General features: G+C 48.8%; 106 protein-coding genes and 4 pseudogenes. 34 read left to right on the top strand and 76 right to left on the bottom strand.

What is annotated here, in order from left to right; genetic code table 11:
• Positions 1–166: 166 nt before the first annotated feature.
• Positions 167–1033: a LysR family transcriptional regulator gene (locus BTA35_RS16030; RefSeq protein ID WP_078320822.1), complete on the bottom strand. Its 867-nt coding sequence runs from the start codon at positions 1031–1033 to the stop codon at positions 167–169.
• Positions 1034–1247: 214 nt separating this feature from the next.
• On the opposite strand from BTA35_RS16030, the gene BTA35_RS16025 reads away from it, so the two are divergent.
• Both BTA35_RS16025 and BTA35_RS16020 read left to right on the top strand, forming a co-directional pair.
• Positions 1248–1853, top strand: coding sequence for an FMN-dependent NADH-azoreductase (locus BTA35_RS16025; protein ID WP_078320821.1), 606 nt, complete (start codon positions 1248–1250; stop codon positions 1851–1853).
• Positions 1854–2109: 256 nt separating this feature from the next.
• A complete protein-coding gene (locus BTA35_RS16020; protein ID WP_078320820.1) occupies positions 2110–2391 on the top strand; it encodes a peptidylprolyl isomerase in 282 nt (93 codons plus the stop codon).
• A 38-nt stretch (positions 2392–2429) separates the two neighbouring features.
• On the opposite strand, the gene BTA35_RS16015 is transcribed toward BTA35_RS16020, so the two are convergent.
• On the bottom strand, positions 2430–3350 hold the full coding sequence (locus BTA35_RS16015; protein ID WP_078320819.1) for a LysR family transcriptional regulator: 921 nt from the start codon (positions 3348–3350) through the stop codon (positions 2430–2432).
• 193 nt (positions 3351–3543) lie between these two features.
• On the opposite strand from BTA35_RS16015, the gene BTA35_RS16010 reads away from it, so the two are divergent.
• Positions 3544–4236 (top strand): type 1 glutamine amidotransferase domain-containing protein, encoded by a 693-nt coding sequence (locus BTA35_RS16010; RefSeq protein WP_238377619.1) that lies wholly within the window; start codon positions 3544–3546, stop codon positions 4234–4236.
• Positions 4237–4268: 32 nt separating this feature from the next.
• Here the strand turns inward: BTA35_RS16010 and BTA35_RS16005 are convergent, their stop codons facing one another.
• The 11 genes from BTA35_RS16005 to BTA35_RS15960 all read right to left on the bottom strand — a co-directional run bounded on the left by BTA35_RS16005 (position 4269) and on the right by BTA35_RS15960 (position 16434).
• Positions 4269–5171 (bottom strand): sensor domain-containing diguanylate cyclase, encoded by a 903-nt coding sequence (locus BTA35_RS16005; protein ID WP_078320818.1) that lies wholly within the window; start codon positions 5169–5171, stop codon positions 4269–4271.
• A 132-nt stretch (positions 5172–5303) separates the two neighbouring features.
• Positions 5304–5846 carry a DUF2058 domain-containing protein gene (locus tag BTA35_RS16000; RefSeq protein ID WP_078320817.1) on the bottom strand — a complete coding sequence of 181 codons (543 nt, stop codon included), beginning with the start codon at positions 5844–5846 and terminating at the stop codon, positions 5304–5306.
• 92 nt (positions 5847–5938) lie between these two features.
• On the bottom strand, positions 5939–6451 hold the full coding sequence (locus BTA35_RS15995; protein ID WP_078320816.1) for a TlpA family protein disulfide reductase: 513 nt from the start codon (positions 6449–6451) through the stop codon (positions 5939–5941).
• Between the two features lie 454 nt (positions 6452–6905).
• The gene (locus BTA35_RS15990; protein ID WP_078320815.1) at positions 6906–8108 is read right to left on the bottom strand and encodes an MFS transporter; all 1203 of its coding nucleotides are present in this window, start codon (positions 8106–8108) and stop codon (positions 6906–6908) included.
• Positions 8105–9895, bottom strand: a complete 1791-nt coding sequence (locus BTA35_RS15985; RefSeq protein ID WP_078320814.1) for an ABC transporter ATP-binding protein — start codon at positions 9893–9895, stop codon at positions 8105–8107. Before BTA35_RS15985 ends, BTA35_RS15990 begins: the two co-directional genes overlap by 4 nt.
• On the bottom strand, positions 9892–11556 hold the full coding sequence (locus BTA35_RS15980; RefSeq protein WP_238377618.1) for an ABC transporter ATP-binding protein: 1665 nt from the start codon (positions 11554–11556) through the stop codon (positions 9892–9894). The genes BTA35_RS15985 and BTA35_RS15980 overlap by 4 nt, the downstream gene beginning before the upstream one ends.
• Positions 11538–11666 carry a hypothetical protein gene (locus BTA35_RS18740; RefSeq protein WP_274378439.1) on the bottom strand — a complete coding sequence of 43 codons (129 nt, stop codon included), beginning with the start codon at positions 11664–11666 and terminating at the stop codon, positions 11538–11540. The genes BTA35_RS15980 and BTA35_RS18740 overlap by 19 nt, the downstream gene beginning before the upstream one ends.
• Before the next feature lie 155 nt (positions 11667–11821).
• Positions 11822–12088: a putative antibiotic biosynthesis monooxygenase gene (locus BTA35_RS15975; protein ID WP_103989751.1), complete on the bottom strand. Its 267-nt coding sequence runs from the start codon at positions 12086–12088 to the stop codon at positions 11822–11824.
• Positions 12069–13310: an MFS transporter gene (locus tag BTA35_RS15970; RefSeq protein WP_078320813.1), complete on the bottom strand. Its 1242-nt coding sequence runs from the start codon at positions 13308–13310 to the stop codon at positions 12069–12071. Before BTA35_RS15970 ends, BTA35_RS15975 begins: the two co-directional genes overlap by 20 nt.
• Complete coding sequence (locus BTA35_RS15965; RefSeq protein ID WP_078320812.1) at positions 13303–14397, bottom strand: class I SAM-dependent methyltransferase; 1095 nt, start codon at positions 14395–14397, stop codon at positions 13303–13305. The genes BTA35_RS15970 and BTA35_RS15965 overlap by 8 nt, the downstream gene beginning before the upstream one ends.
• A 12-nt stretch (positions 14398–14409) precedes the next feature.
• Positions 14410–16434 carry a TonB-dependent receptor gene (locus BTA35_RS15960; RefSeq protein WP_078320811.1) on the bottom strand — a complete coding sequence of 675 codons (2025 nt, stop codon included), beginning with the start codon at positions 16432–16434 and terminating at the stop codon, positions 14410–14412.
• A gap of 178 nt (positions 16435–16612) precedes the next feature.
• On the opposite strand from BTA35_RS15960, the gene BTA35_RS15955 reads away from it, so the two are divergent.
• Positions 16613–17560 carry a helix-turn-helix domain-containing protein gene (locus tag BTA35_RS15955; RefSeq protein WP_078320810.1) on the top strand — a complete coding sequence of 316 codons (948 nt, stop codon included), beginning with the start codon at positions 16613–16615 and terminating at the stop codon, positions 17558–17560.
• 273 nt (positions 17561–17833) lie between these two features.
• Here BTA35_RS15955 and BTA35_RS15950 read toward each other — a convergent pair whose 3' ends face one another.
• Positions 17834–18709: a LysR family transcriptional regulator gene (locus tag BTA35_RS15950; protein ID WP_078320809.1), complete on the bottom strand. Its 876-nt coding sequence runs from the start codon at positions 18707–18709 to the stop codon at positions 17834–17836.
• A gap of 95 nt (positions 18710–18804) precedes the next feature.
• Here BTA35_RS15950 and BTA35_RS15945 point away from each other — a divergent pair, with 95 nt between their 5' ends.
• Entirely contained in the window at positions 18805–19281 is a 477-nt protein-coding gene (locus BTA35_RS15945) for a PaaI family thioesterase (protein ID WP_078320808.1), read from the top strand.
• Positions 19282–19434: 153 nt separating this feature from the next.
• On the opposite strand, the pseudogene BTA35_RS18960 reads toward BTA35_RS15945, so the two are convergent.
• Positions 19435–19566 (bottom strand): annotated as a pseudogene (locus BTA35_RS18960) (transposase); the annotation flags it as partial.
• A 152-nt stretch (positions 19567–19718) separates the two neighbouring features.
• Between BTA35_RS18960 and BTA35_RS15935 the strand changes: the two are divergent.
• Positions 19719–19961, top strand: a complete 243-nt coding sequence (locus BTA35_RS15935) for a type II toxin-antitoxin system Phd/YefM family antitoxin (protein ID WP_078320807.1) — start codon at positions 19719–19721, stop codon at positions 19959–19961.
• A gap of 7 nt (positions 19962–19968) precedes the next feature.
• Complete coding sequence (locus BTA35_RS15930; protein ID WP_078320806.1) at positions 19969–20268, top strand: type II toxin-antitoxin system RelE/ParE family toxin; 300 nt, start codon at positions 19969–19971, stop codon at positions 20266–20268.
• Between the two features lie 314 nt (positions 20269–20582).
• Here BTA35_RS15930 and BTA35_RS18955 read toward each other — a convergent pair.
• The 10 genes and pseudogenes from BTA35_RS18955 to BTA35_RS15880 form a co-directional block, all read right to left on the bottom strand.
• A pseudogene (locus BTA35_RS18955) lies at positions 20583–20807 on the bottom strand (transposase); the annotation flags it as partial.
• A pseudogene (locus BTA35_RS15920) lies at positions 20761–20949 on the bottom strand (Txe/YoeB family addiction module toxin); the annotation flags it as partial. The pseudogenes BTA35_RS18955 and BTA35_RS15920, both read right to left, overlap by 47 nt.
• An 89-nt stretch (positions 20950–21038) precedes the next feature.
• Positions 21039–21548 (bottom strand): ClbS/DfsB family four-helix bundle protein, encoded by a 510-nt coding sequence (locus BTA35_RS15915; RefSeq protein WP_078320804.1) that lies wholly within the window; start codon positions 21546–21548, stop codon positions 21039–21041.
• 107 nt (positions 21549–21655) lie between these two features.
• On the bottom strand, positions 21656–22285 hold the full coding sequence (catB, locus tag BTA35_RS15910) for a type B chloramphenicol O-acetyltransferase (RefSeq protein WP_078320803.1): 630 nt from the start codon (positions 22283–22285) through the stop codon (positions 21656–21658).
• Positions 22286–22363: 78 nt separating this feature from the next.
• The gene (gene dmeF, locus BTA35_RS15905; RefSeq protein WP_202931287.1) at positions 22364–23371 is read right to left on the bottom strand and encodes a CDF family Co(II)/Ni(II) efflux transporter DmeF; all 1008 of its coding nucleotides are present in this window, start codon (positions 23369–23371) and stop codon (positions 22364–22366) included.
• Positions 23368–24636, bottom strand: a complete 1269-nt coding sequence (locus BTA35_RS15900) for an MFS transporter (protein WP_078320802.1) — start codon at positions 24634–24636, stop codon at positions 23368–23370. Before BTA35_RS15900 ends, dmeF begins: the two co-directional genes overlap by 4 nt.
• Entirely contained in the window at positions 24626–26809 is a 2184-nt protein-coding gene (locus BTA35_RS15895) for a TonB-dependent receptor (protein WP_078320801.1), read from the bottom strand. The genes BTA35_RS15900 and BTA35_RS15895 overlap by 11 nt, the downstream gene beginning before the upstream one ends.
• A gap of 81 nt (positions 26810–26890) precedes the next feature.
• Positions 26891–27964 (bottom strand): helix-turn-helix transcriptional regulator, encoded by a 1074-nt coding sequence (locus tag BTA35_RS15890; protein WP_078320800.1) that lies wholly within the window; start codon positions 27962–27964, stop codon positions 26891–26893.
• A gap of 202 nt (positions 27965–28166) precedes the next feature.
• Positions 28167–29405 (bottom strand): MFS transporter, encoded by a 1239-nt coding sequence (locus BTA35_RS15885; protein ID WP_202931286.1) that lies wholly within the window; start codon positions 29403–29405, stop codon positions 28167–28169.
• 204 nt (positions 29406–29609) lie between these two features.
• Entirely contained in the window at positions 29610–30047 is a 438-nt protein-coding gene (locus BTA35_RS15880) for a MarR family winged helix-turn-helix transcriptional regulator (RefSeq protein WP_078320798.1), read from the bottom strand.
• 87 nt (positions 30048–30134) lie between these two features.
• Between BTA35_RS15880 and BTA35_RS15875 the strand changes: the two genes are divergently transcribed.
• Together BTA35_RS15875 and BTA35_RS15870 are read left to right on the top strand one after the other, a co-directional pair.
• Complete coding sequence (locus tag BTA35_RS15875; RefSeq protein WP_078320797.1) at positions 30135–30614, top strand: DUF2798 domain-containing protein; 480 nt, start codon at positions 30135–30137, stop codon at positions 30612–30614.
• Positions 30615–30646: 32 nt separating this feature from the next.
• Positions 30647–31342, top strand: a complete 696-nt coding sequence (locus tag BTA35_RS15870; RefSeq protein WP_161489880.1) for a siderophore-interacting protein — start codon at positions 30647–30649, stop codon at positions 31340–31342.
• A gap of 78 nt (positions 31343–31420) precedes the next feature.
• On the opposite strand, the gene BTA35_RS15865 is transcribed toward BTA35_RS15870, so the two are convergent.
• From BTA35_RS15865 to BTA35_RS15820, 10 genes and pseudogenes are all read right to left on the bottom strand, one after another.
• Complete coding sequence (locus BTA35_RS15865; RefSeq protein ID WP_078320795.1) at positions 31421–32596, bottom strand: pyridoxal-phosphate-dependent aminotransferase family protein; 1176 nt, start codon at positions 32594–32596, stop codon at positions 31421–31423.
• 161 nt (positions 32597–32757) lie between these two features.
• A complete protein-coding gene (arsB, locus tag BTA35_RS15860; RefSeq protein WP_078320794.1) occupies positions 32758–33774 on the bottom strand; it encodes an ACR3 family arsenite efflux transporter in 1017 nt (338 codons plus the stop codon).
• A 9-nt stretch (positions 33775–33783) separates the two neighbouring features.
• Positions 33784–34501, bottom strand: a pseudogene (gene arsH, locus BTA35_RS15855) (arsenical resistance protein ArsH).
• A gap of 3 nt (positions 34502–34504) precedes the next feature.
• Positions 34505–34975: an arsenate reductase ArsC gene (locus BTA35_RS15850; RefSeq protein WP_078320793.1), complete on the bottom strand. Its 471-nt coding sequence runs from the start codon at positions 34973–34975 to the stop codon at positions 34505–34507.
• Positions 34976–34987: 12 nt separating this feature from the next.
• On the bottom strand, positions 34988–35320 hold the full coding sequence (locus BTA35_RS15845; protein WP_202931285.1) for a metalloregulator ArsR/SmtB family transcription factor: 333 nt from the start codon (positions 35318–35320) through the stop codon (positions 34988–34990).
• A 346-nt stretch (positions 35321–35666) separates the two neighbouring features.
• Positions 35667–36134 carry a DMT family transporter gene (locus BTA35_RS15840; RefSeq protein WP_078320791.1) on the bottom strand — a complete coding sequence of 156 codons (468 nt, stop codon included), beginning with the start codon at positions 36132–36134 and terminating at the stop codon, positions 35667–35669.
• Between the two features lie 62 nt (positions 36135–36196).
• Positions 36197–36781: a TetR/AcrR family transcriptional regulator gene (locus tag BTA35_RS15835; RefSeq protein WP_078320790.1), complete on the bottom strand. Its 585-nt coding sequence runs from the start codon at positions 36779–36781 to the stop codon at positions 36197–36199.
• Positions 36782–37144: 363 nt separating this feature from the next.
• The gene (locus BTA35_RS15830; protein ID WP_078320789.1) at positions 37145–38401 is read right to left on the bottom strand and encodes a DEAD/DEAH box helicase; all 1257 of its coding nucleotides are present in this window, start codon (positions 38399–38401) and stop codon (positions 37145–37147) included.
• A 119-nt stretch (positions 38402–38520) separates the two neighbouring features.
• Positions 38521–39642 carry an alpha/beta hydrolase gene (locus BTA35_RS15825; RefSeq protein ID WP_078320788.1) on the bottom strand — a complete coding sequence of 374 codons (1122 nt, stop codon included), beginning with the start codon at positions 39640–39642 and terminating at the stop codon, positions 38521–38523.
• 233 nt (positions 39643–39875) lie between these two features.
• Positions 39876–40766, bottom strand: a complete 891-nt coding sequence (locus BTA35_RS15820; protein ID WP_078320787.1) for a LysR family transcriptional regulator — start codon at positions 40764–40766, stop codon at positions 39876–39878.
• A 160-nt stretch (positions 40767–40926) separates the two neighbouring features.
• On the opposite strand from BTA35_RS15820, the gene BTA35_RS15815 reads away from it, so the two are divergent.
• Complete coding sequence (locus BTA35_RS15815; RefSeq protein WP_078320786.1) at positions 40927–41814, top strand: MBL fold metallo-hydrolase; 888 nt, start codon at positions 40927–40929, stop codon at positions 41812–41814.
• A 261-nt stretch (positions 41815–42075) separates the two neighbouring features.
• Here the strand turns inward: BTA35_RS15815 and BTA35_RS15810 are convergent, their stop codons facing one another.
• The 6 genes from BTA35_RS15810 to dbpA form a co-directional block, all read right to left on the bottom strand.
• Positions 42076–42369 carry an addiction module antidote protein gene (locus tag BTA35_RS15810; protein WP_078320785.1) on the bottom strand — a complete coding sequence of 98 codons (294 nt, stop codon included), beginning with the start codon at positions 42367–42369 and terminating at the stop codon, positions 42076–42078.
• Positions 42360–42668, bottom strand: coding sequence for a type II toxin-antitoxin system RelE/ParE family toxin (locus tag BTA35_RS15805; protein WP_078320784.1), 309 nt, complete (start codon positions 42666–42668; stop codon positions 42360–42362). The genes BTA35_RS15810 and BTA35_RS15805 overlap by 10 nt, the downstream gene beginning before the upstream one ends.
• Positions 42669–42848: 180 nt before the next feature.
• Entirely contained in the window at positions 42849–43298 is a 450-nt protein-coding gene (locus BTA35_RS15800; protein ID WP_146060014.1) for a hypothetical protein, read from the bottom strand.
• Positions 43299–43956: 658 nt separating this feature from the next.
• Positions 43957–44487, bottom strand: coding sequence for a hypothetical protein (locus BTA35_RS15795; RefSeq protein WP_139363682.1), 531 nt, complete (start codon positions 44485–44487; stop codon positions 43957–43959).
• 340 nt (positions 44488–44827) lie between these two features.
• A complete protein-coding gene (locus tag BTA35_RS15790; RefSeq protein WP_078320781.1) occupies positions 44828–45601 on the bottom strand; it encodes a hypothetical protein in 774 nt (257 codons plus the stop codon).
• Positions 45602–45929: 328 nt separating this feature from the next.
• Positions 45930–47318 carry an ATP-dependent RNA helicase DbpA gene (dbpA, locus tag BTA35_RS15785; RefSeq protein WP_078320780.1) on the bottom strand — a complete coding sequence of 463 codons (1389 nt, stop codon included), beginning with the start codon at positions 47316–47318 and terminating at the stop codon, positions 45930–45932.
• A 331-nt stretch (positions 47319–47649) separates the two neighbouring features.
• Here dbpA and BTA35_RS15780 point away from each other — a divergent pair, with 331 nt between their 5' ends.
• The gene (locus BTA35_RS15780) at positions 47650–47937 is read left to right on the top strand and encodes a cupin domain-containing protein (RefSeq protein WP_078320779.1); all 288 of its coding nucleotides are present in this window, start codon (positions 47650–47652) and stop codon (positions 47935–47937) included.
• Positions 47938–48001: 64 nt separating this feature from the next.
• On the opposite strand, the gene BTA35_RS15775 is transcribed toward BTA35_RS15780, so the two are convergent.
• The 6 genes from BTA35_RS15775 to BTA35_RS15750 form a co-directional block, all read right to left on the bottom strand.
• Positions 48002–48943 carry an Abi family protein gene (locus BTA35_RS15775; protein WP_139363681.1) on the bottom strand — a complete coding sequence of 314 codons (942 nt, stop codon included), beginning with the start codon at positions 48941–48943 and terminating at the stop codon, positions 48002–48004.
• 197 nt (positions 48944–49140) lie between these two features.
• The gene (gene tyrS, locus BTA35_RS15770) at positions 49141–50427 is read right to left on the bottom strand and encodes a tyrosine--tRNA ligase (protein ID WP_078320777.1); all 1287 of its coding nucleotides are present in this window, start codon (positions 50425–50427) and stop codon (positions 49141–49143) included.
• Between the two features lie 348 nt (positions 50428–50775).
• Positions 50776–51681, bottom strand: coding sequence for a DMT family transporter (locus tag BTA35_RS15765; RefSeq protein WP_202931284.1), 906 nt, complete (start codon positions 51679–51681; stop codon positions 50776–50778).
• A 17-nt stretch (positions 51682–51698) separates the two neighbouring features.
• A complete protein-coding gene (locus BTA35_RS15760) occupies positions 51699–52451 on the bottom strand; it encodes an ABC transporter ATP-binding protein (protein ID WP_078320775.1) in 753 nt (250 codons plus the stop codon).
• Positions 52448–53449 carry a FecCD family ABC transporter permease gene (locus tag BTA35_RS15755; protein WP_202931289.1) on the bottom strand — a complete coding sequence of 334 codons (1002 nt, stop codon included), beginning with the start codon at positions 53447–53449 and terminating at the stop codon, positions 52448–52450. The genes BTA35_RS15760 and BTA35_RS15755 overlap by 4 nt, the downstream gene beginning before the upstream one ends.
• 36 nt (positions 53450–53485) lie before the next feature.
• Entirely contained in the window at positions 53486–54523 is a 1038-nt protein-coding gene (locus tag BTA35_RS15750; RefSeq protein WP_078320773.1) for an ABC transporter substrate-binding protein, read from the bottom strand.
• 167 nt (positions 54524–54690) lie between these two features.
• Here BTA35_RS15750 and BTA35_RS15745 point away from each other — a divergent pair, with 167 nt between their 5' ends.
• Positions 54691–55617 carry a LysR family transcriptional regulator gene (locus BTA35_RS15745; RefSeq protein ID WP_078320772.1) on the top strand — a complete coding sequence of 309 codons (927 nt, stop codon included), beginning with the start codon at positions 54691–54693 and terminating at the stop codon, positions 55615–55617.
• Here BTA35_RS15745 and BTA35_RS15740 read toward each other — a convergent pair.
• Together BTA35_RS15740 and BTA35_RS15735 are read right to left on the bottom strand one after the other, a co-directional pair.
• Positions 55614–56420 carry a helix-turn-helix transcriptional regulator gene (locus BTA35_RS15740; RefSeq protein WP_078320771.1) on the bottom strand — a complete coding sequence of 269 codons (807 nt, stop codon included), beginning with the start codon at positions 56418–56420 and terminating at the stop codon, positions 55614–55616. The two genes, BTA35_RS15745 and BTA35_RS15740, sit on opposite strands and share 4 nt — an antisense overlap.
• 27 nt (positions 56421–56447) lie before the next feature.
• Positions 56448–57353, bottom strand: a complete 906-nt coding sequence (locus BTA35_RS15735) for a LysR family transcriptional regulator (RefSeq protein WP_078320770.1) — start codon at positions 57351–57353, stop codon at positions 56448–56450.
• Positions 57354–57484: 131 nt separating this feature from the next.
• Here BTA35_RS15735 and BTA35_RS15730 point away from each other — a divergent pair, with 131 nt between their 5' ends.
• Positions 57485–58024 (top strand): lactoylglutathione lyase family protein, encoded by a 540-nt coding sequence (locus BTA35_RS15730; protein ID WP_238377617.1) that lies wholly within the window; start codon positions 57485–57487, stop codon positions 58022–58024.
• On the opposite strand, the gene BTA35_RS15725 is transcribed toward BTA35_RS15730, so the two are convergent.
• The 3 genes from BTA35_RS15725 to BTA35_RS15715 form a co-directional block, all read right to left on the bottom strand.
• Entirely contained in the window at positions 58018–58416 is a 399-nt protein-coding gene (locus BTA35_RS15725; RefSeq protein WP_078320769.1) for a DOPA 4,5-dioxygenase family protein, read from the bottom strand. The two genes, BTA35_RS15730 and BTA35_RS15725, sit on opposite strands and share 7 nt — an antisense overlap.
• Complete coding sequence (locus BTA35_RS15720) at positions 58417–59028, bottom strand: LysE family translocator (protein ID WP_078320768.1); 612 nt, start codon at positions 59026–59028, stop codon at positions 58417–58419.
• 348 nt (positions 59029–59376) lie between these two features.
• Positions 59377–60324: a Fic/DOC family protein gene (locus tag BTA35_RS15715; RefSeq protein WP_078320767.1), complete on the bottom strand. Its 948-nt coding sequence runs from the start codon at positions 60322–60324 to the stop codon at positions 59377–59379.
• Between the two features lie 223 nt (positions 60325–60547).
• Between BTA35_RS15715 and BTA35_RS15710 the strand changes: the two genes are divergently transcribed.
• Positions 60548–62866 (top strand): YgiQ family radical SAM protein, encoded by a 2319-nt coding sequence (locus BTA35_RS15710; RefSeq protein ID WP_078320766.1) that lies wholly within the window; start codon positions 60548–60550, stop codon positions 62864–62866.
• A 223-nt stretch (positions 62867–63089) separates the two neighbouring features.
• Here the strand turns inward: BTA35_RS15710 and BTA35_RS15705 are convergent, their stop codons facing one another.
• Positions 63090–63422, bottom strand: a complete 333-nt coding sequence (locus BTA35_RS15705) for a DMT family transporter (protein ID WP_078320830.1) — start codon at positions 63420–63422, stop codon at positions 63090–63092.
• A gap of 226 nt (positions 63423–63648) precedes the next feature.
• Here BTA35_RS15705 and BTA35_RS15700 point away from each other — a divergent pair, with 226 nt between their 5' ends.
• Positions 63649–65844 (top strand): EAL domain-containing protein, encoded by a 2196-nt coding sequence (locus tag BTA35_RS15700; protein ID WP_078320765.1) that lies wholly within the window; start codon positions 63649–63651, stop codon positions 65842–65844.
• A gap of 16 nt (positions 65845–65860) precedes the next feature.
• Here the strand turns inward: BTA35_RS15700 and BTA35_RS15695 are convergent, their stop codons facing one another.
• Together BTA35_RS15695 and BTA35_RS15690 are read right to left on the bottom strand one after the other, a co-directional pair.
• Positions 65861–66196 carry a putative signal transducing protein gene (locus tag BTA35_RS15695; RefSeq protein ID WP_078320764.1) on the bottom strand — a complete coding sequence of 112 codons (336 nt, stop codon included), beginning with the start codon at positions 66194–66196 and terminating at the stop codon, positions 65861–65863.
• Positions 66197–66239: 43 nt separating this feature from the next.
• Entirely contained in the window at positions 66240–66812 is a 573-nt protein-coding gene (locus tag BTA35_RS15690) for a TetR/AcrR family transcriptional regulator (protein WP_078320763.1), read from the bottom strand.
• 189 nt (positions 66813–67001) lie between these two features.
• Between BTA35_RS15690 and BTA35_RS15685 the strand changes: the two genes are divergently transcribed.
• Positions 67002–67634: a glutathione S-transferase family protein gene (locus tag BTA35_RS15685; protein ID WP_160055288.1), complete on the top strand. Its 633-nt coding sequence runs from the start codon at positions 67002–67004 to the stop codon at positions 67632–67634.
• Between the two features lie 110 nt (positions 67635–67744).
• Here BTA35_RS15685 and BTA35_RS15680 read toward each other — a convergent pair whose 3' ends face one another.
• Entirely contained in the window at positions 67745–68305 is a 561-nt protein-coding gene (locus BTA35_RS15680) for a PhnA domain-containing protein (RefSeq protein ID WP_078320761.1), read from the bottom strand.
• A 165-nt stretch (positions 68306–68470) separates the two neighbouring features.
• Here BTA35_RS15680 and BTA35_RS15675 point away from each other — a divergent pair, with 165 nt between their 5' ends.
• Entirely contained in the window at positions 68471–69370 is a 900-nt protein-coding gene (locus BTA35_RS15675; protein WP_238377616.1) for a DMT family transporter, read from the top strand.
• An 85-nt stretch (positions 69371–69455) separates the two neighbouring features.
• Here BTA35_RS15675 and BTA35_RS15670 read toward each other — a convergent pair whose 3' ends face one another.
• Together BTA35_RS15670 and BTA35_RS15665 are read right to left on the bottom strand one after the other, a co-directional pair.
• Entirely contained in the window at positions 69456–71624 is a 2169-nt protein-coding gene (locus BTA35_RS15670; RefSeq protein WP_078320760.1) for a TonB-dependent siderophore receptor, read from the bottom strand.
• Positions 71625–71777: 153 nt separating this feature from the next.
• Positions 71778–72623, bottom strand: coding sequence for an AraC family transcriptional regulator (locus BTA35_RS15665; RefSeq protein WP_202931283.1), 846 nt, complete (start codon positions 72621–72623; stop codon positions 71778–71780).
• A 535-nt stretch (positions 72624–73158) separates the two neighbouring features.
• Between BTA35_RS15665 and betI the strand changes: the two genes are divergently transcribed.
• The 6 genes from betI (at position 73159) to choV (ending at position 80364) form a co-directional block, all read left to right on the top strand.
• Positions 73159–73800, top strand: a complete 642-nt coding sequence (gene betI, locus BTA35_RS15660) for a transcriptional regulator BetI (RefSeq protein WP_078320758.1) — start codon at positions 73159–73161, stop codon at positions 73798–73800.
• Positions 73801–73881: 81 nt separating this feature from the next.
• Complete coding sequence (gene betB / locus BTA35_RS15655; protein WP_078320757.1) at positions 73882–75375, top strand: betaine-aldehyde dehydrogenase; 1494 nt, start codon at positions 73882–73884, stop codon at positions 75373–75375.
• A 17-nt stretch (positions 75376–75392) separates the two neighbouring features.
• Positions 75393–77084: a choline dehydrogenase gene (betA, locus tag BTA35_RS15650; protein ID WP_238377615.1), complete on the top strand. Its 1692-nt coding sequence runs from the start codon at positions 75393–75395 to the stop codon at positions 77082–77084.
• Positions 77085–77200: 116 nt separating this feature from the next.
• Positions 77201–78172 carry a choline ABC transporter substrate-binding protein gene (locus tag BTA35_RS15645; protein WP_078320755.1) on the top strand — a complete coding sequence of 324 codons (972 nt, stop codon included), beginning with the start codon at positions 77201–77203 and terminating at the stop codon, positions 78170–78172.
• Between the two features lie 124 nt (positions 78173–78296).
• Positions 78297–79136 (top strand): choline ABC transporter permease subunit, encoded by an 840-nt coding sequence (choW, locus tag BTA35_RS15640; protein ID WP_078320754.1) that lies wholly within the window; start codon positions 78297–78299, stop codon positions 79134–79136.
• A 34-nt stretch (positions 79137–79170) separates the two neighbouring features.
• A complete protein-coding gene (gene choV / locus BTA35_RS15635; protein WP_078320753.1) occupies positions 79171–80364 on the top strand; it encodes a choline ABC transporter ATP-binding protein in 1194 nt (397 codons plus the stop codon).
• A gap of 510 nt (positions 80365–80874) precedes the next feature.
• Here choV and BTA35_RS15630 read toward each other — a convergent pair.
• The gene (locus BTA35_RS15630; RefSeq protein ID WP_078320752.1) at positions 80875–81204 is read right to left on the bottom strand and encodes a DUF4156 domain-containing protein; all 330 of its coding nucleotides are present in this window, start codon (positions 81202–81204) and stop codon (positions 80875–80877) included.
• A gap of 236 nt (positions 81205–81440) precedes the next feature.
• On the opposite strand from BTA35_RS15630, the gene BTA35_RS15625 reads away from it, so the two are divergent.
• From BTA35_RS15625 to BTA35_RS15600, 6 genes are all read left to right on the top strand, one after another.
• On the top strand, positions 81441–82451 hold the full coding sequence (locus BTA35_RS15625; protein WP_078320751.1) for an ABC transporter substrate-binding protein: 1011 nt from the start codon (positions 81441–81443) through the stop codon (positions 82449–82451).
• A gap of 113 nt (positions 82452–82564) precedes the next feature.
• Entirely contained in the window at positions 82565–83464 is a 900-nt protein-coding gene (locus tag BTA35_RS15620; protein WP_078320750.1) for an ABC transporter permease, read from the top strand.
• Positions 83457–84293 carry a quaternary amine ABC transporter ATP-binding protein gene (locus BTA35_RS15615; RefSeq protein WP_078320749.1) on the top strand — a complete coding sequence of 279 codons (837 nt, stop codon included), beginning with the start codon at positions 83457–83459 and terminating at the stop codon, positions 84291–84293. The genes BTA35_RS15620 and BTA35_RS15615 overlap by 8 nt, the downstream gene beginning before the upstream one ends.
• Positions 84294–84410: 117 nt before the next feature.
• Positions 84411–84863: a cytochrome b562 gene (locus tag BTA35_RS15610; protein ID WP_078320748.1), complete on the top strand. Its 453-nt coding sequence runs from the start codon at positions 84411–84413 to the stop codon at positions 84861–84863.
• A 191-nt stretch (positions 84864–85054) separates the two neighbouring features.
• Positions 85055–87304 carry a protein-disulfide reductase DsbD family protein gene (locus BTA35_RS15605; protein WP_160055291.1) on the top strand — a complete coding sequence of 750 codons (2250 nt, stop codon included), beginning with the start codon at positions 85055–85057 and terminating at the stop codon, positions 87302–87304.
• 97 nt (positions 87305–87401) lie between these two features.
• Entirely contained in the window at positions 87402–88094 is a 693-nt protein-coding gene (locus tag BTA35_RS15600) for a cytochrome b/b6 domain-containing protein (RefSeq protein WP_078320746.1), read from the top strand.
• 96 nt (positions 88095–88190) lie between these two features.
• On the opposite strand, the gene BTA35_RS15595 is transcribed toward BTA35_RS15600, so the two are convergent.
• On the bottom strand, positions 88191–88658 hold the full coding sequence (locus tag BTA35_RS15595; protein WP_078320745.1) for a flavodoxin domain-containing protein: 468 nt from the start codon (positions 88656–88658) through the stop codon (positions 88191–88193).
• 299 nt (positions 88659–88957) lie between these two features.
• Between BTA35_RS15595 and BTA35_RS15590 the strand changes: the two genes are divergently transcribed.
• On the top strand, positions 88958–89734 hold the full coding sequence (locus tag BTA35_RS15590; protein WP_078320744.1) for an alpha/beta fold hydrolase: 777 nt from the start codon (positions 88958–88960) through the stop codon (positions 89732–89734).
• A 198-nt stretch (positions 89735–89932) separates the two neighbouring features.
• Positions 89933–91195 carry an adenosylmethionine--8-amino-7-oxononanoate transaminase gene (gene bioA, locus BTA35_RS15585; protein ID WP_078320828.1) on the top strand — a complete coding sequence of 421 codons (1263 nt, stop codon included), beginning with the start codon at positions 89933–89935 and terminating at the stop codon, positions 91193–91195.
• A gap of 66 nt (positions 91196–91261) precedes the next feature.
• On the opposite strand, the gene BTA35_RS15580 is transcribed toward bioA, so the two are convergent.
• The 7 genes from BTA35_RS15580 to BTA35_RS15550 all read right to left on the bottom strand — a co-directional run bounded on the left by BTA35_RS15580 (position 91262) and on the right by BTA35_RS15550 (position 100007).
• Positions 91262–93859 carry an EAL domain-containing protein gene (locus tag BTA35_RS15580; RefSeq protein WP_160055294.1) on the bottom strand — a complete coding sequence of 866 codons (2598 nt, stop codon included), beginning with the start codon at positions 93857–93859 and terminating at the stop codon, positions 91262–91264.
• Between the two features lie 104 nt (positions 93860–93963).
• Positions 93964–94761 (bottom strand): response regulator, encoded by a 798-nt coding sequence (locus BTA35_RS15575; RefSeq protein ID WP_078320743.1) that lies wholly within the window; start codon positions 94759–94761, stop codon positions 93964–93966.
• A 134-nt stretch (positions 94762–94895) separates the two neighbouring features.
• Positions 94896–96011, bottom strand: a complete 1116-nt coding sequence (gene dinB / locus BTA35_RS15570; RefSeq protein ID WP_078320742.1) for a DNA polymerase IV — start codon at positions 96009–96011, stop codon at positions 94896–94898.
• A gap of 106 nt (positions 96012–96117) precedes the next feature.
• On the bottom strand, positions 96118–97362 hold the full coding sequence (locus tag BTA35_RS15565; protein WP_078320741.1) for an EAL and HDOD domain-containing protein: 1245 nt from the start codon (positions 97360–97362) through the stop codon (positions 96118–96120).
• A gap of 236 nt (positions 97363–97598) precedes the next feature.
• Positions 97599–98849, bottom strand: coding sequence for a uracil-xanthine permease family protein (locus tag BTA35_RS15560; protein ID WP_078320740.1), 1251 nt, complete (start codon positions 98847–98849; stop codon positions 97599–97601).
• Between the two features lie 61 nt (positions 98850–98910).
• Positions 98911–99540 (bottom strand): uracil phosphoribosyltransferase, encoded by a 630-nt coding sequence (gene upp, locus BTA35_RS15555; protein WP_078320739.1) that lies wholly within the window; start codon positions 99538–99540, stop codon positions 98911–98913.
• 131 nt (positions 99541–99671) lie between these two features.
• A complete protein-coding gene (locus BTA35_RS15550; protein WP_078320738.1) occupies positions 99672–100007 on the bottom strand; it encodes a hypothetical protein in 336 nt (111 codons plus the stop codon).
• Between the two features lie 409 nt (positions 100008–100416).
• Between BTA35_RS15550 and BTA35_RS15545 the strand changes: the two genes are divergently transcribed.
• A complete protein-coding gene (locus tag BTA35_RS15545; protein WP_078320737.1) occupies positions 100417–102168 on the top strand; it encodes a flagellar assembly protein A in 1752 nt (583 codons plus the stop codon).
• Between the two features lie 61 nt (positions 102169–102229).
• On the opposite strand, the gene BTA35_RS15540 is transcribed toward BTA35_RS15545, so the two are convergent.
• From BTA35_RS15540 to BTA35_RS15520, 5 genes are all read right to left on the bottom strand, one after another.
• The gene (locus tag BTA35_RS15540) at positions 102230–102550 is read right to left on the bottom strand and encodes a hypothetical protein (RefSeq protein WP_078320736.1); all 321 of its coding nucleotides are present in this window, start codon (positions 102548–102550) and stop codon (positions 102230–102232) included.
• Positions 102551–102675: 125 nt separating this feature from the next.
• The gene (locus BTA35_RS15535) at positions 102676–103488 is read right to left on the bottom strand and encodes a TatD family hydrolase (protein WP_078320735.1); all 813 of its coding nucleotides are present in this window, start codon (positions 103486–103488) and stop codon (positions 102676–102678) included.
• A gap of 210 nt (positions 103489–103698) precedes the next feature.
• Positions 103699–105285 carry a peptide chain release factor 3 gene (locus BTA35_RS15530; RefSeq protein ID WP_078320734.1) on the bottom strand — a complete coding sequence of 529 codons (1587 nt, stop codon included), beginning with the start codon at positions 105283–105285 and terminating at the stop codon, positions 103699–103701.
• A 511-nt stretch (positions 105286–105796) separates the two neighbouring features.
• Positions 105797–106675: a dihydrodipicolinate synthase family protein gene (locus tag BTA35_RS15525; RefSeq protein ID WP_078320733.1), complete on the bottom strand. Its 879-nt coding sequence runs from the start codon at positions 106673–106675 to the stop codon at positions 105797–105799.
• Between the two features lie 10 nt (positions 106676–106685).
• Positions 106686–107462 (bottom strand): aldolase, encoded by a 777-nt coding sequence (locus tag BTA35_RS15520; protein ID WP_078320732.1) that lies wholly within the window; start codon positions 107460–107462, stop codon positions 106686–106688.
• Positions 107463–107569: 107 nt separating this feature from the next.
• Between BTA35_RS15520 and pdxR the strand changes: the two genes are divergently transcribed.
• The gene (pdxR, locus tag BTA35_RS15515) at positions 107570–109027 is read left to right on the top strand and encodes a MocR-like pyridoxine biosynthesis transcription factor PdxR (protein ID WP_078320826.1); all 1458 of its coding nucleotides are present in this window, start codon (positions 107570–107572) and stop codon (positions 109025–109027) included.
• A 91-nt stretch (positions 109028–109118) separates the two neighbouring features.
• Here pdxR and BTA35_RS15510 read toward each other — a convergent pair whose 3' ends face one another.
• Genes BTA35_RS15510 through BTA35_RS15500 form a run of 3 tightly spaced genes read right to left on the bottom strand, consistent with a single transcriptional unit; the run spans position 109119 to position 113333 of the window.
• Positions 109119–110192 (bottom strand): CaiB/BaiF CoA transferase family protein, encoded by a 1074-nt coding sequence (locus BTA35_RS15510; RefSeq protein ID WP_078320731.1) that lies wholly within the window; start codon positions 110190–110192, stop codon positions 109119–109121.
• Between the two features lie 41 nt (positions 110193–110233).
• Complete coding sequence (locus BTA35_RS15505) at positions 110234–110692, bottom strand: CreA family protein (RefSeq protein WP_078320730.1); 459 nt, start codon at positions 110690–110692, stop codon at positions 110234–110236.
• Positions 110685–113333: a bifunctional diguanylate cyclase/phosphodiesterase gene (locus BTA35_RS15500; protein WP_078320729.1), complete on the bottom strand. Its 2649-nt coding sequence runs from the start codon at positions 113331–113333 to the stop codon at positions 110685–110687. Before BTA35_RS15500 ends, BTA35_RS15505 begins: the two co-directional genes overlap by 8 nt.
• 80 nt (positions 113334–113413) lie before the next feature.
• Between BTA35_RS15500 and BTA35_RS15495 the strand changes: the two genes are divergently transcribed.
• Positions 113414–114262: a substrate-binding periplasmic protein gene (locus BTA35_RS15495; protein WP_160055297.1), complete on the top strand. Its 849-nt coding sequence runs from the start codon at positions 113414–113416 to the stop codon at positions 114260–114262.
• 64 nt (positions 114263–114326) lie between these two features.
• Here the strand turns inward: BTA35_RS15495 and BTA35_RS15490 are convergent, their stop codons facing one another.
• On the bottom strand, positions 114327–115028 hold the full coding sequence (locus BTA35_RS15490) for a hypothetical protein (protein ID WP_139363679.1): 702 nt from the start codon (positions 115026–115028) through the stop codon (positions 114327–114329).
• Between the last annotated feature and the right edge of the window lie 315 nt (positions 115029–115343).

The raw sequence follows: 115343 nt of genomic DNA, 5'->3' as shown, positions 1-115343 counted from the left end.
TTGATTCATAATACCTGCAATTATAGCCTAAGCTTTACGGCCATAGATATGCCCTTAAACAGACAGGATACAGATCTCCTCGCTGAAATAGGTTAGACCTCTTCACTCTGATGTACACCCAGGCGCTGCAAGTGCTTTTTGCAGTTGGCCGTGCGTCCCTCTTCCATCAGAATCTCATACAAACGTCTGCCCCCGGGCCTAAAAGGTCTGGATCAGGAATAACCAGGCTAGCGGTTGCCGTTCGGGTGGAGGAAAAATCCACATCCAGTGCCACCAGCTCGCCGCTGGCCAGTTCCTGCAGCACCTCGTGCCGTGGTAACCAGCAAAAACCCAGGCCATGCTTGAGAATCTGCTTTGCCCGCTCAAAGCTGTCCACTGTCCAGCGCTGCTCTGATTTAAGCCAGCCCTGTGATTCAAAAGGTTTAAGGGCATTATCTTTAATCACCACCTGCATATGCTCAACCAGTTCCTGCTGGCTGATTGTCTGCCCCTGAGCCGCTAACTCATGGGTGTGATGCGTCACTAACATAAACTCGACCCGGCATAACTCTTCTGAAGTGTAGCCCTTAGGCACATGACCGGTAATTGCCAGATCGACACTATTATTGACGATCTGCTCTACGCTACCGGTAAGAACCGTATCGATAATCCGAATACGGGTCCCACGGCTTTCAGGGTAAAAGCGTGCCAGCGCCCGAAATAGCAGATCCCGTGGATAGATCGCCTCGACACAGAGACTCAGCTGGGGCTCCCAGCCCATATCAATATTCTCGGCCAGTTTTTCCAGTCTTTCTGCTGTTTCCGTCAACACCCGTGAGCGCCGTAACAGGGCTTCTCCGGCATCGGTCAGAAATGCCTTTCGGCCTTTAACTTCCAGAACCTGAACACCCAGCTGATGCTCAAGCTTTTTTACGGCATGGTTCAGTGACGACTGGCTACGGTGCAGAGCATCTGCCGCATGGGCATAACCACCGTGATCCACCACGGCCTGCAGAATACGCCATTGCTCCAGAGTTGTTTTATGTCCCGCCATTAGATTTTCACTCAATTTAACCGGTGGATACGCCTAAACCTTTCAATTTTTTCGAGTTTAAGCTCAAACATTTCTAATTTACAGAATATATAACACTATTTAATGCAATTTTCTTTCTTTTTGTTAGGAGTAAAATAATAAGAATTGAATATAACGGACAACACCTTTCTCTACTCAGGAAGCCCCTTGTCTGCTAATTTACAGAGGAAATACCATGAAAAATCTACTTGTGATTCACTCCAGCCCTAAACGCAGTCAGTCCATCACCCGGGACCTGACCACTGAATTTATTGAAAAATGGCGGAATACTAATCCCCAAAGTGCCATTATTAATCGGGATGTCGGCGTTAACCCACCACCCCACCTGACAGAAGAAACCATAGGTGCTTTCTATACGCCGGCGGAACAGCGTTCTGAGGCTCAGAAAAAAGCACTGACCGTATCTGACGAACTGATTGCTGAGCTGCGTGCAGCTGATGAGATTGTGATCGCGTCACCCATGCACAACTTCAGTATCACTTCCGGCCTGAAAACCTGGATCGATCAGATTGCCCGTGTTGGCGAAACCTTTCAATATACAGAGCAGGGGCCACAAGGCCTGCTGAAAGATCGCCCGGTGTATGTGATCACAGCAAGTGGTGGTGACTACCGTCCGCACACCCCAATCGCATTCCTGAATCATCAGGATACTTATCTGAAGGTAGCGCTTAACTTTGTAGGCCTGCAGGATCTCAGATTGATTCAGGCGGCAGGTGTTGCTGCTGGCGAAGCACCAGTCAATGAGGCCCGTACAGCACTGACGGAAGCGATCAGCGCATAAGATCTGCCCTACCGGCCAGCCTGATTCCCCATCAGGCTACTGGGCATCAACGTTGGCGGCATGCCGGGGGCAGATACCCTAATGCCTTCTGGTGGGTCAGCGGTGGTCTGTTCAGCTCTGCAATAGTTCTGACATTGCTGCTTCGCCGGAAAAAATGGCTATAATGGCCGCCTTTCCGGCGAACTGCTTTTGCTGAATCATTACTTACCACTGCTATTTTACTGTTACTGCAGTGACAACCTCAGAGGACACCATCATGGCCACGGCCTGCGCACGACACATTCTGGTTAAAACCCGGGAACAGGCGGAAGTGATCAAAAAGAAGCTGGCAGTGGGTGGTGATTTTGCCAAACTGGCCAAACAACACTCTCTCTGTCCATCCGGTAAGAAAGGCGGTGATCTTGGAGAGTTCCGTCGCGGCGCTATGGTAAAGCCTTTCGATAATGTTGTTTTTACGAAGCCTGTCCTGAAAGTACACGGGCCGGTAAAAACCAAATTTGGTTTTCATCTTATTGAAACCATCTACCGTAACGATTAAACCGGCCAGAGAAGCATCTCCCATAGAAGACCAGCCATTTAGCGAACAATACCGGTCAACGGGTGTTCGAGGCGAACAAAGTATTCCCTGAGAAAGTCCAGCAGCAGCCTCAGTTTCTTAGAGGCTGCATTGCCCGGTGGAAAGACCCCATAGATATCGATAGGGCTCAGTTCAAAGTCATCCATAATGGTTTCAAGGTGGCCGGCTTCTATTCTCGGCCAGGCATCGTACAAGGGAATACGTCCCAACCCGTGCCCACCCTCAATAAACGCTGTGCGCGCTGCCGCATTGTTGGTACTTACTCCGCCTTTTAAAGCCACGCTGTATGAACGTTCCCCCTTTCGTAAGGTCAGCACATCGGAAGTTCGCTTATAGATTACCCAGCGATGATGGGCCAACTCAGTTGGATTTGTGGGTCGTCCGTGCTTTTTAAAATAGGACGGCGCACCACACAAACAGGTGGACAGGGTTGTTAAACGAGCGGCCTGCAGGCCGGAATCTGGCAGGGGCGCACCCCGAATCGCCAGATCAATCCCCTCCTGCATGATATTGATGATTTCATCACTGAGCATCACATCCAGCTCAATCTTAGGGTAAAGGCTTCGGAACTCATTCAGCGCAGGCACCACCAGCTGGAGCCCGGCATTGACCGGACAGGTAATTTTAATCAGCCCCTGGGGTTCATCTTTCAACGCTTCCATCTGCTGCTGAGCCTGCAGCGCCTGCTCTGCAATAATCCGGCAGGACTGATAATAAACCGAACCGGCCTCGGTCAAATTGATCGCCCGGGTAGAACGGTTCAGCAACTTCACCTCAAGCTGTTCTTCCAGTTTCTTTATATGATAGCTCACCACCGCACGGGAAAGCCCAAGGCGCTTGGCCGCAGCTGTCAGATTGCCCTGCTCCACAACCTGAGCAAACACCACCATACTTTTTAACTGTTCAAACGAAATATTCATCTTAAGGCCCGTATCCGGCTTGAGGGTTGCAACACAACACCACCTATATTGTATCAATAATTAAACTATTAAAGTCAATTTTGCTCATATTGTTCAATTCATATTAGAGGCATAAACTGCCTGACAAGACCTCAGGTCACCTGAAAACACTTAACCAGGGAGCCCTTAGATAGGGTTCCGGGAGATATGAATTATGAGCGCATTAAGCGATAAAAAAGTACTAATGGTTTTAACCTCTCACTCAGCGCTGGGCGATACAGGTGAAACAACAGGTTTCTGGGTGGAAGAGTTTGCCGCACCTTACTATGCACTGGTTGATGCCGGTGTACAGGTCACACTTACGTCTCCAGCTGGCGGCCAGCCTCCGGTTGATCCCAAAAGTGAACTGGAAGACTTTCAGACTGACGCTACCCGACGTTTCGATCAGGATGCTGATGCGAAGGCTCAGATCGCTAATACCCTGAAACTGGCAGATATCAACGCTGATGATTTTGATGCCGTATTTTATCCGGGAGGTCACGGCCCACTGTGGGACCTGACGAACAACCCAACGTCTATCGCACTGATCGAACGTTTTCTGGCGACACAGAAACCCGTGGCGACGGTATGCCACGCCTCTGCAGCACTGCTGAATATTAAAGATGCCTCAGGCGACTATGCAGTGAAAGGTAAGGCGGTTTCCGGCTTTACGAACAGTGAAGAAGACGCTGTTCAACTGACCGATGTGGTGCCATTTCTGCTGGAAGATGAGTTTATTAAACGCGGTAGTGACTTTCAGAAAGCCGGCGATTGGCAGGCTTTTGCTGTACAGGACGGCCTGCTGATCAGCGGACAGAACCCGATGAGTTCTGCCCTGACCGCACAAAAGTTGCTAAAAGCACTTTGATCATTCAGCGCTAACACGTTAATCCACCAATGCTAACAAAGGAGGTCGTCCCGGTGGGCGACCACCTGATTACGGCCATTCTTTTTCGCCTGATAGAGCGCCTGATCCGCACCCTTGACCAGCTCCCAAACGACCTTGCCAGGAGAGAAGCTGGCATAACCAATTGAGACCGTCAGTGAGATCACCTGGCCCTCATAAACCACCTTCAGCTCACTTAACCTCTGTCGCAAACGGTCCAGCACCTGCTGCGCAACGCCAGAGCTGGTATCCGGCAACAGTAACAGGAACTCCTCACCACCATATCGCCCTACAGAGTCAGCCTCCCTCAGGGATTCATTAAGGGAGCGGGAGATCGCTTTTAAGACCTCATCACCCGCTAAGTGACCGTAGGTATCATTCACCCTTTTAAAAAAGTCGATATCCAACATCGCCAATACATAGGGGGTATGGTTGCGAATGGACTGGGCATGGTTCTTATCCAGAACCAGACCCAAAGAGCGACGATTAATCAGGCCCGTCAGGGGATCAAATGAGTTTTGCTGCTCTACAATAGAATCGTGCATACGGCCCAACAACTGATCCAGCTCTGCTTTGCAGCAGTTTAGGGTGCGAAACTCTTCTAGCGAAACCTGCTGATTTTGCTGATACTGAAGCACCAGATCCCGTGCCACGTCATGCACCTCTTTATGGGTAGATTCGAGAACCGAAAACTCGGGAGTAGTGCGAATCGCCTCGGAAACATTTCGGTAATACCAGCAACCAAAGCCGCATTTGGTATGAGCCAGAGGGTCCATGACCTGTTCGCTGAAAGGCTGATGACAAACCAAACCCTCCAGAAGAGACTCATACCAGCTTCGATGGCTGACAATCGCGTGCTCTAGAATGTTGATCGCTTCATTGATCTCATCAGAACTAAAGCTATAGCGGGCAGACATAGACACCTCCTGTAATGACTCCCTTACAGCCTATCAGGTATCGGTTTCTTACTAATTGATTTAGCAGCAATTCCGAATCATTCAAGCATAAAAAAAGCCCGCAATGCAGGCTTCTTATTCGTCTGTCGGCTATTACCACATCAGGTCATCCGGAATCTGGAAATCAGCATACGGGTCATCTTCTTCTGCATCACCGGTATCCGGCGCTTTCTCATTCAGTACAATGGGCCAATCCGGCTCACGCTGCAGAATTTTCTCTGCTACCTTTGGAGGTATCAGGTCATAACGCCCTTCAAGCTCAGCAATTGCCAAACGCCCTTTAGCCAACTGATCGGAAATTTTGGCCGTTACGTTAATCTTTTTGACTTTCTTATCCATAATAAAGTTATGGGCAATATCACCGGCAGAGTTTGATAACCGGTTCATCTCAATCAGTTGCTTTACCTGGGCTTTGATAGCTTTTTTCTCTTCCTCAGCCTTACGCTCAAGATTCAGCAGGCGATCACGCTCTGCCTTCTCTTTACGCTGCTGCTCTGCGCGTAGCTTAACCTCATCTTCCTGACCTGTTGTACGCTTAACCTTTGCCTGCTTTTTCTTGTGGTTTTCCGCTTGCTTAACCTTCTTCTTATTGGTTAAGCCAGCGCTTAATAGCTGATCCTGTAACGATTTACTCATATCGGGCCGTATTTCCGTTCGGGTAATTAAATTCTGGCAGTGGCTATTATCTCTGTTTTCGGCTCAGGATTCACCTGCCTAAACCGCCTAAATCAGAGCTGTAATATCTGCTCCAATAATACAGATAAATCACTCTCAGTTAGCTCTCCACGATGCACATCTGCCTGTTCGCCCTCAGCGTTATAAAACAGCGTTGTGGGCAGTGCCATACTGGCTGTCACTTGTGCCAGCTGCCCTCTATTGTCTAACAGCACATAAGTAAGATCCAGATCAGCGTTATCCAGAAAGGCACTTACTGTTTCAGAGTGCTCACCCTGATTGACAAAAACAAAGACAATATCAGGATTCGCCTTCTGAGCCTGCTCCAACAGAGGCATCTCACGAATACAGGGTGGACACCAGGTTGCCCAAATATTTACCACCATAGGTTTACCGTCAGCTATCTGGTCAAGCGTAACCACCTTTTCATCAAGTGTCTTCAGCTCCACATCAGGCCGGGCACCGGATTTATGTTCCATCAGAGCAACCAATGCTGCCATCGCAGCAAGAACAAACAAAACAGTCAATCCAACCCATAATAGTGGACGTGCAAAGCGCTTAATCATGTGATCCCTTAATCAGACTTTCAGTTACAATACAGCTTCAGCAATGCCATGGATTGCTAACAGCTGTAACAATGTACAATTTTTTGTGATTAAAAAAGTTGCGGTACTTCGTAAAATACACAATCCATCAACAGAACCTCTGTGTAACTCATCAGCTCACTAGCTTAAGTCGTTACCAGCCTGCTTTTGAGCCAAAGAGTGCCTTTTTGTTCCTATTCTTGAGTCTTTCGACTCCGTTTTACATCTGATTCCCCGGTTGTGCCAGATTTTCAGGCGCGCTTGCCCTAGGCAAGACGATATTTCTCCGTGATTAACATGCTGGTAAAGCTCAGCAAGCATATAGACTCGATCTCTGTTTTTCTTGTCTCCTTAGTAACGGGTTTTACGGTAATAAAAAACCCCGGTTATCACTAACCGGGGTTCTTTTTTATAACCTGCGCGTACTCCGGCAACACTAGCTATTAACCGGCACCTCATCAGGTTGTTTGACCAAGGGCCGGTACACGGCGAAGCCTATACTCAGCAGTAATAACAAAGCAGCGGCGATCAGATAAGGCAAGATGGGGTTTATCTCATAAAACAGGGTGCAAATCAGGGGCATGATAACCATCGCTAACCCTTGCACTGCGGCCAGTGTTCCAGCTGCGGTTCCCTGCTCATGGGATTCAACGCTGTTGGCCGTTAATGCCTGTACGGAGGGAAACACCAGACCAAGACCCGCCGCCATAATGCAATAGCTGACCAACAATCCCGCCTGACTGATCCATAGCGTCACCAATAAAAAGCCGCCACAGGCCAATAACGCCCCCCACAAGAGCACCTTCAGGCTATTAACCTGTTTAGCCTTCGATAACACCACCTGAACCAGTATCAGGGTGACCCCAACTCCGGTCATTGCTAAACCGGCCATTCTGGCGGCCTGCAAAGCATCCAGATGCAGGCGATCCAGCGCATAAAAACCAACCGTCATCTGGGAAATAATCACGCTGCCCATCGCCAGAAACATTGCCAGCAGGGGTAAACGAATTCGGTGATCCATGAGTTTGACCCTTGGGGACTGCTGGTTCTCCACAGGGGTTGTACCGGGTAACATCCATGCCAGCAGACCAACCGCCAGCAGTGGCAGCACAGCAGCCAGATACAAAGGCATCACCAGATCCGTGTATTGCGCCAACACACCGGCCAACAAAGGCCCAAAAACCATGCCTAATGCGCCAGAAGCACCCAATTTAGCCATTGCAGGCGCACGTTCATCCGGCGGATGAGTGTCGGCAATTTGTGCCGCACAAACGGGCGGCACACCGGCAAAAAACACCCCCATCAAGCCTCTGAACAGAATCATCATCAGCAGCAAGGCAAACAAGGATAAGGGCGTTTTTAAGGCATAATCCAACAACCCGGCCAGCAGCAGGTAGCTGAGGGAGAAGCCGATGCCTGCTAATAGCAAAATGGGTTTTCGGCCAAAGCGATCACTCCGCCTCCCCCAAAAACGAGCCAACAGCATCCAAAAAACACCGGAAATGGTGACAATCAAGCCACCATGCCATTCCGCTAAGCCTAATTCCCGAATCAGCGGGCCGATCACGGGCACAAAAACCATCATTGCGGTCATGCAAAGCATATTGAACAGATGAATGCTGGCAGAAGACGACTTCATGAAACAACTCCCTCTGACGAGGTGAAATGCCACGCTTTGATACTTTGCTGTGCCTGCCACATTCTGGCGTAACGCCCCTGGTTAGCAAGTAGCTTATGATGCTGACCACATTCGGCCAACTGTCCCTGATCGATCACCAGAATCTGATCGGCACCCGCAATGGTAGACAGCCTATGGGCGATAACAATCACCGTACGCTTACGCACCAGAGCATCAATGGCCGCCTGCACAGCTACTTCACTTTCCGTATCCAGTGCTGCGGTGGGTTCATCCAGAATCACAATGGGCGCATCCTTAAGTATGGCGCGGGCAATACTGATCCGCTGGCGTTCACCACCGGAGAGTCGTCCACCAATATCACCCACACGGGTCTGATAACCTTCAGGTAAACGGGAGATAAACTCATGGCAGTGAGCGGCGCGGGCGGCGGTTTCAACCTCCTCATCAGAGGCATCAGGCCGGGCCATACGGATATTAGCCAGAATGCTGTCATCGAACAGATAAACATCCTGAAACACCACGGAAATCAGTCCATTGAGCTTTTCCGGCTCAATGGCATGCAGTTCCACACCCCCGATGGTTATACGGCCTTTTTGCGGGTCTGCATGGCGCATCAGCAACCGGGTTATCGTGGTTTTACCGCTGCCCGAAGGCCCCACTAATGCCGTAAGACTGCACGCTGGCAGATGGGCATTAAAACCCTGCAGGGTGGCAGACTCTGTATTGGCATAACTGAAATCCACCCCTTCAAAACAGATCTCAAAGCTATCCGGTAACTGAGCCGGTGTCTGTTGTGGCAGAGGTTTGATACTCAGCAAGGCATCAATCTTACCCAATGCCGCTTCCATAATATCGATCACCTTGGCGTAGAGCACAAAGGTTGCCAGTGGCTCACTGAAGCGCACCACGATCACCAATAAGGCAGCGAGCAGGGCAATATCCAGAGATCCCTGCACTACAAACAGAATACCGGCAAACACCACCAGCAGCACCGCCAGCTCCATCACCGTTGCTAAGATCAGATTAGGCTTGGCTCCTTTCTGCTGACCTATGGTCTGGATTTTTTCCAGCTCCAGAAAACCACCGCTCAGGTACGCTGCCTTTTCACCGGTGCAACAGGCAGCACGCAGTACCGGCAAACCCTGGGTGTATTCCAGAATATCACTGCTGGTACGCTGATTAGCATCTGCCAACATCTGCATACCACGCCCAAAGGCAGGCCGACGCCAGCGGTAAAGCGGAATCAGCAGAGGAAACACCAGTAACAGAATCAACCCCATACGCCAGTCGAAGTACAGCGCCACTAAAGCAACAACAACGGGTGTGATCAGGGCATGGGCCATCATGGCCGCCACCGTCAGCAGGTAATTCAGGTTTTCATCCACATTGCCTAACAAGGTGGCATTCACCTCACCGGCACGTTTATCCTGCAACAACTCCAGAGGAATACGGCGCAGCTGTTCCCCCATCAGCGTTCGCAGTTCATGGGTATTGGCCACCGTATACCCCTGATAATCAAATCCCTGAGCCCACCAGCGTATCCCTAAGCTAATCAACATCAACACAGACATCGTCAGCAGCCAAGGCAAAGCCCCCTGCCAGTCCGCAGTGGGAATCAGGCTCTGGAACAGCGGCATCATGCAGGCCAACGCCAACCCCTGTACAGCCGCAGCAACCGCCAGAGCGATCAGACTGGCCCGAAGGCGTGCTGACCGACCACGGGCACCGCGCATTAACTGCTGCCAGGTTTCTTTTAAGGGCGTGATGGAAGGTGTGTCAGTGCTCATACTTTTTCTCCTGTCAGTGCCCAATCCTGTGCCTGCTCATAGTTGTGCCACAACCGGGCATAGACTCCCGCCTGTGCCACCAGACCGTTATGCTGCCCTCGTTCCACCAACCGCCCCTGATCAAACACCAGAATCTGGTCAGCATCCCGAATGGTTGATAACCGATGCGCCACCATCAAAACGGTCTTTCCCTGCATCAGATTCGCCAGTGCCGCAACCAATGCCGCCTCGTTTTCCGGGTCCGCAAAGGCGGTCGCTTCATCCAGCACCAGAATGGGCCGGTTTTGCAGAATCGCCCGAGCGATGGTGATGCGCTGACGCTGACCACCGGACAGAAAAACACCCCGCTCACCGGCCTGAGTGTCGTAACCCTGGGGTAACGCCATAATAAAGTCATGAGCCTGAGCCGCTTTGGCTGCGTCCATCACCTCGTCCAGAGTGGCTTCCGGCAGGCCCAGACGGATATTGTTGGCCAGGGTGTCCGCAAACAGAAAGGTATCCTGGAAGACAAAAGCCACCTGCTGCATCAGTGTCTCCGGCAGCATCTCACGCACATCCACACCGCCAATACGAATACTGCCACCGGTCACATCCCAGAAGCGCGGAATCAACCGCGCCACCGTGGTTTTACCGGCACCGGAAGGCCCCACCAGCGCCGTTACGGTGCCAGCGGGCACCTCAAAGCTCACATCCTGCAACACCAAAGCCCCATCGGGGGTATAACAAAAATCCACCTGTTCAAAGCAAAGACTGGCATTTTCGGGTGTTTTGGCCGCTGTTTTCTCAGGCACCGGCAGCTCCGGCTCGGCCAGCACTTCATGGATGCGATGAACACTCATCTGGGTTTTAGCCACCAGATGTTTCAGCGACATCAGGGGCAAAAGTGATTCCGCCATGCCCGTCCCCACCAGCAAAACCGCCAGCCAGACACCGGTATCTAAATGATCCTGACTGAGCAACCAACCCCCCAGCCAAATCAGCGCGGCGAGGGTGGGTAAAGGACTAAGAATCAACTGGGACAAGCGGGATGACACTCCCGCCATGCGATACCAGCGGGTGACAATATCTCTGTAGGCTTCCAGCGCCTGCTGATAACGGCCAAAGGTCGCCGTTCCCGTATCAAAAGTACGCACTACAGGCATCGCCTGCACATACTCCACCACCGCACGGCTTACATTTTCGCCCGCCCGGTTGTACTGATGCATCATCTCACCGCTGTTACGCATCGCCAGCGAGACAACCGCCACACCCAGCACCAGTATCGCGGTAGCGACCAGAGCCAGATGCCAATCCAGCCACCACAGCAGAATAAAGGTCAGCACCGGCGAGACATAAGCCCGGGCATAGAGAGGTGTACTATCGGCAACAAACACGTGCAGGGCTTTGACATCCTCCATCAGCACTTTAGCCAGCGCCCCGGCACCGCTCTGCTGCACATAACCCAGCGGCAACCGCGCCAGATGCTCAGACAGCTGAGTGCGCAGCTTTGTCTCCAGCCGAAAGGCCGCATAGTGGGATTGATTAAAAGACGTCAGCCTCAGTACATAAGCCAGCACCGTCAAAACCACCGCCAGCAACATAGGCAGCCAGGGCCACTGGTCTGGCACCGCCAGCAACCGATGAACCGCCCAGGCCAGCGCCGTCAACGCCCCAGCGCACAAACCGCCGCGACACCCGCCAGCCCCATCGCAAAACGAATCCGCCCCTGCACAGGGCGCATAATGGACCAGACACCCGGCAAATCAGCAGATTCAGATACAGAACCCGACATAAACACCTCTGTTTGCAAATGATAAAACACAAACGAGATTATTTATCATTTACGGCTGGCAAAATGCCCATAGCGGGAATTAAACTGACACAGGAAGGAAAAAGCACCACTTTCCCCTTTGTTACCTGGTGCCTACTTTTTTACTTCAAATAAGTTTATTCCCTCAGCCACAGGTGCAGCCTTTTATGCAGCTGACCCAATATAAAACTCATGATAGGCACGATGATAATAGTCATAATTAAGAGCCTAATGGGCTGTGGCAATTGAACGATATAAGGCATTAGCAGTGGAAAAAATATGTTAAGCAGTGGATAAATCGTCACCCAAACCAACAACATTAATTTCCATTTTTTAGGTGCTTTTAAAGCAATATTATTCTCACCTTCTTGTTTTTCAACAATACTAATGTTTCCCACTTTCATTCTCCCTCTCTTTTTCTATCATCCAATACAATGACAAGGCACACACTATCAAAGCCCCTAAAACCAACCCTAGATACATCCCTGAATAACCTAGTGTGTCCAGCATGATGCCAGCGGATATAGGAACAAGCATTCTTGTTAAGGCAAATAAACTGGATTGCAGACCGTAATCACTGGCCGACAAGTCCTGACGGCTGTGAATCATAATTAAACCAAAGATCACCCCCGCAGACAGCCCTAACGCAATAGCAAGTCCCATCACAGCGAGGATTAAACGCCAATCTAACCACAGCATAGAAGCCGCCATGTACATTCCAAACAAGGTGATAACATTCACAATCGAAAAGGCAAATAACGCACGATAAGGAGAAATCTTTTGTATAAAAAAGCTATAAATAAGACCTGCTAAGGCTGCTACGATACCTGCAGCACTGGCAATCCAAGCCACATTATCTAAGGAGATACCCATGTCTAAAATAGAGGGTTTTAGATACAACCAAGCCGCACCGATAAACGGAAAATACAGCATCAAGATAAGATTCCATATTTTCATGTTTGGCCGCTGAAAGTAGCCTTTCCACATGGCAAAGAAGGATACATTTTTTACCAAAGTGGTCTCTGCGGCTGAATCCTGAATAGGAGGAAAAGCCCGCCCTGCCAGCACTAAAAATATGCCCGCAAGAACCACGGCTAAAGCAAACAAATAGAAGGGCCAAGACCAACCTAATTTTGCGTAGACCAGTAGCATCAAACCGCCACCAATCACTGATGCAAGTGAAGTGACAGAAGAACGAATCACGCCGGTTTTCGAGCGTTCTTCTTCAGGCAAGCGCTCAATGGCTAAGGCATTCACCGGAATATCCAGCCAAGAAACCACGAATGAGGTGCATAAGGCCAGAATGAATAAGGTTTTAAATGTAGTGGTTGCTAGGTCTAATGAAGCCAGAGCCAACAGGCAAAACACAAAAGCACCACCGAGTGCTAAGCTCCACTTCATGTAATTAGCGTGTTTAAAACGAAATCTGTCTATGGGCGAAGCAAAGAGAAACTTGAAAATAACAGGCAAGCCCGACATTTGGAATAAGCCTATTTCTGTTCCGCTCCAACCTTGTTCTCGCATAACAAGCGGTAAACCAAGAAACAGATAAATTGATGTAGCGGCTAGGGCAAAGTTACACAAGCCAATCACAAAGTGCAGGTAAAAATAGGAGGATTTATGCATGGTTTTTCCTCCCTATATGCAGCCACACTGGGGCCATGGGAGAACAGGCGACCTCCTTTGAGGCTATAACACTTATGCTGTTTTGATTAAGTATTTTGGAAATTTCTCCTTGTTTAGGTAGGTAACTTCCTTTCATTACCATAAATAAATAAAAGGGTAATACCCGTTCACAATGGTCTTTTTCAGGCGTCTGTTCCGCATGAAGAATTAATAAAATACCATTCGGTTTTAAGAGCGTTGAAATGCGTGCTATCGCCTCATCTGCGCTGTCTAGAAAATGCAATACGGAGGAACACCAAATCAAATCAAAGGCGCCTTCTGGTTGCGCAGTATTCAAATCGCCAGATTGAATCGATACACGATCTTGAAGCCCTGCAGCAAGAATATTGTCATTTGCCACTTTGGCGGTTTCTGGAAAGTCGAACACCACACCCGTTGCTTCAGGAAAGCGCTTCGCCAAGGCTAGCGCCGATAAGCCAGGGCCACCGCCTAAATCTAAAAAGTGCATCTGTTTAACCCTTTGCTCCGCCAGGAATACCCCGTCACCAGAGGCCATCAGGTAATCCATAATTTTATTAAGCATTGGAACTGTAACGGCTCGTTGCTCTTGGAAAATCTGAGCTTTGGCGGCATCAGCCCAAGCCACCGCCATATTAAGCGCCGATTCTGCATTATTTTCTTTTTTGGGCACTCGCTCTGGAGCATGCAATAACTTTTCAAATCCTGAGGTGAATGTTTGTAGGGTGTTCAGACGAAAGGCAACCGCCTGAGAACAATCTAATGATGAGCTTGGTACAAAATAGTTTTTCGCCATCTCGCTTGTTGAGTACAACACTTCACCCGATGTTTCTTCTAAAAATTTCTCTAGGCAGCCCATACTCCATAATAAATCCAACCAAACTTCTGTATTTTTTACATTCAAAGGCGAATCAAAAGATTCATGATGTGCAACGCCTTCCGCGTTAGATCGCGACAACAATAAGTCAAACAAAGATTTAGAAAGCGCTATTTCTAGTGCCTTGATTTTTACTTGTCCGCCTGCCAAATCCCAAAATGGTTGTAGTTCATGATGATCTAATAATGCCATGGTTATTCTCCCTTAAAGATCCATCGTGAACTTGAAACCAAATTCTCTTGGTGGGCTGTACACAGTGACATAACCATTTTGGTAGCCAACAGCATCGTATTCGCGGTCTTCAATATTATTCACATAGGCAGAAGTCCTTATGTTATCTGTCATCGCATAACTACTTGATAGATTTATAATTTTATAACCTTCTTGCTCATACGTATTGGCCGCATTCAAATACACTGATCCAGTGGCAACAAGACTCGCCGCAGCCGATAAACTATTACTACCGTCATAACGAAACGTTGCATGTCCATTTATCTCTGGCGCGAATAAGTTGGTATTTCCTGTGTAATTACTGCTGCCATCGACAAATTTATCAAAACGTGTTTTGTTCCAAGCCAGACCAGTTTCCATACTCCAACTGTCGTTGAAATTATAAGCAAGGGATGCTTCAACACCTTCTGACGTAGCCTCAGCGGCATTGGTCAAATAAATAACCCCCGCTGTCGGCATTTGCATCACTTGCATATTATCTATGTTCATATGGTAAGCCGACAGGCTGTAATTCAACTGCTGACTTAACAGCTTACCTTTCAAACCCAGCTCAAAACTTTGGTTTTTTTCAGGATCATAAGAAGAGTAATCTGCAGATGCAGTCACCATATTGAATCCACCAGCTCTCATACCTTCCGCATAAGTTGCGTAGGCCATGTGATCTGGATTAATAAGATATTGAAGCGTTAATTGAGGTGTTAACTCTGTCCAGGTTTCAGACTTTTCATCGGAACTCGTTGGTGTAATCGTCACCTCATCACGAGAGCCACGAAGCCCTGCAATTAATCGAACATCAGAGCGCAATGGCACCGTCCAGTTGGTAAATAATGCATAAGAATTACCAGCCTGCCCGGCGTCTAATGTGGTTAAACCAAAATAATTTTTTGATGTAGTGCTGAGATCATGATCTTGTTTTTCAAGATAGGCCCCAACCAACCATTGAGAGTCACCAAGATTGCCTTCTAAACGGAACTCTTGGGATAAGGTTCGCAGGTGGTTATCCCGTCCAATATAAAGAATTTCAGCCGCACTAAAATCAGTGTCTTGTTGAACCTCATCTTGAAAATCGTTGTATGCCGTCACCGAATTAAACTGCAAGCCTGACGAGGTATTATGAGTCGCATTAATCGAAAAGGTCTGGCCGACAGAGGTATTATAACTGTCGGTACCAGATGCAACGGTGGTGCGTTCAGTCGCGCTTGCGCTATTCCATAACATGGCACCATCATCATAGCTTTGGCGACGGTAGCGTACTACGATATCGGTATCTTCTGACATTAACCAGCGAACGCCAGCGCTTAGATTTTGGTGCTCTTTATCGTCCGCCTTTTTACCTGTTGTCCTATTGTCAATAAAACCATCTTGCTCGACAAACTCACCCGCTAAACTGGCATATAAGGTGTCTTCAATGAGAGTCTGGCTAGTAGAGGCTTGAACAACTTTTTTATTACGGCTACCAATCCCTAAGCCTAATCGGGTTTTGTCTTCACCGTCTAAGTCTTTACTAAAAACCGAAATCACGCCCACTTCCGCATTACGTCCATACACAGTGGATTGCGGCCCTCGTAAGATTTCAATTCTATCCACATCAACTAGGGTGCTTTCATAACCCTGCGCCGTTAATGTAGGAACACCATCAACCATCAATAATGTTGAGCTAGAAAGTGCATTGAAGTTAGCCGTTAACCCTCTTAATACAGGAGAGTTAATACCAGACTGTCCAAAAGGCTGAAAGCTCAGCCCTGCAAACTTGCCTTCCAACTGACTTAAGCCATAAATGCCTTCGTCTTGCAGCTGTTCGCCACCGTAAACACTTGCGTGCACTGGCGCGGTAGACAAGGTTTGTTCTTGCTTGTTTGCGGTAATGGTTAATTCCGGCAATAAAACACCATCATCGGCTGCGCTTTTTTCTGTTTTTTCTTCAGCAAAAGCTGACGTAACAGTTAGAGCAAGGGCGCCAGCAAGAAGCGTAGCGTGTGAAAATAACGGTCTTATCATGGATCTTTTTCCTCTGCATAACTCTATCTTTACGGGATGGAAAAACATGATAGACTTCACTGAGATTGATTATCATTTGGATGCTTATTCATTTCGTCAAAAAACATATTCAATACGTTTTTTAGGTACGCAGTGGCAATAGCTGGCAACAATATTGGAAGATAGGAAGCAGAAAAACATGGCGTATCGAGTCAATAAAAATGCTTTTTTTACCGACGATAGCCTTAACAAGGGTTGGCAGAGATTGTCTATGTCAAAAGAGCTAGGAGAGTGTTATGTCGATCGCTTTGCCCTAGCACCGGGGTTGTCGATTGCCTATTCAAGTTACACACCAAACCGAGACATCATTGAAGAAAGCATTATCGAAAGAAGAGCTTCTACTTTCAGTTTAACCTATGGGTTAGAAGGCCTCTCATGCTATCGCTCCAAAAATTGCCTGAATGAAGATTTTGTTTTTTCTTCTAACCACACAACCTTGTCCACTTTTGGAAACAGTTCTGGTGAAAGGCTTTTTAAAGCCAATCAGAAAGTCAGCCAGCTGCGTATTTTAATCGATGGTCGCTTTTTTGAAGATTACGATGTTCCTTTTGAGTGCGATACTGAAAAAATACCTACACCAAAACAACATTGGCGCGCAAAAACAGCGAATCACACTCAATATTATATAAACAGGTTAATGGCATTGATGATGAGTAGTCATACAGAAAGGCCATTAGAAAAGAAAATTTTAACGTTTAACCTACTCAGTGAGCAGCTTTCATTACTAGGAAAAAACTTCGATAAAGAAATACAAAAACCTTCCATCAACCGTCTGGATGAACTCAAATTAATCAAGGCGAAATCCCTGATGATTCGGTATATGAGCGAGCCATTAACATTAGCGTATATTGGGAAACAGGTGGGATTAAGTGAAAGCAAATTGAAATCAGGCTTTAAAGCCGTTTATCAAATCAGTCCTTATAAAATGCTACTGGAAATCCGTATGAATAAAGCATGGGAGCTCCTTGAAGCTGGCAACCAAGTTGCCCAAACAGCTTACGCAGTGGGCTATCAGCACCCTTCAAACTTTAGCACAGCCTTTAGTCGTTTCTTTGGCCAAGCACCTAAATCCTTGTCTAAAAAGTGAGGTTTTATGTGTACAAATTTCACTCGATGACACCTGTATTTGCAGTTCGAGTGAACTGGCGGCTTTTTTTGCGGGGCCGGATAAAGAAAAACCAGCTAGATAAGACCTTGATTAAGCAGCATTTTTCACCCACTCGAAAATATACGGCCGCTCAGCCCTTAACGGGAATGCACGACTGGATTAACACTCAAAATTCCACCAGTGCTTTAAATGTAAATCAGAAGGCTGATTTTGGTCGGATAAATTATGGGAGCCCCGTTTTTAACAACACTTTTACACTTTTCGAACGGCCTGCTCAATTGCACTCGTCAATGCCGAAATAACCCTCAAAGGAGTACCTACCTTCCATTGCAAGCCTATATTGCGCTCGATATTCAGCCCTGAAACTTCCACCGGTATCAAACCAGGAGGAACCAGTTTTTCCGGAGCCAAGGTGAAGCTTTGGCTGTGCTTTACGAGTCGAAAAGCCAGGTCTTCGCGCTCAACCCTGCCTTGAACATTAAGTTTAACGCCCGCGCCTTTAAGTCGTGCATAGCCTAATGGATCCAACTCACAGCGAGACCTATGTATAAAGGGGTATTTGGCTAAGTCTCGAATAGAAATTGTGCCTGTGCTCTTAATATAGGGGTGGTCTGGGTTTACAACAGCCACGAGCCGCTCTCGCCAAAGCAGCTTGGCATTAGGGGTCAAGTCACCCACATTATTCCAAACAATATCTAGTCGTTCCTGACTAAACCAGCTGGTTACCTTTCTACTGGAACCCTCCCACCAATTAAGACTGACATTAGGTTCAGCCGCTTTGAATAGCAAGAGCGCATCCGCAACCACGTCCTGCGGAAGAGTATCGATGACGCCCAATATTATTTTCACCTTCTCGGTTGACTGACCAGCAAATTCCTCTAAAGCAGACTCACACTGTTCCAGTATATTCAAAGCCCTTTGATAAAACCGCTGCCCTTTTAGAGTCAGACGTAACGGCCTATTTGATGGTCCACTACGATCAAATAACCCTCCTCCTAACTCTTCTTCCAGTGCTTTAAGGCCTGCCGAGATTGTTGGTTGCGATATATGCAAACGCTCTGCTGCTTTAATAGCACTACCATAATCTACGACTGCTACTAAAAACCGTAAATGCTGGGTTTTAAGCATAGAAAAAACCTATATCAAAATATAAAAATTATTAAATATACCAATAACATAGATATTGTTAAATTACAGTCATTATCTAAGACCAAGGAGTTCTTATGACTGTTATGCTTCCCACATTAGAGTTTCTTAAAAAACAAATCGATGGCAGCTTGCCTACAAATGCAAAGACAGAAATGCTGTACCCAACAGCTATTTCCAAGCTGCTCGGCTTCCGTATCATCGCCGTAGATAACGCACTGGCATCCCTGGCAATGAATACTGATCCCGCCTTACACGGTAATCAGCAAGGCACTGTCCACGGCGGACTACTCAGCGAACTTGCAGATGCCACCATCGGTACGGCCCACTCTACCGCTATTAAATCAGGTGAGTCTTTTACGAGTATTGATCTGCAAATTAAATTCTTCCGCCCTGTGTGGAAATCGACACTCATCGCTACAGCAAGTCCCATTCAGCTCGGACGCACCATTAGTCATTACCAGTGCGAAATACTCAGAGAGGACGGCAAGTTAGTAGCTATGGCTTCGGGCACCATCATGACACTTCGTGGGTCTCAGGTTATTGGGCGCTAAACCTCAATACAAGAAAGTGCTTTTTTCAAGCCTGGTATTTAAAAAAGCACTATTCACACCCAAAAATCATGATGTAAATAAATAAGACAAGGGTGGCTTTTGGTCATTAACATATACAGCAGATCGATCAACGATCCAGACCACTTAATTCCCAATGGCCAAGGACTGGCTGCTGACAAAATAAGCATGGGTGGTGAGGTGCGGGACGGTATCGCAGCATCACTGGATCTCACGGCTGGAGGTGATGCCTTTGGAATAAGCAAACAGGATGATTTTTGTAACCACAAAAACCAACGCATAGTAAAAATGCCACGCGTTGCGAATCCCTCTTGACCAGTTTGTTAGTTTACATTTCGCACGAATCACACGGTTTAATTAAATTGAACATTTCATGCGATATATTATAATCTAACTGTATACTCAATTAGGAACTGACCATGCATACATTAACAGCCAATGATGCCAAACGAAATTTCGGCGAACTACTTCTAAGCGCACAACGCGAGCCAGTAAAAATCAGCAAAAACAGTAAAGATACTGTCGTTGTCATGTCCATTCGTGACTTTGAAGAGCTAGAAGCTATGAAAGTTGAGTACCTCAAACACTGCTTTAAGTCAGCTAAAGAAGACTTGAACACTGGAAACGTTGTTGACGGCAAAAGCTTTCTGAACTCGCTGTAACTAACTTATGCAAAAGAACAAATACAAGCTAAGTAACTTAGCGCAATCTCACTTGCGCAAAGTAAAAAACTACACTGTTGAAAACTTTTCTGAATTACAGTGGCATAACTACAAAGATACTCTGCTATCAGGGTTTCAGATGCTAGCTGATAATCCAGGTTTAGGCAGAAGTTGTGACGAGATATATCCAAATGGCTTTTATTTCCCGATTGGAAAACACACAGCTTATTTCACCAAAGAAGATGACTTTATCTTAGTCGTTGCTGTCTTAGGTCAATCACAGCTACCCCAGAATCACCTGAAATAACACAACTTTGACCCTAGAAATAATAACTGGGGTGAGCGTTTATCCATGCAAACTAACGAGTCTGTAGAAAAACCTGTCTTCAGCCAGCTTTTCCCACCAACAGCTCGCTCTCTGTTGTTTATTTTCAATGGCCGGTTTTTATCGGCCATCGTTTGTTGATTCTGTATTTCCAGCCTTTTTAAGCTTTGGCTGTCTGTATGCCAGGTATCCTGCTGCTTTCAGTGTCTGTTTAAGGCTGTACTGGCTCTGTTTTACTGGCTGATATGCCCATATTTTGCCAGTTTTTCTACATTATGCACTAGGCAATACAGTTGCCACTGAACCTCGTGGCTGGAGGTGATGCCTTTAGAATAAGCAAACAGGATGATTTTTAGCAGAATCGCCTGGGCATAAGCAGGGCGACCTTCGCTATCATTCTTATAAGGCTGATGAAACGTGGAAAGATCAGCTTTTCAGCCTCTTTAGAAAAAACGGGGATAATGCAGGGCGTACTCAAAAGTACCGGGCTGCAACTGATCCTGATAATTGATCACCACCATTGACGTTTGGTTGTAGCCCTAGTGCTTGAACAAGCCTATTGGTATCATCAATACGGCGGGACCAAAAGCCAGATAGGTTTTCTTTTAGTGGCTCTGGTTTACCTATGCCCTCAAATGGAGAGTGCTTAATATCATTGATAACGCATATTGCACAGACTCTACGCATACAGCCTAAATCACTAAAATCAGCGCATAGTAAAATGCCACGCGTGCTGAATTACTCTTAAACTGTTATGTGAGTTCTCGATTGAAACGCCGAACTTTTGTACGCATGTTTTTCATAGGTGATGACGTATTAAACTGAATCATGCGCCCGAAAGTCCATTGTTCATGCCACGCAACACCATACAGCTCATGGTCACTTGAGCTTGAAATGAGTAAAAGTATCTCGTTAACTGTAGACTCAAGCTCAATGAGTAAATCACCATATCTCCAGTCCCGATACTCTTCGTAGAAGCTTTCGGCGAGTGAGCCTAATTGGTTCCATTTATAACCAGTTTCCGGGAATTCTACAGGCTGGTTTTGAGATCTTAAGTGATGCCATTTAAGAACGAGTTTCCCCCAGCCTATCAAGTAAGCCACGGTATCGCTAACACTAATGACTGTACCTTTGACGTTTCCCTCTACACCAAGTTTGCGAGCTTTGCTTTCCGGAATTGAACGATAGTCAGCCATGAGTTTCGGAAATATTGAGCTTATGGCTAACTCCAATTCATCCTTATTTTTTGGTATAGAAGACATTTAGCCCACCCATTCACATAACGAACCTGTAGAAAAACCTCTGCCAAAAAATAATCATTTTTCTGCTAAAAGAAGGCGCAATTTTAATTACGTCATTACTGTGCCTGTTATATTCTGATCTCTCTTTTCCAATACCTATATAGCCCTTCAATGTCCGACGAACAAAGGTATTTCATACAATCTTTTAGCTTTAGCTCAGACCAAGTCCACCACTTCATCTCTAACAACATAGAAACCTCAGATTCTGAAAACCGAAACCTAATATGCTTCGCCGGATTAGAACCCACTACTTCATATGAAGCTACATCTTTGGTTACTACAGCACGGCCAGCAATAATCGCACCGTCCCCAATTTTGACACCAGGCATAATCATGGCTTCGGAGCCAATCCACACATCATTTCCAATGACAGTGTCGCCGGAACGCTGGAAACCGTCTTCGGCACTCGCGAAGTTTTCATCATCTTGATAGAAAAACGGAAATGAGCTAATCCAGTCACTTCGATGTCCTTGGTTTCCAGTCATCATAAACACCGCACCAGAACCTATAGAGCAATAGCTACCGATTACCAGCTTATCAACATCACTTCTATCTGGGCTAAGGTAGCGCGCACAATCGTCGAAACTATGACCATGATAATAACCCGAGTAGTAGCTATGTTTACCAACAATTATATTTGGGTTCGTCACCTGTTCAATCAACTGAACACCCAAAAAAGGAGACGCAAAATAGTTCATAAATCCAACTTTATATCCAAGAAAATATCGGGGTTTCTATAGCTAAAACCAATTTTTTAACAAGTAAGTAATGACCACTTAATCAGAAGTATTACAGGTTGAGCAGTAGTTGATTTCAACAATGGGGTGGTGCAGGCCGTCGATGTCGCTAAGCAAGGCTTTGCAGCTGTCCGGGGTAATGGCGGTGTCATGGGTCACCAGGCTGGCGACCAGGGTCCAGGCACCCTGCCCGACTGACCAGAGGTGCAGATCCACCACGGCTACGCCATTCTGGCTTTCGAGCTGGTTATTAACCTTGTTCCGAAGTAAATCAGGCCCTTCCATATCCAACAGTACGCTGGCGGTTTGTTTCAGAAGGCCGGCAGCCCAGCGCAGAATCACAAAGGATGCCGCCAGGGCGATGGCAGGGTCTAACCAGCTCCAGCCCCATAACCAGGCTGCCAGTAAGCCAATCATCGCGGCAACCGATGTTACGGCATCAGCGATCACATGAACCAGAGCGGCTCTGAGGTTGTTGTCCTGCTGATGTGCGGGTTTATGACCCATGTCGTGGCCATGGCTATCACCATGATGATGGTGATGGTCGTGGTGATGCTCATGCGCCCCCGCCAGCAGCCAGGCGGAAAACAGGTTTACCAGCAGCCCCAGCACAGCAACGATTGCCGCTTCTTTAATCATTAAATCCTGGGGGGTCAGCAACCTGTGAATCGATTCCACCACCAGCCAGACGGTTGTGGCGGCCAGAAACAAAGCGCTGGTCCAGGCGGACAGATCAATAATTTTACCGCTACCCAAACTTAGCCGGCGATCCTGGGCGTAACGCCGTGTCAGGTAATAGGCCAGAGTCGCCAGCCCAAGGGCCAGGGCATGACCACCCATATGGATGCCATCAGCCAACAGCGCCATAGAGCCGGTCAGCCATCCACCCAGTATTTCTGCCAGCATGGTTGCCAGTGTCAGCAAAGTGACCAGCAGGGTGCGTCTTTCCGCTTTTTGCCTTTTACCCTGACCAAAGTCATGTGGATGCTGGTGTTCACAAACAGTCTCACAGGATTCCCCTGAACCGGAATGCATCCCCGCTATCATCTGTACGCCCCCTCTTGTATTTTTTCCGGATGAAAGTCCGTCATGGATGCATGATCGGCACCAGACGACTGAAATCTGAGTGATAAAAGCAGCCCTGACAGACCCAGTATCAGCGCAAAAAGAATCACCCCACCATAACCTAACCAACCGGCCAGCAACATACTGGCAGCAGCCATTAAATAACTCAGCAAAGCGTTAATGCCAAACTGCATGGCATAATCCGTGGAGGGCGTGGCCTTTGATGCATGATCCATCATCAGAGTCATCAGTACCGTTGTGACGGCGGTGAAGGCAAAATAAAACAGACCGATGGCCAACCCCACACTGAGTAGATCAGTATAGCCCAACACAGGTAAGAGTAGCGCCAGCAAGGCCGCGCACTGAAAAATAGCCGATGAGAGCAGCACCCGACGCCGGGTATAACGATGTAACAGCCAGCCCACCAGAATTGAAGCAAAAACACCAACCAAACTCCCGATCACATTCATCACCAGACCGATCTGCTCCATGGACCAACCGACATCCACCAACAGAGGCGTCAACAGCCCATAAGCCAGCCCGATGCCCGCCGGAAAAATCAGCAACAGCCGCAGCCAGCCACCGTAGTGAGGCTGCTTCCAGAAGGTTTGTATGTAACGAAAAACATTACCGACCCCCTGAACAACCGGACGGGTATCCGGCTCCCGGAAGAAAAACAGCAATATCAGACTGATGCTGGTTCCTGCGGCTAACAGATAGAGACTGCCCTCCCAGCCCAGCCAGGGGTAGAGTATTAAAACGCCGCCCCCACCCAGCATATTACCAATCAGGCCACCGGCAGACTGAACGCCGTTACCCACTCCCCGTTCTGTCGGTAGCAACAGGCTGCAGGATAAGCCATCGGCAGCAATATCCTGAGTCGCCGACAAAAAAGCCAGCAACATACAATAAAGAAAAAGCTTGGTAAAAGAGCCATCCAGTGGTTGCTGTGCAATCACCAGCAACACCACAACCATCAAAAACTGCAGTAACAACAACCAGCTTCGAAAATGACCACGACCAGGCAATTTCCAACGATCAATGGCAGGTGCCCAAAGAAACTTAAACACCCAGAAAAGTCCCAGCAGATAAATCACACTCAGACTTTCCAGGCTGTATCCCTGCTCCCGCATGATGGCAACCAGGGCGATCAGAAAGAACCCCATCGCCACAAACTGAGTAATATAAAGACTAAACAGCAACACCCAGTTGTAACGCGTCATTTCCGACGGCTGATCAGAATGCATGGCTTATCCCCATTCCCAGCAGTCGTCCTTCACCCGGCGCGCCCAGAGTGGCATCCGGCCCACCCGACATCATGGATGGGTAATAAAAACCATACAGGTCATACTCCTCATCCAGCAGGTTACTGCCCCAGAGATAGACCTCGGTCTGCTTCATGGTCAGTGCAATGCGAGCATTAACCAGCTGGTACGAAGGCAGTTCAAGGTAGTTCTCCGGGCCGCTGAAACGGTCGCCCACATAACGCCAGGAAAGGTTACTGTTCAGATAAGCCCCTGAAAAACCAGACAACTTAACCGGATGCTGGTGATTCACCGCCAAAGAGGTATTCCAGCGAGCGGCTTCAGGCACTCGGTGCCCTTTTTCAACACCGGAAGCACTGCCTGCGGCCACCCCAGTAATTTCTGCATCGGTGTAAGTCAGCGCAGCGTTCAGGCGTAATGACTCAAACATCTGCCATTGAATATCCAACTCTGCCCCTTGGCTGCGGGTATCCAGATTCTCAACACCAACAGCAAAGGTAGTCGGGTCCCAGGTGTATAGGTGATCCTTGGAGGTCTCCGTCAGAAACACCGCTGTATTAACCAGCAGATCCCCATTCAGAGCCTCGCCTTTCCAGCCCAGTTCCCAGGCATCAACACTGGCGGCCTTATAGGCTTCATCCTTTCCGCCTGAAGCGATATTACTGCCATGGTCGCCCCAGCCCCCTGATTTATAACCCCGTGAATAAGATGCATAGAGGTTATTGTCGGCATTAAGCTGATAGCCCAATGCTATACGCCCCGTTGTATAATCATCGGTCAGCTTCTGTTTATCGGTGCGCACCAGCCCGGCATCAGGGTGGGTCGCATCCGCCTTCCAGTAATCCTCGTATTCTTTCTCATCCCAGGTATGGCGCAGGCCTGTTGTCAGTGACAGCTGCTGCGTTAATGGGAACGTCGTCTCACCAAACAGGGCAAAACTGGATGCTTCAAAGTCTCGGTCAATCTCGGCGTTATAGGGATTGGATGGATAAAAGGTGTCATTCAACTCGCTGGAGGCCATGTTCCGGTCACTTTGAAAATAGTGCAGACCTGTCACCCAGAACACCTTATCCCCGGGCAGCGATGACAGACGCAGCTCCTGATTAAAAGACTGCTCAGAAGTATCAATGGTTCTGTCAGCACTCGGCGGTGCCATACCGATCAGTTTTTCGTAGAGCAACTCTTCGTACATCGCGGTAACGGCCTGATCCTCTGAATCCACCAGACCCGTGATAGAGGTGAACTGCATACCATCCAGTTCCGTCTGAACATTCAATACCGCCTGACTGACATCCTTATCATCATCAATAAGACCTGGCTCAATTCCCATTGTTGGGGTTGATCCGTAAGGTCTGAGTACCATAGCCGCAGCGTGATCGCGCATGCGCTGATGGGACAGACTTAAAGTGGCTTCGGTAAAGTCTGTTGGCAACCATTTAAAAGTCCCTCGGGCAACCAGGGTTTCAGGTTCAGATAACGGCTGATTGTCGTGCAGGTTTTCTACCGGGTGCTCTGACCCCTGATAGCGCAAAGCAAAACGGCTGGTCAGATTATCATGCAACGGAAGAGTTCCAGCTCCTTCAACAAGGGTTTGGTTATTTTGGCCATATTCAAGCCTTACATTGGCTTCCGGCTCAAACCCTGGCTGACGAGTAATGACCTGAACAACCCCCGCTTCACTGTTTCTGCCAAACAGGGTTCCCTGCGGCCCTTTAAGCACCTCAACCCGTTCCAGATCCAGCGTCGCCAGCGTTGAATTAGCAACCGGCTGCGGCATACCATCCACATAAAGCACAACCGAACTATCATCCCGGCTGGTTTTGTTCAAAGCACCAACGCCCCGAATTCGGATCGCCGTGTTAGATGTATCTCCATAGGATTGCAGATCAACACCGGGGGTCAGCCGAAGTGCATCTTCCAGACTGTTCATCCGCTGCCGGACGATCTCCTCCTTTCCGATCACATTGATCGTCAACGGCAGGCGCTTGGCATCTTCCTCAACATGACGTGCGGTTACGGTAACCGCGCCTAACTGAGCACTCTCTCCTTCTTCATCTGGGCTCACTTCTGCGTGTAGCGCTCCTCCCGGAGATAACGCCGCCAGAAATAGAGCAACGGAAAGGGGACGTCGTAAAAAAGGGACTGCATGACTCATATACCCACCTCCTTAAAAAGATGAGAATATGTCTCATTTGTGATTGTATTACTGCTCTATTTGGAAAAAAGAAAACCCGAATCAGGAAAATGACAAGGTTTTTTTACGTGTAATCTGTGAGGGGCGATAACCAAAATGCTCACTAAACGCAGAGGAGAAGTGGCTCTGATTGGAAAACCCGACTTCCAAGGCCGCCTGTTGAACGGTATAACCTTGGGTAGACATCAGTAATCTGGCTTGTTCCATACGCAGGCTGCGGACATAGGCCTCTATGGTTAAACCGGTCACCTCTTTGAAGCCCGATTTAAGATAGCACTCATTCATACCGACCCTGCAGGCCAGTTCATGGATGGTCGGCGGTGTTCGCCACTCCTCATGCAGAATCTCTATCGCCTGACTGATCAGGCGTTTTTGCCGGGCATGGCGCTTCTCAACAGCGGTCATCCCGGAACCCTTTTCACCGGGGTTCAGTAGCCATGCCAGAAGACTCAACCCTAAAGATTCGTACTCCAGCCGGGAGCAGAGCGATGTGGTCGGGCAGGCCAGCATCTTCATCGCCAGCTTCCGTATTTCTGCCGTTACAACCCCATAGCGAAAACAATCTGGTGCCGTAGAATGACGACCCAGGGATTTTTTAAGCCTGCAGGGAGCCTCCTCCCGCCACACCTCCAGCATTTGAGCTGAAAGATCCAGACTGACACCACACACTCTCTTGCCTGAAAACTGAGTGGCACAAATATCTTCTGCCTGCCCTTTTCGCACCCAGATCTCACCGGCTTCCACCTGATCAGACAGATGCAGTTCAGGCACAGCCAAGCCGAAACTACCGCTTAACATCAGCCCAAACCCAAGCTGATCAGACAGATAACGGTAGTGACTCTGCAACGGATAGTTAAGGAAATAGTCGCTGCGACCAATAGAAAAACCACTGGGTAACTGCAGCAACTCCATACGCCCCTTACCAAAAGGCTGCTTTAATGACATCGAGAGTTGCTTACGGTCACTGGAAAAATGACAAATATCATCCGCCGTCAGATCTGCAGAGCACTGATTCGACATATCCTGTAATTGATCGATGAAATGCTGAAAGTCATCAAAAACAGGATGACGAGCAGCTTTATCCAAGGTGTTGACGGATTTTTGACTCAAACTCATAAAACCACCAAATGAAAATGATTATCATGTCATTTTGTGGTAACAGGTGTGATTAAACAAGGCATTTGCTGATATTCAGCAAACTTGCCCAGCCATTCAAGCATCTCTACCCAGGATAAAAGCGCCTCTGCCCAGGATAAAAGCGCGCCGCAGGTACAAAATACAGGCAAAATCAGTACGCCCACGTTGCAGCAAAAAACCTCTAACTCACCCGCTGCATATGGGGGTGGCGAAAAAACATCATCGCCGTCAAAACAGCCAGCGCAATAACACCATAACAAAAGATACTGACGGCAAGATGCAGCCCCCAGTGATCCGCAATCCAACCCACACCCAACACCGGTAGCATGCTGCCAATATAGCCCAGTACCAGATAAGTAGAGAGTAAACCGGCATGATTATGGGGCTGGGCAATACGGCCAACCATATTGATACCCGATAGCAGAGTCATACCATGGCCGAATGCCGTAATCAGTAATCCTGCCGCCAGAATCCATGGTGATTTCTGATCCAGATTCAGCAATAGCAGCCCGCAGCATAGAGCCAGTGCCAGCAGACCAAAGGTGCCGCACCAATGAAGCGGCAGGCGGCGCGTCATCAACTGTGCAGCAGAGGACAGAAACAGAATCACGGCAATGGAGATCCCGCTGATAAAAGGCCCTTTCCAATCGATCATCTGTTCCAGAAATAAGGGCGACATGGAGGCATAAAGACCAAATACGCCAAAGGCCAGAAAAGCACAAGCATTGGTCAGAATAAATGCCAGTGAGTGCTCCCGCTCCGACCAGATCAACTTTGGCAACCAGGCCCGGCTGGCTGGTTTACCGGGGATCACAACCCTGTCATGGGGCGGAAGGTCAAGACGCTGCAGAGCAAAAAATCCGATCGCAGACAGGGCCATAGTAGGTAAGTAAGCTGTGATCAAAGGGTTGGGCAACCACTGGCCAATAACTCCGCCAACAAGAGGCCCAAGACCAAAACCAAAGGCGATCAGCACGCTGCTCATGGAGGCTGCACGACTCGGGTGAGCACCGGTTGCCAATTGACGCAATCCTACAGAAGCAGACGTTGTCATCAGGCTGGAAGCGACGCCGACAATAAAACGGGCCAGATTAAGGCTTAGGGTATCCCAGGCCAGCATGGTTAACCCCGTACCCAGAAAAACCAGCACCAGTGACAACTGCATCACCCGGCGAAAACCGATCCGGTCAGACAGCTGCCCCAGAAAAAGCAGAGCAGACAAGGCACCGGCCATATAGACCACATAGATGACCGAAATATCACTGGCCTGAAGCAACCACTCACTTTTATAGATGCCATACAAAGGACTGATCAGCGCGGTACTCATCACACCGGCACACATAGCAAAACTGACCCAGAAGAAAGGAGAGCGGATCGCTTTCATCGACAACACCACACAGCAGAAAATGGAAAAGGACATCAAACGCAGGCTCTAACGTCCGGGAAAGATCAAAGCACACAACAGAAAAACCGCCGCTACAAGGCAAGACCTGCAGAGGCGGTTAAGGGAAGCGATCAAGGATCAGAAAGAGCTTAGGCTCTTGTGGTGATACACGCCATAAAAATAAATAAACAGGTGCATCCATGCGTTTAATAACAACACAATAAACCTGATCGGGAACACTCAGCCCTCAGACGCCCGTTTCGAAAAATTTGCAGTGATCTGTTCTGCAACCCGCAGAAAAGTTGCCAGGTCGTCTGCATCAACGCCCTCAGTCACCTCTTTTTGCATCTGCTGGGCGAATGAATCCAAACTTTCCTGCAATGCGATGCCCTCAGGCGTCAACACAAGAAACTGACTCCGCTTATCCTCCGGGTTGGGTTCTTTCTGAACCAGCCCCTGTTCAATCAAAGGTTTTACAAGGCGGGTAATCTGCGCCTTATCACGTTTAAAAAGCGTTGCAATATCAATCGCCGTACAGGGTGTCTGCCGACCTATCACGTTCAAAACCCGAACATGCATAGGGGCAATATCCATTTCATTCGCTTCAAGCTGACAACTGAGCCGCTGTTTTATGGCATGCGCTAAATGAAACGTCGACTCGATAACACTCGCCTTCATATAAACCTCAGGTATATATAGTTGACATAGTCAACCTAATTAAATATAGTTGACTAAATCAACCAAATCAAAACAGGAACACCAACGATGGAAAATACAGCAGTGAACACATCGCCTGAAAAAAGGCCTTTGTACCAAAAAATAGCGGTCCTTGCCTCTCTTATACTCATCGTGGGTGGAACATTAACGGGCATCATGACCTATATGAATACCGGGCTTTCAGAGAACTTCATCCAGTACTGGCTATCCTCGTTCGCTATTACGGTACTGTTTGTTATCCCAGCCAGCTTTGTATTGATCTCCCTGATCAGTAAATGGGTTGAGTCTTTACTACCCCATCATAAAACACATCACCGGCAGCTGGTTACCGGGGTAGCCATGGCTCTGGTAATGGAGTCAATTATGGCCGTTAGTACAACAGCTAATATCGTTGGGTTTTCAGACAGCGATGCTTTTGCAGCCGCATGGCTCCAGTCCTTTGCCGCCGCACTTCCCTTCGGGTTATGCATGGCGCTGATCATGTCACTGTACCTGAAACCCAAACTTGCACAATTCCTGGCGAGCTAACCTAGAGGACATCACTTATGAAGAAAATGAGAATGACACAGGTTATACGCACAGAGTCCCTCGGGCCGCATATGCGCCGGGTTGTACTCCATGGCAATGAATTAAGTGACTTTCCCACCGATTACGAAAGCGCCCATTTTAAAGCTATTTTCCCAAAACCAGGGGAACATAAACCTCGATTAGGCCTCTATCCTGGCTTCAAAAAGTGGATGCGCTCCTACACAGTTCGGGCCTTTGATCACCAGAAAAAAGAGCTGACAGTAGACTTCGCGGTTAACGACCATGAAGGGCTGGCAACAAACTGGGCAAAAAATGCTCAGCCCGGTGATTATCTGGGGGTTGCCGGCCCCGGAAGCCCAAAATACCCCGACTACAATGCAGACTGGCATCTTTTGATGGCGGATCTGACCGGGTTACCGGCGGTTGCAGCTATTCTGGAAAAGTTACCGGCAGATGCTATCGGTCACGCATTATTGCAAATCCCCGATATTGCGGATAAACAAGCTATATCAGTACCTGAAGGCGTCAGCCTGAGCTGGGTCATCAATAATGACCTATCCAGAAATGCACTTCTTGAGCACCTTGAAACGCTGCCATGGCAAAGCGGGGAACCATCAATTTTTGTCGCAACAGAAAGTGGCCAAATGAAAGCGATCAACCGATACCTGAAAACCAAGCCGGGCTACCAAAAGACTAAGACCGCAACCTCAGGCTATTGGGCAGCCTAAAATAGCCCGGTTTATACGGAAAAAACCCAAAAACCCGATGACAATCATCGGGTTTTAAACGACTTTTTGTAAAAGCGGTTACTGATAAACCGCCAGTGCAGCCTGACCCGCTTTACCGGCTTCCAGAGAAATGCCTTGGGCAAGCAGAGTGTTTTCCAGAGCCATCAGGCAGAACATAACATTACGCTGGGTGCAGGCCGCGCCCATCAGGCCGATACGCCATACCTTTCCGGCAAAGGCACCCAGACCCGCACCGATCTCCAGACTGTAATCGTTCAGCAGTGTGGTACGCAGGGCCGCATCATCCACACCTTCCGGGATAAAGACAGAGTTCAGCTGCGGCAGGCGCTCGCCTTCCGCGACCAGGAATTTCAGCCCCATCGCCTCAAGACCGGCACGCAGCGCCTGATGATGTTTATCATGGCGGGCCCAGGCGTTTTCCAGCCCTTCGTCCTGCAGCATTACCAGACCTTCATGCAGGGCATAAAGCGCGTTCACCGGTGCGGTATGGTGATAAGCACGCTTAGCACCGGCACCCCAATAACCCATCACCAGATTGGTATCCAAAAACCAGCTGGGTACAGACGTTTTACGGGCTTTAACCGCTTCTACCGCGCGCTCGCTAAAGCTGACCGGAGAGATACCCGGCGGGCAGGACAGACACTTCTGCGTACCGGAGTAAATGGCATCAATGCCCCACTCGTCCACACGCAGTTCAGAACCACCCAGAGAGGTCACGGCATCTACAATCGTCAGGCAATCATGCTCACGGGCCAGCGCACAGAGGGCTTTGGCATCACTGATGGCACCGGTAGAGGTTTCTGCATGAACGAAAGCCAACACCTTCGCATCCGGGTTTTGTTCCAGCGCGGCCTGAACTTTATCGACGCTGACCGCAGTACCCCAATCATCCTCCACCATGACCGCAACACCGCCACAGCGCTCGACGTTCTCTTTCATACGGCCGCCAAAAACACCGTTCTGGCAGACAATCACCTTATCACCCGGCTCAACCAGATTGACGAAACAGGTTTCCATACCCGCAGACCCCGGTGCTGAAACCGGCATGGTTAGTTCGTTTTTGGTCTGGAAAGCGTACTGGAGCATCTGCTTAATCTCATCCATCATCTGAATGAACGCCGGATCAAGGTGCCCGATGGTTGGACGGGACATCGCGGCTAAAACACGCGGCGCGATATCAGACGGGCCAGGGCCCATCAAAGTGCGAACAGGGGGATTAAATGATTGAATCATACTTAACCTATTTCCATCAGAAAGTTGCGCACAGAGCGCATAGGGATTTTGTTATGGAAAGGAGTTTAAAGCAGATTTCAGTTTATCGGAACCGTGGTGGCAGACTGAGCGTTCGGCTTAACCGTATCAGTCTGCCCGCCTCTGATGAATACTACCGGCCGCTAGGCAAACCAGTGCCGGGTTCTGTTAGCGAACCAGACCAGCGACAGCATTACCGGCACCTCAACCAACACGCCAACAACCGTTGCAAGTGCAGCACCGGAGTGTAAACCAAACAAGGAAATAGCCACCGCCACCGCCAGTTCAAAGAAGTTAGAAGTCCCTATCATGCAGGCCGGAGCCGCAACATTGTGGGGCAACTTCATTTTCTTTGCCATAAAATAGGCAATCGCAAAAATACCGTAGGTCTGAATTAACAGCGGAATCGCAATCAGCACAATCGCCTGCGGCTTTTGCAAGATGGTTTCAGACTGAAAACCAAACAACAGAATCACCGTCGCCAGTAAACCGACGATTGACCAGGGCTTCATCGTTGCCAGAAAACGGTTCAGGTGGGAGTGATCATCCGCTTTATCAAGTTTCTTCCGGGTTATTGCACCGGCGACAAGTGGAATCAGAACATATAAAACAACCGAAAGCAGCAGTGTATCCCAGGGCACATGTATATCCGATACCCCGAGTAAAACACCTGCGATTGGCGCAAATGCAAAAATCATAATGACGTCATTGATAGAAACCTGCACCAGAGTATAATTCGCATCCCCCTTGGTGAGCTGGCTCCAGACAAACACCATTGCCGTACAGGGTGCCACCCCCAGCAGAATCATGCCGGCAATGTATTCTGTTGCCGTTTCCGGATCGACCCAGTCAGCAAAAATCCCTTTAAAAAACAACCAGCCTAACAGTGCCATGGTAAAGGGCTTTATTAACCAGTTAATAACCAGTGTAAGTACCAGCCCTTTTGGCTTTTTGCCAACATCTTTCAGTGAAGAGAAATCAATTTGCACCATCATCGGATAGATCATGAGCCAGATGAGAAGAGCAATCACCAGATTGACATGCGCATACTCCACACTGGCAATAACAGCAAAAGCATCCGGTACGACACTACCCAACGCAATACCGACAACAATTGCGATCCCAACCCACAGCGATAGATAACGCTCAAATAAACCCATGCTACCTCCCTATATAGAACGCTGGTTAACCCGCTGGCTCAAAACCTCAGCAGATTCAACGCGCTCCGAATATCTGTCCACAAAATAATCCTTATTATTCCGCAGCAATAATGTAAATTTCATCAGCTCCTCCATCACATCCACAATGCGGTTGTAATAAGGAGAAGGCTTCATTCTGTCGTTGTCATCAAACTCAAGAAATGCCTTAGCAACACTGGATTGATTGGGAATAGTGACCATACGCATCCAGCGTCCAAGCACACGCAACTGATTAACAACGTTAAAGGACTGGGAGCCACCGCAAACCTGCATCACCGCCAGTGTTTTCCCCTGTGTAGGGCGTATACCGCCAATATTCAAAGGCACCCAGTCAATCTGACTCTTAAAGATACTGGTCATCGCTCCATGTCGTTCAGGCGAGCACCAGACCTGGCCTTCAGACCACATCATCAGTTCGATCAACTCCTGAACCTTAGGGTGGGAACGATCTTCTGTATCTGTTTGGGGAAGCCCCTCAGGATTAAAAATCCTCACTTCAGCACCCATTCGGGTTAGCAGGCGAGCAGATTCTTCAATAACTAACCGGCTAAATGAACGCTCACGCAGAGAACCATAAAGCAACAAAATCCGGGGGGGCGTGCTCAGCAGGTGGCCGCTGACACTTCTCGAAGGTTGGTATGTCAATCTTTGACTCATCAATATTAGGTAATGTGTGATCCTGAACCATCGTTTACTCTGCCCCCAAATCAATAAGTCCAGCTTTAAGAGCCTCCCCTGTGAGGCCTTTATCCGCCAACAGAAGCAGCTTATTCACCCGCGCTGTTATTTCAGCGATACAAGCGCGAAATGCCGTCGCCTTTTCCTCATCACGGCCTTCCACCCGGGAAGGATCAGCCAGGCCCCAGTGCACTTTAACGGCATCACCGAACCAAACAGGACACGCCTCTCGGGCCGCTGAATCGCAAACCGTAACCACAAGATCAGGCTTAAACGCCTCCAGATCATCCCAGGACTGACTTTGTAAGCCGCTGACAGAAATACCCGCTTCTTTCAGATATTGAATAGATAAGGGATGAACCTCCCCAGACGGCTGGCTGCCGGCACTTTTGGCGGTAATACGCCCACCTGCAATCTGGTTTGTAATCGCTTCAGACAAAATACTTCTGCAACGGTTGTGTGTGCAGATATATAAAATATTCATGGTCAGTTAGCCTTAACAGGTTAAATCATTCTGTTTGGATGCCATCAGTTTTTTGAGTGCTTCTGAAAAGTAGATTTGATTCTCTTCAGCTGTTTGCCTGATAACCTGCCTGGCCCACTCAGGCAGATCTTCATGAAGACTGTAATAAACCCACTTTCCCCGGCGTTCATCACGCAGAATATTGCACTTACGTAACGCCGCCAGGTGCCGTGATACCTTAGGCTGATCAAGTTCAAGCCCTGCCATCAGATCACAGACACAAACTTCCTTGAGCTCACTGATAATCAGGATCGACTTCAGCCTCGTATCATCAGATAAGCATTTGAAAAACTGCAAAGGATGCATGCTCATATCTCTTATAAAACATATGTGAAATATAATATATGTGTTTTTCCATATGTCAATAGATGAAACTGCTGCTAATACTCAGTGTTCAGCGATCTGACCGGATAACGGGATAACGGGATAACGGGATAACGGGATAACGCAGGAGGCTAAACGAAAAAAGTCACGGTAACAGCATGAGCAGAAACCTATCTCATCTGCGGGGCTCCGGTATCGATTAGCGCTTTTTACAGCGCCCGAGGCACCTCATCGGGCGTTTTTAGTTCAGGAATTGCCCGGTCAGGTACGATGACGCGGGCCCCCAATCATGGGCCACAACGCCCATAAGACCGGCTGAAAAAGCCAGCTACTGAATGGCAGCAGGTTTAACCTTGTCCAGCACCATAAAAACACCCGCCGCCATAAACGCAAGACCAACCATTCGTTGTGTCGTCAGGCCGTATTGCTGCGCCCCCAGCAGACCAAAATGATCGATGGCACTCATCGAAATCAACTGACCTAACAGCGCAAAAGCGATCGCATTGGAGATACCAAAGCGCGGCGCAATCCAGGTAACACTGATGATATAAAAAGCGACACAAAAACCTCCCAGATAAAAATAGAAAGGCGTATCAGACTGGAATAACTGCGTTGGCATTCCCTCCGTCGCCAACAGGTAGATCACCGCTGCAGTAAAGCCCACCGCCAGAGAGATCGCTGTCGCCAGAGTGGAACTCATTAACTTACCGCCAAGGCCGCCATTGAGCATAGCCATGGTTGGAATCCCAATACCGGCAATCAGCATACAGACCGCATAGATCAGTGCATTATTCATCCGACACCCCTTTTATCATCAATAGTAACGTCTTGTTTTTATTTTTCATTTCTCTTCTCCGGTTAATCCTGATCCGCTAAGCGCCCCGCCAGGTCGGTTCCCGCTTGCAATAGCTGATCGGATAGTTGTTCTGAAACAACCGCCCGCGACAGGGCGATAGAGCCGATCATCATGGACATAAACGCCAGCGCTTCCTGCTGTTTATCCGCATCCGCCTGAGCAAAAGAGCCCCCACATAACTGATCAAGGGTCTCTATAAGCTCCTGCTCGTAATAAGCCTTAAAACGATCTGAGCCCTTACCCGCCTCAGTGCAAAGAGAAGCCAGGGCACAACTGTCGGCCAGATCACCTCTGTGGGCTCCGGTGAGATAGCGTTTTGCCAAACGAGACAGACGCTGGGCCCAGCTTTCTTTTTTCGGCTGCCCCAGCCAGCGACTACGGTTGTCCTTTAAGGCATGATTCAGTGCCTGACACAGCATGTCGTCCTTGTTTTTAAAATGAGAGTAGAAAGCCCCATGGGTTAACCCCGCCTCCGACATAACCGAGGCAACACCAGCACCACTTAAGCCTTCTACCCGCATCTGTTTTCCTGCGGCATCAAGAATTTTTTCCCGTGAAGCCTGCTTCATCTCTGCCCTGACAGACATCGTATCAACCCTCTTTTGACCATTTCACATGCTTGTCCATTTCGCATGCCCGTCCATTTCACATGACAACCATCATGCAAGAAAACCACATGATGGCCATCATGTCAAAGTGCGTTAAAAACCAGACCAAAGATCATGGCTGAAGATAACGGCTCAGATGGTCGCCATTGAGTAAACAAAAGAATGGTGTTCAGAAGAGGCCGACTCACCGGCAGAGCGACCGTTGCGGTCACTCTGCAAAGGGCGGTGGAAGCCCGTATATTACGGCCAAACGAAAAGTGTGGATGTCCTTTTTATTTTGCTTTTTATTTTTTATTAAGCCGGAACCCTGCCTGCCCCCCAACGGAAGCTCTCCTTGCTTAACTAGCGGCGACGTCGGCTATTTCCCCTTGCATTACCGCCCTTACCTTTCCCTAACGCCCTGGCAAGCTGGGCTTTTTTAGAGGGTTTGCGTTTACCGCGCTCCTCCTCTTCCTGGGCCATAAAGTCTGGCTCAAAACCCGGAAACCACTGCATCATAAACGCTTCACCGGTGAGTTTTTTCACCTCCTCAAACAGGTATTTCTCTTTATGGGAGATCAGAGATACGGCGATACCTTCCTGTCCGGCACGACCGGTGCGGCCAATACGATGGATATAATCTTCAGCACTGTAGGGCAGCTCAAAGTTAACCACGGTCTGCAGCTCTTTAATGTCCAGTCCCCGTGCCGCCACATCGGTTGCCACCAGCGCCCGCACTTTTCCGGTTTTAAACTCTTCCAGTCCCCGGTCACGGGCCCCCTGGGACTTATCACCGTGTACCCCCGCAGCTTTAATGCCGTCTTTGGCTATCTCTTTCACCAGCTCATCCACCGCCTGTTTGGTACGGGTAAAGATCAGCACCTGTTGCCAGTTTTTGGAACCGATCAGATAGGCCAGCATCGCGGCTTTGCGTTTGGTGTCCACCTCGTAAAACAGCTGCTCGATTTTGGCCGCCGTAGCGTTACGCTCAGCCACTTCAATCAGCTTAGGGTTCTTAAGGATGGTTTTGCTGAGGGCAAAAACCTCATCATTAAAGGTGGCGGAGAAAAACAGCGTCTGGCGGGACTCCGGCAGGCGTTTCAGGATGCGGTTAATATCGTTGATAAAGCCCATATCCAGCATACGGTCGGCTTCATCCAGCACCAGCGTTTCGATAGCGCTGAGATCAATCAGCTCCTTCATCGCCAGCTCCAGCAAACGACCGGGGGTTGCCACCAGCACATCGCAGCCTTTATTCAGCGCATCAATCTGCGGGTTAATGCTGGCACCGCCGTAGGCGACCACAGAGCTGAAGCCTAAACCTTCGCTGTATTTCACAAAGCTCTGGTGAACCTGCTGAGCCAGCTCGCGGGTTGGTGTCAGTACCAGAGTACGGATCGCTTTTTGGTCATTTTCGGCGTTTTGGATCAGGTAACGGTGGATCACCGGCAAAGCAAAGGCCGCTGTTTTACCGGTGCCGGTTTGCGCACCGGCCAGCACATCGTGCCCGGCAAGAACATCCGGGATCGCTTCCAGTTGAATCGGTGTCGGCGTTTGATAGTTAAGGGATGCTAAAACCGCGAGTAAATCTGAATGCAAACTAAGAGAGGCAAAACTCATAACCAAACACCAACAGGAAAATTAAAGTCGCGCATTGTAGCATTGAAGGCTTTAACGCCTAACCGCTTTTAATTAGTTAGCCATGCCAGCCAGTGCTAACATTGATCACGGCTGGAAGGCTAACGCTCCATAAAGCCAAGGATATCCTGCACCGTTTCATCGTAATAAGGATTCCATGTTAGCCGGGCGTGTATCTTGCCTTTTTCCCGATAACCCCAGGCGGAATACCAAACGTCAGTACCCTGACGACAACTTAGCTCGGCCTCATCCTCTTGGCCGTTATTGCATTGCCGCTGAAGCCCGTTAATCCCATAAAGTGGGTTTTGGGGGCTAAACAGCAGGCTCATATGGGAACCATTGCTGATACGGTATTCCGGCAACCGCATAGACCTTAGGATCGGCTTTAATGTTGAGTCAGATGGGGTTTCACCAAACCATGTCAGCATTTTAGGGCCATTAAAGCGGGTTTTATAAAGCTCAGTCACCAGCGGAATATCCACCACGCTATCCGCTTCACTTACTGCCATAAAAACCGGTATCGTCAAGGTATGCTCGTCCAGAAGCGCCATCACCCGCTCTGATGTTTGATAAAAAACACCTGCGCCATTCATCGCTAAAGAATCATACTTTACCAGGTTTTCTTCTAAATCCTGATCCGCCCAATCAACAAAATACTTTGCCCACGGAGCCAAAGCGACCATCTTACTTTTAGCCTTAAATGCAGGTGCAAACAGTAATAAGCCATCAACTTCCGGGTTCTCAAGCGCCTCACTGGTGACAAGGTTTGCGCCAGTGGAGTAACCCCCTAACCAAACGTCGTCATACTCAGCGGCCAGTAACCGGGTGTGATGGTGAACCGCAGAAACCCAGTCATCAAGCTTAGGGTTCATCAGATCCTCAGGCTTAGTGCCATGCCCTGCCAGTAAAATAGTGCGCACAACATAGCCTTTTTCAACCAGGCTATCCGCAAGATCGTTAAAGGAGTACGGCGAATCACTAAGCCCATGCACCAAAAGCACCGCTTTATTCGATGGCTGATCAGGCTTGCGTTCAAAAGGGCTGTTTAACAATACTTCTTGTTCAGATTGGTCTGATATAAAGCGACGGTTAGCACGAATCCATGCTTGAGTTTGCTCAACATACTCCGCAAACGTGCTCTGTTGGAATTCAGCCTGGGGTACGGGGTCTTTGGTACAGCCGGTAAGTGCGATAAAGAAAACAAGGGTTAAAAATCGAGCCATGGTAACTTCCTATCAATACGTTCACTTCACCTGTCGTCCAGGCAGACCCGCTCTGAAAACCATCAATCGAGCGCCATAAAGTATGATTAATGATTTAAGTTTCCACAATGATTTCCTCCGCTTTACTGACAACCGCTAGCGTTGCAGCAGCCGTGATACCACTAACCAGTGTTGGCATTAAAAGGATATTTGGGTGTCCCGGTTTGTTAGCACAAATAAAAATGCCGGGGTTCTCACCAGGACTGCTGTTTAAACCATTGCTCCAGATAATCGATCAACGCCCGTACTGCACCAGACTGATGCTTGCGCGAATTATACAGCACGTAGATCTGCAGCTCCTGAAGCTGCCATTCCGGCAAGACCTCTACCAGCTCACCCCGAGCCAATGCATCCTCTGCCAGGTAGATCGGTTGCATGGCAACCCCCATTCCTTGCTTAGCCGCGGCCATCAGTGCAGTCACTTCGTTGGCCGTCAGTCGACAGTGCAGATCCACAGCTCGCGCCCCCAGTTTCTTGTGGGTCAGGTGCCAGGCATGGCGGCCAAAATTGCGATACCCAAGACAATCATGTTCCGCCAGATCCTCCGGTGTTAGCGGCACACCTCTCTTTTCAAGATATTCAGGGGAAGCTACCAATACCGACTTACAAACCCCAATCGGCTTACCAATCAGGGATGGGTCCGGGTTACTGGCAAAGCGTAACGCCAGATCAATGCGCTCAGCGGTCAGGTCGGTCACGCTGTCCTGCAACTCCAGGTCAACGGACACCTTAGGGTACTGCGCCATAAAACCATTTAAAGCCGGCACCAGCTGAGAAAAGCCAAAGGACATACTGGTAGCCAGCCGGATCTGTCCGGACGGTTCGTAGGACGCGATATTCATCTGCTCCAACCGATCTGCCTGTAATAGCCACTGCTCTACCTCAGCCAGACACTGCTCTCCTGCCGTTGTCAGTGAGATCTTACGTGTCGTGCGATGAAACAAACGTGCCTGTAACCAGGTCTCCATCGCCTCCAGATGACGACTCACCATAGGCCGGGACATCTCAAGCCGGTCAGCGGTTCGGGTAAAGCTACCGGAGTAAGCCAGATCAACAAAGACTCTGGCTGCAGTGATACGATCCATTAGCGCCTCTTATTAGTTCAGAATACGAAACAATCATGATCATTATTAGGTATTTTTCATTAAACAATCAATCGGCAAAATCTCCCTCATCAATCAGGGCAGGGATTACCCATCCTAAGTCCTAGATCCCAACAGCAACCGAACCAAAACGGAGCCGATCATGAAAAAACGCACTCTTAGCACCGCAGCTACTCTTCTGGCCACGGCAAGCCTGTCTTTATTGAGTGGCAACGTGCTTGCAGATAACCTGCCATTAACATTCGACGTTTATAATGCTGGTCCCCAGAGCTTTCACGTTAACGCCACACTGATTGTCGGTGAGACTGAAGCCCTTCTGGTGGATACCGGCTTCACTAAATCCGATGCACTGCGTATCGCCGCCAAGGTCTATGACAGTGGAAAACCACTGAAAACCATTTTTATCAGTCAGGCCGACCCTGATTTCTACTTCGGTGCAGAAACACTGAAACAGCTCTTCCCGGATGCCCGAGTCATTACCACACCGGCCGTTCGTGACATCATCAAAAAGAAAATGGCCGGTAAAGTTGATTTCTGGGGGCCAAAACTGGGGACTAACGCCCCTCAACAACCTGTATTGCCAGATGCTTACCAAGGCAAGACACTGACGTTGGATGGACACACCATCGAGATTCGAGGCACCGACGGTGTATTAGCACACAGACCTTATCTGTGGATTGAGGACAACAAAGCGATTCTGGGTGATATCGCCGTTTTTGGCGGTCTGCATCTCTGGACAGCGGACACTCAAACTGAGGAACACCTGAACGGCTGGAACACCCAACTGGGTGCCATGCTTTCCCTGAATCCGAAAGTGGTAATTCCCGGTCACATGGCGACAAACACCAAACTCGACACCAGCAGCATTCACTACTCCAAAACCTACCTGAGCCAGTTCCGTCAGGCAGTAAAAAAAGCCGATAGCAGTGACGATGTTAAAGCCAGTATGCAGAGCCTTTACCCAAATGCAGGCCTGGGTATCGCCCTTGAACTGGGCTCCAAAGTACACACGGGTGAAATGAAGTGGTAAACCACGAACTCTAAGTAAGCTCAGAGGGGCTCAGACGAAACACCTGAGCCCCGATAGCTGCTCCGGCTATTCTCTCTAAAAACCTTGGAGTTTTGGCAGGGGATTTGGAATAGCCAATGGCTTCCGCCTTGCCTAAAAGATAGATAATTTTGCAGCAGGTAAATTATGGATGTCCCGGTTTTTTCTGTGCGGAGCCGCATGCAGGGTGTTGTGGGGGCTGAGGGCTAGAAACCCTCGACTACCCGATTAGGTGTAACTATATCAGGCAGAATGTTGAACAGATAATTTAAAGCCAAGGGCTTTAGTTACTTTGGCAACTGTTGCAAAAGTAGGATTACCTTCAGGAGATAAGGCTTTATACAAGCCCTCACGCGTTAAACCGGTGTCTCTTGCAAGCTGACTCATATTTTTTGCGCGAGCAATTACACCTAATGCATGTAATAGAAATGCAGGGTCGTCACTTCCGTCTTCAAAGCAAGCCTCGAGATAAAGCTGAATATCTTCATCTGTCTTCAAGTACTCAACTGAATCCCAGCGCGTCGTTTTTATAGCCATAATTGATCCTCCAATTGTCTAGCAATTTCTTTGGCTTTAGTAATATCTTTTGATTGAGTGCTTTTATCACCTCCAGAAAGCAAGATGACAACCTCAGATCCACGTTGAACAAAATAAACGCGGTACCCTGGGCCATAAAATATACGCATTTCACTGATACCCTCACCAACAGGACTAACATCGCCGAAGTTACCAAACCCCATGCGATCAATTCGGGCAAGAATACGTGCCTTTGCGCGAAGATCTTTTAAGGCCTCAAGCCATTTTGTGAATATTTCCGTTTTACGAATTTCAATCATGTGTTAACTGTAGATTACATATATTTAAGTGTCAACTATGGTTAACAACAGAGGAACGACGGCTACGTGGGTCTGTAAGTAATGGGTGACACAGAACTATGAATACCCTCGAAACGCCCTGTGCGGATCCGCATGCAGGGTGTTGTCGGGGCTGGAGGCTAGATACCTCCGGCTACCCGATTAGTTGCCATTTGTCAGCTTAACTCTAAAAGCAACATGTACTCTCTTAAAGAAGTCATTTAACTCTTTTAGTGCTATCAAAATATCAGTTAAAGGTGAAGCATCTAAATTGTAGGATTCTTGTACATTGTAATCACTGTCGACATAAACAAAAGCTTTGAAAGGTTTTCCACTTGCTTTTGAGTTTTCCGCCATCGATTCTAGGGATTCTTTTTGTACTATTGATTCTTTTAAGTCTTGTGTTTCATTCGAGGACACAGGATATCTAAAATAAGTGCTTTTAGGGTCAGATCCACTAACCAACTTAATTTGCTTTCCTATTTTATCAGGAAAATCCCAATTGATATCTTCAGGAAGTTTCGATCTGTTACTTTGATAAATATTGTGAAAATAACTATATAGATCATTCAAATTATGAGTATTAGAAATTAACTTCCAGTTGTCATTCACTAAAATTGCAGGTCTAGCATGAGAAAAACCATCACCGTACGGTATATCGTACTTCCTATGGAATATGACAATAAAAGATTTAAACCACAACTATAATGCATGCCGCTGTAAGTATGATTTGGGTAATAGTCCATCTGTACTAGAGTCATATTTTTCTAAGGTCTCAGCAGCAGTTGAGAACTGATCTGCAGAAGCACCTAATCCACCATCGTAATGTGTATTTGGCGGTGTAAATAAATATTGCATAAACCCTCTTGGCAACTAACATCTATGGAGGCCCCTATTTTGGCAAGTAGTTTCCGATAACATAAAAAGGTTTGCAGCCATCTATTCGGATTTTATTCGGGCATTCACCCTATCCCTGATGAGCTTCGCTGATCCGGTTCTAATCATTTTAGCGTTCTCATATCGAAACCAGCATTTAGGACACCCATCATTTTATCCAGACACATCAACACCTTTGGTCTGGTTGATGCCTTAGCTGAAAACGACTTCCAACCATTGCCAGGATGGCGTTCACCCCGCCTTTTGCAGATTTAAATGATGGGTGTCCCGGTTTTTTATGTGCATAAGCTGCGAAGAATGTTGGACGCTTTTTGCGTCATTTTCTTTTAAGCAAAAAATCAGACAATGTGTGACGTCAGATTTAATGCGTTTGTTATGTGTTGGGTAGTTTGATAGAAAATTCAGCTTCTTTATGTACTAATTCCAATGTCACTCTCTTCTCATGAACCACGCTAAGAAAAATATTAATCACGCTTACAAGCTGTAAATAATACAGCTCCTTTTTACTTTCTCGGTCTGATGCAAAGAAGAACCCTACACAAACCTGATTATCAGGAACAAACGGTGAAAAATGATTGCTATGCACAAATTGATTACATAAATCCTCTAAACTAAGTTGCTTTGAGCCGCCAGAAAAAAGTTGGTAGTCATTGATGGACTTATTTTTTTTAGGATTATCTGCTTTGGGATACGTCGTAATTTTCCAGTTAAAGCTTATGACATTATTTGGAAGTAAACCGCTTTCTTTCAGTTTACGGATAGCGTAGAAGCCGAAAAAAATGGATTTTTCGACCGAGAATTCAAGATCGTCATTCCAATCATTACTACGGTAAAGTTTTTCAAGAGATGTAGCCGATTGCTCTAGCTCCATTAACCAATATCTTTTCAATCGACTATCAATCATAAAACCTCTTAAACACATAACGAGCCTGTAGAAAAACCAGCATTTAGGACACCCATCATTTTATCCAGACACATCAACACCTTTGGTCTGGTTGATGCCTTAGCTGAAAACGACTTCCAACCGTTGCCAGGATGGCGTTCACCCTGCCTTTTGTAGATTTAAATGATGGGTGTCCCGGTTTTTTCTGGTTTTCATCAGCGAATGCGCTTAAATAAACGTAGCAGCGCGATAAGTTCTCAATAACTGGAGCCCGTTAGGTTTTTCTACAGCCTGAACGTGGCCATCACCGGTGACAAAGCCGAAGCGAAGCGGAGGTTTTGGCATCCTGTGCATGGCCTGGTTAAACATCCTCAGCGGATCCTTCTTCCCCATCAGGCCCGGTTATTTCCTCAAGGACGTAACTTACCGGCCCAGTTAGCATTCTTTTTAGTTTTAATGCCCTAGCGGTAAAAGCATCAAGCTTATCAAGCAAACCGCCCAACCGTTTGAGAATATCAGGCTCATCATTTTGCAGCTGCTTTAGGCTTTGATGGTTTGCGACCACAGATCCAACAAGCGACTGGAGCGCCTCTTTAACCCCTTTTGCCCCCTTGATTTTTATCAGCAAAATGGCCTTCTTTATGCGATCCAGCTCCTCAAGGAGAGCCAGCTTTAGCTCTGCGGATATTGAGCTATCAGTAATCGCATCGTAAAGCGCACTAACCATTTCTTGAATTTGGGAGAGATCTTCCTCTGAGATGGATTCCTCTGAATAGAACCCTTGAAGAGCTTCTGCACAAAATTGAAGACGGGCTAGTACCTCTCCGTCGAGGTGGCCTCTCAGCGTCTTCCATTGCTGTCCAAGGTTAACGGGAAGAATGGCTTTCTCGATTTTGGGGAAAGAGGCCAAGTATAAATCATGGTTCAAATCTGGATTAAGCCTGATCAGGTTTTTTACTTCTTCACACAGGCCGTAAACCTCGACTAATCCGCGCAGGACGGCAGCTTCGTCTTTCGCGGCGCACCCAAAAACAGGAGCCCACGTATCCCTCACGCAAATGCCTTCTCCATTCTTTGCAGCCACTTCGGAAAGGATCCGGTGAAGCCTGCCTGCTGGATTGCTTTCGTCAATCATCAGTCTATGGTCCTAGTGCTTAAAATTTTAATCATAGGCATGCTTATTTCGCCGGTTTCAATATACCGCCAAAAATTGAGGAAAGGTTTTGATTAGAAAGGAAAATTCCGTTTTCTGATCTGACTGCTTCCCTGCTAAACACGCATGCGAATAGTCACAATAACCGTGCATCTGTGCTCTTAAAAAAGGACAGGCGCGGTTTCCATAATGTATTGAATTTGCAGCTTATCCAATTTCGCCGCACCGGTAAACCGAGCACTAAGTCTGATATGCGGGCACAAAAAAGCCCGCTCTTAGGCGGGCTTTAATAACATCAGGCAGTAACCACTTACACCCGGCGCACTTTAAATTTACGGCCTTTAATCCGGCTGTTCATCAGGTGGTTGAGGGCTTTTTTACCCACGCTGCGTTCCACGGCGACATAGGCGGTAAAGTCGAAGATATTGATCTTACCCACCTGGCTGCCTTCAATGCCGCCTTCATTGGTGAGGGCGCCCAGCAGATCTCCGGGGCGAACTTTGTTCTTTTTGCCGCCGTCGATGGAGAGGGTCACCATGGTTGGTTCCCGGTGGCCGCTCATATCACCGTCGAACAGCTCTTCGCTGCTGGAAGGTTCAATCTCGGTCTGCATCTGGTCGGCAATATCCGCCAGTTTGTAGCTCTCTTTCTGAGTGTACAGGCTGATCGCCAGACCCGATTTACCCGCGCGACCGGTTCGGCCAATACGGTGTACGTGGACTTCAGAGTCCCGTGTCAGGTCGTAGTTGATCACCATCGGCAGGTCGTCGATATCCAAACCACGGGCGGCAACATCGGTAGCCAGCAGTAAGTGAGTGCTTCGGTTGGAGAACTTCACCAGTACCTGATCACGCTCCCGCTGATCCATATCACCGTGCAGCGCCTGGGCGTAGTAGTCCCGCTCTTTCAGGGCGTGGGCCAGGTCGGCACAGGTCTGCTTGGTGTTGCAGAAGATCACCGCATGTTCCGGCTGGTAGTGCCCCAGCACCTGCAGTAGCAGGTCTTCTTTCTCGGAGGCACGCTCTACGGAGTAGAACTTCTGGCTGATATTCACCGGAGCCTGAGCCGACTCAACCACCTCAACCATCGCCGGTTTGTTCTGATAACGGCTGCTGATCTGGGCGATGGTATCCGGATACGTGGCAGAAAACAGCAGGGTCTGACGATTCGCCGGTGTCTCTTCCAGAATCGCTTCCATCGCATCAGCAAAGCCCATATCCAGCATGCGGTCGGCTTCATCCAGTACCACGGTGTTGACCCGTCCCAGATCCAGAGTACCTTTACGCAGGTGATCCTGAATACGACCCGGCGTACCCACCACAATATGGGTGCCATGGGCCAGAGAGCCGATCTGCGGGCCAATGGGCATACCGCCACACAGGGTCAGAATCTTAACATTGTGCTGATAACGCGCCAGCTTGCGCAGTTCATTTGCCACCTGCCCCGCCAGTTCACGGGTTGGGCACATCACCAGAGACTGACAGGCGAAGGAACGCACGTTGAGTTTTTCCAGCAAGCCGATACCGAAGGCGGCGGTTTTACCACTACCGGTTTTGGCTTTGGCGATCAGGTCTTTGCCCTTAAGCACCAACGGCAGGCTTTGTGCCTGAATCGGTGTCATGCGGGAATATCCCATATCGTTCAGGTTCTGAATCTGGGCGGCAGGCAGGTTAAGGCTGGAAAAGGCGCTATCGTTCACGGAGATCTCAACTGATAAAAAAGAGGTGGCAGACCGAACAGGTCATGATTAAGTTCTTGGGCGTTGGTTTTATGCTCAAAGCCCAGAAGGCGCGCAGTATAACAAAGCCTGCGGGGAATAGCAGATGACAATTATTCGGTTCACTCATTCGCTTTACAGCACAACGTACAAATTAATCAAAAGCAACCATTTATTTAGATTGATTCGCACCAAACCCAGCGCCGATCCGTCATAACGGCAACACAGATCAGGCCCTGCTAATCTTCGCTACAGGTCAGTTGTCTGACCCATTCCAACGATAATTAAAAGATGATTCAAAAAGGGAACCTTCATGTCTGAACGTCCGGTTTTAGTGATTACCCAACAGATCGATAACGAGCGCACCTGTGTTAACCACCTTCTGTTTCCCGCAGGCGGCGAAAGCCAGTGGCACCGCCATGAGCGTGATTACGTGATTGTGCCGATGCAGAACTGTGTACTGCATATCGACACCGGTGAAGGCCCGAAGGCCGTGGAAATGAACGCTGGCGAATGCTACTACCGCCCGGTGGGTGTCGAGCATAACGTGCTGAACAACAGTGACGAAGATATCGTGCTGATCGAAGTGGAAATGAAGTAATTTCTGAAGATTACAACGCGCATCCACAGGCCGCCCAATGTAGGGCGGTTTTTTGTATCTGCTGTCAGCGCAGAATGTTATAGAAAACACCGGACTGACGGTTATTTTTCGTTACCCGAACCATGCTGCGATGCTTCATTAAGGTGTTCAGTTCACGCTTAAACCGGGATGCCGGTAATGAAGTGCCCGGCTTAAAGGCCTGATATGCCGCTAGCCCTTCTGCAGAACAGAGCCAATCAAAGTGATGTTTTACATAGCTGTTTTCATAATCTTTTGCACGGCTGGGTGATAACCACCTGAGCGGTTCCCAGGTACGGTCATGTAAGAGCCGAAGCCGATCCAAAGCCTGCCCCACAGTCACAGGAGCATTTTGCGCAATACCGGGTTTAAAGTTCTGACGAGGGCGGCGCTCTTCACGCAATGCGCCTTGCTTCCATACCGGTTCAAAATGGGCGATTCGGTTTCTGAGCCGATTCACCAAATCGATCCGCGCATAAAGAGCATCCTGATTTTTCTGCACTTTCCAGTGTGCCATCTGCTTATGCCGGTGCCCCGGTACAATTTTAGGTATCAGTTCCTGCCACGGAAGTTTTGCATCCAACAGGCTGGGCCAGAAGCCAAAAGTCATCCGGGAAACCACATCATTTGCAGACAGGGGTCGTTTCTTCGGCAGCCATTTCCCCTGCCGACGATCATGGGTTTCTTTAAAAATTTTATCTCTGGATTTTCCGGACAGTGCAATATGGTTGTACCAATCATTAGACTCAGAATCTCCCGCTACAGAACATGCCTGATACGCATATGCACTTAAGGCATGATGAAAGCGGTTTCTCATTACAATCTCTGTTATCGATATCAAGCGGAATAGAGCACCTGACACGGCCTCATTCCAGCAGTAAATGCCGTAGATCTCATCAGGATCAACAACTGCGAAGAAGCTCCGATAACTGGACAGGCGTGCCAGGGAAATGTCCTGATGTGTCTGCTGAATATTATGAGGTTGCATGATGGTAAAGGCGTCCTTATAATCCGAGGCGTAAGCACTTGGACTGATATCTTTTTTGCTTTCGCTTCGGCCAAACCTGAAAGATCCAAGCTGCAACGATTTTAACAAAAGGGCTTCTCATAAGAGAGGCCCTTTTGTTTTTCTGCCTGTAAAACGCCTCGGGTGTTACCCTCCCTCCGCTTTAAGCGGGTTAAACGTCACACCTTTTTCAGCAGCGCAAAGTGTTTCTTACCGCGCTGGAGCAACCAGTAACGGTCATACAGGGCAAATTGCTGACCGATGGTTTCATCCTGAGCCATCTGCTCGCCATTCAGACGAATGGCACCCGCTTGTATCTGTTCACGGGCTTTACCTTTCGATGGTGCAAGCTCAGCATCCACCAACACCTGCGCCAGCTCTGCGGTTGGGTGAACGGTATAGCACGGCAGACCATCCAGCTCTAACTGTTGCAGCTCCCCTTCGCTAAGCTGCGCAATCCCGGCCTGTGCCTGATCTTTTTTGGCATGACCCGCAAAAAGGGCTTCTGTAATACGCTTCGCACTGTTCAACCCTGCTTCGCCATGCACAAAAGCAGTAATCGCCTCCGCCAGAATCTGCTGTGCCTGTGGCTTATGACCGGAGGCCTCATCCTGTTGACGGATCGCTGCGATCTTATCCATGGATAAAAAGGTGTAGTAACCCAGCATCCGGTAAACATCTGCATCAGCGGTATTCAGCCAGAACTGGTAGAAGCTGTAGGGCGAGGTTTTATCGCTATCCAGCCAGATAGTACCGGTCTCGGTTTTACCAAATTTAGTGCCGTCGCTTTTGGTGATCAGTGGCAGGGTCAGACCATCCACTTTTGTCTGGTTCAGACGGCGGGTCAGGTCGATACCACTGACAATATTGCCCCATTGATCGTTACCACCGATCTGCAGCGTTACACCATGATGCTGATTCAGCTGCACAAAATCATAGGACTGCAGCAGGGTGTAACTAAACTCAGTAAACGAAATTCCCACATCCGGCCTATCCAGGCGCTGTTTGACCGACTCACGGCGCATCATCTCATTGACCGAGAAGTGTTTGCCCACATCGCGGAAAAACGCCACGATATTCATGCTCCAAAACCAGTCCTTGTTGTTGATCAGTTTCAGATCAAGGCCGAGGTGAGGCTGCATCAGTGTGGTGATCTGCTCGCTCAGCTGCGCGGCAAACTCATCCACGGTTGTCATGCTGTTCAGGCTGCGCTCAGCGGCTTTAAAACTGGGATCACCGATGGCACCTGTGGCACCACCCACCAGGGCGATCACCTGATGCCCCGCATCGTAAAAGCGCTTCAGCATCAACAGAGGCACCAGGTGCCCGATATGCAGGCTGCCCGCGGTGGGGTCAAAACCGCAGTAAACGGTTTGCGGTTGTTGCAGAAAGGTCTTCAGTTCATCTGCATTTGTGGTCTGAGCGATCAGGCCACGACGATTCAGGTCATCAAAAAGAGAGGTCATGCTGTGCCTTACTTCATTGTGTTTAGAATAAATTAACTGTGTTAAGAGTAGATTAATTGTTTTAGAACAGATTATTGGGGTTCAAAACGGGTTAATCAGAGGTTGCTCTGAAGATGGCAACAGCTTAGAGGAAGACGCCGCAAAGGCGCATATCCCTATAGGGACAGATGGGAGGATGAGAGGTTGTGTTACCTCTGACATCAACCGCTCCGACAAAAAGAGAAAACAAATCTCTCTTGAGCCAGACAGGCAACAGAAAACCTGGACATCGGCTGGACAGGTCACTTTGCCGAGCGCCTTTACTCCGTCGCATTATTCATCAATGTCTGGCCAAATAATGATGACGTATCACTGATTCATTCGGGTATTCTGCCGTCTTATGATGTTTAGTCCTGCCGTGATGATAATAGACACACCAAGCAGTGAAAGAAGGCCTGGCACATCGCCAAAAAAGATAAAATCCAGGCTCAAGGCCCAAAAAATAGCGGAGTATTCGAATACTGCCAGCGTTGAAACAGAAGCCCGGGCAACCGCCTCAGTCATGATGACATGGGCCAGGCCACCCAAAAAACCGGCCCCCAGCAGCCAGACTACAGACTGGGTGGTCAGCTCTGCCCACTGCCATGATGTCGTAACATCACCGGCCAGAACGGTTGCCCCCCCAACACCACTGCAAGTCAGCGCAAAATAAAAGGCGATGCTGCCGGGGTGCTCTGTCTGCGTCAGCTGCTTAATTTTCACCTTGGCTAGAGCGGTTACAATCGCCATGATCAGTCCGGCGGCACTCCCCAGAAGGGTCGCCTGGCTCATCTCCGGGGACTCCAACATCGGATAAAGTGTTATCAAAACCCCAAAAAAGCCCATCAGAACCATAGCAATCAGGTGCCCTCCCGGGTGCTCGCCCAGATATAAAGCTGCCATGGGAATCGCCAGCATAGGCGCCAAAAAGCCAAAGATACTGGCCAGTGTCAAAGGTAAATAGGCCAGAGAAATAAAAGAAAAGAACATCGCTAAACAACCATAGGCGCTTCGCTCCAAATGCCCTCTCCAGTTCTTGGTTTTAAGCGCTAATGGAAACACTCTCAGATAAACTAAATAAAAAACAATCGGGATCAGAGCCACGCTGCTACACCAGAAAACGATCTGACCCACAGGAGCCTCGGTGGCGGCTTTTTTAACGCAAAGGGCCATACCCGCAAATAAAGCACTGGCCAGTAGCCGGAGCCAAATACCTTTCCAGGACACCCTCATCATATGGTCTCGCATCGTGCTCAAAAGAAATGTAGAACGGGCCGAGGCAGGGCTGCATCATCAATTCGATACATGTTAACCCCGAACACCGTACGAATATTTTCCGGACTCAGAACATGTTCCGGTGCCCCAATATCCACCAATCTGCCGGACTGCATCATCAGTAAACGATCACACTGAGCCGCCTGATTCAAATCATGCAGGGCCACAATAACGGTTGTATTCAGATTCGTTATCAACTGCAGGATGGCAAGTTGGCTCTGAATATCCAGATGATTGGTGGGCTCATCCAGAATCAGTATCTGGGGTTGCTGGGCCAACACCCGTGCGATATGGACACGCTGACGCTCCCCCCCGGACAGCGTTTGCCAAGTCCGATCCGAAAGATGCTCAATATTCAATTGCTGCATCGCCTGCTCCACAATACGGTCATCCTTATCCGTCCAGGGGTTACTCATCGATAACCAGGGCGTCCGCCCAAGCTCCACCGCATCCCTAACGTAAATTCTGTCGTGAGTGTCAACTTGCTGGGCTACAAAGGCGATCTGACGTGCAACCGCCTCTCGGGACATAGCCTTAACAGGCTCACCAGCCAGCAACACCTCACCCTGATCTGGTGTCGCAATGCCAGCCATCAATCTCAGCAGTGTCGACTTTCCAGAACCGTTTGGCCCGATCAGTCCCAATACCTCCCCTTGACGCACACTAAAAGAAAGTGGGTGAATCAGCGTTTTCCCCCGTAGTGTAAAACGGAGATCACGGATAGAAATCATCGGTTTTTTGCTCCTTGAATCAGAATAAGGGCAAAAGCGGGAGCCCCAATAAGTGCGGTCACAACGCCGATAGGCAACACTTGCCCACTGATAACAATTCGGGATATCAGATCAGCAATAACCAGAAAAACAGCCCCCAAAAGCGCTGCAGCGGGAATTAGTCTGCGGTGACGGATACCGACCAAATAACGGGCAGCATGGGGTATAACCAGCCCGACAAAACCGATAGAGCCCACCATAGAGACCATCACTGCGGTCAACATTGCAGTGACAAAAATGAGTATCAGCCGCACCCTGACAACAGAAATCCCCAGGGATTGAGCAGACTCCTCACCAAATGTGAACGCATCCAATGCACGGGCATAGTAAAGGGCCACCAATAGACCCACCAAAGTAGCCGGAGCTGCCAGCCAGGCATTTTCCCAGCGAACACCGCTGAGATTGCCCAGTAGCCAGAACATGATCCCCCGGGCGGCCTCCGCATCGGCAGATTTCGCAATCATCAGGGCAGACAGGGCATGAAAAAGCTGGGCCCCAGCAATACCTGCCAGGATAACCTGCCCAGTCATCCGCGATAGCAACATAACCAGAGCAAAAGCCAGTAAAGCCCCTGCAAAAGCTCCCGCTGACATTGAGAGAGCACCTGCCCCAACCCCAACAATAGCCACCGCTACAGCCCCCGCCGATGCACCGGCAGAAATTCCAAGAATATAGGGGTCCACCAGCACATTCCGCAGTAGTGATTGCAACACAACCCCACTGACGGCCAGAGCCGCACCACAACAGAGCGCAATAACGGCCCGACTCAGGCGGTATTCCCACAAAATCCCGGCATCAATCGTATCCACAAGATAATTCGCACCCAATAGCTTATTGGCCAGGGTCTTGTAGACTGTTGAAAGAGGGATAGGGCTTTCACCAATACTCAGTGCTAACGAGACGGCGGCCAATAGGATCACCAGCGCCGAAAATATAACCGGATAGAGGCCGGGTAACATGGTGTTTACCCGGCTTAAAAGCAGCTGAATCATGTTTTATCTCTCAGCAGAATTCAGCTCAACGATGGCTTTGCTTAACACCTCTAGCCCTGCGACTGATCGCAGTGTCACCTCCATGGCATGGGCATCCATAACGATAATATGATCATTTTTTACCGCATCCATTTCCCTGGTAACTGGGTCGGTACGCAGAAACTTCAGTTTCTTTTTATAGTCATCCGCCTCAAAGCGACGGCGATCCATCTTAGCAATCACGATAAAATCCGGATTCGCTTTGGCGATCGACTCCCAGCCCACCATGGGCCAAACTTCATCGGAATCAATCACATTTTCAACCCCCAAAGAGGCCATCATCCAGGCGGGCACGCCTTTACTCCCACCCACCCAGGGGTCAACGCCTAAAGCAGCACTGGAGTACCAAACGACACCGGAAAGCCCCTGTTGCCGGTAGGGCTCGGCGCTAGCGATAGCCATGGCTTCCCGCTGACGGATGGATTCAATCAATGCCTCTCCACGAGGTTCAACGCGAAACAGGGAGGCGATATCACGGATACTGCGATACAGACTATCCAGAGAGAAGAGCGCCGTTCGCACCCCATCGATGCCTTTACTGGTATCCTGGTCGATGCACTGAGAGGCCAGCACATAGGTGTTAACACCTAGCTTATGAAACTGTTCGCGTTTGCCCACAACCCCATTTGGGCCAACTGTGAACAGAAAGTCTGCGGTCACCAGATCCGGTTTTCTTGCCATCACGCCTTCAAAGCTCGGAAAGTTCTCCGCAATTCGCTCGATACCGGAATCGATCTTTTCAAACTCAGGGGCAACATCAGTGAACCAATTAGATGTACCGACAACTCTGTCCCCCAACCCAAGGCTATACAACATCTCGGTTGTTGCCTGACCAACGGTCACAACACGCTGTGGCGGTTCGCTCAAAGCCAGCTGTTGTCCGCAATTTTCCAGAAGAATCGTTTTGGCAGTACTTTCAGCCTGAACCCAGGTGGGAATAGAAAGAAGTCCAGCGAACAGAGTAGCCCGACCAACAGATCGCAATGTAGAAAAAGAGGTCATAGATAAATCCTTGATACAGATGTTAAAAGGTCCGTCATTACATGTGCAGCAGGATTTTGCCTGTAATTGATAACAATTATCAATTGAATTAATATTAAGGGGGTATGACATAATGGAATACCCTGCTGAAGAGCGAACCGGTATCCTTAAATCGAATTGAGGGCATCATGCGCAGTACATTTAATCTCCGGCAACTGGAAGCGTTCCGGGCCGTGATCAAACATGGCTCCGCACTACGGGCCGCTGATAGTCTTTTTCTAACGCAATCAGCGGTCAGTAAACTGATCTCATCATTTGAGGAAGCCACAGGACTGGAGCTCTTCACCCGACAGTCCGGTCGACTTAAACCGACGTCAGATGCATTAAAGCTTTTTGAGCAAAGTGATCACTTGTTTGCAGAGCTTTCAGGATTAAACCGTAAAATTGGTGAGCTGAAGAACAAAGAAAGAAGAGGCCTGACGATCGGTTTTCTGCCTGCGCTGGCCAGCCAGTATTCCGCTGAAGTTTGCAGGCTGTTTCGTCAGGAAAACCCTGGCATTGAGCTCTCCCTGGTTACCAGCAACAGCCCAGCCATTAAAGAGCTACTCATCAGCCACAAGCTGGATATAGGGGTTGTCGCTACGCCGATCGATCACCCAACCATCAGCTCTACACCTATACTGAGCTCCTCATTAATGGCGGTGCTACCCAGGGATCACCCTTTAGCCCGTCAGAAGGTTCTGCACGCCAGAGACTTAGATGGCTTTGATTTTGTTGATTACAACCCGGATGATCATTGCAGTGCACTGCAGACAAAACTATTTGATCAGTTTAACTGCCGCCCCAACTTCCTGATAAACGGTACCACCGCATCCATGGTGATCAACCTGGTTACCGCGGGGTTTGGTGTCGGCCTGGTTCACCCCGCATCAGCCCACTGGCGACACCAGCAACTGGCCATTATTCCCTTTATGCCCAAAACTCCGATCTCATACTATTTTTGTCACAACGAACAGAATCACAATGCCGATTTAATACAAGTTTTTGCCCAGTGTATGGATAAAATCTACTACGATGTCTTTCGTCAGGACACACTAAAAGATACCCACCTTTAACTCACCAGCAAGTGCGTCATAAACAACTGATACAGTTCGCTCAGGGAACTGACATTCAGTTTGCGGTAGATGCTCTTGCGGTGGTTCTTCACTGTGCCCAGGGCGATACTTTCCAACTGGGCGATATCTGCGGAGTCATACCCCTGCACGATTAACAAAGTAATCCCCTGCTCTTTCGGGGTCGGCAGGCCCTCACCAAAGGAGTGCATCGCCTGTTGCAGCGCAAGCCGGAACTCACTCTTATCCGCCATGGCAGACGATTGCAGCATAGAGGTCTCGGGTTTGCGCTCAGCCCCCGCCCACTGCTGACGGATCAGGGCATGCAGTACCGCAGAATCAGCGCTGAGTTCATGGTACTGCCGCATATGCCGGGTCGGGTCTTCATCGGTTTGTCCGGTAAACAGTAAAATCCAGCGCTCTTCATCCAACCATGTACAGAGGCACAGCTCATCAAAAACACCGGTCTGAGGACAAAATTGCTGTTGATACCGGTTGATCAGATAGCGCTGCTGAGAACTGGCATCCTGAACCAGACCGGAGAGTATCAGCGCTTTGTCACCATGATTCTCCAGGCAAAACTGATAAAAAGGATCACTCAGATAAGCATCGGTCAGATAGCGCTGAAACAGGTATTCCCGGTTATGAGGAATAGCATCATAGAGATAAATAGGGTGTTTATTACGGCGGCAGCCAAGAATAATCAGATGGCTGCAGGGCAGTAGCGTACGCAGATAATCTGCCAGTGCAGAGCTGAACCCCGGTGTGCCGGTGGCTTCAATAATCGCAGCCAGTTTAGCTTTCATGGTACGGCCTCCTTTTATGGCTACACGCTACCGGGGCACGTTAAGGGCAGACGCTGATAATATCTGTCTGATCTCAGTCGCGACGGTTTGTACCCGCTTTGGCAGAGGGCTCTGGCGGTGCTCAATCTGATACAGTGTCTCACTCACAGGCTGATTTAACGCAAAGGTGGCAATTTTATCCTGCTCGCTAAACGCTTCTACGGCATAGCTTGGCAGTACCGTAAACCCTAAGCCAAGACTCACCGGCTGTAAAATCAAGCTAATCTGGTTAGAAAACCCCCGTCGGATAAACTGTTCAACATGCTCAAACGATGAGTAGTTAGCCTGCAGCAGTAAACCCGCATGATGCTCTGCATCAGGATGCCCGATAAAACCAAGATCGCACAAGGTCTGCCACTGGGGAACTGCAGCATAGTCTGCCTGTTTAGGTATCACCAACAGCAGAGGCTCCTCTGCAACCGGCTGGCTTTTAACGTCCTCATGATGTGGCGGCTGACTGGTGAATCCCAAGTCGATGCGTCGCTGGGCTATAGCCTGTTCAATCTCACGATTGGGGGCAAAGCGATAATCAATACTCAGGCCGGGGTGCTGGCTCTGCTGTATCAGTAGCTGCGGATACAGTTTAAGCCCAACACTTCCTGGTGACATCACACGTACTTCACCTTGGTATTCGGGGTCATCGATGACACTGGCGGCAAGGTGTTCCATATCAGCCAGCAATGATTTTCCCTGCCGATAAAGTCGCTGTCCCGCATCCGTCAATATGAATTGCCGGGCATCCCGGATCAGTAAACGGGTCTGCAGCTGATCTTCCAGCTTCCGAATATGCTGACTGACCCCGGATTGGGTCATAAACAGCTGTTCAGCGGTGCGGGTAAAGTGACCAATATCCACCAGGCTGCAGAAGGTTTTCAGTAGGCGCGGATCTATCATTACAAAATATTCTCAAATCAATCAATATTGATAATTTTATATTATCAAAGACCCTTTGTATGCTGCCCGTTATCGAAGCAGAGCTAAGCTCTGAAACAGCAACCCGAACAAGATAACCTGAGAGGTCAGTCATGATTGCCAAACAAATGATGCCCCGTCATCCGGCAGAACAGCACGCAACCTATCCACGTAATTTCTCCCATATCGGTATTTCGGTACCGGATCTGGACGCTGCGGTTAAATTCTATACTGAGGTGCTGGGTTGGTATCTGATTATGCAGCCCACCACCATCGAAGAAGATGACAGTGCTATCGGCGAGATGTGTACTGAAGTGTTTGGCGAGGGCTGGAAACGCTTTCAGATTGCACACCTGTCCACAGGGGATCGTATCGGGGTTGAGCTATTCCAGTTTGATAACCAGGAAAACCCTGAGAATAACTTTGAATACTGGAAAACCGGCATCTTCCACTTTTGCGTTCAGGACCCAAATGTAGAAGAACTGGCCGAGCGTATTCTGGCCGCCGGTGGTAAGAAACGGATGGAAAAGCCGCGCTACTACTACCCTGGTGAGAAGCCTTATCGCATGATCTATATGGAAGATCCGTTCGGCAATATTCTGGAGATCTACAGCCACAGCTATGAGCTGATTTACAGCGCCGGAGCTTACTGAAACATCGACAGATCCAATACCAGGGGCTGACCAAGCCAATAGGCGTGCTCGGTGTGATCTTTCAGGTGATCGCCGGTAACGCCATGTACCAAAATGGACAGTCCTGTCCGCCCGCACGCCGCTGACTCGCAGCGCTGAGCATCCAACCAGGGAATCAGCTGCTCAAAATCGGTTGTTTTAAAGAGTAACTGACAGCTCCACGCCGGGTGGGGGCCAACCCGCTGCTGATGCACCCGCCCGACCTGAATACCAAACTGCTCACCGGCCCGATGGCAGAGACGGGTAGCAAAGCCCAGAGTCTGCTCATCAAAATAGACGTGGGCGTGGAACACGCTGTGAACATTGGCCGGATACCGGCCAACGGAGGCATTGAAAAAATCAGATACGGACATTTAAGGGATCACCACCCGAACCGCCAAACCAATCAGCACGACACCCGTCATCTGCTCAATACGCTTCACATGGCGACGTAACCAGGCCAGCAGATGTGCCTGGGAGAACAGAAGTGCCACCAGCGTGTACCAGAGACCATCTACGATTGACGCTGTCAGTACCATAATCAGCTGAGCCTCTAAGCCCTGATCAGCGGTGACAAACTGAGAAAAAAGTGCGGTGAAGAAAACCGCCAGTTTCGGGTTCAGCAGCGAGATAAAAAGGCCGGACCGTGCCGCCTGCCAATAGGTCTCTCGGGTGCCGTTTTCTGCCTGTAACTCAGGGGTAGATGCATAGCGCAGGGCATTAAAACCAAGCCAGACCAGATAAGCCGCACCCGCCCAGGTCAGCGCCAGATAAACGGTCTCATAACGGTTGACCAGAATCCCCAGCCCCCAAACGGTTGCGGCAGCCCAGGCCGCTACACCCAAGGCATGGGCACAACCCGCTGCAATACCGTGACCGCGACCGTTACTGACGGTTTGACGCAGTACCACAGCTAAACTCGGCCCCGGTGACATCGCACCCAGTACACAGATCAACAGCAGAGATAACCAAAGGACTAAAGACATAGGGTTTCCTTAAAACAGTCAAGCAAAACGGAGTATTTTAGGACTGAAAAATATTGCAGGCTACTAATCAGCAATGGTTGAGAGCAAACAGTTCAATCTTGGGCACATAACAGCTACAATCTGATGTTCAGAGCACTAGGAATACAGAGATGAAAAAGCGTAAAGTTCGATCAACAATCGTCACCTCACATCACGTTGCCACCATAGCCGTAAAAATGGGCGCTCAAACCTATGATCGCGCTCTGAAAAACATGTGTTCATCTTTCCGGGCAGAGAATATCAAATTCGATATTCAAGAAGCCTCCGTATTAGAGAGTATACTTCAGAAGGAATCTCGATAAATCGAGATCAATCTGAAAGGAAGCATGATAACAAGCGCCTAAGAGCGCGCGTGTCCGCAGAAGCAGAAACGGCTTTCCGAACCGCTGCATGGTAATCTTTCTTAGAAAAACCCTTTTCTGACCGTTCAAAACTCCACTCAATGCTCATTCCCATCTCTTGTGCAAAAAGCTCCGACATGATGCGAATTACCCTCCCATTTCCATCAGCGAATGGATGGATCCAGCATAATTGTTTATTAATGTGGACTAGGGCCTCAATAATTGTCTCCCTGTCAGGATTAACTAAACTTCGCTTGTAACGTGCCATTGAAAGGAAAAAGGTTCTCAGCTCGTCATCAATCTTGCTAGGGTCAAGCGTAGGATTGTCTCGAACACCAACCACCACTTCTGTCTTACGGTATTTACCTGCCCAGTCAAACAAATCCTTGAATAGCACTCGATGGACATAACACATGTTATCTTCTGAAAAAGTAACAACTTTGTTCTCCAGCGCCAAATCCCTCTGCCAACGCAGAAAACGCATGGATGACAGTTTTTCAATAAAATCTATCTCTTCCTGATGTTGTAGGTTAAGCAGGTTTTCATCTACTGAATGGCGATCACTCCCAATGAACAGACTAGCGTGCACAAAGTAAATGTCATCAATGCGAGCTCGGAACATTCCTCGCCTCTGTTTACCCCAAAGTAGGGCTGAATAAGCGCCAATTTTTACAACTATCGCGAAACGATTTTCCTTGTTCCCCACAACATAAACCGTATCCCCAATCTGAACAGAGCGTCTTCGGGCAAGCAGTTCCTCGTTATACGCAACAGGTTGAAACAAGCCTATTGGGAAAGGTTTTCTTATACCGCATCGCCCCATAACAGCCATATTCTTAAAGCTCCAGAACCAATGTTTTCCAGAGCGACGATATGGCGTAAATTTCAGATAAACCATATTTCTTTTAAACGCCATTTTAAGTCCCTGTATATATTCAAATAGGCACAAAGATATTTACAGGCTTTTCTCACAAAGTCGACCCAACGCTGTATTCCCGACTGTTTTTCTGGGACAATGCGCGGTTTGCAAAACCCGTCTGCCTTGCTTCGGTTTTTATATGAAACCCATCGCAGAAAACCAGACCTGATACTGAAGCCAACAGGCTATTCATCGCCTGTTGCAGAACCTGATGAGCGCCATGAGCAGTAAACATAAAACCGCCCCCGACCTGTTTTCCTATCCGCTGTACTGGGCCGAGTGCTTCGGTACAGCACCTTTCCTGCCGACCACCCGCGAGGAGATGGATGCGCTGGGCTGGGACAGTTGTGATGTGATTATCGTTACCGGTGACGCCTACGTGGATCACCCGAGTTTCGGTATGGCGGTATTGGGTCGCCTGCTGGAATCACAGGGCTTCCGTGTCGGTATTATCGACCAGCCGGACTGGCGCAACCCGGATGAGTTTATGCGCCTGGGTAAACCGAATCTTTACTTCGGTGTCACTGCGGGCAATATGGACTCACTGATCAACCGTTACACGGCGGATCTGAAAGTACGTAATGATGATGCCTACACCCCTCACGGTGAGGGAGGCAAACGCCCGGATCGTGCGGTCATTGTTTATTCACAGCTATGTAAACGTGCCTACTCAGATGTACCGATTGTGATCGGCGGCATCGAAGCCAGTCTGCGCCGCATCGCCCAGTATGATTACTGGAGCAACGAAGTGCGCCGCTCTGTACTGATCGACTCAACGGCAGACATTCTGCTTTATGGTAACGCCGAGCGAGCCCTGATCGAACTGACCCATGAACTGGCCCTCGGTAAGGATCTGTCAGAGCTGCTGGATATTCGCGGCACCACCATTGTGCGCGATGCCCCTCCTGGCGGCTTTACCGAGATCGACTCCAGCCGTGTGGACTGGCCGGGCAAGATCGACCAGATTCCAAGCCCTTACGAATATATCCCGGAAGGCAAGTGTCAGGATGGAGAAGAGGAAGACCCGGATGTTATGCCGATCCGCGTCATTCCGGCACCTCTGAAAGGCAAGCATGGCAAACTGGATGCATCCAAAACCTACGTGCGCCTGCCCTCTTTCGAGAAAGTCAATAAAGACCCTGTCTTGTACGCCCACGCCTCCCGCGTGTTGCATCTGGAGTCTAACCCCCATAATGCCCGGGCACTGATTCAGAAGCATGGCAAAAAAGAGATCTGGGTCAATCCACCGCCGATCCCTCTGGAAACAGAGGAGATGGACAAGGTGTTTGGCTTTAACTACCAGCGTGCGCCGCACCCGAAATATGGCGGTGCCAAGATCCCCGCCTATGAGATGATTCGCTTCTCGATCAATATTATGCGCGGCTGTTTTGGCGGCTGTACCTTCTGCTCCATCACAGAGCACGAGGGCCGTATTATCCAGAGTCGTTCTCAGGAATCCATCATCAATGAGATCGAAGATATTAAACAGAAGCTGCCCGCCTTTACCGGTCATATCTCCGATCTGGGTGGCCCCACTTCCAATATGTACCACCTGAACTGCAAAGATCCTGAGATTCAGGCTTCCTGCCGTAAGCTCTCCTGCGTATACCCGGAGATCTGCGTCAACCTGAATACCGATCACAGCCCGACCACTCAGCTCTATCGTCAGGCTCGCGCGGTAGAGGGTGTACACACGGTATCCATCGCCTCCGGTCTGCGTTATGACCTGGCGGTGGAAGATCCGGAATACGTCAAAGAGCTGGTGACCCATCATGTGGGCGGCTACCTGAAAATTGCCCCGGAACACTCAGAAATGGGTACCCTGAGCAAGATGATGAAACCGGGTATGGGTACCTATGACAACTTTAAGCGTATGTTCGACAAGTACTCCAAGGAAGCTGGTAAGAAACAGTACCTGATTCCGTACTTTATCGCCGCACACCCGGGGTCTGAAGATGAAGATATGCTGAACCTGGCGCTGTGGCTGAAAACCCACGACTTCCGCCCGGATCAGGTGCAGACCTTCTATCCGTCGCCGATGTCACTGGCCACCGCCATGTATCACTCCGACAAGAATCCACTCAAGCAGGTGACCTACAAAAGCGAAACCCTGTACACCGCGAAAGATTACGAACAACGGCGTACCCAGAAAGGCTTTTTACGCTATCACGACCCGAAAAACTGGCCAGCCCTGCGTAAAACCCTACGGGAGATGGGCCGGGCTGATCTGATCGGTGATGGCAAAAACAAACTGGTACCCGGTGAAGATAAAGATCCGGTGAACCCCCGCAGCCCACGTAAAGCGCGTCCGGGACAGCAGACAGGAGCATCCCACACCACCAACCGCCCGACCCTGAAAAATGGTCAGGTGAAACAGATCGGTGGCGGTGCGAAGAAATCGGCCGGGAAGAAACCAGGCAAAGGCGGTGCCGGTAAAAAAGCCGCCGGTAACGCCGTAGCCAAAGCGAGCGCTAAACCGTTCGCTAAAAAAAGCGGTGGCAAGAAAGCCCGCCAGGTCAGTCGAAAACCAAGCGCCTGATCTGTCAGATGCTAAAACAAAAAAGGCAGCCCTGTGATGGCTGCCTTTTTTGTACCTGATGCACAGATGTTTCTCATTCAGGCCGCTATACTCAGTCTAAATATCGCTAAGGATGGACGATGCCATGGATAATAAAACCTAAGAGACTGGATATCCCGCTGTTACTCGAACAGGCGCTTGCGAATCCAATCAGTATTCGGGCCGGGATTCAATCCCGGCTCCATCAATGCACACTACTTTTTGATAGTAGGTTCAATACCAGTACGCCGGAAAGAATCAGGCCAATACCCAGCATTCCCATGGTGTCCAGCTTCTGCTGAAAGAAAAACCAGCCGATCAGGGCCACCAGGACAATACCCGCTCCGGCCCAGACCGCATAGGCGATTCCCACAGGAATCGTCCTTAGCGTCAGAGATAACATCCAAAAAGCAATACTGTAACCAACAACAACAGTCACTGAAGGCCATAAACGGGAAAAACCTGCACTACTCTTCAGTGCTGAGGTTGCAATAACTTCAGCGACAATAGCGATGACCAGAAAAATCCAGGCTTTCATAGCATGTCTCCGGATAAGGGATTGACGCTGCACCGGCTTTTCCGGCAGCATAGAGTGGCTAAAGTGCCTAACAGCGACTAGGATAACGTCTTAATACTAAAAGACAATTTGAGTATTGATATGACGCAACAACTTGAAACATATAACTGCTATACTTCATATCTTTTACGCCCACATCATTGATGTAAGCTCCTGACCGAGCATACAAGCAGGGTCATCAGTCATCATGAACAACAGCAAGTGGTATCAGGTTTTTCAGCAAGCCACCTCAGGCATTCTTATCCTCTCCCTTGAAGGAGAGGTCATTCACTGCAACCCTGCGGCAGCTGAATTCTGGGGGACTCCGATCAGTGAACAGACTGAACATGATATCCTTTCCCTGCTCAACACCTGTTCCGATGAGTTAATTCAGCTGTTCAGCGACCCTGAGCAGATGGAATTAAGTCAAACACTGAATATGGGTTTGCCTGCACTGATTGAGCAACACCCCTATATCCTGCAAACAACCAACCCTTCCGCATGGCTGACATTTACCATTGCTCCGCTTAAGAATGAACAGGGTCAACTGACCGAGCTTATGGTCAGCCATAACGATGTCAGCGATCTGGCCTTCAGTCGTCAGATGATTGAAAATACAGCTCTGGGTGTTTCCTCACTCAGTGGGCAGGATTTTTTCGAGAGCCTGGTGACCCATCTGGCCAGAATTTTCAATGCAAAATATGCATTTATCGGACTATTTGATGACAGCCGGGAATCCATAAGAACCCTTGCCCTCTGTGCCAACGGTGCCATCGCGGATAATTTCAGTTATGCGATAAAAGGCACCCCCTGCGATGATGTGATCGGTCATAAAACCTGTGCTATTTGTACCGGTGTCCGAAATCTATACCCTGACGATCTCTTGCTGCAGGAGATGGGAATTGAGGGTTATATTGGCTCACCGATTTTCCACCCGGACGGTTCTGCTCTGGGCATCATTGTGGTACTGAATACCAAACCTCTGAAACAGATAGATCAGTTTAAAAGCATTCTGGAAATTTTCGCTGCCCGTGCTGGCTCAGAAGTCCAACGTATGGATGCAGAGCAGCAGATTCACCGTATGGCCTACGAAGATTACCTGACCCATCTGCCAAACCGAGCCCGGCTGTATCAGGAATTACATGAGCTGAAAATACGCTCAGCCGGTAAGAACACTGAACCTCACTCCGCCCTGTTTATGATAGACCTTGATCACTTCAAAACGATCAATGACGCTCTGGGTCATGATATTGGCGATGAGATTATTCGGAAAACCGGCGAGCGCCTCCGGCAAAAGTTACCGGAAGGAATCTTTCTTTCCCGAATTGGCGGCGATGAGTTTGTACTTTTACTGCATGACAGCCACGAAGGAATTGATACTCCGGAAGTGGAATTACTGGCTGAAAAAGTACTCTTTTTACTGAGCCAGCCCTTTCAGATAGGTGATCGAATTATCAATATCGGTGCCAGCATTGGAGCTGTCCTGTTTCCTCAGGTCAATCTGGCAGAGGATTTCTCTGAACTTGACCTGATGCGCTATGCGGATATCGCACTCTATCAGGCAAAAAATGCTGGCCGTGAACGCTGTGTCATATACTCTCCGGAGCACCAGCAGGAGGTGAATGACCGCCTTGAAATTGAGCGGGGACTCAGAGTTGCTCTTGAGTCTGATCAGTTAAAAATCTATATGCAGCCCCAGGTGAACCTTGCGGGGCAAATCCAAAGTGCTGAAGTTCTGCTTCGCTGGCTACACCCGGAGCAGGGGATGATCCCACCATTCCACTTTATCCCCATTGCAGAGGAAACCGGGTTGATTCTGAGGTTGGGGCACTGGGTTCTGGATAAGACACTGGAACAGATATCCCGATGGCAGGCCGAAAAAACCGTATTTCCTGCACAGATATCTATCAATGTTTCCGCCTGGCAGTTCTCACAACCTGATTTTGTTGCCCATACCCGCTCGCTGTGTGACAAATGGCAGATTGATCCGCAATGTATCGTACTGGAGCTAACTGAAACAGCCTTGCTACGGGATATAACGGAAACCCGCCAGAAGCTTGATGCCTTGCGCCATACGGGGTTCAGGGTCTCTCTGGATGATTTTGGTACGGGGTACTCTTCCCTGGCCTATTTGCGGGATCTTCCTCTGGATGAACTTAAAATAGATAAGAGCTTTATTGATGAAATTCAGCCCGGAAGCCGGCAGCCACTGGTGGAGTCTATGATTGCCATCGGTAAACATATGAAAATGGATGTCATTGCAGAGGGCGTTGAAACAGCTGAGCAGGCTCTGCAACTATCAGAGATGGGCTGTATTAAGTATCAGGGTTTTCACTTTGCCCGGCCAATGCCAGCTGAAGAGATTCCTCAATGGATAATCGACAGGAATAAGCGCCGCAAATAGCCACTACACCGGACCGTTATGCGCTGTGCTGACAGTTCCAGCAGAATTCAAAGCTGGCTTCATTCTGTTCCGCACAAACGTTACAACGCCAGGGCTTACCCAGTGGAGCTTCAAAATTTTCCAGAGCATTTCTGGCCGGTGTAAAGTCATCCACACTCACCCAAAGTGTGACTTCTGTCTCAGCGGGAGGCAACTCCCCTGATCCGGCAACCAGCCCCTCACCTTTAAGGTGTGCCTCGATCCCCATCGCCAGCAACATACCTTTCAGATTATGAGCTTCCAGTATATCTCTCGCCGCATAAACCTTAAGCCATTTATGCTCAGTTAATTCAGTATTCCAATGATTCCACATGACCAGACCTCTGCTTCACTCTGTTTCCCATGGGACAAAAAAATCAGCTCCCGGCTTTATTTTCTGCCATACAACCCAACTGCTGCTGAGCCTCAACCCTGGCCGTTTGAATTATTTCCCCGGCAAGCGTTTCATCTCCGGCGGCCCTTGCCAGTGCGACACCACCTATCATAAGCACAGTGGCAAGAACTGCCTGCTCCCGACTTTTACCGGACTTCTGCTCAAGAAAGCGGGTAAATCCCTGCAATACTTTAGCGTAAGTTTTCTGCTGTAAAGGCTCCCGCTGGGTGATATCGGATACCAGAAATGCCAGCGGACAAGCATCCTTTTCTGGTTGCAGATGATGTAAAGAAAGATACCGTTCAATAACCTGCGCAATATCCGTTGCTGTACTCAGGTTACGCCCTGCACCCTGGGTAGCACCATAAATAATCGCTTCAGAATAAAGCTCAGACTTGGAGCTGAAATGCTTATAAAACGCACCCCGTGTCATCCCCGCATCCTGCATTACCTGATCAATAGATACCTTGTCAAAACCGTGATGGGTAAACAAATGAGAGGCGCTTTTCAGAATTTTACTACGGGTCTGCGCTTTATGTTCCGGTGACCAGGACATCGTCATCTCCTTTTTCAACATTAGCCTTATCATGGCACAGACTTAGAATATGTTCTTGAACATATTCTAAGTCTGTCTATTCTGAGCAAACAGAAAAGCGATACTTAGCACATGAAAGTGTCTGATTTTATATATCATATAAGGCTTTTACCGAAGCACCCCGGCCCTGATAAAACAAGGATAAAAAAGATGATCGAGATTTATGGCATGCCCCACAGCAATCTGGTTCGTAGCGTTGCGCTGACCTGCACCGCAAAACAGCAACCCTTTCAGATAGGCTGGCACCTTAACGGTGAAGAGGTTCCATTCCGCAGCGAAGCTCATAGGGCCATTCATCCTTACTCAAAGTTCCCCATCATTTACCATGAAGGTATGACTTTGACGGAGACACTGGCGATCTGCCGCTACCTTGATACCCGTTTTCCAGAGAAGCCACTGCAACCGGAAAATATTCAGCAACGAGCAGAGCATGATGCCTGGTGTTCCCGCGCCATCACACAGTTAGATCAGGCGATTATCCGACAGTACCTTATCGAGTACGTGGTACCGACAGGGCCGGAAGGCAAGCCAAATATTGAGCTTATGATGAACAATAAACCTACGGTTCTAAAAGCCGTATCCGTCATTGAGGATCAGCTTCAGCATCGTGATTTTATTTGCGGTGACCGCTTTATGCTGGCCGATGCGCTGATTACGCCACTGGCTCACTACGCAACATTACAGAAAGGTGATCTTAAGCTGGTAGACGAAGACAGTCCGATTCACTCTTACCTGAACCGTATCTTTGCCCTGCCGGGTGCCAGAGAGATTTTCACTGGCTGATAAATCTCATCTGACAGACAAAGCCAATACTGAAAAGGGCAGCCACTTTTCCGGTGGCTGCCCTTTTGATTAAGTACAGCTTTTAAGGCCAATACTTATGTTCTGAAAAATCAGGATTTCTTCACAAATTTGGTCAGAATCACAATTCGAACGCCGTTTACGCGACCCTCAATGTGCTCAGGGTTGTCCGTCAGAGAGATCCCACGAACGGCAGTGCCGCGCTTGGCGGTAAAGCCAGTTCCCTTAACATCCAGATCCTTAATCAGGGTGACTGTATCGCCAGCGGCAAGTACAGCACCATTACTGTCCCGTGTGGCAACAGCATCATCTGCTGGCATACCGGCACGAGCCCATTTCTCCAGCTCTTCATCCAGATACATCATATCCAGAAGATCCTGAGCCCAGGGCTCAGAGTTCAGCCGGGTTAACATTCGCCATGCCATCACCTGTACAACGGGTACAGGACTCCACATGCTATCATTCAGGCAACGCCAGTGATTCTGATCAAGCTCTTCAGCTTCGATCTGATCACGGCAAGTACCGCATGCCAGAATGCACTTATCAGAGTGCGCTTCTACAGGCGGAACTTCAAAAACGGCCAGATTGTCTTCTGAACCACATAACTCACATTTAGAGCCACTACGCTCCATCAGTGCTTGTTCAATACTCATTTTAATGTTCCCTATGGGTTGAAGGCGGTATTATGCTCTTTTTGCCAGATAAAATCAGAGTACCCCTACAAAAAACACTGAAAAAATGGGTAGATACGACATTTTTTCTCTTTTAGCCCTGCAAAAGTACCGATCACAACACCTTTTCATTCCCAAGGAAATTTCATGCGCAACACGGTTATGTCGCTCTCCCGTAGCACTCAGGCGGATCTTCTACTGGTCCTGGTGACTCTACTGGCCGGAGCAGGCTGGATCTTCTCCAAACACGCGATGGCGGCCTTCTCACCGATACTTTTTCTTTCAGTTCGTTTTCTGATCGCAGGAATCTTTTTGGGGGGAATCGCCTCAGTACCTTTACGCAAACTCAAAAAAGAGCAGCTTCAAAAAAGTGCTCTGGTTGGTTTTGTGTTTGCTATTGCCATGACGTTCTGGATTCTGGGACTTTTCTACGGTAACCATGTGGGTGTGGGTGCTTTTCTGACCAGTCTTGGGGCTGTTCTGGTTCCTGTGGTCAGTCTGTTCTTTGGTGAAAAAGCTAACAGGAGCCTCTGGTATTCCATGCCTGTTGTTGTGGCAGGTCTGGCCTGTCTGTCACTGGATAACAGCTTTATTTTTGGCTGGGGTGAGTTGTCATTTCTTATTTCAGCCCTCCTGTTTGCGCTCTTTTTCATCCTGAATAGTCGCTTTGCCGCCTCTATTCCTGCGCTGCCGCTCACCACAATTCAGATGATCATTACCGCCGCCATCGCCTTTACCGCCAGCCTGTTTCTGGAGGAGTGGCAATGGTCATTTGAACCGGATATCTGGGTCTGGATTCTGGCCAGTGCCATTATCGCCACCAGCGGACGCTTTCTGTTTCAGACCAAAGCGCAGGGTATGGCCCCTGCCAGCCACGCAGCGATCATTATGACGCTTGAGCCAATCCGGGCAGCATTATTCGCCAGCATATGGCTGGCAGAAACCATGAGTAGTCTTCAGTTTGTCGGCTGCGCACTTATTTTTAGTGCCATGCTGATCAACCGCTGGCAGGTCATTACCCACTTGCTGGGGCGAAAGGAGAGATAAGACAAGAAAACGGCAGGATACCAACTCTGTCAGAAGGTATCCTGCCAATCGGTCAATAATCGAACATCTGGCAGCTCTGCAATACTCAGAAGTCGTATTTCAAACTGGCTTCAACCGTACGTTCTGCGCCAAACCAGCAGTTGTTACCGTCGTAGCAGGTGTAAGACACCTCATCAAATACATTACTGACACTGATACGGGCTGTGGCACCGTATGCACCGGGACTCAGTCCAGCCAGATCATAGGCCACAGACAGATCCATCATCGTTGCCGAAGGAACCGTATCACTATTGGCTGCATCCATCTGAGCTTCACCAATATGACGAATACCAGAGCTTAGCGTTGTTCCTGCAAGTGCTCCCGTATAGATATCATACTGCGCCCAGGCAGAAAGCATCTGCTCCGGAACCCATACCGGCGTTTTGCCCTGCAGCCCATTATTATCCTTCGTAATCTCAACATCCTGACGCGTATAGTATGCGGAAAGCAAAAGGTTATCTGAGACCTGAGCCTGAAGCTCTGCTTCAATACCTTTCGACTCAACTTCCCCCGCCTGAATCAGGTCATAAGCTGAACCATTAGGATCACGGGTGGGAACATTATCTTTTGTAATCTGATAAGCCACAAGAGAGCCCGTTACCTGACGATCAACGCTCTTATATTTAATGCCCGCCTCCCACTGCTGACCGGTAGAGGCTTCAAACGCTTCTTTATTGCGGGTGACGCCTGTTTCAGGCTGATAACTCTCAGCATAGCTGACAAAAGGTGCCAGCCCGTTATCCAGCTGATAGAGCGCCCCAACACGACCTGTGGTATGAGTTTCCGTGAGCTTGGTATCTGTTTCCTGGGAGTATTTTTTACCCTTTTCTGTTCCTTTATAGTCATCGTAACGCGCCCCGGCAATCAGAACCAAAGACCCTATTTTCATCTGATCCTGCAGGTAAAAGCCCGTTTGCTCTGTTTCTTTTGTGAAATCACTGGAATAAGCCGTATTTGTCATATCCAGAGCGGCACGATCCACCTGATTATTATCGCGGTCGAAAAGATCCAGAGTCGCAATCGCCTGATCTTCGTAGCGAATGTCGGATTCCAGTTTCTGATAGTCCAGGCCGACCAGAAGGTTATGTTCAACATTTCCTGTGTAAACGATGCCTGACAGCTGATTATCCAGTGCTATGGCCTTGCTGGTCTCATCGGTCAGATAGGCATTCCGGTTCAGGGTGCGCATATCGTCTTCCAGTGAGGATATATAAGTATTCTCCTGGTATGCCGATGCATCCATATAGCGGACATTCTGAAGCACAGTCCAGTTATCATTCAGCTTGTGGTTAATCTTATAACCCACAAGGGTGACTTCACGCTCATAGGTATTCCAGTTCTTATCACCACTAAAGCTGCTCTGATCAAACTCCCCATTAGGGTTATCCCGGAACATACCCTCTGCAGGCAGCGTTGTATAAACGCCCATCGCCGGATCATCCTGGTAGTATAGGTTGAAGTTAACCAGGGTATCCTCAGAGACACGCCAATCAACAGAGGGTGCTATCAGTGTTCGCTTATCCTGAGCAGTATCAGCCTGGGAGTCTTCCTCCCGGGCCAGACCCACGACACGGTAAGAAAAATCTGACTCCCCTATCTGACCGGTCGAATCAAAGCTGGCCTCAATTTTGTTTCGGCTTCCCGTTGCTAACTCTACGCTGTGGGCGGACTCTGTCTGAGGCTGCTTGCTGATCAGATTCACCATCCCACCGGGGGGCATACTGCCATACAGTGTAGAGGTTGGCCCTTTGAACACCTCCACCTGTTCCAGTACCTTGGCATCGATCTGGGGCTGTAAATTCCAGTCATTAAAAATCAGTGGCAGCCCATCATAGGCATTCTGATAGTTAATAAAGCCTCTGATGGAAAAAAGATCTAAACGCGTAACGGCACCACCACGTAACTCAGTATTGACTCCGGTACTGTAACGTAACGCTTCAGCCACCGAATCAGCATTACGCATATCCAGATCGGCCTGATCAATAATAGAATATCCCTGAGGTGTTTCTTCGGCTGAAAGCGCTGTTTTCGTTGCCGTATTACGATAGGTGTTATTGTAAATAACCAGGTCACCCTGAGTCTGAACCTGATCAGACACTGAGGCTTCATCCGCCGACGCCGCAATCAAAGGGGTAGAAAAAGCAGTGGCAACCGCCATTGCTAACAGACGAGGCTTAAACCGCGCTCCTGATAAAGGGTGATCAGATCTATTCATTATTGCTCCTAGTAAACAGCGATTGAGAAAGAAGGCTTGTTACAAATGTGAATTATTCTCAATAATAATTTTTATGTCGGCTGCAAACTTAACGATTTGGTGCAAACTGATCACCCGGAAGTCAAATCATGCTTAACCATTCCTGCGAATAACTCACTCGGGGGCGACGGGCACCCAATACTCCATTTCCAGATGCTGGCCGTCTGCAATAAAACCTGAAGGGTAGACTTCAAGGTCAAACCGGTTGATTCCCCGATAACCAGACGTCGGCAGCCAGTGGCAAATAAACCACTGCAGTGTATTATCGATCAGACCGGCTGGCCCGGAAAAAGGAATAACAGCGTACTCCTGCTCGGGAATCACCAAAGAATCCAGCAGGGTAAGCGGCTCATGTTGATCACTACTGATACACGCCCAGTAATCAATAGAGGTATCACCTGAACTCAGCGAACTGGTATCCAGAACACCCAGAGCCTGCATCGCGCTCCGGTCTGTGAGGCTATGTTTTTTTGCAAGCCTCTCAGATAATTTCTGCCAGATCTGCGGGACTTTAGCGGAAAAATCAGGCTGCTCGGCAAATATCCCCTGTATCCGGCCCGCAACACCCTGCACCTGCTTCTCCGGCTGACTTTCAACTCTTATCTGGAGCAACCTGTGTTCCTCCAGTCCTTTAAGCTGAGAAATCCCTCCGGGCTTATGACCTGAAAGATCTGTTAGCGGCAGTGACACAATCGGTGTTTTCAGACCGGCACGCTTACCTCGTCTGCGATATTGACCTGGCGTGCAATGAAACATATGCCGGAAACTACGACTAAAACTCACCTCGGAGTCAAACCCGCACTCCAAAGCGATATCCAATTGTGTTCGTCGACTACACAGCAGCAACTCAGCGGCACGACTCAGGCGAATCTCACGTATATATTGAGCAACGGTTTGCCCGGTAAAATGGCTGAATACCCGCTGGAACTGCCACCTGGACCAGCAACTTTTTTCAGCCATCGACTCCACTGACAAAGGCCTGTCCAGATGATTATGTATATATTCCAGGGTGGATTGAATTCTGTGAAAGGCAGCATCTTGTATCATATGAGTTATTTACACCAAAAATCTGTTACCCCAGACGGCAGCAGCAAATAGTAACGATTTCTATTTGATAATCAATCACAATTAAATAGATATATAACCGTACAGAGCCAGAGTGAACCACGCACCCACCGCCCGGACCGGATATCCATTCTGGAAAAGATGCCTGATATAGCCTGCTAGTCTTTTTCAGGTTTTACCGCCCAATAAACGCCGCGCCTGAAAACAATCTGTTGATCGAACTTTTCCGCCACAAAACATAAGACGCCTAATATTTCCCCCTATAACAACATTTTCAAGATCTTAGCTGCATATTGGCAGCTATTTCCTGCAATTAAGCCAGATGTAAAAATATTAGATTAGAACCCTAACTATTTTTTACTTGCAGACCTTGGCTGCATCTGTCATTTTTAATTAAACATTCATTTAAGAAAAACAGGGAGCGGTTGCGATGCCCAAAGTTGGCATGCCGGAAATCCGTAAGCCTCAACTGATTAATGCCACCATGGAAGCGGTGAACGATGCAGGGCTGCATAAAGCCAGTGTTGCCATGATCGCGAAATATGCCGGCGTTTCCCCGGCAATTATCAACCATTATTTTGGTGGCAAGGATGGTTTGCTGGAAGAAACCATGCGCTCTGTTCTGAAAGAGCTGTCTGCAGCGATCAGCAAACGGTTAAAAAAGGTTGAACGCGATAATGTTGTAGAGCGACTGATTGCCGTAGTTGAAGGTAATTTTGACCCTAAACAATTGGACAGCAAGGTCGTCAAAACCTGGCTGACCTTCTGGTCGCACTCCATGCACAAACCTCAGCTACACCGACTGCAACGGGTCAACGAACAGCGCCTGCTCTCCTACTTGCGCTATGAACTGAAGCAGGTGGTCAGCCACGAGGAAGCTGCTTTTATCGCGCAGGGCGTAGCCGCTCTGATTGATGGTATCTGGCTCAGGGGGGCACTCTCTCCCAACGGCATCGACAAAGAACTGGCTGAGCACCTGATTCTGGATTACCTCCGGCTCAAACTGCCAGAGGCGGTCTGGCAGGAATATCTGGACGGCAAATCAGACAAGTCCCGGAAAATGATGACTTAATAATGGCCCGGCAGGCCAATGAATTAACCCGCGACAGACCCTAAATTTTTTTGGCAAACCCTATTTTCAGGTTGAGATACGATGACAACTTCACAGCAATCCTCTGTTACCCAACAACCGTCTATAACCCAACATTATGTCCACGGTCGCTACTACACCCAGGCACCGAAAGAGACCTTTACCAGCATCAACCCTGCTAATGGCGAGGTTATCGCAACCGTCGCGCAGGGTGATGACAGCGCAATGTCTGCCGCCATTGAATCTGCAAAAAAAGGTCAGGCTGAATGGGCTGCGATGACCGGTATTGAACGCGGCCGTATTCTGAATAAAGCCGTTGCTCTGCTGCGTGAGCGCAATGACGAGCTGGCGATGCTGGAAGTACTGGATACCGGCAAGCCGATTCAGGAAGCAGACTGCGTGGATATTGTCACCGGTGCCGATGTAATCGAGTACTACGCGGGTCTTGCGGACAAAATTCAGGGCGATTACCAGCAGCTGAATGAGCAGAATTTCTTCTATACCCGCCGCGAGCCCCTGGGCATCTGCGCCGGAATCGGTGCCTGGAACTACCCGATTCAGATCGCCTGCTGGAAATCCGCACCGGCACTGGCCGCCGGCAACGCCATGATCTTTAAACCCTCAGAGGAAACACCCTTGAGTGTACTGAAGCTGGCGGAGATCTATACCGAAGCCGGTGTACCGGATGGCGTCTTTAATGTGATTCAGGGGGATGCCCGTGTTGGCCGGATGCTCACCGCTCACCCTGAGATCAGCAAGGTTTCCTTCACCGGCGAATGCGGCACCGGTAAAGCGGTGATGGGGGATTCCGCCAAGACCCTCAAGCAGGTCACCATGGAACTGGGTGGCAAATCCCCCATGATCATCTTCCCGGATACGCCGGTTGAGCAAGCGGTTTCCGGTGCCATGCTGGCCAACTTTTACACCCAGGGCGAAGTGTGCACTAACGGCACCCGCGTCTTTGTACATGACGCCATCTATGACGCCTTCCTTGACGAGCTTAAAACCCGTACCGAGCAGATGATTATCGGCGACCCCACCGACCCTAAAACTCAGGTGGGAGCGCTGATCTCAAAAGATCATATGCAGAAGGTATTGGGTTATATCGAAGCGGCCAAACAAGCCGGTGCCCGTTTAATCTGCGGCGGCGAACAAGCCACTGAAAACGGCCCGGATAAAGGCGCTTTCGTTAAACCCACCGTATTCGCTGACTGCACCGATGATATGCCCCAGGTGATCGATGAGATCTTCGGCCCTGTGATGTCGGTACTGCGCTTCTCCGATGAAGAGGAAGTGATTACCCGCGCCAACAACACCGAATACGGCTTAGCCGCCGGTGTTTTCACCAGAGATCTGGGGCGCGCCCATCGCGTGATCAACCGTCTGCAGGCGGGGATCTGCTGGATCAACACCTGGGGTGCCTCTCCGGCTGAAATGCCGGTGGGCGGTTACAAGCTATCCGGCATTGGCCGGGAAAACGGCATCGAAACCCTCTACCACTACACCCAGACCAAGAGCGTGTTTGTAGAGACCGGCGACATTGAGCGTCCATACTGATCCCTGCGCAACCCACTATGAGTCCTAGCGATATGAAACAGGAATACGATTACATCATCATCGGGGCAGGTTCTGCTGGTTGCGTACTGGCGGACCGCCTGACGGAAAGCGGTATGCATACCGTGTTACTGCTGGAGAAAGGCGGTAGTGACAAGAGCATCTTTGTCCAGATGCCAACGGCACTCTCCTACCCGATGAATACCGAAAGCCTCTGCTGGCAGTTTCACACAGAACCAGAGCCCGGCGTCAACTACCGTTCACTGCACACGCCTCGGGGTAAAACCCTTGGCGGCTCCTCCTCCATCAACGGTATGGTTTATGTGCGCGGCCACGCCTGTGACTTTGATCAGTGGCAGGAACAGGGCGCAACGGGCTGGGATTACCAGAGCTGCCTGCCCTACTTCCAGCGTGCCGAAACATGGGAAGGTGGTGCAGACAGTTATCGCGGTGGCAACGGCCCGGTAGGCACCTGCAACGGTAATGGGATGTCCCTGAATCCTCTGTATCAGGCGTTTATCGATGCCGGTGTCGATGCTGGCTACGGTTTCACCAAAGATTACAACGGCTACCGTCAGGAAGGCTTCGGCCCGATGCATATGACGGTTAAAAATGGTGTACGCAGCTCCACTTCCAATGCGTATCTGCGCCGCGCTATGCAGCGCCCCAACCTGACCGTACTGACCGGCGTCCATAGTCGAAAAATTCTGACCAACAGATCCAGTGGTGAAATTGCAGCGGCGGGTGTTGAGTTTGAGCATAAGGGCCAGATTAAAACCGTTAACGCCTATCGCGAAGTGATCTCTGCCGCAGGTTCAGTGGGCTCACCTCAGCTGTTGCAGCTGTCCGGTATCGGCCCGAAAGAGGTGCTGGAAAAAGCCGGTGTTGAGGTTGTAAAAGACCTGCCCGGCGTAGGTGAAAACCTGCAGGATCACCTGGAAGTTTATTTTCAGTACCAGTGCAAAGAGCCGATCTCTCTGAACTCGAAACTGAACCTGATCAGCAAAGGCCTGATCGGCACCCGCTGGATTCTGTTCAAAGATGGCCTGGGTGCCACCAACCATTTTGAGTCCTGCGCCTTTATCCGCTCACGCAAGGGGCTGAAATGGCCGGATATTCAGTATCACTTCCTACCAGCGGCCATGCGTTATGACGGCAATGCCGCCTTTAAAGGTCATGGTTTTCAGGTTCATGTTGGCCCGAACAAGCCCGCCAGTCGTGGCCATATCCGCATTAAAAGTGCTGATCCCCATGACGCACCAAGCATTCTGTTCAACTACCTGACAGAACAGCAGGATATTGAAGACTGGCGCGCCTGTATCCGCCTGACCCGTGAGATTCTGAACCAGAAATCACTGGAGAAATATCGCGGCAATGAGATTCAGCCGGGCTACGACATTGAGTCTGACGAGCAGATTGACGCTTGGGTGCGTGACAACGTCGAAAGCGCATATCACCCATCCTGCACCTGTAAGATGGGCGCTGAAGACGACCCTATGGCGGTGCTGGATGCTGACTGCAATGTGCGCGGTATCAAGCATCTTCGGGTGGTGGACTCCTCCGTATTTCCGACGATTACCAACGGAAACCTGAATGCACCTACGATCATGGTGGCTGAAAAAGCCGCCGATAAAATTCTGGGCAAACAGCCGCTCCCCAAGGCAGATGCAGCCGTCTGGATTCACCCGGATTACGAAAACCAACAACGCTAGTGATTTCAACCATCTGTATTGAGACCGACTACAACTCAATACGGATGGTTACCGCTCCGTAAAGAGCGAAGATTTCCCCGATAAAGATAAAAGTACGAAAACGAGAAGGAAAGATGATGAAAACTCAAAAAACGTTTACCCCAAAGACACTCGCAAAAACGCTCGCGGCGATCACCGCAACCCTTTCTGCCAGTGCCTTTTCCCTGAGCGCCCATGCTGCTGAAAACTGCTCTACGGTTCGTTTCTCCGACGTAGGCTGGACCGATATCACGGCAACCACTGCGGTAACATCTGAGGTGGTTAAAGGTCTGGGTTACACCCCTAAAACTCAGCTGCTGTCTGTACCGGTCACCTATACCTCTCTGGCTTCCGGGGAACTGGATGTTTTCCTGGGTAACTGGATGCCTACCATGGAGGGCGACATCGCCAAGTACCGTGAAGCGGGCACCGTAGAAACCGTTAAAACCAACCTGACCGGCGCAAAATACACACTGGCAGTTAACAAAGCCGCCTTTGATGGTGGTGTGCGCACCTTCGCAGATATCGCCAAGTTCAAGAGCAAATTCCGCAACCGCATCTATGGCATCGAGCCGGGTAACGATGGTAACCGTCTGATTCAGGACATGATCGATCAGGACGCCTTTGAACTGAAAGGTTTCAAACTGGTGGAGTCCTCTGAAGCCGGCATGCTGTCAGAAGTACAACGTGCCGAACGTCGTAACAAGTGGGTTGTTTTCCTGGGTTGGGAACCACACCCGATGAACAGCAACTTCGAGATCGAATATCTGGACGGTGGTGATGACTGGTTTGGCCCGAACTTCGGTGGCGCAACCGTTCATACCAACACCCGTAAAGACTACAGCACCGAATGTCCGAACATGGGCCAACTGCTGACCAATCTTGAGTTCTCCCTAAGCATGGAAAACCGGATCATGGGCGCTATTCTGGATGATGGCAAAAAGCCTCAGCAGGCAGCAACAGAGTGGCTGCGTAACAATCCTGCAGTACTGGATCAGTGGCTACAGGGCGTAAAGACACTAGATGGCAAACCCGGCCTGCCAGCGGTTAAGAAACACCTGAATCTGTAAGTACCTCATACAGCACCTGCCCAGTGGCGGGTGCTCTTATCCTCTGTTTATGCTGACTTGCTGTTAAATGCTCCTTCGCTCAGGGCGCCACTGGGCCTGCGCTAAAAATACCGGGTAACCCCATATGAACTGGATAACTGAACATAAACTGCCAATGGGACAATGGATGGAGTCCTTTGTTGACTGGCTGATTGGAAATGCCGCCGGATTTTTCGATGCCATTGCCTTTTCCCTTGAATGGCTGATTTTAGGTGTCACCGACCTGCTGTTAATGGCCCCGGCTATGGTACTGATCGCACTGACCGCTGCGCTGAGCTGGTGGCTGCAACGCTCAATCGGGTTGGTTATTTTTGTTACAGCATCTCTGCTGCTGATCGCTAACCTCGGATATTGGTCAGAGATGATAGAGACACTGGTATTAGTACTCATGGCCACCTTTATGTGTGTTCTTTTTGGCATCCCGTTGGGAATTCTGGCGGCCCACTACCCCAGATTTCATGTTGGCATTCGTCCGGTGCTTGACCTGATGCAAACGATTCCAACCTTTGTTTATCTGATTCCGACTCTGATTCTTTTCGGCCTGGGTGTGGTACCGGGGCTGATCTCCACCATCATTTTCGCCATTGCCGCTCCGATCCGGCTAACCGCTCTGGGTATCAGCAGCGTGCCGCAGGAGCTACTGGAAGCCGGTAAAGCCTTTGGTGCAACCCGATGGAAACTGTTGTTTAAAGTAGAACTGCCAGCGGCTATGCCCAATATCATGGCCGGTGTTACCCAATGCATTATGTTGTCGCTATCCATGGTGGTTATCGCTGCCCTTGTGGGTGCTGATGGCTTGGGCAAGCCTGTGGTGCGTGCACTGAATACCGTGAACATCTCTCAGGGCTTTGAAGCCGGTCTGGCGATTGTTCTGGTGGCGATCATGCTGGATCGCCTGTGCAAACAGCCAAACCGCGATCACTAATCCAACCACATCATAAGCATTGAAGGTGACCATCATGACTACCGAACAAAACATGATTGAGATCGAAAATCTGGATGTGGTTTTCGGCGATCAGCCAAAGGCCGCCCTGGCACTGCTGGATCAGGGCCTGAGTCGTCAGGAGATTATCGACCAGACCGGTTCTGTGGTTGGCGTACACAACGCCAATATTAGCGTAAAGCAAGGTGAAATCTGTGTTCTGATGGGCCTTTCCGGCTCAGGAAAATCCAGCCTGCTGCGCACCCTGAACGGCCTGAACCCAATCTCCCGTGGCAGCCTAAGAGTACAAGATGGCGATGAAACCGTGGATATTGCCACCTGTGACGAAAACACCCTGCGCCATCTGCGCACCAACCGTATCTCCATGGTGTTTCAGAAGTTTGCCCTGATGCCATGGCTGACGGTGCTGGAGAATGTCGCCTTCGGCCTCGAAATGAAAGGTATCGGCAAAAAAGAGCGCCAGCAAAGCGCCATGGAAAAGTTGGAAATGGTGGGACTGGCAGAGTGGGCACACTCCAAACCCCATGAACTTTCCGGTGGCATGCAGCAGCGTGTGGGTCTTGCCCGTGCCTTTGCTATGGATACCGATATTCTGCTGATGGATGAGCCATTTTCTGCCCTTGATCCGCTGATCCGCGCCCAGCTGCAGGATGAGCTGATTGAGCTACAGCGAAAAATGAAGAAAACCATCCTGTTTGTCAGTCATGACCTGGATGAAGCCCTCAAAATCGGCAGCCATATCGCCATTATGGAATCCGCTAAAATTATCCAGCACGACAAGCCGGAAGATATCGTGCTGAACCCGAAAACCTCCTATGTAGAGGACTTTGTTGCCCACACTAATCCTCTGAATGTACTGGGTGGCCGTACCCTGATGACGGGTCTTGATCTGCTCACCGGAGACGGAAAAGCTGACAACCGCATTATTATCGACCGCACGCACAACTACTGGGTAGAGCTGGAAAACGGCGAAATCCAACAGGCCGGTAAAGGGGATGAAGTGCTGCCCACAGCAGATTGGCAGCAGGGTGACGGCGAGAAAGGTCAATTTGCCATCGCCACACCGGATATCAGCATGCGGGATGCCATCAACCTGAGATACAGCAGCCGCCTACCGGTACTGCTACAGGAAAACGGCCGGTTTGCCGGTGTGCTGAACGACAATAACTTCTACTACGCACTGCTGGGTAAACACTTTGTAGCGGATTGATGGCTGTGCGCTAGCCAGAAGCTAAAAAGCCCTGAAAGCGATGGTTTCAGGGCTTTTTGCTGGTATGCATAAAGTTCAGCGATATGCGACATCGTTTCCGGGTTGTAGCCATGGCACTTGGAGGACACCCATAATTTTATGCCACCCTATTAACACGTTAAATCCGCTTTCTGACCTATCTGAAAATAGCCTGTAACTGTTGACCGGATGAGACCCATGCCAGTCCTTTATTCCGGGCAAACTGTTGCAGTTTTCTGAATTGCCCTACCGCACGGCAGCGTGGCATACCTTTGGGCCGCATCGCTTTCAGCCAGGCGTCTGCGTCGATATTCAGCCGTTGTAGAATGGGCGGATAACCCTCGGGGATAAAGCCGTGCTTATCTTCCCGTTGGCAGCGTCCAGCCTAGTCGACCAGCGCCAGATAGTCCGTTTCCGTTTTTTTCTTTTCGTTTTTCAACAAAACGCAAAAAAGGCTGCCTGATGCAGCCTTTTCGGGGAATAAGTCAAAGGTTAGGACTTACATTTGTAGATATCAAAGCCCACTTTGCCATCTTTGAGCGGGCCAGTCTGAACGATGGTATCCGCTCCCATCTCTACGGCCTGGTTTTTACCCAGAGTTACCAGCTCTTCCATGATGGTATCCTGATTACGGCTTAAACCGGCCACGCTATCTTTCACAAAAGAGTTGGTATGCCCCAGTTTCTCACAGCCCACAACATTGTGTGCTTTTGCCAGAAGGACCTGATCGCTACCCTCAACAGCCTTCACCCAACTGCAGGCTGACAAAAAAGAGAGGCCCAGCGTCAGCAATCCCATTTTACATCGTGTGTGTTTCTTCATGAATTGATCTCCTTTAAGTTCATTACGTTATAGCATGCTATACCAATGAAATAAAAAGTGCTTTTTCAGAAGCTTTGCCGCTCTGAATGATGCTTTTGCCGTATAAACAACTAGGCAACATTTATACAGGGAGGTGCCTTGTTTGAGCAAAAACCGTCCGCGATTGTTATTCTGATTGAATCACCTTGTTTTGACCCGTAAGATTTCCGTCAATTTTTAACCCAAGAGAATCAGGTATGAAAGCACTTCTGGCATCTTTGCCCCTGGCGCTGACCCTCAGCGCACTACCCACACAAGCAATGGCTGCACCAGAGTGCGGTTCAGTTACCATAGCCGACATGAACTGGAATTCAGCCTCCTTTATGGCGCACCTTGACCAGTTTATTCTGGAAAAAGCTTATAACTGTCATACCGAGCTCGTACCAGGTGACTCCGTACCCACAAGCACTTCGATGATCGAAAAAGGTGAACCGGATATCGCACCGGAGCTTTGGACGAACTCTTCGAAGGCTCAACTGGATAAGGGCGTTGAAGAAGGCCGTTTGCGTTATGCCGGTCAGGTTCTGTCCCAGGGCGGTGAAGAAGGTTTCTGGGTACCGCAATATATGGTCGATGAGTACCCTGAACTGGCCACCATTGAAGGCGTACGCCAGCATGCAGATCTTTTTGAACACCCTGAATATGATGACCGCTCCGCGTTCTACAGCTGTCCGGCAGGCTGGGTCTGTCAGATTACCGCAGGCCATCTGTTTAACGCTCTGGAGCTGGAAGAAGCCGGTTTTGAGCAGGTCGACCCCGGTTCTGGTGCAGCGCTGGCGGGCTCTTTAGCCAAAGCCTACGACCGTAAAGAACCTTGGTTTGGCTACTATTGGGCTCCGACGCCGGTGATGGGTAAGTATGAGATGGTAAAAGTAGACTTTGGCACAGGTGTCGATCTCAAACATTACCGTAACTGCACAACCCAGGCCGACTGCACCACTCCCAAAGTTACCATGTACCCATCAGCTCCGGTTCATACTATCACCACCAGCGGCTTTGCCAAACGGGCTCCGGCTGCTTATAAATATATTGCCGGGCGCAGCCTGACCAACCCTCAAATGAGTGCCATCCTTGCATGGATGGAAGAAAATCAGGCCGATGGTGAATACGCAATGGAGCACTTTCTATTAAATTACCCGGAGGTCTGGAGAAACTGGCTTCCCAAGGCAGAGACTCAAAAACTGCAGCAGGCAGTGGATCAATTATAATTATCAGTCAGAAAATGCCCGGATACACTTCGGGCATACTCCTCTGTCGGGACTGCTCACTAAAAGCCTGCTCTGCAGGCTGCAACGCTCATCAAACCTGATTAGGATCTGCTATGGCCGATAGTGGCTGGTTGACCGAATTCCCTGAGATGGAACGCAGTGATCTGCGCGCCATACGTAAAACACTGGATACCGCCTACCGGGATTTTTCCCGCAGTTACGGTGAACAGATCGAAAACTTTTTTGACCCCTTACTCTCACTTCTGATTGGCTTTGAACAGCTACTGTTAGCCACCCCCTGGTGGCTGGTAATTGCCGTGATATGCTCCATCAGCTACCTGGCCAGCCGCTCTCTTCGTTTAAGCCTTGGGGTTGCCATCGCCTTTTTTGCCATCGGTTACTTTGGTATGTGGGAAGATACGATGCAAACCATGAGCATTATTCTGGTCTGCACCCTGCTTGCGATCATTCTGGGCATACCGCTGGGTATTTTGATGTCTCGCTCTGACCGGCTACAGAAATTGCTGATACCTCTACTGGATGTGATGCAGACCATGCCAGCCTTTGTCTACCTGATCCCTGTTGTCATGCTACTGGGTATTGGCCGGATTCCCGGTGTTCTCGCGGTGGTCATTTACGCCATACCGCCTGTGATTCGCCTGACCAACCTAGGTATACGCTTAGTTGATAAAAGCGTACTGGAAGCCGCCACCGCTTTTGGTGCTGGTTACCTGAAACGCCTGACCAGCGTACAGCTGCCTCTGGCTCTGCCGACCATCATGGCAGGCATTAATCAGACGATCATGATGGCTCTGTCCATGGTGGTGGTCGCCTCCATGATCGGCGTAAAAGGTCTCGGTCAACCTGTGTTGAAATCCATTACCAACCAGTACTTTACTCTGGGGCTTCTGAACGGTCTGGCCATTGTCGTTCTGGCCATTGTTTTTGACCGGATATCACAAAGCTACGCCCGGCGCAGCCAGCAGCACCTGCAGGGAGGCAACCATGAGTGAACCTGCCATCAGCATTCGGAATCTGAGTAAAATATTCGGTAAACAAGCAAAAAAAATGCTACCGCTGGTGCATCAGGGCATGGACAAAGAGACTCTGCTGACCAGGCATGACCATGCAATTGGTCTACAGGGTATTAATCTGGACGTCGAAGCCGGCGAAATTTTTGTCATCATGGGTCTGTCCGGCTCAGGAAAATCAACACTGATTCGTCATTTCAACCGGCTTATTGAACCGACTGAGGGCCAGATTGATATCAAAGGAACGGATATCACCACGCTGAGCCGCAAACAGCTGGAAGTATTCCGTCAACAGCATCTTTCTATGGTATTTCAGCGCTTTGCACTGCTACCCCATAGAAATGTACTGGATAATGTCGCCTATGGCCTGGAGATACAGCGTATTCCCAAGGAACAGCGCCTGGAAAAAGCGTCTTACTGGCTCGACAGAGTTGGCCTGACGGGTTATGACCGCCAATACCCGAATCAGCTATCGGGAGGTCAACAGCAGCGCGTCGGTTTGGCCCGGGCCTTATGTACTGATGCCGATATCCTGCTGATGGACGAAGCCTTCTCCGCCCTCGATCCACTGATCCGCGCTGAAATGCAGCTCCAGCTGAAACAGCTACAAAAACAGCTACATAAAACGATTATATTTATTACTCACGACCTGGATGAAGCCATAACACTTGGTGACCGAATTGCTATTCTGAAAGATGGCTGTTTGATACAGCAGGGAACACCTCAGCAGATTCTGCAGCACCCTGCAGATGATTATGTGGCCGCGTTTGTGCAGCATGTTCGCCCGGACGCCCTACACAAGGCATCATAACCTTATAACTTAATGGAACTTTACCTTTCAGATCTGGACTAAAATAACCTGACATGTTTACATAAGATATAACTTATTCATACACTATAAATGCTTGATTAGATGGAGAAAACGCAAATGAATGCAATGGGACTGAAAAAATCTCTGTTCGCTGTTTCCTTAGCCTCGGCCCTGCTTTTAGGTGCCACAGATGTACGGGCAGCACAGTGTGGTGAAACAAAGCTGTCAGAGCAGATGGGCGAAATGAAAGACCATCTGAAAGCCTACAAAGATGCGGCAAAATCTGAAGACTGGGCCATCATGGCGGAAAACCGTGCTGCACTGCAGGAACTGGCCAGCAGTGCTAAGAAAGAACTGCCTTTCAAAGCACAGAGCGAACCTAAAGCCGCCCAGGAAAAGATGCAAAGCAACTACCAAAAAGGTATGACCCACCTGGAAGAGCTTTTGGATAACCTCGAAACAGCGGAAAACAGCAAAGACGCAGATAAAGTTATGGCGCTGATGCAAGAGATTGGTAAGCATACTAAAAAAGGCCATCGGGCTTTCAAACAGAAGTGTGATGACGAGTAAGCTTTAGATCACGCTCTGCGTTAGTGCTAAAGCCCGGTTAAACCGGGCTTTATTGATCATAAACGCTCAATATGATCAATAAAGTCTGACTCAATCTGAAACTCTGTATGGTCTCTGATGTCTCAGCGGCGGTATATGTTAGTGGCACCCCTGCCAGTATCTTCAAGCAGTTTTCTGTACGGGATTTTACTTTGAACATTTTTATTGCTTCGCTATCGGCTCTACATCACTTTCGTATGGATAGCGGGCTTGCTTTGCTTTCGTTCAGCCGCAGGCATACATCCGCCGGGATACTTCTTCTTACCATCTTGCTGGTCAGTTTATCAGCCCAGGCAGCCCAAAGTGACTGGTCAGAGACACCCCAGGCCAAAGCTCGGTTACTGATCGCCGCGGTAGAATCAAAAAACAGCCAGGCTGTACTGAAAGCAGGCCTGGAAATTCAAATGGATGATGGCTGGAAAACCTACTGGCGAACGCCAGGAGCCGCAGGTATTCCGCCCGATGTAAAGGCAGCTCAGGGCAGCCCCCTTGATAATATTCAACTGTACTACCCGGCACCATCACGCCTGGACTTTCAGGGGTTGCAGCTCTATGGCTATGAAAAGCGGGTTATTTTCCCCCTGGATCTGACGTTAAAATTACCGCTTCAGGAAGACGCAACCATTGCAGTGGATACCCGAATCCTGATCTGTCGGGAGCTCTGTATTCCTGTTCGTTTCAAGTCTGAAATACCTGTCTCGGAACTGCCGAATCTGGCCACCGCTCAATCTGGTGTTTTGGATGCCGATGCAGCCTTCAGTATTAATCAGTTTGTCAGCCGTATCCCCCGTCCTGCAGACCTTGCAGGATTTAAGCCGGCAAAGGTTCAGCTGGATAGCGAACAGAAAATTCTCCAGGTCGAATTACAGTTACCGGAATCAACGCAACTGCAGGATCTTTTCCCGGAGCTACAACCTGAACCTGAGCTGAATGCTCCCGTTATCGGTCTGCCAGAAGCTCTCCCCGGGACAGGCAGCCAACGCTGGACAGCTCAATTCCTGATACAGCGTAAACAGATGCCAAGCCCTGACGCAGCCGCCAATCTGGTGATCCGTACCTCACAGGGTGACTTTGAACTTCCAATGCGCTGGCAAACAAACAGCGCCCCCCTGAACCCTATCGAAGGCACTCAGGTTAAAGGCCATAAGGGCTCTGTACCGGGTATGGATGGCGCTCCCTCAATAGCAGCCCCTTTATGGCTCATGCTTCTGATGGCTCTGGCTGGCGGCCTTATTCTGAACCTGATGCCCTGTGTCCTTCCGGTACTTTCTATTAAGGTTCTGCATCTGATAAAACATAGCGAGCTGAGTACTTCTCAGATTCGCGGCAGTTTTATCGCTACTGCAGCCGGTATTATCAGCTCATTTGTATTACTGGCCGGCGCACTTATCGCCCTTAAAGCCAGTGGTCAGGCAGTCGGCTGGGGAATTCAGTTCCAGCAACCTATTTTTATTGCCGCACTGGCTTTTATCGTTATCATTTTTGCCGGTAACCTCCGGGGATTATTCGAGTTCCGCCTGCCCGCCGTTATCTCATCCCTGGGTTCAACGATAAACCAGGAGACACCTGAAAAGAGCCACTCTCTTTTCGGATCATTCAGTCAAGGGGCGTTGGCAACGATTCTGGCAACCCCTTGCTCAGCTCCTTTTTTAGGTACGGCCATAGGTTTTGCCTTCTCTCAGGACTACCTCACCCTACTCCTGATTTTTATTACCCTGGGTATCGGTCTGGCCCTGCCTTACCTGCTGCTGACCTTGAAGCCAGAGTGGATCTGTAAGTTACCTAAACCCGGACACTGGATGCTAACCCTCAAGCGTGTTCTCGGTGGTGGTCTTCTGGTAACCGCCGGATGGCTGTTCTGGGTGTTATCAGATCTGATCATATTCAATGGTGTCGTTGCCATTGCAAGTCTCGCTCTGCTTTGGTGGCTTATGGTCAGACGTCATCGACTGTTTTGGCTTATCCCTGTTGCGGCTCTGCTGATCATACCTACACTCCCTCAGCCGGATATCAAGCTGACATCAAGCTCTGCTGATGGTCAGGATCAGCTAAACTGGGCGGCTTTTGAGCCCAGTCAAATTGATAAGCAGGTTGCAGAAAACAAAGTGGTATTTATTGATATTACAGCACGCTGGTGCGTCACTTGCATCGCCAATAAGGTGGCTGTCATCAATACGCCGGAGGTTCAGCAGGCGCTGTCAGCAGCGAATATTCTGCCAATGCGGGGAGACTGGACGCGTCCAGATGCAACTATCAGCGATTTTCTGAATCGTCATCAACGCTTTGGAATCCCTTTTAATGCAGTCTATGGGCCCGGCGCGCCACAAGGCATCTTACTGGGTGAGATATTAAGTAAAAAAGCGCTTCTGGATGCCCTTAAAAAAGCGGCTGGCGATATCTGACAAACAGTTGCTATCTGATAATCCATCGATAGCGGATGAGCTATCGATACCCGGTAAACAATTGATTTAACGTCTTGCACTCTTGAAAGGAGAAAACATGCAATCACATACGGAACAGGCAACCAGGGCGGTTAAAGTCTGGGATATCAGCATACGGCTGTTTCACTGGTCATTAGTCGGACTGATCGGCTTTTTATGGTGGAGCGGGACAGAAGGTGTACAAATGGACAATCATGTTCTGGCGGGATATACCGTACTGGGGCTGGTGGTCTACCGGGTTATCTGGGGCTTTATTGGCAGTTACCACGCACGGTTTATCAACTTTATCCGCTCGCCCATAAAGACATTAAAATCTATCCCGGAAGTGCTGTCCGTTCGCAGCAACTCACACCATGTCGGACATAACCCTGTTGGCGGCTGGATGGTTGTGGCGCTCGTGCTAATTCTGCTGGCTCAGGGGATCTCAGGCCTGGGTACCACCGATGACATCTTTATTGATGGCCCATTAGTTCCTTATATCAGTGACGACATGATCTACTGGCTGACAGACCTGCACCTTACCTTGCCGGACTACCTGATTGCACTGGTAGTACTGCATTTGGCAGCTGTACTGTTTCATGACACCTTTAAACGTGAACATCTGATTCAGGCGATGATCACAGGTGTTAAAAAAGTACCGGCATCGCTGGCTGACTCAGTCCGGCAATCAGAACTGCCCGCTAAACGTTTTCTGATTGTTGTTGCTCTGCTATCCGGCATGGGATGGTGGTTGATCAGCAACTTCGGCTAAGGTTCATTACGTACAAAAAAACGGAGGGGCTTCCCCTCCGGAATTGTCTTAAGCGATCGGCTGCACTATGGGATAGCATGTCATATCTTTGCTCAGCTACACCATTTCTACCTGCTGTAGCTGATCTGCCCAGCGACCAATCCAGTCCGCCGCAGGCTCAGTTGCATCAAAATGCTCCGCAGCATCTATTTCCAGAGGACGACCAATGCGCTGAGCGCCATATTCCGCGAAAACAGCATCGATCTTTTTACCGGCATCACAGAACGTCTCATCGTAAGAGCTATCCCCCAAAGAGATAATGCCGTATTTCAGATGAGACAATGCTGCTCCTGCCTCATTCAGCGTATGATAAAACTTGTCAAAATTGGGCGGAAAATCTCCGGCACCTGTCGTAGAGCAGGAAACCAGGACAGCCTCCAGATCTTTATTCTCAAGATCCGCAATCGTTGGCTCCTCTGACACCTCAACGGTATAGCCTTTTGCTTCCAGCATTGGCTGAATATGATCCGCGACATCCCGCGCTCCACCATATACGGTTCCTACCAAAATCTTAATTGCGGCCATAAAAAACTCCTGAAATAAGCAGACAACGATTAACCAACTAAAATACTCGGCTATTATAACGACAACCCTACAAAAACCAAAACATATAGCCCTGCCTAAAGCACAAGCGGGTGATCTGAAAGCCCGTTATGACTGATTACAGTTAATTCCTAAGCTTTTTGATACTCATCAAAACTGCGTATTGTATTATTTATTTCATATGTTTAGTCTAACACTCTTTATTGATGACTTAGCCTCTGGGGCTATAAAAATAAGATCCACAACTAACAACCTTGCCCCGCTCCATACAAGGATGCTCTATGTTTGCTCAGGACTTTAATGAACTTGGTTACCTGGCCAGCCAATGGCCAATCAATCCGGATATACCAACACTTCTGATGGTACATGGCGCAGGCCTGAACCACTCACAGTGGCAAAAGCAGATGACAGGTCTGAAAGGTCACGCCAATATGATTGCGGTTGACCTTCCAGGGCATGCCTTAAGCGCACACCATGATGGCAACCAGTCTATCATTGATTATGCCGACACTCTTTCGGAGCTGGTGACAGAGCTGGACAGTTCTCAGCTCATCATGGCGGGCCACAGTATGGGCGGAGCTGTTTGCCTTGAGTTTGCGATGCGTCATCCCACACAGGTTGACGGCATGATCTTGGTCAACACCGGGGCTAAACTCAGGGTTCAACAGGATCTCCTGCAACAGATTCACGAAGATTACCCGGCCTTTATCCGGCATCTGACCAATAGCGCTCTAAGTAAAGGCACCACACCACAGGTTATCGAGCAGTTTTCAGAGCTGCTAATGCAAAGCGAAACAGAGGCGGTTTACAATGACTTTGCCAGCTGTAATAGTTTTGACCGACTGGAAGATCTTAATCAGATTGACTGCCCGGCACTGGTTATCAGCTCAGACCTAGACCTGATGACACCGCCAAAATATGGAGAATTTCTGGCCGACCAGCTCACTCAAGGCCAATATACCCTGATTGAAGGCGCTGCCCATATAAGTCCAATGGAAAAGCCGGAGGCAGTTAATCACGCCATCCTGGGCTTTCTGCAACAATTCAATGGCCGTTAATCGGCCATCCCCTTCTAACGACGCTTCAGGCATCTGCGCCAGCCCCGTCACGGTTTTAACAAGCCCCCTTGCCTTGTTCTACTAAGCTTTCACAGGGTCTACTAAGCTTTCACAAGACCTACCTTGGTAACGCTCTTTCGTGCTCAGCCATCAGCTGGTAAACTAAATACAAATAAACTGGTTTACAGCGGTGTGATTATGCAGGATACAAGCCTTTGGTTTCCCTATGCACAGATGAAAAATCTCGAAGTTAATTATGAGGTAGAAACAGGTGAAGGGCCTTATATTCAGCTGACCAACGGCATGAAGCTGCTCGATGCCACCTGCTCATGGTGGTGTATGATTCATGGCTACAGACACCCTGAAATCACCCAGATCATTCATGATCAAGCGGATAAGCTAGCCCACGTTATGCTTGGCGGCCTGAAAAACCAACCGGCTACAGCTCTGGCTAAAAAGCTGGTCGAAATAACACCGGACGGCCTAAATCACGTCTTCTTCAGTGACAGCGGCTCTGTCGGCATGGAAGTCGCGATGAAGATGGCCGTTCAGTTCTGGCAAAATCAAGGGCAGACAAAGAAGTACAAAATGGCCTCCCTGATGCGCGCTTACCACGGTGATACTACAGGTTGCATGTCAGTATGCGATCCAGAAGAAGGTATGCACAGTCTGTTCAGCGGACTGCTACCAAAACATCATTTTGCCCCCGCCCCTACCGCTTCATTTGATGCTCCGGCTGAAGCCGTGGCTTCCGATATAGCAGAGCTGCGTAAGGTATTTGAACAGCACCATGAAGAGATCGCCGGTTTCCTTGTCGAGCCTCTGCTGCAGGCAGCGGGTGGCCTGAATATGTATAGCCCTATCTATTTGCAGGAGGCCCGTAAGCTGTGTGATGAATTTGAGATTCTGTTTATCTTTGATGAAGTAGCCACTGGCTTTGGTCGCACAGGAAAGCTGTTTGCCGCAGAATATGCTGAAGTCACACCGGACATTATGGTGCTCAGTAAAGGCCTGACCGGAGGCTATATCGGCCACGCGGCCACCCTGGCGAATGAACGGGTCTTTAATGCCTTCTGGGATGATGATGCCGGCAAAGCCTTTATGCATGGCCCAACGTTCATGGGCAACCCATTGGCTTGTGCCGTCGCACTGAAAAGTATTGAAGTGTTTGAGCGAGATAACTATCTGGATAAAATTGCAGACCTTAACCAGCTTCTGAAAGAAGAGCTACTGGGCTTCAGGCATGAAGCGGTTCTGAATACACGGGTGCTGGGTGCAGCAGCAGTGATTGAAGTAAAAGATGCCAAAGCTCTGCATGGGGTGCAGGATTTTGCCATCAGCCATGGCGTATGGCTGCGATCATTTGATCGCTACCTTTATACCATGCCACCTTACATCATCTCAGCAGATCAGCTGCAAAAAATCACAAGCGTTATGAAGGCGTGGTTTACTACCAGCTAAACCGGACCTTCAACCTATAAACAGCCACCGAAAGGTCAGCTGTTTATAGGTTCGACACCCTAGCTGTTAATTTCCGCCCTGAAGATCCAATGCCTCAAAGGGGTTCCAATGCTCTGAGAGCCACTGGCTAACTTGCTTTGCAGGCTCCGCCTTAGCGAACATAAAACCCTGCCCTTCATGGCAGCCATGGCGCTGCAGAAAACTAAGTTGCTCCTTGTTTTCTATGCCTTCCGCGACGACCTTCAACCCCATACCTTTTGCCATAGCGATAATGGTTGATGCCAGTCTGGCATCATCAGCATTATGCGCCACATCCGTTACAAAGGTGCGGTCAATTTTAAGAGCATCCAGAGGTAAGCGACGTAAATAACTCAGCGATGAATACCCTGTGCCAAAATCATCAATGGAGATGTTGACACCCTGCATACGCAGCGCATGCAAAATATCAGCAATGCGATCGGCCTGTTCAGGGATGAAGCAGCTTTCTGTAACTTCAAGTTCAAGCCAACTGGCCTGCACACCTGTATTCCGGACGATACGGCGAACAGTCGTCGCAAGATCCCCCTTCATCAACTGCTGAACTGAAATATTCACCGCAACAGGTACAATCTCATACCCACATTCATGCCAGTACAACAGATCCCGGCATACGGCCTCCAACACCCACTCACCCAGTGTTCCGATAAGACCGAGACGCTCTGCAACAGGAATAAACTCCACAGGGGATACCACTAAGCCACTTACCTTATCATGCCACCTAAGCAGGGCTTCAAAGCCAATCAACCTACCGGATTTAAGCTCAATTTTTGGTTGATACTTTACCTGAAAAGCCTGATCCTTAATCGCTTTGCGCAAGCGGGTTTCTATGGTCAGCTCCCGTACAGAATCATAATGCAAAGAATCCGTATAACGATGGAAACTCCCCCGACCATCTGCCTTGACCCGATACATAGCGGCATCAGCATTCTTAATCAGGTCCTCTGAAGTCATGCCATCATCAGGATATATACTGATCCCAATACTGGTTGAGATATACAGCTCATGACTGCCGATAGAAATTGGCTCACTGATCGCATCATTAATGCGCTGCGCCAGCATCATAAGTCCGTCCATCGTATCGACTTCAGGTACCATTACAGTGAACTCATCGCCGCCCAAACGGGCAACAGAGTCACCCTCTCTCACCGTATGAGCCAAACGACCGGCAACAACCTTTAAAACCTCATCCCCCACAACATGCCCGAGAGAATCATTAATCCGTTTAAACATGTCCAGATCAAGAAAAAGTACAGCCAGACGATGCTGGTGACGATGAGCATTGGCAATAGCCTGCTCCAGGCGGTCCTGAAACAGTCGACGATTGGCAACACCGGTCAGATCATCAAAAAAAGCCAGTCGCCGGATACGCTCTTCATCTTTCTTACGATCCGTAATATCACTGAAAATAGCAGCAAACTGAGCGACATCACCTTCATCATTGTAGATAGCAGTAATTGTCAGCCATTCGGGGTAGACCTGCCCATTTTTCCTTCGGTTCCAGATCTCTCCCTGCCAATACCCATTGCTCTGCAGCTCACTCCAGAGGTGCCGGTAAAAATCTTCGGAGTGGCGGCCCGAACTGAGCAATTTAGTACTTTGGCCAATCGCCTCAACTTCGCTATAGCCGGTAACCTGGGTAAATTTGGGGTTAACTGATTCGATAATACCGTGTTTATCTGTAATGATAATGCCATCGAGACTGGCCTCGATCACGCGCTGGGCAAGGCGCAAGTGCGCTGTCGAAGCTTTTAGTGCTTCATCTCTTGACTGCAGCGCTTCCTGCAGGCGATTGACGTATTCATACTCAACACTGTCCAGAATATCGCCATAGGAGAGAATGCCGATAAGCCCACCCCTTTGATTAACGACACCAAGGTGACGAAAACCTTTTTTCTTGAGCAGATTACTGGCCTGCAGTAGCCCTGTATCTTCATCCACAGCATAAAGCTCATTACTGCAGACCTCTTTCAAAGTCCGGGCTGTCACACCGGCAGCCAGCCACTGAACAATATCCCGTTCAGTGATAATACTGTAATTCTCAGGGGTACTACGCCGGACGGCAGCTGCATCCCGTTGACTTTCCCGCAGGCGGTTCACTGCATCAGCCAGGGATAAAGACTCATCCAGAACAAGAGGGGCCTGATTCAGAGCCGAACGTACATTACGCATGCACAGATAGTGCTCTAACCCCTGGGAGCGAATCACATCGGTTTGAGAAACAACCCCAATCGGGCCATGCTCCTGATCTGTGACCAAAAAATGGCGGCGACGTAGACGTTGAAACTTTAGTGCAATTTCACTCAGGCTCTCATCACCGTCAACCGTATCCACGGGTGAACTCATATAACCACTGATCGGTTTCTCACCCAAAGACTGATCAGTAAAGTCCAGCTTCCGAGCATCCGCTTCAGTCCAGATTCCAACAGGTTCTCCGGCATCCATCACAAGAATAGAACTAACGTGATGCTTATTCATCTGTAACGCAGCGTCATGCAATGTTGCATCGGTGCAGCAACTCAGCAAACTATGATGAATCACATCTCTGACTGGAACATCTGTGGTGAACATCATACGCCGATCTGTGAGGGTGACTTTATGGGGCTTCTGCTTCAATTCAAATACCATGTTGCACTCCGGCTCCGACACATCCATGTTAGGTGCCGGTAAAATTTATGTCCCCACCTAAGGCTGGTTATCAAGGGGAAATCGCGTTGCTCAGATTATCCTGATCAGCCCTCTAATAGCGAGGCCAATAAACCTTTAACTTGCGTTACCTCAAAAGGTTTATCACACAACGCTGAAACACCCGCTTGTTTAACTGAACTCAGCCGCGTTTCATTCTCCTCAGAGGTCACCATAAGAATAGGCACATGGGAAAGTTCAGTCTCATTGCGAATATAACGAATCAATTCCTGACCATCCATATTCGGCATATTGTAGTCGGTCAGAATAAGGTCAAACGCCTGGTTTTCAATGATATTCCGGGCATCAAGTCCATCAATCGCTTCGGTAATATCCTGAATACCAATCTGGTTCATAACCCGCGCCAGGTGCTTACGGGCCATACGGCTGTCATCAACAATCAGGACACGGAGACTCTCAACATCATAGAGATCCAGGGACAACTCATCCGGGTTGATATAATCAATAGTTGCCAAAAGTGCACGATGCAGATCGTTACGGGTGAAAGGCTTCGGTAATAGTGCAAGGACTTTTGACTGCCGCACAGCTTCCAGATTGTCATAGTTCTGCTCGCTGGAAACCACCATCACAGGAATATCAGCCGTTGCAGGATCACGTTGCAAGAGCTCCACTAACTCCGCTGCTGTTGCATCAGGCAGATACATCGAAGTGATCAGTAGGTCAGGCTGAAAGGTTTTCAGGCGGGTATAAGCCTCCCGGGCACTTCCGGCACCTTCGATATTATGAATACCTTCTGCCATAAGTTCGTTAATAATAATTTTACGTTGAGTATTAGAGGGTTCGACCAGAACAATCGAAAGATCCTGAACAGCTAAGCTTTCCATAATGCAACACTTCCGGGGCTAAAAATGTAAACATGAAGTTTAAAAACGGGTTACACCATCCTATGCAATTTGAATCAAAATATCACTAAGCAAAACAGGGGGATGACAAATAGTCGTGCATTTTCAGTGCAGACTCAGGAAAAGAGGCTCAATTGCTCCGCAACCGACGTCGGTTCACGGAGGCGGATACCAATACCCAGGAGACGAATATTGAGTACCCCTCGCTGAATCGCCTCCGCAACCAAAGGTCTGAAAAGAGAGACACTCAGCCATTGCAATGGCTCATCAGCAACAGATCTGACAGAACCTTCTATCGTGGAATCAGAGTGACCTTTTGAGAAAAAAGCCGTCTCTACGGTGGTCGATGAAAAATCTGCAAAACGTACTTTAGCAAACACGCTGCGAACTTTACGGTCTTCATAGCCCTGATATCGGCGAATAAGAACAGGAAGCAACTGCTCTAAAGCAACTTCAACGTCAGACTGGACTTTAATATTTTCTGCGTAGGTTCGTTCCACACTGACCGACTTACGCACCCGCTCAGTAACAACATCCCGGTAATCCTCGCCCCTGGCCCTCTGGTATAGGGTTAAGCCAAGCTTTCCGAACGACTCTGTCAGCTCCTTTACCGTTTTCTTCTGCAGATCCGCGCAGGTCTCAATACCCAGCAGCTTCAGCTTCTCTTCAGTGACCTTACCAACACCATGAATCCGGCCCACTGGCAGTTCTGATATAAACGGAGCAATTTCGCCCGGAGTGATCACAAAGAGACCATCAGGTTTCTGCCAATCGGATGCAACCTTAGCCAGAAATTTATTCGGTGCGACACCGACAGAGATTGTCACTCCGGTGCGGCGTATAACTTCCGCTTTAAGCCACTGGGCCATACGGGTTGCACTGCCCTGAAAATCGGTTACATCCGTAACATCAAGGTAAGCCTCATCGATAGAAACCACTTCCACCCGATCTGTCAGCTCATAGAAAACCTCGCGAATTCTATCTGCTGTAGCCCGGTATTCATCCATACGTCCTTTGCAGAGAACCAGGTCCGGGCAGAGTTTTAATGCCTGGGCTGTCGGCATGGCTGAACGGACACCATAGAATCTGGCGGGATAGTTACAGGTTGCAATCACCCCGCGTTTATCCGCATCACCTCCAACGGCGATGGGCCTATCGGTCAGTGAAGGGTTATCGCGCATCTCTACGGCGGCAAAGAAGCAGTCACAATCAGCATGGATGATTTTTCGCATACCACGGCCCTTATACTGTATGGATATACAATTCTAATCCATTTAGTGCGCCGCGTCAGTGGGCAACTTTAAAAGCAGCCACCAGGTCTAACCTCTACCCGCATCGCTAGATTGCAGCCCCTACGACTTCATCGGCCCAGGCCATCGCCTCAACATAGCACTCGGTCAGCATATGACGATCAAAATCACTTTGCTCAACAAAAGGCCAGTCTGCTTTTTCATAAGCTTCAATCACTTTAAGGGCACCGCCCAAAGCACCCTCATAGTGGATTAGGGCAGATTCAACACTTGGATGAAGCGACAGGTCTTCGAGAATAGAGGGCAGCGGGCGATCAAAAAAAGCATCCAGCATCGACAACAGCCCCACGGTGAAATAACTCTCAACAGGGGACTGATCTGTTTTTACCGCCAGACACTCACACATTTTAGCCCTCAGAAGCGCTATCGGCATCAGAGTATCACCGCGACGACTGGAGCCTGCCAGCACCATCATGCTGACCAGGGATTTCAGATTATTGAAACCCAGCAAAACAATCGCCTGCCTCAGGCTCTCGATTTTCCGGGGCAGAGAGTACTGGGCAGAGTTGATATAGCGCAAAATACGGTAGTACAACTGAGGGTCACGGGAGATCTGCTGCTCAATTTTACTGACATCAGGGTCTGGCTGATGCAGCATCGCCATCAATTGAGTTAGTACGATACCGCTATCGGATTTGGGCTGGCTCTTCATCGTCTCAGGCCTGGATAAGAAATAACCCTGGAACAGCGTAAAACCCATTTCTTTACAAGCCTCAAACTCATCCCAGGTCTCCACCTTTTCAGCCAGAAGCGGTATCTTCAATCGTTTGAGTATCGCAACCCGTTTTGCCAAAAGCTCAGGAGAACAAGCCATCACATCCAGCTTAATCAGGTCAGCATAAGGCAGAAAAGCCTTGGTTTCCTGGGTCAGAACGAAATCATCCAGCGCTATTTTGTAGCCTCTGGAACGCAGGTTTTTAAGTGAAGACAGAACCTCTGGCGTTGGCTTAATATCCTCCAACACCTCAAGAACGATACGCTCTGCAGGCTCAGGCAGCATATCCCCTCTAACAAGCCATTCATCTGTCATATTAATAAAAACAGGGTGCTTATCCGCAAGGCGATCAATACCAATATCCATAAAGGCAACAGTACAAACCCGGGCAGTGGCTTCATGGGGGCTACTGACATTAGCCTCAATCGCTGACGTATTATTACGATAGAGCAGTTCATAAGCGGCAAGCTTCAGGTTTTCATCACAAATGGGCTGACGAGCGATGCAATAATCTTCCTGAACATTTACTTGTGACTTAACTGACTCTTTATTCTGCATATAAATACCGCCCTGACCCCAAACAATCTGTTTAAATAATCCTTTAAAACCAGCCTATCCAGCAGATAAAAGCCGTCATAGACAATGTCTAATATTACTATACTGAGAAAGTGTAATCTAATATCAGACATAGCCAACAAAGTTTGTTTAAAAAAACCAACAAAAAAAAGCCCCCGGTTCTCACCGGGAGCTTCATTCTGCCAACCATCATAGATTGAGCCAATGACTACATATACCTACTCATCTTCGCCCAGATGCTTTGGCAGTACGAGGTTCAGTACAATCCCGACGATGGCACATAAGCTCACACCCTGAAGGCTGAATTCACCACCGCCTATGTACATCCCTCCAATACCGAATACCAGAATCAGAGCGATAATGCTCAGATTGCGGGGAGCAGTAAGGTCCTGACCGGATTTAACCAGTGTATTCATACCAACAACAGCAATGGAGCCAAACAGCAGAGTCATAATGCCACCCATAACAGGTACAGGAATTGTCTGGAGTACTGCTCCCATTTTACCAATAAAGGCCAGAACGATGGCAAACACTGCGGCCCAGGTCATAACCATAGGATTAAAGTTGCGGGTCAGCATGACAGCGCCAGTTACTTCTGAATAAGTCGTGTTTGGCGGCCCGCCAAAGATTGCTGCTGCAGACGTCGCAAGACCATCCCCCATCAGCGTGCGGTGCAGTCCCGGCTTTTTCAGATAGTCTTTACCGGTTACCTGGCTGATCGCCACCATATCTCCGACATGCTCAATAGCCGGGGCAATAGCAACAGGAATCATAAACAGAATCGCCTGCCAGTGGAACTCGGGCATAGTAAAGGACGGCACTGCAAACCAGGCAGCCTCATGAACCGGTGCAAAACTCACCATTCCCATAAACAGAGCCAGAACATAACCGGCAACAACACCTGCCAGAATAGGAATCAGCCGGAAAACACCTTTAGAGAAAACAGCAAACAGCAGCGTTACAACCAGCGAGAACATCGAAACGATAATCGCTTTGTCGTAATCCACCAAAGCCGCAGATCCATCACCGGTTTTTCCCATTGCCATGTTAACAGCAACCGGTGCCAGCGCCAGCCCAATCACCATAATCACAGGCCCGACAACCACAGAGGGCAGTATACGGTGCAGAATATCAGCTCCTTTGGCACGTACAATGGCGCTAAGAATCAGATAAGCAATACCTGCAGCCAGTAAGCCACCCATGGTTGCAGGAATCCCCCAGTTTTGAACACTGGCAATAATAGGAGCAATAAAAGCGAAAGAAGATGCCAGAAAAACAGGCACCCTGCCCCGGGTCACGATCTGAAAGATCAGAGTACCAAAGCCTGCAGTAAATAAAGCCACATTAGGATCAAGGCCGGTCAGCAGAGGCACCAGCACTAGAGCACCAAAGGCTACAAACAGCATTTGCGCCCCGGTAAGAATTGTTTTCGGAGAGGTCGCAGAAGCGAACTGATTTTCTGTCGTCATGTCACACTCTGATTATTTTTAATATCGTTAACGTTCCCAGAACGGATAAACGAAAGAAAGGTTAAAGCGTACCGAAAATTTTATCGCCAGCGTCACCAAGGCCCGGAATGATATAACCTTTTTCATTCAGGTGATGATCAACCGATGCCGTGAAAATCTCGATATCAGGATGAGCTTCCAAAGTGCGCTCCACACCTTCAGGGGCCGCAACCAAAACAATCACTTTGATATCTTTACAGCCCGCTTTTTTTAACATATCGATGGTCGCAATCATTGAGCCACCGGTTGCCAGCATAGGGTCAATCACAAGGCTCAGGCGTTCATCAATTTTACCAACCAGCTTTTCAAAATAGGGCACAGGCTCCAGTGTTTCTTCGTTTCGTTGCAGGCCAACAACACTCACCTTGGCGCTGGGGATCAACTTCATCACGCCGTCCATCATGCCCAGACCTGCACGCAGAATCGGAACCACAGTAATTTTCTTACCCTTGATGTGCTCGACCTGAATATCAGAACCATCCCAACCTTTAATGGTCACATGTTCCATCTCAAGGCTTTTTGTAGCCTCGTAAGTCAACAGAGTCCCAACCTCTGATGACAGCTCACGAAAACTTTTTGTACTGATGCCGTATTGACGCATCAGCCCCAGCTTGTGCTGAACCAGTGGATGTTTGATTACATGGACTGTCATAGGACCCCTCGGATATAGAAAACGCATAAATAAAAGTCAGGTACTGGGCGCAAGCCCAGTTTAATAGGGTGCTAATTATGCGATAGTCTGATAATCGAAGGTATAGCCAGAGGCAAAAAAAAAGAAAAAAATCAGGAATCACGGCCATTGGCAGAAGATTGGGAAGGCGCATAGATGTGATCTTGATATACCAGTTTTTTCTTAGGGTTAACCGTGCGGTCTTCCGCCAAAGCAAGAATCGCTGATTCAAGACGGGCTTTACGAAGTTGCTGCTTAAGGGGCAGCCCTTGCCAGGCATTATGAGGCAAAGGAGGCAGCTCCAACTCTTTACGGTCTTTCTCCATCATGGTGCCTTTATCCAGCATCGCATTCAACAGATTACGCTTACCGGACATCAGCTCAGACAAGAGTACAATTCCCAGCAGCCTTTTAAAGCGTAACTCGCGAGCTTTAGATGAATCAGCCATTAAATACCTTTAAACCTTTCTTATAACCTGCTTTGACACTTTCTACACCCCAGGGATGTCGATCCCTGACCAGCACTGCATGAACGATGCTTTATAAAAAGCCACTTTGGACGCAACGGAGATCAGCGCGTACGATTTGTAGAGATCATAACCTGAAAAAACAACCTTGACTACGCTAACCCCTTTATTTCACAAGAAGATTAATACAGAAAAATAACAAATCAAAATTAAACTTAGTGTTTATCAAAAACGATCAAAAAGGGAGTAGTAAATACACTTTATCTTTCGTTAATATAGGTCACACAATGGTAAAAAAAAGTTGTCAGTCCATTATAAGTGTGGAATATGAATACACTTTATGATGAAGTCAGTCAATTAAGTGTGCTTACCCCTAGGGCAATCTAACGCTATGAACCCGAATGATAACAACGATAGTCAGGCTAATATGGATGTTGCAGGCAACACAGGAAGCGATCCTGAGAACACCGCTGCAGGTACAATAACAACAGAAACCGATGCAGAACAGAACCAAACCGGGCTGGAACTCTTTGTTAACGAGCAAGGCAACCGCCTGACAGCTCGTTTCAAACCAGGACCACAAGTAATCACCATCTCCGTTGAAGCGATCCGCCAGATGGTTGCTGAACAGGGTTTTAGTGAAGACGACTTCCCACTTTTCGAAGATCGTCTGAGTGATCTTTCCCGAGGTATAGAACAGCGTCGTAGCTTCGAAATCGAGATTGGCGGCCCTATTGATTCCGAAATTCATGTTTATGTTTCTCCCGATCAAACCCTGGCCGGTGTTGAGATCACCCCGCCCTTGGGTAAGGGACTCCCACCTTCACGGGAAGCCTTTGACCAGGCGATGCAAAAAAACCGTATTCTACGGGGTATAGATACAAGCCTTGTTGACCAACTTTTCTCAGCTGAAGGTATTCAGAATATAACTGAGACCTGCTGCTACTTAGTCGCATTTGGTCAGAAGCCAAAAGACGGAGCCGATGGAGAGCTTATTCCCTTAATTGAAGAGATGTCTGAGCGACGCCCCCTCGTCCTGAAGGGAACGAAAGACCAGGTGGATTTCCGTGAACTTGGAGACTTTCCAGTTTTACCTGAGGAGACACCTCTTTTCAAACTGACGGAGCCAGTTCCGGGTGAAGATGGCTTCTCAGTCAGCGGTAAGATACTTAAAGCATATCATGGCAAAGAGAAAAAAATAAAACAGAACCCGAGCATACGTCCGGACTATGCAGATCGGCGCATCTATGTCGCGGCCATTAAAGGCATGCCGGTTTTTACCGACCAGGGCATTCATATTGAAAACACTCTGCAGATCGACGAAGTCAGTATGGCCTCAGGTAATATTCGCTTCGACGGTAGTGTGCAGGTTAAACGGGGGGTAAACCCCGGTATGCTCTTAGAAGCCACAGGCGATATTAAAATAGGTGGTTTGGTCGACAACTCCACTGTGATATCCGGTGGAAACATTGAGATTGCTGGCGGCATCATTGGGCAGAAATCACCAAACCTGAAAGCTGAACAACCGAGCAAAGAGAACGCTGTTGTTCGGGCCAAAGGAAATATTAAAGCCCGCTTCATTCAGGATGCCTGGGTGGAAAGTAATGCCAGCATCATGGCTCAAAAACTGATTATGCATAGCCGCCTCTGGGCATCGAACTCCGTTAAACTTTCCGGCGCAGGGCAGTTAGTTGGCGGTCATGTATTGGCCACAGACTATATTGAGGCCGGTCAGCTCGGCACGTTGGCATCTGTACCTACAATTCTCGAAGTAGGCCCTCTGGATGCTGTACGTGACGAAATGAGCAGTGTTCAGCAGAAGTTAAAAGAAGGTGCGGAGCAAACAAAACAGTTAAAAGCACTGATCAACCGCATTCGGGAAGAAAAACGCCGTATATCCCCTGAAAAAAAGGAACAGATCATACAGGCACGGGACACAACCCGCCGGGCAATGATCGCCCTGGAGCAAAGGCGTCAGGAGTTAGAGCAGGAAATGCAGTCACGCCGCAAAGCCAGGGTAAAAGCTCTCAAAAAAGCGTACTCCGGTTGTAATATTGTGATTGCCGATACAGGAAGGATTCTTAAGGAAGACTTCGGTAAAGCAACCTTCTACCTTGAAGCCGGAGAGATATTACTGCGTTAGTATCTGACGGCATCTTATGATTCAAAGCAGCCAGGGTTTCCCACCTTGGCTTCTTTTTTTCTCAGCACACCGCGATACCAATCTGAGAGGCAATCCAGATCAACAGGCCTGTGAAAACGGCGCCAACTAACCCCATAATGACCCACTGCCCTGTACTGAACAAAGAGCGGGTGACTTTATGTTCACTGCTATCCCCCGGCAGTTCACCACGCATCTTCTGACGCTCTATCTCCCGGGCAGCCTCAAGTAACAACTTGACCTCCGGCGATGCTTTATTAATAAGATACTCCGCAGCATCGACCCAGTTGGGATTCCGCTTACCTACTTTCAAAGCCCGCAATGCCGATGCCGACGACTGAAACTGTACTTTTTCCTGAGCCATGCTCTTTATCCCTTAATCAAGACCGGCAAACATTACCCTCAGCAGCCTTTTTTGACAACCGCAGTAAAAACAGTCTTTTAAAAGACTTTTATAGATAATGGACTATCTGCATTCGCGCCCCTGATTTAGGGTGAACAGGGATCAGTAAGTTGAAGAACCTGCTCCACATTGTCGCTCGTCACTCTATGGATAAGACTCTCTGGCTCATCACGGCATTCAGCCAGGAACCGTGCGATCAAGGCAACCTGATCAGGGGTGTTACGCTGCCCCTTCAGACCATCCGGGGCCATATCCGGGGCATCCGTCTCCAGAACCAGACTTTCAAGAGGTAGCAGGGCAAACAGCTCACGTTTCTTCTTCGCTGTTGGCCAGGTTATCGCTCCACCGACACCAATCTTAAAACCTTGCTTAATGTACTGCTCCGCCTGAGACAAGCTACCGGAATAAGCATGCACAACACCGTTAACATCCGGGTATTGCCTGAGGAGCTTCAGCGTCTGATCATGGGCTTTCACCACATGCAGAATAACCGGCAACTTATGCTTTTGTGCCAGCATAAGCTGCCCCTCAAACAGTTCCAGCTGCTGCTCTTTGCTGTCCTGTAGCACAGATTCTTCATCATACTTTTTCTTGGAAAAATCCAGCCCTATCTCACCAACGCCAGCAATCCGCCCGGAGTATTGCGCCAGTAAGCTATCCAATATATTCAGATCGTTTTTACTGTGCTCCGCTATAAAAAAGGGATGTAGTCCAAGCGCAGGGTATAACCGAACACCGCAAAATTCGCCGCTGAGCTGTAACGTACGCTGCCAGTATTGCCTCGCAACAGATGGCACTACAATACGCCGTACACCCGCAGAAAATGCCTGATGTAGCTGGATCGCCCGGTCGTGATGGAACACATTAAAATCGAGATGGCAGTGGCTGTCAGTCAGCATAAAGAACCCCAGATTTAATCATTATTATCGTCATAGATGAATACCATTATGCCGCTATTATGGCTGTTTGACGGTATCTTTTCTGTGCCACAAAAGACTATACGATCAAGCCATCTATTCACAGTCAAAGACTCTCCGGGCCAGACACCAGATATAAAAAAACCACCTGGCTTTAAAAGCGAGGTGGTTTCTGAAACCATAGGATGGGAATCAGTGTTCCCGGGTTGCACGGAACACAACGTCCGGGAAGCGCTCTTGCGCCAACGACAGGTTGACACGACTCGGTGCCAGATAGGTTAGCAGCTCAGCACCATCGTACCCAAGGTTATCACTGTTCTTACGACGAAACTCATCCAGCATCTTCTGATCGTCACACTCAACCCAGCGAGCCGTCTGAACATTCACCGGCTCGTACATACAGTCTACTTTGTATTCATCCTTAAGACGGAAAACAACCACATCAAACTGTAGCTGTCCCACGGCACCCAGAATCAGATCATTATTGTTCATCGGCATAAACAACTGCACGACGCCCTCTTCTGAGAGCTGTTTAAGCCCTTTCTGCAGTTGCTTGGTTTTCAGTGGATCGACAGCCCGAACTCTACGGAACATCTCCGGGGCAAAGTGCGGAATACCGGTAAACTTCAGAGCCTCTCCTTCAGTGAAGGTATCTCCGATCTGAATAGTACCGTGGTTATGTAAACCAATAATATCACCGGACCAGGCCTCCTCCACGTTCTCACGATCACCGGCCAGAAACGTCACCGCATCAGCAATTTTGACATCCTTGCCACTACGCACATGCTTCATCTTCATACCGCGACGGTAACTGCCGGAACAGACCCGCATAAAGGCGATTCGGTCACGGTGTTTCGGATCCATATTCGCCTGAATCTTAAAGATAAATCCAGAGAACTTCTCCTCGGTAGGAGCAACCTCTCTGGTTTCAGTCTGCCGGGGAATCGGTGACGGAGCCCACTCCACAAAATTATTCAGCATCTCACGGACACCAAAATTAGCCAGCGCAGTACCAAAAAACACAGGGGTTAACTTACCCGCCAGAAATGCTTCAGAGTCAAACTTATGGGTAGCATCCCGTACCAGCTCCATCTCTTCGACAAAGTCATCATATTCATCACCAATCAACGCCCGGGCTTCATCGGTATCCAGCCCCTCAATACGAAGATCTTCCGGCAATGTATGGCCTTTGCCGGGTGTAAAAATATGTACGGTATCCGTATAGAGGTTATAAACCCCCTTAAACTCTTTACCCATGCCAATCGGCCAGTTGATGGGGGCAGCCTGAATTTTAAGGACCGCCTCAATCTCGTCCAGCAACTCGACCGGATCGCGAATATCCCGGTCCATCTTGTTCACAAACGAGAAAATCGGCGTATCACGCAGACGACAAACATCCATCAGTTTAATGGTGCGATCCTCAACACCTTTAGCGCCATCGACCACCATCAACGCAGAATCTACGGCGGTCAAAGTACGGTAAGTGTCTTCTGAGAAATCTTCATGCCCCGGTGTATCCAGCAGATTAACCATCCGGTCATTGTAGGGGAACTGCATCACAGATGACGTGATCGAAATACCACGTTCCTGCTCCATGCTCATCCAGTCAGACGTCGCATGGCGATCACTTTTCTTACCTTTTACTGTACCCGCTGTCTGGATCAGGTTACCCAGCAGCAGGAGTTTTTCGGTGATGGTCGTTTTACCCGCATCAGGGTGAGAGATAATAGCAAAGGTGCGGCGCTTACTGGTTTCATTAAGAACGGTTGGATTCGACATTAAGCAATCTTTTAATTTGTACACGGATTTGCTCACGCCTTCGGAAGTACTTTTTCAGCGCTTAACGGGGCAAATCCGTCGTGTTAATCGTAATTTGCGGCTATTTTCGCTGATCTCGACTTCATAAACAATCAATGATTATTTAATTGTGTTTTGGCTGAATTTACCGGGCACCTCAAGGACTCCTGACCACAGGAGATCAGATGCATTCACAGCTCGTTTCCAAGCAGTCAGGTGTGATGCCAGATTGGTTTGATTGATCACAATCAGAGGCTATTTCACTGGTCTCAGTGCTATACACAATTAAGGGTTTACTGACGATTCAGGAGGCGCTTCAGATGAGAAAAGGCAAGAGACTTTTGTGATATCCCGGTTCCAATCACATGCGGAAGGCAAGCCAGGGCACAGGCCCTATAAGGGTCTATACTGGTGCGAAAAGTGGGGGGCATAGCAAGACAGGATGCCTACTTTAAGGCTTTCAACTCCCTTTGAAAGCCTTTCCTTATGATGATCAAACAAACTCTGTTAACAAACCTTGCAAACGTTTTCTTTCCGCTCTCCCCAGAGGTTGCAAAGGTTTTCTTGGATCACCGATACCATTACCCTGAAGCTCCAGGCCCGATTTAACCGCAGCGGCTAAGCCTGAAGTCACAATAAATTCAAGAAACTCATACTGCTGATAAAAAAGTGCTTTTGCCTGCTCGCTCTTACCTTCCTTAACAGCCTCAAACAGCTGTTTCGGCCGATCTCCGATTAAGCAAGGGGCAGCCGTACACCAGCCGCTGGCACCGGCATTAAGCGCTTCCAATGCCATATGATTGCAACCATTGAAAAAAGGCACCTTCCCGTTCGATAGTTTGTAAATTTTATGCATACGCTGAATATCACCCGAGCTTTCCTTAATCATGGATGCGTTCTGAATACCATCAACCATTTTCAACATAAATTCTGGCGACATATCAACGCCGCAGGTTGCAGGGTTGTTGTAAATCATGATGGGTAAAGGCGTAGCATTCGACACAGCTTCATAGTGAGAGTAAATCTCTTGCTCACTCAACTTGTAGTATGAAAAGGGGGAGAGCATGATCATGCTCGCACCAATCTCATATGCATACCTGGTATAGTTAATCGCTTGTGCAGTGGTAAGTTCAGCCACACCGATGACCACAGGTACTTTTCCGTTAACATACTTCACCGTATATTCGGCGACTTGCTTCCATTCGGATTCACTTAAATAGGCAGCTTCACCTGCACTACCCAAAGCCGCAATAGCGCCGACCTTTGCCTCAAGTAATATATCAATGACCTGGCCAAGTTTGCCTAAATCAACGCTCTTATTGTCATGGCTGAACGGTGTAACCGGGTAACCGATAATTCCTGATAATTTCATAAATTTTTCCTCATATACAATCAGGGTGGTTTTTCAGAGCTTGTCTCGCGTAGTACGCAAAATTGACCTTGTTTCGCTTGTCCGTAGAGGTCCAGTCATGCGCTTCTTGTGCCAGCTCTGCCGGTAACGGCTTAATCTCTCCCGCAGACATCGCCAAAAGTTGTAACTTTGCAGCTCGCTCAATCAGAATGGCGAGATTGCAGGCTTCTTCGATATTTCTGCCTGTAACGAGCTGACCATGATGGGCAAGGAAAACAGCACGGTTATCACCAAGGGCTTTCGATATTAAGACGCCCTCTTCATTACCGACGGGTACACCGGGCCAATCCGCCACAAAAGAGCAATCACCGTATAGCCCACTTGTGTCCATATGAGAAATAATCAAAGGCACTTCCAGCATGGACAGCGCAGCGATATAGGTTGGGTGCGTATGAATAATACAATTAACGTCCGGGTGTTCTTTATAAATCCAGGTGTGAAAACGATTTGCCGGATTCGGCATCCCCTCGCCGTTTGTCGGTTTGAGATCCTGATCTACAGCGATTAAGTTTTCCGCTGTAATTTCATCAAACCCCAAACCAAAACGTTGCGTTAAGAACGTATTATTTTGCTCAGAACGACAGGTAATCTGACCGGCTAAGCCTGAATCGTGGCCCTTATCAAATAGAATACGGCAGGTCAGTGCCAGCTTTTCTCTATCCGATAGCCCCATGTCTTTAATAAGCTTCTGCATATCGCTCTCTGCGCTTTGCATCAGCTCCCGTTTCGTTTTGTTGGCTGTCTTCATGTAGTGTCTCCTCAAAGCAGTTTTGACAATGCAGACACGATATAGCTAAACTGGACCCAAATTAAGATCCAGTATTTATATTTTTAATGGCCCAAATAGAGACGACGATGCTAAGACCTTGGGAAACACAGTTCTGGCTGGAAGACAGTCCGGGTAAGACTCTGCATTCAAAACTACTGAATAAATTGACGACCGATATCAAAGACGGGCGATTAACACCCGGTAGTATGCTGCCTGGGTCACGCTCTCTGGCTGAGCAGCTCGGCGTTAACCGGAAAACAGTCCAGCAGGTATATGAAGAACTGGAGGTCCAGGGGTGGCTAGTGACTCGCCCCAGATCAGGAACCTATGTTTCAGAGATACTTCCCGAGCAAGGTCTTACAAGTTCAGACCAGGACTTGGTCAATAGCACGCACAAAGCAAAATCACCCTCTGAGCTGGTTGAACTGCTGTACCAGGATGCCGTTTGCTCTTATAACAGTGCAGCTACCCCCAATGACGGAACCCCCGATTCCCGCCTGATACCCTATGAGTTACTCGCCAGAACCTACCGAAGAGTGTGTATAAACCTGAGCCGTCACTCAAAACTCGGATATGGTGACCCAAGGGGCACTATCGAATTGCGTCAGTCGGTCAGGAAAATGTTATCCGGCGATCGGTTTATGAACTGTACCGCTGAGCAAGTCTGTATTGTCAGAGGCAGTCAAATGGGTATTTATCTCGCTTCCAGAGTGCTTGACCCAGGCAAAGGCGCAATCGTGATGGAGGAGCTTTGCTATTTGCCGGCCAGGGCTGCATTTGAGTCGAACGGTTTCAAAGTCATAAGCTGCAGGCTGGACCAGCACGGCTTAGACATCGAGCATCTGCGCGAAATATTAACCGAGCATACGGTTGCTGCCATTTACGTTACACCACATCATCAATACCCAACCACTGTCTGCTTACCAATGGATAGAAGGCTGGCTCTGCTAGAGCTCTCTAAAACATTTAAATTTGCGGTACTGGAGGATGACTACGATCACGAATTTCATTATGAGACCAACCCTATTCCTCCACTTGCCAGCCTCCCTAACTCAGAAAACGTCGTACATATCGGCTCTATGTCGAAAGTTTTTGCACCAGGGCTAAGGCTTGGTTACATCGCAGCAGATTCTCAATTTATCGAAAGAGCAGCACAGGAGATCATACTGATCGACAGGCAAGGTAATACCTTGTCAGAGGTCGTTCTTTCAGAGCTTATGGAGTCAGGGGAGGTTCAACGTCATATTAGAAAAATACGCAAGCAATATGAAGCCAGACGGAACTTTGCGGCAGAAGAATTTAAGCGCATTTTTGGCGATAAGATTTCTTTTACATTGCCCACTGGTGGAATGGCTATATGGATCGATATTTCAAATCTCGTTAACGGGAAATCATTAGATAGCCTACCAGGCAAAGACTCGACGTTAAACACTTTGTACACCGACGACCAGATTTCACCGACACACCTTCGTTTTGGCTTTGGTGCATTAAGTGAGACTGAAATAACACAATCAGTACAGCAGTTGTCGGAAGCATTTAACTGATCATAGCGTTTTATGAATAGGGTTGGGTTAAATTTACGTAAGAGAATCCGGGGGAAGAACAGCGCTCTATCACCCCAGATGCATGTGCTAATCACTCACAAAAAGTAAATGCAGGGGCTAGTTGAGGGGTATATTGCCCTTGTTTAACCATATTTCTCGCGGTTAACTGCGGATGCTCTGCAGCTTCCTGAAACGTTAAAACAGGCTCCACACAAGCATCTATCTGAGCAAAACACTGACACCAGTAATCAAAAGACTGCGACAAAAATGCATCCTGTATCGCAGTCTTAACGTCAAACTGACACTCAGCACTGAAGTCAGCACACTTATCAGCCAGTGCGCTTAGGCCCAGAGCCTTAAGTAGCCTCTGCTGGAACTGAGGTTCCAGGCTCCCTACCGCCATATAACGACCGTCAGATGTCGCATAATAATCGTAGAAAGTCCCACCATTAAGCCAACCTGTTTCAGCCTCTGGTTGCTCGCCTCCAGCAAGCGCAGCAGCTCCTGCCATCCCATTCAGTGAAAATGCGGCATCTGTCATACTAATATCAAGATACTGCCCTCTTCCCTGCAGCTGCCTCTGTATCACAGCTGCGAGAATCGCCATCACAGCCTGATGGGAGCCCCCGGAAAGATCTGCAATCTGCATTCCCTGAGGCACAGGGGCCTGCCCTTTCCGCCGACTGTAGTCAGCGAGACCACTTAACGCCAGGTAATTAATATCATGGCCAGCACGGTCACGATACGGCCCACTTTGACCGTAACCTGTGATACTGCAGTAAATGAGCTGTGCATTGATTTCCCGCAAAGCCTGATAGCCAACACCAAGGCGATCCATAACCCCCGGACGGAACTGCTCCAGAACAATATCGTAGTCTTTAACCAGGGCCTTAACTTCGTTAACAGCCTCTGGCGTTTTCAAATCAAGATAGCAGACGGACTTCTTATCATTCAGCTGACGGTATGCCGCTGAAACGCCATCAATCCGGGGCTCCAGACCTTTGACTAAATCCGGGCGGCTGGGGGATTCAACCCGAAGCACTTCAGCACCCAGCTCAGCCATAATCATAGATGCATAGGGACCTGGTAAAAGCGTGCTGAAATCAAGTATTTTAAGTCCATTCAGCGGCTTAGAATCCGATCCCAGGGAGGTTGACTCAGACATAACACGTTATCCTTTATTATTGTTTTAGTTGTCGGTACAGACTAAAAATTATTCTGAATAGGCACCACAGAGATTGAGTTCTTTGGTGATCCCTCAATCACCTTGTCAGAATAAACAAGGTAGATCAGAGTGTGGCGACGCTCATCATAGAAGCGCACAACCTGTAGGCTTTTGAACACCAGACTCGTGCGCTTGTTAAACACTTTTTCGCCATCCTCCAGGTCAGATGGCAGGGTGATTTTTCCGACCTGACGGCAAGCGATTGAACCATCCGAAGGGTCTTCAGCCAATCCCAGACCGCCACTGATACCACCGGTTTTGGCCCTGGCAAGCCAGCAGCTAACACCCGATATATCAGGGTCATCAAAAGCTTCAATCACAATTTTATGATTGGGTCCCAACATCTTAAAAACAGTACTGACAGAGCCAATTTCTTCAGCACTAACAGATGCTGGCAACCCCAGAAATATACACAGAAAAAACCAAAAACCTTTAATCATCTATACCATCCTCTGATGTATTTATTGCCCATTGGCGCTCTTTGACAAAATGTTCAAAGTCATCAGCCTTTAATGGCTTGGCAAACAGATACCCCTGAATATAGTCACAGGATAATTTCTGCAAAAACGTCAACTGCTCCTCACTATCAACCCCTTCTGCCACGGTTTCCATACCCAGGCTATGGGCTAACGCCATAGTCGCTCTGACAATGTGCTCATCAGATTCATTAGCACCAATGCCAATCACAAAGCTACGATCGATCTTTAAATGGTCAGCATCCAAAGCTTTCAGATAGCTCATTGAAGAGTAGCCAGTTCCAAAATCATCAATTGATAGTGTTATGCCTGCCTGCTTCAGGCGCTTCAGATTTTCTGTCACCATCTCAGAGTCAGCCATCAGTGTCGTTTCCGTGATCTCAACACAAATCTGGCTATAGGGTATCGAAAACTTATCCATCAGGTTAAGTAAGCGTTGCGCCAAAGTATCACGGGCAAGTTGAACCGATGAGATGTTCATCGAGATTTTGCCAAACAGAAAACCTTTCGCATTCCAGATCGCCATCTGCTGAAACAGGTTTTCCATCAGCCAGGAACCAATCTCCAGTATTTGTCCTGTCTCTTCAGCCAGGGTAATGAACTCCGCTGGAGAAACCCACTCACCAGCTGAAATTTCCCAGCGTAAAAGGGCTTCTGCACCATAAACCTGCCCTGTAGCAGCATCAACCTGGGGTTGGAACCTTAAACTCAGGTCTTTCTCCCGATGAACCGCTAACTCAAGTTGTTGCTGCAGAAAAACCCGACGTTTCATTAACGCGTCCATCGCCTTATCAAAGAAACGATAAGTATTCTTTCCATCATGCTTTGCCCGGTACATTGCCATATCAGCCTGACGCAGCATCATGGAGGCATCCAGAGCGGAATACCCCCCCATTGCAATACCAACGCTACAGGTCACACTAAAGACTCCGTCACCATAATGAAAGGGGCGCGCTACAGCACTAATAATCAATTCCGCAAGACGAGCCTGACTTTCATAATCGTCATTGTGCGAGGTCAGCACAGCAAACTCATCACCACCAAGGCGGGCAAGAAGGCAGTTCTCCGATAAGATACTTCTGAGATTATCTGATGTATGGACTAAGAGGGCATCCCCTGCCTCATGCCCCATGGTGTCATTGATCTCCTTGAAGCGATCCAAATCAATGAAAAAAATCGAAATAAGGTCCAGTGACTCATCCTGAAACAGTTGATATAGCCTTTGCTCAAAATAACGACGATTCGGGAGAGTCGTTAAAGGATCATGATCAGCTAAAAAAAGGGCTTTTTGCTCTGCACTCTTACGGGCCGACACATCCTCATGTACTGCAACGAAATGCTCCGCCACACCTCTTTCATCAAGGATAGGGGTCACCGTCTGTTCAACCGTCATACTGTGACCATTTTTATGGCGGTTGATCAGCTCACCCCGCCAGCTTTTTCCAGCCAGGATAGAACTCCACAGATCCCTGAAAAAATCTCTGGAGTGAAAACCCGAATTCAGAATCTTAGGGTTCTTACCTTTAACCTCTTCAAAACTGTAGCCTGTCAGCCGTGTAAATGCCTTATTAATCCAGTGAATATCGCCAGAGCGATTCGTGATAAAAACAGCATTAGCCGCGCTTCTGATCGCGGTACTAAGCAAAATATTATCCCCCTGTACCATCCGCCGTTTCTCCAACAGAAGAGCGATAGTTAGCGCGACAATAACGGTCACTATCGATGCGGCCAGAAGAAAAAGTCTGATCATGCGTTCATCGTGCTTCCATGAGGCCAAAGCACTTTTCTCATCAGAAATCAGAATCGTTATTAAAGGCAGCAAAGATGTAGAGCGATAACTGATAAGATAATTCTGGCCATCAATAGATTCACGATACTGCCCCCAGCTGGTTTCCTTTACCCGTGGCAAAAGTTCTCTGATATCAGGCAAAGCCTGCTGATGTCCCAGAAGAAGCTCACCATCATAACGATAAAGATGGACATAAGACCCCAGAGTATCCCCAACCGAACTAAACAAATTGCCAAAATATTGAGGGTTAATGGACGCCATCAGTATATTCTGCAACTGGCCCTTCTCATCTGTGATCGGCATACAGAGAGGGATATGGCTCAAAGCACTTCGGTTTGCAAACGGATCATTCGGATAGCGGCCAGGCTCAGGCAATCCGATAATAAACTCCGCCATAACATCCGCTCTCAAGCGCTCAACACAGGAGTAGCTCAGATTAGTACCTACGTTTCGTGTCACCGTGGCCTGGATTGTGCCATTGGCGTTTAACAGGTCGAGCGACCTGAGCTGAGGAGATGTCCTTAGGCGCTCTCTGAGAACATTTTCAATTTCAAAGCGCCCCTCAAGCTGAGGCAGACTCTCCACCAGGCTCATCATCGTACTGTTAACCGACTGAAATGAGCGTACGACAGAGTCTTCCAGAGCATGGGCCAGGAGCGCGTTACTCGAATCCTGTTCTGCAAGACTTCGGGAGACGCCCCGGTCAATGGTGTGTTGTAATACAAACCAGAAAAAGGCTAAAACAAGAGTCGCGCCGCCAAAAATCCATTTTTGACGAATCAGGGCGCTTTTCAGCAGGGACAGGCTATTAATCAAATCACACCCGAATAAAAGCAATAAAATGGCAGCCAGTTACATTCAACAACATGACAACGTTAGGGAAAAGGTCATTCTCAATGAAACAACAAACCAGACACTTTGAGACAAAACAGAATAACAGCCGAATCTTACTTGGTTTGGTACTTCTTTTCCTGTTCTTTAATCTATTTGTTACGCAACAGGCTTATGCTGAATCTTCCCGTGAGCAGAGCATCGCTAAAGCCGGCATACTTCGGGTCTGCATCTGGCCCGATTATTTCTCTATCTCCTACAAAAACAAGAAAACAGGCCAACTTGAAGGTATTGATATAGACCTGTCTAAAGAGTTTGCACGGGACCTGGGAGTTGATATTAAGTATGTGCCCACTCACTTCGGCATCTTCATGGATGATATTGAACAAGACAGATGCGATATTGCTATGTTTGGTATCGGCAAAACAGAAGCCCGTGCAAAGCGCATTGATTACAGCGAGCCTTATCTGAGTAGCGGTATGTACGGTATTGCCAGCAAAACCAACCCCGTTGTAACCAGCTGGGAGTCCATGGACCAGGAAGGAGTCGTTGTTTGCGTTCAGAAAGGAACTTATATGGAAAATGCCATGCGAAACAATCTTCGTAATGCAGAACTGATGACCGTGATCAAACACAGCCAACGGGAAATTGAAGTCAGGTCAGGCCGGGCCGATGTCTTTATCGCCGACTACCCCTATGGCCAGAAGATGATCAAGGTGTACGACTGGGCAACCCTTTTAGAACCAAAATCACCAACTCGACAGTTCCAATACGCCTATGCTGTCAGAAAGGGGCAGCCTGAGTGGTTAAAACGGGTTAATCAGTTTGTCACTGATATCAAAAAAGATGGGCGTCTCGCACATTTTGCTGAATCAAATAACTTACTTCCTATCGCTCTTACCCCAGAGCAATAAAAGCCGTCGAAATAAAAACCTCAGAAATCAACTCTGAGGTTTTAATATTATGAACGATTCGAAATCAGTCCTTCAGGGCTTTTTCAATCTGCGCGCTTACAACCTTCGGCAGCTGCAGATTCAACTCTTCAACAGCTGCTTTAATCTTCGCAATCATTTCAGACTTATGTTCCTGTAGCCTGACCAGAGACTCACTCTTACCCTGCTTACTGGCCAGCTCCTGCTGTAAACGCTCCAGCAACTGAGGCATATCTTCAAACTGCTTAAGCTGAGTATCAATGTATTGATCAAACTGGCTAATGCTCTCCTGAACATCTTTAGACAGAATCTCAAATTTCTCCTGCATCTCAGCGTTATGCCGAACGGCTGACTCGCCACCACTCTCCTCAATATGCAGGCGATTCTGGAAATCCTTCAGCTGAGATTCAACTTGCTCAACCTGGTAACGCATCAGGTCAAGGACTTCATTGCACTCATCCTGGAAAGCATCCGCTTCAATACCATAGGTGCGATAAATTTCATCATAGTGGCCAAACTTTTCAAAAATAGCCGCAATCTGCAACATGATCATACTGAGTGTAATCGGATCAGAATCCTCCGTTTCCTCTGTATTTGAAGCACCGGAGGAGTCTGAAGTGAGTGCGGCTATTTCAAACTTCTTATCGATATAAGCTACAAGCTCTGCCTTCATCTTATCTACAGAACCCTGAACCATCTGCTGGACCATGCTTTCAAGCTCGGGGGAATGTCCTGAATTTTCGCTCATTTTGATAAAGTGACCTTATTCCATAATAAGTTGGATTCACACATATTAACCTGAATAGCAGGTGATTTCCTACGAGCCGGATTAACTTCACAAAAACTTTTATCTCAGCAGAGAGCATCATACCCACAGATAGCAGGTAAATAGCTCCGGATAACCTGCTTGACTCCATAATTTCTAAATCCCGAGCATAAAAAAACCCCGCTTCATGGAAGCGGGGTTCTTTTGGGCCGTCTGTGTACTATTTACACAGTCAGCCAGTATAAGGCGCTTGACGATGTCCTACTCTCACATGGGGAGACCCCACACTACCATCGG

Origin of the sequence: Oceanospirillum linum (genome assembly GCF_001995095.2) — a bacterium.
Lineage (GTDB): Bacteria > Pseudomonadota > Gammaproteobacteria > Pseudomonadales > Halomonadaceae > Oceanospirillum > Oceanospirillum linum.
This window is presented reverse-complemented; position numbering and strand designations above follow the sequence as displayed.

Excerpts from the sequence above, each read along its gene's own strand:
- BTA35_RS16030 (WP_078320822.1), bottom strand. The coding sequence starts at position 1,033 with ATGGCGGGACATAAAACAACTCTGGAGCAATGGCGTATTCTGCAGGCC.
- BTA35_RS16025 (WP_078320821.1), top strand. The coding sequence starts at position 1,248 with ATGAAAAATCTACTTGTGATTCACTCCAGCCCTAAACGCAGTCAGTCC.
- BTA35_RS16020 (WP_078320820.1), top strand. The coding sequence starts at position 2,110 with ATGGCCACGGCCTGCGCACGACACATTCTGGTTAAAACCCGGGAACAG.
- BTA35_RS16015 (WP_078320819.1), bottom strand. The coding sequence starts at position 3,350 with ATGAATATTTCGTTTGAACAGTTAAAAAGTATGGTGGTGTTTGCTCAG.
- BTA35_RS16010 (WP_238377619.1), top strand. The coding sequence starts at position 3,544 with ATGAGCGCATTAAGCGATAAAAAAGTACTAATGGTTTTAACCTCTCAC.
- BTA35_RS16005 (WP_078320818.1), bottom strand. The coding sequence starts at position 5,171 with ATGTCTGCCCGCTATAGCTTTAGTTCTGATGAGATCAATGAAGCGATC.
- BTA35_RS16000 (WP_078320817.1), bottom strand. The coding sequence starts at position 5,846 with ATGAGTAAATCGTTACAGGATCAGCTATTAAGCGCTGGCTTAACCAAT.
- BTA35_RS15995 (WP_078320816.1), bottom strand. The coding sequence starts at position 6,451 with ATGATTAAGCGCTTTGCACGTCCACTATTATGGGTTGGATTGACTGTT.
- BTA35_RS15990 (WP_078320815.1), bottom strand. The coding sequence starts at position 8,108 with ATGAAGTCGTCTTCTGCCAGCATTCATCTGTTCAATATGCTTTGCATG.
- BTA35_RS15985 (WP_078320814.1), bottom strand. The coding sequence starts at position 9,895 with ATGAGCACTGACACACCTTCCATCACGCCCTTAAAAGAAACCTGGCAG.
- BTA35_RS18740 (WP_274378439.1), bottom strand. The coding sequence starts at position 11,666 with ATGTCGGGTTCTGTATCTGAATCTGCTGATTTGCCGGGTGTCTGGTCC.
- BTA35_RS15975 (WP_103989751.1), bottom strand. The coding sequence starts at position 12,088 with ATGAAAGTGGGAAACATTAGTATTGTTGAAAAACAAGAAGGTGAGAAT.
- BTA35_RS15970 (WP_078320813.1), bottom strand. The coding sequence starts at position 13,310 with ATGCATAAATCCTCCTATTTTTACCTGCACTTTGTGATTGGCTTGTGT.
- BTA35_RS15965 (WP_078320812.1), bottom strand. The coding sequence starts at position 14,397 with ATGGCATTATTAGATCATCATGAACTACAACCATTTTGGGATTTGGCA.
- BTA35_RS15960 (WP_078320811.1), bottom strand. The coding sequence starts at position 16,434 with ATGATAAGACCGTTATTTTCACACGCTACGCTTCTTGCTGGCGCCCTT.
- BTA35_RS15955 (WP_078320810.1), top strand. The coding sequence starts at position 16,613 with ATGGCGTATCGAGTCAATAAAAATGCTTTTTTTACCGACGATAGCCTT.
- BTA35_RS15950 (WP_078320809.1), bottom strand. The coding sequence starts at position 18,709 with ATGCTTAAAACCCAGCATTTACGGTTTTTAGTAGCAGTCGTAGATTAT.
- BTA35_RS15945 (WP_078320808.1), top strand. The coding sequence starts at position 18,805 with ATGACTGTTATGCTTCCCACATTAGAGTTTCTTAAAAAACAAATCGAT.
- BTA35_RS15935 (WP_078320807.1), top strand. The coding sequence starts at position 19,719 with ATGCATACATTAACAGCCAATGATGCCAAACGAAATTTCGGCGAACTA.
- BTA35_RS15930 (WP_078320806.1), top strand. The coding sequence starts at position 19,969 with ATGCAAAAGAACAAATACAAGCTAAGTAACTTAGCGCAATCTCACTTG.
- BTA35_RS15915 (WP_078320804.1), bottom strand. The coding sequence starts at position 21,548 with ATGTCTTCTATACCAAAAAATAAGGATGAATTGGAGTTAGCCATAAGC.
- catB (WP_078320803.1), bottom strand. The coding sequence starts at position 22,285 with ATGAACTATTTTGCGTCTCCTTTTTTGGGTGTTCAGTTGATTGAACAG.
- dmeF (WP_202931287.1), bottom strand. The coding sequence starts at position 23,371 with ATGATAGCGGGGATGCATTCCGGTTCAGGGGAATCCTGTGAGACTGTT.
- BTA35_RS15900 (WP_078320802.1), bottom strand. The coding sequence starts at position 24,636 with ATGCATTCTGATCAGCCGTCGGAAATGACGCGTTACAACTGGGTGTTG.
- BTA35_RS15895 (WP_078320801.1), bottom strand. The coding sequence starts at position 26,809 with ATGAGTCATGCAGTCCCTTTTTTACGACGTCCCCTTTCCGTTGCTCTA.
- BTA35_RS15890 (WP_078320800.1), bottom strand. The coding sequence starts at position 27,964 with ATGAGTTTGAGTCAAAAATCCGTCAACACCTTGGATAAAGCTGCTCGT.
- BTA35_RS15885 (WP_202931286.1), bottom strand. The coding sequence starts at position 29,405 with ATGTCCTTTTCCATTTTCTGCTGTGTGGTGTTGTCGATGAAAGCGATC.
- BTA35_RS15880 (WP_078320798.1), bottom strand. The coding sequence starts at position 30,047 with ATGAAGGCGAGTGTTATCGAGTCGACGTTTCATTTAGCGCATGCCATA.
- BTA35_RS15875 (WP_078320797.1), top strand. The coding sequence starts at position 30,135 with ATGGAAAATACAGCAGTGAACACATCGCCTGAAAAAAGGCCTTTGTAC.
- BTA35_RS15870 (WP_161489880.1), top strand. The coding sequence starts at position 30,647 with ATGACACAGGTTATACGCACAGAGTCCCTCGGGCCGCATATGCGCCGG.
- BTA35_RS15865 (WP_078320795.1), bottom strand. The coding sequence starts at position 32,596 with ATGATTCAATCATTTAATCCCCCTGTTCGCACTTTGATGGGCCCTGGC.
- arsB (WP_078320794.1), bottom strand. The coding sequence starts at position 33,774 with ATGGGTTTATTTGAGCGTTATCTATCGCTGTGGGTTGGGATCGCAATT.
- BTA35_RS15850 (WP_078320793.1), bottom strand. The coding sequence starts at position 34,975 with ATGAATATTTTATATATCTGCACACACAACCGTTGCAGAAGTATTTTG.
- BTA35_RS15845 (WP_202931285.1), bottom strand. The coding sequence starts at position 35,320 with ATGCATCCTTTGCAGTTTTTCAAATGCTTATCTGATGATACGAGGCTG.
- BTA35_RS15840 (WP_078320791.1), bottom strand. The coding sequence starts at position 36,134 with ATGAATAATGCACTGATCTATGCGGTCTGTATGCTGATTGCCGGTATT.
- BTA35_RS15835 (WP_078320790.1), bottom strand. The coding sequence starts at position 36,781 with ATGTCTGTCAGGGCAGAGATGAAGCAGGCTTCACGGGAAAAAATTCTT.
- BTA35_RS15830 (WP_078320789.1), bottom strand. The coding sequence starts at position 38,401 with ATGAGTTTTGCCTCTCTTAGTTTGCATTCAGATTTACTCGCGGTTTTA.
- BTA35_RS15825 (WP_078320788.1), bottom strand. The coding sequence starts at position 39,642 with ATGGCTCGATTTTTAACCCTTGTTTTCTTTATCGCACTTACCGGCTGT.
- BTA35_RS15820 (WP_078320787.1), bottom strand. The coding sequence starts at position 40,766 with ATGGATCGTATCACTGCAGCCAGAGTCTTTGTTGATCTGGCTTACTCC.
- BTA35_RS15815 (WP_078320786.1), top strand. The coding sequence starts at position 40,927 with ATGAAAAAACGCACTCTTAGCACCGCAGCTACTCTTCTGGCCACGGCA.
- BTA35_RS15810 (WP_078320785.1), bottom strand. The coding sequence starts at position 42,369 with ATGGCTATAAAAACGACGCGCTGGGATTCAGTTGAGTACTTGAAGACA.
- BTA35_RS15805 (WP_078320784.1), bottom strand. The coding sequence starts at position 42,668 with ATGATTGAAATTCGTAAAACGGAAATATTCACAAAATGGCTTGAGGCC.
- BTA35_RS15795 (WP_139363682.1), bottom strand. The coding sequence starts at position 44,487 with ATGATTGATAGTCGATTGAAAAGATATTGGTTAATGGAGCTAGAGCAA.
- BTA35_RS15790 (WP_078320781.1), bottom strand. The coding sequence starts at position 45,601 with ATGATTGACGAAAGCAATCCAGCAGGCAGGCTTCACCGGATCCTTTCC.
- BTA35_RS15780 (WP_078320779.1), top strand. The coding sequence starts at position 47,650 with ATGTCTGAACGTCCGGTTTTAGTGATTACCCAACAGATCGATAACGAG.
- BTA35_RS15775 (WP_139363681.1), bottom strand. The coding sequence starts at position 48,943 with ATGCAACCTCATAATATTCAGCAGACACATCAGGACATTTCCCTGGCA.
- tyrS (WP_078320777.1), bottom strand. The coding sequence starts at position 50,427 with ATGACCTCTCTTTTTGATGACCTGAATCGTCGTGGCCTGATCGCTCAG.
- BTA35_RS15765 (WP_202931284.1), bottom strand. The coding sequence starts at position 51,681 with ATGATGAGGGTGTCCTGGAAAGGTATTTGGCTCCGGCTACTGGCCAGT.
- BTA35_RS15760 (WP_078320775.1), bottom strand. The coding sequence starts at position 52,451 with ATGATTTCTATCCGTGATCTCCGTTTTACACTACGGGGGAAAACGCTG.
- BTA35_RS15755 (WP_202931289.1), bottom strand. The coding sequence starts at position 53,449 with ATGTTACCCGGCCTCTATCCGGTTATATTTTCGGCGCTGGTGATCCTA.
- BTA35_RS15750 (WP_078320773.1), bottom strand. The coding sequence starts at position 54,523 with ATGACCTCTTTTTCTACATTGCGATCTGTTGGTCGGGCTACTCTGTTC.
- BTA35_RS15745 (WP_078320772.1), top strand. The coding sequence starts at position 54,691 with ATGCGCAGTACATTTAATCTCCGGCAACTGGAAGCGTTCCGGGCCGTG.
- BTA35_RS15740 (WP_078320771.1), bottom strand. The coding sequence starts at position 56,420 with ATGAAAGCTAAACTGGCTGCGATTATTGAAGCCACCGGCACACCGGGG.
- BTA35_RS15735 (WP_078320770.1), bottom strand. The coding sequence starts at position 57,353 with ATGATAGATCCGCGCCTACTGAAAACCTTCTGCAGCCTGGTGGATATT.
- BTA35_RS15730 (WP_238377617.1), top strand. The coding sequence starts at position 57,485 with ATGATTGCCAAACAAATGATGCCCCGTCATCCGGCAGAACAGCACGCA.
- BTA35_RS15725 (WP_078320769.1), bottom strand. The coding sequence starts at position 58,416 with ATGTCCGTATCTGATTTTTTCAATGCCTCCGTTGGCCGGTATCCGGCC.
- BTA35_RS15720 (WP_078320768.1), bottom strand. The coding sequence starts at position 59,028 with ATGTCTTTAGTCCTTTGGTTATCTCTGCTGTTGATCTGTGTACTGGGT.
- BTA35_RS15715 (WP_078320767.1), bottom strand. The coding sequence starts at position 60,324 with ATGGCGTTTAAAAGAAATATGGTTTATCTGAAATTTACGCCATATCGT.
- BTA35_RS15710 (WP_078320766.1), top strand. The coding sequence starts at position 60,548 with ATGAGCAGTAAACATAAAACCGCCCCCGACCTGTTTTCCTATCCGCTG.
- BTA35_RS15705 (WP_078320830.1), bottom strand. The coding sequence starts at position 63,422 with ATGAAAGCCTGGATTTTTCTGGTCATCGCTATTGTCGCTGAAGTTATT.
- BTA35_RS15700 (WP_078320765.1), top strand. The coding sequence starts at position 63,649 with ATGAACAACAGCAAGTGGTATCAGGTTTTTCAGCAAGCCACCTCAGGC.
- BTA35_RS15695 (WP_078320764.1), bottom strand. The coding sequence starts at position 66,196 with ATGTGGAATCATTGGAATACTGAATTAACTGAGCATAAATGGCTTAAG.
- BTA35_RS15690 (WP_078320763.1), bottom strand. The coding sequence starts at position 66,812 with ATGTCCTGGTCACCGGAACATAAAGCGCAGACCCGTAGTAAAATTCTG.
- BTA35_RS15685 (WP_160055288.1), top strand. The coding sequence starts at position 67,002 with ATGATCGAGATTTATGGCATGCCCCACAGCAATCTGGTTCGTAGCGTT.
- BTA35_RS15680 (WP_078320761.1), bottom strand. The coding sequence starts at position 68,305 with ATGAGTATTGAACAAGCACTGATGGAGCGTAGTGGCTCTAAATGTGAG.
- BTA35_RS15675 (WP_238377616.1), top strand. The coding sequence starts at position 68,471 with ATGCGCAACACGGTTATGTCGCTCTCCCGTAGCACTCAGGCGGATCTT.
- BTA35_RS15670 (WP_078320760.1), bottom strand. The coding sequence starts at position 71,624 with ATGAATAGATCTGATCACCCTTTATCAGGAGCGCGGTTTAAGCCTCGT.
- BTA35_RS15665 (WP_202931283.1), bottom strand. The coding sequence starts at position 72,623 with ATGGCTGAAAAAAGTTGCTGGTCCAGGTGGCAGTTCCAGCGGGTATTC.
- betI (WP_078320758.1), top strand. The coding sequence starts at position 73,159 with ATGCCCAAAGTTGGCATGCCGGAAATCCGTAAGCCTCAACTGATTAAT.
- betB (WP_078320757.1), top strand. The coding sequence starts at position 73,882 with ATGACAACTTCACAGCAATCCTCTGTTACCCAACAACCGTCTATAACC.
- betA (WP_238377615.1), top strand. The coding sequence starts at position 75,393 with ATGAGTCCTAGCGATATGAAACAGGAATACGATTACATCATCATCGGG.
- BTA35_RS15645 (WP_078320755.1), top strand. The coding sequence starts at position 77,201 with ATGAAAACTCAAAAAACGTTTACCCCAAAGACACTCGCAAAAACGCTC.
- choW (WP_078320754.1), top strand. The coding sequence starts at position 78,297 with ATGAACTGGATAACTGAACATAAACTGCCAATGGGACAATGGATGGAG.
- choV (WP_078320753.1), top strand. The coding sequence starts at position 79,171 with ATGACTACCGAACAAAACATGATTGAGATCGAAAATCTGGATGTGGTT.
- BTA35_RS15630 (WP_078320752.1), bottom strand. The coding sequence starts at position 81,204 with ATGAAGAAACACACACGATGTAAAATGGGATTGCTGACGCTGGGCCTC.
- BTA35_RS15625 (WP_078320751.1), top strand. The coding sequence starts at position 81,441 with ATGAAAGCACTTCTGGCATCTTTGCCCCTGGCGCTGACCCTCAGCGCA.
- BTA35_RS15620 (WP_078320750.1), top strand. The coding sequence starts at position 82,565 with ATGGCCGATAGTGGCTGGTTGACCGAATTCCCTGAGATGGAACGCAGT.
- BTA35_RS15615 (WP_078320749.1), top strand. The coding sequence starts at position 83,457 with ATGAGTGAACCTGCCATCAGCATTCGGAATCTGAGTAAAATATTCGGT.
- BTA35_RS15610 (WP_078320748.1), top strand. The coding sequence starts at position 84,411 with ATGAATGCAATGGGACTGAAAAAATCTCTGTTCGCTGTTTCCTTAGCC.
- BTA35_RS15600 (WP_078320746.1), top strand. The coding sequence starts at position 87,402 with ATGCAATCACATACGGAACAGGCAACCAGGGCGGTTAAAGTCTGGGAT.
- BTA35_RS15595 (WP_078320745.1), bottom strand. The coding sequence starts at position 88,658 with ATGGCCGCAATTAAGATTTTGGTAGGAACCGTATATGGTGGAGCGCGG.
- BTA35_RS15590 (WP_078320744.1), top strand. The coding sequence starts at position 88,958 with ATGTTTGCTCAGGACTTTAATGAACTTGGTTACCTGGCCAGCCAATGG.
- bioA (WP_078320828.1), top strand. The coding sequence starts at position 89,933 with ATGCAGGATACAAGCCTTTGGTTTCCCTATGCACAGATGAAAAATCTC.
- BTA35_RS15580 (WP_160055294.1), bottom strand. The coding sequence starts at position 93,859 with ATGGTATTTGAATTGAAGCAGAAGCCCCATAAAGTCACCCTCACAGAT.
- BTA35_RS15575 (WP_078320743.1), bottom strand. The coding sequence starts at position 94,761 with ATGGAAAGCTTAGCTGTTCAGGATCTTTCGATTGTTCTGGTCGAACCC.
- dinB (WP_078320742.1), bottom strand. The coding sequence starts at position 96,011 with ATGCGAAAAATCATCCATGCTGATTGTGACTGCTTCTTTGCCGCCGTA.
- BTA35_RS15565 (WP_078320741.1), bottom strand. The coding sequence starts at position 97,362 with ATGCAGAATAAAGAGTCAGTTAAGTCACAAGTAAATGTTCAGGAAGAT.
- BTA35_RS15560 (WP_078320740.1), bottom strand. The coding sequence starts at position 98,849 with ATGACGACAGAAAATCAGTTCGCTTCTGCGACCTCTCCGAAAACAATT.
- upp (WP_078320739.1), bottom strand. The coding sequence starts at position 99,540 with ATGACAGTCCATGTAATCAAACATCCACTGGTTCAGCACAAGCTGGGG.
- BTA35_RS15550 (WP_078320738.1), bottom strand. The coding sequence starts at position 100,007 with ATGGCTGATTCATCTAAAGCTCGCGAGTTACGCTTTAAAAGGCTGCTG.
- BTA35_RS15545 (WP_078320737.1), top strand. The coding sequence starts at position 100,417 with ATGAACCCGAATGATAACAACGATAGTCAGGCTAATATGGATGTTGCA.
- BTA35_RS15540 (WP_078320736.1), bottom strand. The coding sequence starts at position 102,550 with ATGGCTCAGGAAAAAGTACAGTTTCAGTCGTCGGCATCGGCATTGCGG.
- BTA35_RS15535 (WP_078320735.1), bottom strand. The coding sequence starts at position 103,488 with ATGCTGACTGACAGCCACTGCCATCTCGATTTTAATGTGTTCCATCAC.
- BTA35_RS15530 (WP_078320734.1), bottom strand. The coding sequence starts at position 105,285 with ATGTCGAATCCAACCGTTCTTAATGAAACCAGTAAGCGCCGCACCTTT.
- BTA35_RS15525 (WP_078320733.1), bottom strand. The coding sequence starts at position 106,675 with ATGAAATTATCAGGAATTATCGGTTACCCGGTTACACCGTTCAGCCAT.
- BTA35_RS15520 (WP_078320732.1), bottom strand. The coding sequence starts at position 107,462 with ATGAAGACAGCCAACAAAACGAAACGGGAGCTGATGCAAAGCGCAGAG.
- pdxR (WP_078320826.1), top strand. The coding sequence starts at position 107,570 with ATGCTAAGACCTTGGGAAACACAGTTCTGGCTGGAAGACAGTCCGGGT.
- BTA35_RS15510 (WP_078320731.1), bottom strand. The coding sequence starts at position 110,192 with ATGTCTGAGTCAACCTCCCTGGGATCGGATTCTAAGCCGCTGAATGGA.
- BTA35_RS15505 (WP_078320730.1), bottom strand. The coding sequence starts at position 110,692 with ATGATTAAAGGTTTTTGGTTTTTTCTGTGTATATTTCTGGGGTTGCCA.
- BTA35_RS15495 (WP_160055297.1), top strand. The coding sequence starts at position 113,414 with ATGAAACAACAAACCAGACACTTTGAGACAAAACAGAATAACAGCCGA.
- BTA35_RS15490 (WP_139363679.1), bottom strand. The coding sequence starts at position 115,028 with ATGAGCGAAAATTCAGGACATTCCCCCGAGCTTGAAAGCATGGTCCAG.